Genomic DNA, 81,819 nt, shown 5'->3' with positions numbered 1-81,819 from the left:
CTCTCGGTAGCGCCTTGAATGCATCAAACTGTTCGCGGGTAGGGTCGATATGCTTCATTGCTTGTCTCCTGCAGGGGATATTTCAAAGCCGTAGCGGGGGAAGTGTACTTGTAAGTGGCCGGCCCTTTCGTCCTCCCGGGCGACAACAATAACCTGGTCATCGACGTGAACAAGCGCGCCGCTCACCGCCTGAAAACCGTAGTCCGTGGGCAGGACGCTGACCACTGCACCCTGATCAATGCCCAGTGCCGGATCTATCTGGGGGTTCTCCATCTTCCCGGGGTCACTACTCTTCGCGATTGCGATGGCATCCTCGCTGCTGATGGTATTTGCCACGGGCGCCGTGCTGAAGTCGCGCATGCGCTCAAGCCACGCGTCTACCTTTGTAAACCCCTCAAAGTAGGAGCGCAGAACTTCCTGGCGGTGCACAAACCAGCACAGATGCCAGGTGGAGAAATCCAGAATGTCCGGCGTATCGCCGCCTAAAAAGTTCTGACAGCCAAGGCTTTGATCCATGGCGCGCAGGTGCTCGCGAAACACCGCTTCCGCGCGGGGCAGCGGCACAGCTAGGCCCGGACTACCCTCGGTGAAGGCCGCGCGGTCTTTCACAAAGGCCTCGGCGGCGCCGGGGTCTTTAAAGCGAGGGTTGGCCGCCAGCGCCGCGGGCTGGAAAACCAGGCCGACACAGACGCGGAAAAACTCGCTGTCGGTCCAACGTGCCGCTGCGACTGCCTGCGCCACGCCCGGAGCACGAAAGACAGGGTTTTCCGGGCTGTGGTCTTCAATAACTTCGGCAATCAGTGCCGTGTCGCAGTAGATGTCCGCGCCCCGTTGCATAACCGGTGTTCGGCGGTAGCCGCCGGTTAATGCAATGAGGTCCGGCTTTGGCATGATTGCCGGTATGTCGACGCTCTGATAACTCAGACGCTTAAAGCCGAAAATGGCGCGGATTTTCTCCGAGAAAGGGGAGTCCGCATATTGGTGGAGGATAAGCTCACTCATGGGCTGGTTCTCTTGAAAACCTTACTGTCGCAGACACCCGTTTTGTCGTCCAGTGACACTGGTGGAACCCCGTGGGGCAGTGCTAGCCTCTGCCTCGTCTTCCATACGTCGTGAGCGCTGCTGTGAATAAAAATGAGACGAGAGGTTCCACCCCTGATACACCGGATGCACGGCACCTGAATACCCGCATCGTGCACGCCGGTCGTCCTGACCCTCGCGTGGTCAACGGCCCTGTTTTTCACGCCTCGACGGTACTGTTTCAGGATTACGCAGAACTCAAGGCGCGGGAAGCGGCTCCCCTGGATCGTGACCACATGTATTACGGGCGCATGGGTACCCCCACCACCCGAGCTCTGGAAGATGCCGTGTGTGAGCTCGACAACAGCGTGGGGGCGGTGCTCGCTACCTCGGGCACGGCCTCCATCGCGAGCATCCTCAACTGTTATCTGTCCCCCGGAGATCATCTGCTCATGGTGGATAGCGTTTATGGTCCCACGCGGAAGTTTTGCGTGGGCAGTCTGGCCCGCCGGGGTGTGCGCACGACGTTCTACGACCCCCTGATGCATGATTCCCTGGAGTCGCTCATTGAGGATAGTACCCGTATGATCTTTATGGAATCCCCGGGATCCGCCACCTTTGAGATTCAGGACGTGCCGGCGATTGTCGCGGTCGCGAAGAAACACAGCTTGCTCACGGCTATCGATAACACCTGGGCTACCCCTCTGCTGTTTAATCCCCTGGACTTCGGTGTGGATCTGGCGATGCAATCGGGCACCAAATACCTCAACGGGCATGCGGACTGTCTCTTCGGTGTCACCACGACGCGAAGCCCGGAGCTGTATACCCAGCTTCACCATCACACCCTCGCTCACGGCATGCACCTGGCCCCCGATGATGCCAACCTGGCGCTCCGGGGTATGCGGACGCTGGCGGTGCGCATGGGCGTCCATGATCAGGGTGCCCGCCGAGTTGCCGGCTGGCTTGAGAGCCAGCCCCGGGTGACGCGCTTACTGCACCCGGCCTGGAAATCCTGCCCCGGGCACGATATTTTTGAGCGGGATTTTCAGGGGGCTAACGGGCTTTTTGCCATGGTCGTGAAGCGGGAGACTGAGGAGGCCTTGGCCGCTTTCGTCGACGCTTTGCAGCTTTTTGGCGTGGGTTTTTCCTGGGGCGGTTTTGAGAGCCTCTGTTTGCCCATGGAAGCCACCCGCAACCTGGCCAGTGTTCCTCTGACTGAAGAGGAGACGCTGGTCCGCTTGCATATCGGACTGGAGCACCCCGAGGACCTCATTGCTGATCTGGCGCAGGGATTTGCGGCCATGGACGCCGTGACCGCGCCGTCCTAAACCCGGACACTGGCGAAAGCGAGGAACTCCTCACGGAGGGCCTGGGCCGCGGTGGCAATGATTTCTTCGCCGGCAGCAACGGTCGCCTGGGTGGGATCAGAGCCAATGCGGCCATCGGCATAGCGACGGCGATAGTCGTCCGCGTCGCTGAAGCCACCGCTGGGCGCCACCTTGGGATTCAGTTCCAGGGTCCGGACCTGCTCGGGGTAGGCCGCATAGGTCACCGCGACCTCCGAGGCCGTGGCATGGGAGCCCTCATTCCTTGGATGGAGCCGCTGGCAGGTGCTCATCACGCCCGGCAACTCCCACCAGTTGCGTTGCTTCATTTGCAATGCCGGTATGTTTGAATCTGCTCCAGCAAAACTGCGCTCCGCATAAACCTCCGCGAAGGCTGCGGCGATGGTAGCCACGTTGCCCCCGTGACCATTGATCCAGTAGATACGCTCAAAGCCATGACGGCGCAGGGACGTGCTCCAGTCTGCGATGGCAGCAATCATTGTGCTGGGTCTGAGGGTCATACTGCCGGGAAACCCCAGATGATGCTGTGCACAACCGACACTGAAGGTAGGGCCGATGAGTATGTCCGGGTCCTCGGCGGCCGCGGCTTCGGCAATCACCGTGGGACAGATGGCATCAGTGCCGATGAGCCCCGTGGGACCATGCTGCTCCATGGATCCGATGGGCAGGAGAATGCTGCGACTGCGCTCGAGATAGGCTTCGACGTCACACCAGGTGGAGAGGGCCATTAACATGTCTTACTCCTTTAAAGAGTTCTGCGATTGCGCCGGGGAGGGGCTACCTGTCCTGAGTGCCGCGCTCAACTGCGCCGGTGTCCATGGCCAGCAGCACCTGAAGAGCTTTCATCCCTGAAGCTGCTGTTGGTATAGCTGCGCGTACAGCCCCTGCTGTGCCAGCAGTTCTCCGTGGGTGCCCAACTCAACCACGGTGCCCTGATCCATAACGGCAATGCGGTCGACCTGCTCCACGGTAGACAGGCGGTGCGCAATGATAATAGCCGTGCGTCCCCTGAGGATGCGGCCCAAGGCCTGCTGTATCAGCGTTTCGCTTTCGGCGTCCTGTGCAGAAGTGGCTTCATCGAGTATGAGAATCGGTGCGTCCTTGAGAAATGCCCGGGCGAGAGCCAGGCGCTGACGCTGTCCGCCGGAGAAGTCGTCGCCTTCTTCCCGGAGAATCGTGTCCAGACCTGCGGGGAGACGCTGAACAAAATCCAGCGCATTGGCCTGCGAAAGGGCTCCATTGATAGCCTCGTCATTGGCACCGGCCAGATCGCCGTAGGCAATATTGTCCCGCACGCTCGCGGCAAACAGCGTGGTGTGCTGGCTCACGAAGGCGATTTGCCGCCGCAAATCGGATAGCCCCAGGGATTCCATGGGTTCGCCGTCCAGCAAAAGGGTGCCTTCGGGCGATGGGTACTGTGCTGCCAGTAGATTCACCAGGGTTGTTTTCCCGGAGCCCGAGCGCCCTACCAGCGCCAGGGTTTCGCCGGGCATGATATTCAGAGAAATATCGTGGAGGGTGTCGTTGTCCGAGCCGGGATAACGAAAATGCAGCTTGCGCAGGCTAAACGCGCCTTCCGTGACGCCCAGTAAAGCTTTTCCTGAGGGATTCTCAGGCCTCTGGTCCAGGACTTCGAATACGCTCTCCGCAGCGGCGATGCCTTTTTGAATACGAGCATTCACCTGGGTCAGTTGACGGAGGGGTTTCGCTACCAGGCTCGCGGCGGTGATATAAGCGAGAAACTGCCCCGCGTCCATGGTCCCGCGGAGCGCCGGGTCCAGTCCAAACCAGAAAAGGACCGCAAGGGCGGTGTAGGTCAGCCATTGGATGATAGGCGTGCTGATTTCATTGACCCGCGCGAGCTTCAGGTCCTGGCGCAGGGCGTAACGGCTACGCTCTTCAAAACGCGCGTTCTCTGCGGCGCCGCCACCGTAGCCGCGGACCACAGGAAAGCCGCGGATCGCCTCTGCGGCAACCCGCGTAATGCCCCCCATGGAATCCTGAATGCGACGACTGTATTTCTTGAACTGTGAGGAGGCGAGACTGATGATGCCGCCGATCACGGGTGCCAACACCACAAACAGCAGTGACAACTTCCAGTTGAGATAGAAGATATAGCTCAGCAGCGCGATCACCGTAAGCCCCTCGCGCACGATCACTTTGATGGCAGTGGAGGCCGCGGCCGCCACCTGCTCAATATTGAAGGTGATCAGGGATATGAGCTCGGCCGAGTTGCGCTGGGCCAAATAGGCAGCAGGCAGATTGTTGATGTGGGCAAAAACATCCAGGCGCAGCTGATTGACGACGTGCCGGGCAACATAGGTGATGTAATAGCTGCCAAGGTAAGAGCCGATGCCGCGCACGGTCACAATGGCGACGAGTGCAAGGGGCAAAAACACCCGCACGTTCTCGGCCTGATTCAATCCGAGTTTTTGTTCCCAGCTGCGGAGGCTGTCCGATGCCATGATGCCTGCATTCCCCAGGGGGCTGCCGTCGAAGGCGGCGGGCAGGTACTGCATAAGGCCGGCGAAGGCGGATTGGGTTAGCGCGTACAGTACAAATCCCAGCATGCTGACCACAAATGCGGGCCACAGGGGGCGCACATAGCGGAGCAGGCGACCATAGGTCTTAAGACCATTCTCCGGTTGCGACGGTAAAGGCTGTTCCGTGTCTTTTGGCAAGGGTGCTGACTGACTAAAGGAAACCATCATTGTACGGGATGCGTGTCGGTGGGGCATCTACACCGCCGGACTTTGCTAGACTGGATTTTTCAAATTGAGAGGGCTCCTCATGCGTCGAATTCTTCCCCTGACTTTGTGTACCGCGCTGTGCACGTCAGCGTTGCAGGCCGCAAGCTTTGACGAGCTTGCCTACTACAAGTATCTCCACGAAAACCCTGAGCTGTCCTTTCAGGAAGAGCAGACCGCGGCAACGCTGGCCGGGACGCTGACCGACGCAGGGTTCACTGTCACCGAAGGCGTGGGCGGCCATGGACTGGTCGCCATGCTGGAAAACGGTGAGGGCCCGGTACTGATGGTGCGCGCCGACATGGATGGCCTGCCCGTGAAAGAAGATACCGGCTTGCCCTATGCCAGCACTGCGCGGGCGACAGAGATGAATGGCCAGGATGTATCTGTCATGCATGCCTGTGGGCACGATGTGCATATGACCGTTGTCATGGCGGCGGCTCTGGAGCTTCTGGAGCGCCGTGATGAGTGGCAGGGCACGCTGATGGTGATCATGCAGCCGGCGGAGGAGCGCGGAGCGGGCGCCCGGGATATGCTCGCAGACGGCCTCTTTGAGCGATTCCCCCAGCCGGATTACAACCTGTCGGTGCACACTATCGCTACGCTGCCAGCGGGGCAGATCGGTTATATCTCGGGCTGGATGATGGCCAATGTCGATAGCGTGGACATCACGCTCCATGGGGTCGGGGGGCACGGAGCCTATCCGCACACTGCAAAAGACCCGGTGGTTCTGGCCGCGGCCGTGATTATGGACCTGCAAACCCTGGTGTCGCGATCCATACACCCCGCTGAACCGGGCGTGGTAACCGTGGGTTCCATCCATGCCGGCACCAAGCATAATATTATTTCTGACAAAGCCGTTCTTGAGCTGACAGTGCGTTCCTACTCCGACGAGGTTCGCGAAACACTGCTGTCAGGCATCGAGCGCATAGCGGTGAAACAGGCGGAAGCTCTGGGCTTCCCCGAGGACAAGACGCCGGAAGTAGTGGTGAAGGATGAATACACGCCGGCTCTCTGGAATGACCCCGAGCTGGTGAAGCGGGGCGTTGCCGCTATGCGCGCCGAGCTCGGCGATGCGGCGCTCAAGGAGATCCCCAAAGAGATGGGTGGCGAGGATTTCTCCCGCTACGGACGCACCGATGCAAAGATACCGTCTTTTATGATTCGTGTGGGTACCGTTCCGGAGCCCCTGTGGAACAAGGCCCAGCGTGGGGAAGCGCGTTTGCCTTCGCTGCACTCCGCCTTCTTTGCGCCGGATCCCGAGCCTACGCTTGAGACCGGGAGGCGCGCCATCACGGCGATGGCCCTGGATTTACTTTCTGTGCCCTGATAAATCCCGACCAAACCCGGGACGCAAGCCTCGTCTGAGTTGACATGCTCAGGCGGTGACGGCGTCCTGCTGCTTGGGCGTCGTGCTTTTTCTGTTCTTCCGTGCTGCCCAGCGGTTTTTAAGGTCAGCGGGCAGGGCCAGCAGAGCCGGTGTGGCGATCAACGTGAGCACCGTCGCAAAGGACAGCCCGAATACGATCGCCTGCGACAAGGGTCCCCAGAAAGTCGCCATCTGACCTCCGGCGGTAATGCTGCGGTTGACGATATCGATGGACAGGTCGCATGCAAGGGGTAGCAGGCCAAAGACCGTCGTCACGGTGGTGAGCATAACCGGCCGCAATCGCTGCGCCGCGGCGCGGACGATAGCGTCCTGCACGCTGAGCTCCGGGTGCTCACTGCGTACCACGTTGAAGGTATCGATAAGCACAATATTGTTGTTCACCACGATGCCCGCCAGCGCAACCACGCCCACGCCGGTGAGGATGGCGCTAAAGGGATTGCCGGTGATGATTAAGCCGAGCAACACCCCGGCCGTCGACATGATCACGGCGAGAAGTATCAGTCCGCTTTGATAGAAGCTGTTGAACTGGGTAACCAGCAGCACGAACATCAACAGCAGCGATAGGAGGAATGCGCCCTGTACAAAGGCCATGGAGTTCGCCTGTTCCTCGTTCGCCCCACGAAACTCTATGGTGAGTCTCGGATCAAAGGTCTGCGTTGCCAGCCACTCCTGAATTTCTCCCACCATGGTGTCCGCCAAAACGCCCTGCACGACATTGGCGCGGATGCGCTCCACGGGGAAGGTGTCGATGCGCTGAAAAGTGTCTACCCCGGGTGCGGGCTGGATGCGCACAAAGTTGCTCAGGGGAACTTGCCCCTGCTCTGTGCTTACCCGCAGGTCATCCATGGCGCGGATGCCACGATCCTGAATGGGGAAGCGCGCGCGGATATCCACGGCATCATCTGCACCGTCCGGTCGGTACTCAGCGACCTTCACGCCATTGGTGACCAGCTGCAGCGCCACGCCCGCAGACTGCACGTCGGCGCCGTAGAGCGCTGCCTGGGCCCGGTCCACCTGCATACGCCACTCAATGGAGGGCAGGGCGCGGGTGTCATCAATATCAATGAGCTCGGGCAGTGAATCGAGATGTTGCCGAATACGCAGCATGGCCGGTTCAAGGAGATCCCGATGACGGGATCGCAGCTCGATCTGTATGGGCTTGCCTACGGGCGGGCCCTGTTCCATCGCGCTGACTTCCACATTGATCCCCGCAAAGTCCCGGGTTCTTTCCCTGAGCTCTCTGATAACCGCAAAGCCATCCCGTTCGCGATCCCATTCGGGCACCAGTTCGAGAAAAATGCTGCCGATGCGGTCGTTCACAGCGCCGCCGCTGCGACCGCCGCCACCGCCGCTGCCGGGGAGTATGGTGCGGGTGTTTACCGAGCGGATATCCGGAACCTGCAATACCTCGCGCTCGACTTCCAACACCAGCTTGTTGACCTCAGACTCGGAAAAGTTGCCCCGTCCGCTCACCGACATGGAGATGAACTGGGGGTCGGAGTCATTAAAGAACACCATTCCCGCGCCGTACTTGCCGTAGGCCCAGAACACACAGAACAGCAGCGTAAAAATCGTGCCCACCGTGGTAACCGGATGTCCGGTGATCCAGGCCATCATGCGGGCGTAGGCGCCGGTGACGGTTTTGAGCTGTGTGGGGTCGCCGTGATCCAGCTCCTCCATGGTGGCCTGCTCCGTGGCGCTGTGGACCGTGGGCTTGCCGAAAATCGATCCCAGCACGGGGCCGAAGAGCAAGGCATAGACCAGGGAGCCACTGAGCACAGTAAACACCGTCACCGGGAGATAGCGCATAAACTGGCCAGAGATGCCGGGCCAGAAAATGAGGGGTAGAAATGCGGCCAGAGTGGTCGCCGTGGACGCGGTTACGGGCCAGAACATTCGTTTGACGGCTTCCGCGTAGGCCTCCTGGTGATCCAGACCTTCGCTCATCTTGCGGTCTGCGTACTCCGTGACCACGATGGCGCCATCAATGAGCATGCCCAGTCCCAGCAACATGCCGAACATCACCATAAAGTTGAAGGTATAGCCCAACTGATAAATGATGATGATGGAAAACAGTAGGGAGAAGGGTATTCCCAGTCCCACGATAACGCCACTGCGGAACCCCATGGCAGCGACAACGATAACCATGACCAGGGCCAGCGCCGTCATGATGTTGCCCTGCAGCTCGGTAACCTGGGTTCGTGCAAAATCCGCGGTGTTCTGGGAGGGAACCACAAGGATCGTGGACGGCAGCCCTGCGGTCGCTTCCTCGACCACCTTGAGCACGGCCTCGGAGGTATCGATGACATTGGCATCGACGCGCTTTTTAACCTCGACGGTCATGGTTTCGACGCCATTGAAGCGCGCATGACTGGTTCGGTCCTTGAACGTTCGGCGGATACTGGCGACATCGGACAGGGTGACAACGGAGTCACCGCTGACCTGCACGGGCAGATCCATAATGTCGCTGGCCGATTCAACAACCGAGGGCACTTTTACGGAAAAACGCCCGTTGCCGGTGTCCACACTGCCCGCGGGAATGAGGCGGTTGTTTCTCTGGAGAATACTCACCAGGGATTCGCTGGAGATCCGGTAGGCCTCCAGTGCCTGGGGGTCGATAACGACCTCCAGAACCTCCTCGCGATCACCGCGGATTTCGGCGGTGAGCACGGAGGGGATGGATTCAATATCGTCTCGGAGGCTGAGCGCTGTTTCGTAAATCTGTCGCTCGCTGGCACCGCGACTGAGGAGGTTGATCTGGATCAGCGGAAAATCGTCCACATCCAGTTCGCGCACCACCGGCTCTTCGGCGGTGGTGGGTATTTCTGACTTACCCCGGTCCACGGCTTCGCGCACGTCGGTGAGCGCAACGTTCAGATCCACGCTGGGCTCAAATTCCACAAACAGGGTGGCGTAGCCCTCGGAGGCCGTCGCGCTGATTTCCTTCAGGCCTTCAATTTTACGAAGTTCGATTTCCATGGGCTGGATAAGCAGCCGCTCGGAATCCTCTGGCGAAATCCCCTCATGGGGAATGCCGATGTAAAAGTAGGGCAGAACAATGTGCGGGTCGTTGGCAATGGGCAGCGCGGACCGCGAAATGAGTCCGGCGAGCACCAGCACACCCATGAGCATCAGCGTGCTCCGCGACCGGTCAATCGCCTTGTCGATATAACCAATCATAGTAGGCTGGCCGTTGCCGGGGCGAGGCTATCATCCACGGTTTCCACCTGCTGACCAGCGGAAACAAACTCATGGCCCACAGTGATAAGGCTAACTACCCCGGGAAGACCCGTGACCCAGGCACCGTCTGCCGCGTCCTCGACGATGGTCACCGGGTGAAAGACGACGCGGCTGTCGCGGTTGACGGCTCGCAGACCAATAACCCCGGCATCATTAAGTGTGAAAAGCGCCGGTGATACGCGGTGCGCCAATACCGTCTCGGTTTCCACGCTGGCGACTGTGGTGAGGCCGGCACGGAGTCGGTAATCGGGGTTAGGCACTGTGATCTCCACGGGATAGGTACGCGTGGTTTCATCGGAGACGCTGCCCACGAAAGTGACTTCGCCCTCGAGCTTTTCGTCCGTGCTGGTGCGGGCGGTGACGGGGCTGCCGAGGCTGACGTAGTTAATGTCCTGCTCGGAGACGTTCGCCGCAATCAGCAGGGGATCAAGATCGATGAGGGTGGCACAGGGCGCGCCAACGTTGGCCAGGTCACCCACATCCATGTGCAGTGTTTCGATAATGCCTTCAAAGGGCGCTGTGATTCGGGTTCTTTTCAGGTTCAGTTTCTGCCGGGCAAGACCTGCGCGCGCTGATTCTAGTTCCGCAGCTACCTGGGCAATGCGGATTTTCGAGAGGAGGTTTTTGTCCTGCAGTTCCAGAGCACCACGGTACTCCAGCTCGGCTTGGGACAGTGCTGATTCTGCTTCCGCTACCGCCGCCTCGCGATCGTCCACCGCCAGCTCGCAGAGTAGCGCTCCAGCCTCAACGCGATCGCCGCGCTCAACGGGTCTGGACACAACGCGACCGCCGGTCTCTGCGCTCACCCTTGCGCTTCGCTTACTGGCGGTTTTTCCGCGGAGAATGCGCGTCAGGGTTCGCTGCTCGGCATTGAATTGCCGCGTGCGCACCCGCGGCAGGGTCTGCTCCCTGTCGGCGAGGGGAGCCGTTTTGGTATCCAGAGTGGGCTCCGGCCCTGGAGCAAACATACCGGAGGCCAGCCACAGCAATAAGCCAACGCCAATCAGCGTTGCAATGAGAAGATTCTTTTTCATGACGGTTTTCGCAAGAGTAGATGCCCATTATACCGCTGACGAGGGCTTTCCCGGGAGCGTCAGAGGCAACAATATTTACAGTGAAAATACGCAGCGTCGGCGTATTTGGGTTAACTCGAGGCTAACCGGAGGCTGCAAGCGGTGAAATAAACACCTCGCAGCTGGCAAGATTGCCGGGCGAGCGGTATTCTCGTTGGCTAAAAGTCAGTATGATCGTCCCTCGGCCAGCCTCGAACAGGGAGATAGGAGTTATGGCACTGGTAGATTTCAATAAGGTAAAACAGCTGTTTGGTGAGTCTCCGCAATCCGCGGATTCTGATCTTTTTCGCGAGCTGTTTGTGCTGGTTCTGTCTCGCGCCACGGACGCTGATGCGTACACGCACCCGGCAGAAATCGCCACGGTGCAGTCGGTGATCAAAGAGGAACTTGGCACTGAGCTGTCTGACAGCGAGGTTCGTACTGCGGCACTTTCAAAGATCTACGAGACCACACCGTTACAAAAGTGCCTGGTGAATGCTGCGCCGAAGCTGAATATGGATCAGCGCCGGGCGATCCTCCGGGGGCTGGTGGTGGTGATGCATGCGGATGACAACATCTCGTCCCGGGAAGCTGAGTTTTTCAACATGGTCGTGTCTGCTTTGGGTTTGTCTGCCGCGGACGCCGCAGGACTCATCGTCGCCTAGCGGCTTTTGCGCGACACCAGCCGGGCCCGGTAGCCGTCGGGCGGAGTCGGGTAGTCCCGCATCGCGTACCCGGCTTGTTCAATGATCAGTACGGCTGGCAACGCTGCCAGAGCCGCGTTCCTCAAAGCCGTCATAGCCGGGGTGTTTTTCCGGCTAAAACCTCACGAAAGACCGCCGTATCGACATTGCCACCGCACAGGATAACTGCGACTTTTTGTCCGCGGTTACTCTCCTGCTCCTGAATGGCAGCTGCCAGAGGAACAGCGCCAGCCCCCTCGCTGACATTGTGGGTGCAGCGAAAATACAGGCGCATAGCATGGGCGATTTCGTCGTCGTTGACAGCGACCACCCGCCTGGCGCCCTTCCCGTAAATTGCCAGAGCCTCCGGCACCACGGAGCGTACCGCGACACCATCGGCGAAAGTGCGTGCCGAGCTTGTGCTTTCCGGTTTGCCGCTCAAAAAAGCCTGTTGCGCCGCGGTGGCCTCTGTGGAGACCACACCAATCACTTCCGTATCCAGCCCCAGGGCGTCCCGCGCGGCAATGACCGCACAGATGCCTGAACCACAACCAATGGGTACATACACCCGTTGAATGTCCGGCACTGCCGAAAATAGCTCCAGAGCATAGCTTGCGACGCCGACAACCAGGGAGTGATGAAAGGGCGGTACAAGATAAAGATCCTCAAGCACAGCCCGTCGCGAAGCTTCTTCCCGGGCCTCATCGAAGTCGTCGCCGTGTTCGACAAGCCCGGCGCCGAAGCTGCGCATGGCGTCGTTCTTTTCTCGCGCGTTACCGTGGGGAACCACGATTGTCGCTTTGAGGCCAGCAGCTGCAGCAGCCCGGGCCTGACTCTGGCCATGATTTCCCCGGGTGGCGGTAGCAATGCCGCGGCAATCCGGATGCGTTTGCTGTAACCATTCCATGAAGGTAATGCCTCCGCGAACCTTGAAGGCCCCGGTGGGGGTGTGGTTCTCATGTTTGACCCACAGCTCCGCGCCCAGGGCGTCGCACAACATGGGCCAGGCATACTGAGGGGTCGGCGGCATTACCCTGTGGACAGTGCTCGCTGCGTTCTTGAGGGCGGCGAGAGAAAGGAGCGCATCAGGCATTATGTCTCCAATTTTCAATGCGGTTCGCGATGGCCATACCCCCCACCATGGCGGCGAAGAAGTAGTAGATTTCTGCTTCTCCGTAAAACAACGCAGTGATTGCCGGCCCGGGACAGAAGCCATAGATACCCCAGCCAATACCGAAGAGCGCGGCACCGCCCAACAATTGCCTGTCGACGACAAGATTCACAGGAAAATGAAAGCTGGGGGCAAAGAAGGGGTTCTCCTGACGACGAACCAGGGCGAAACCCGCGAGAGTCATCATAACTGCAGACCCCATGACCAGCATCAGCGTGGGATCCCAGTTGCCGAATAGGTCCAGAAAGTCGAGCACTTTATCCCGGTCAGTCATGCCCGAGAGCACCAACCCAAAGCCAAAAACCAGCCCGCTGAGCAAGCCTGCCAGAGTGCGCATCAGCTCGCTCCCAGCAAGTGACGGGCGACAAATACCGTAGCAATGCCGCTCACCATAAAGGTTGCTGTGGCAGCCGCAGACCGTGGCGCAATGAGGCCGATGCCACACACACCGTGACCACTGGTGCAGCCCTTGCCCCAGCGTGTGCCCATTCCCACCAGGAGGCCACCCGCAATTGCCCAGGAGGCCGGCAGGCTCTGTGGCGTCGGCAGGGGGATTTCCAGCAGCCTGTGCGCCACGGCCCCGCCGGCAACAAGCCCCAGCAGGAAAAACCAGCGCCAAAGGTGGCTTGCCTGTTCTGTCAACGCACCCCAAAGAATGCCGCTGATACCCGCAATCCTGCCGGCCAGGGAGAGTAGTAGCACGGCCGCCAGCCCTATGCACAGGCCTCCCGCGACTGCCATCCATAATTCTGAATTCATACAGCTAGTTATCCCAAGGTAAACGCGGGCGCTATCTTGATCGTGAGACAGGGGAATGACAAGCTGCGGTCCGTTTTACTTGTATCATTGACGATCAACGCAGGGGAGACATCGGGTGATCGCAGCTTCGGCTCAGGAGAAAGCGAGCGACATGTCCAGCGAGAGGGCAGCGCCCGAGGAGAGCAGTATAGCGCCTCTGACGGGGCTTCGTTTTATTCCCTTCCGGCGCAGCGATCTATTGAAGATGCTCCGGGCCGAAGATGGACTTGATGATGAGCAGGCGCGGGACTTCGACGACGCCGTTGGGCTGATCGAGAGAGCGTTTCGCGATGAGTTCCACCTTAGCCGTCAGCAACTCAAAGATTGCTATGCGGATCTTGATCCGGATGCAGATACCCGGCGGTTCCCCGGGGGGAGTTCCCTCGGTGACGAGACAACAGAGGCTCTAAGGCAGCGCTTGGAAACCCTGCTAAACCGCGCCAATTATGAAGTGCTCACAGATGCGCAGCTAAAGAAGGCGTTTCGCAGTTCGTCGCTGTTCCAGATACGGCTTCGAATTGATATGAAGGACTTCGATAATGTGCTTCTTTACTGCCGCGGTGCCAGCGAGCGTGTAGAAACGGTTCCATTGTTCTTCGGGCTTATCAAACGTCGGGCGCATTTCGTGAACTACGATCGCGTCGTGCTGTTTCTGCGTTTTGCCGACCGGGGCGCAAAGACCGATGGGGATTACACCCCGGGTCGCGTCATGATCAAGCTCTTTCAGAATGTCCCGGATGCTGACCTGGAGATGCTGTTTCCCAATACCCGAGTGGCCATGCGCTGGAGCGACCGTCTGTTGATCGGCGTGCCGGCCCTGGCCAGTGGCGTCATCGTAGCCACCACCAAGCTCGGCGCCCCGCTAATTCTCCTCGGGACCCTGGGTGGATTCTGGCTCGGCTTGCACAGTGAGCCGGTGGTGCTTGATAAGCGCGGACTGATCATGATCGGGGCCGGGTTTGGCGCGCTGGGAGCCTATCTCTGGAAGCAGTGGTCCAGCTATCGCAACCGCAAGATGCGCTTTCGTCAGGCGCTCACGCGGGACCTGTATTTCAAACTGCTGGATAACAATGGGGGAGTGCTGTTGCGGGTGTTGGATGATGCTGAGGACTCGGAGTGCAAGGAGGCCTTTGTCGCGCTGTATTTTTTAATGGCGGAGAATCGTGCCATCACAGACGAGGATCTCGATGGTGTTATTGAAGCCTGGTTTACCGCTCGCTGGCAGGCAAGGCTGGATTTTGAAATAGACGATGCGCTGCAGAAACTCCAGAGACTGGGCCTGGCGGTTGAGCAGGAGGGGCTGTGGCACGCGACGCCGCGCGTGCCCGCCGCAAGCGCAGCCTCTCTGTGAAAGGTTTCGATAACACCGGTTCCACGGAGCCGTTGCAGCCGGGATTGCTGGGGCATATCTACCGCCGCCTGGCCCCCGTGCTCAGGGAAAACCGGCCTCGCGTCCTTCTCGCCCTGCTGTGCCTGCTCGCTGCGAAGGGTGGCTTGCTGCTGATCCCCTTCCTGTTAAAAGCGCTGGTAGACGGACTGGATGCCGGCGCAGAAGCCACCCCGCTGATGTTGCTGCTACTGCTGGTGCTGGCCTATGGCGCGGCCCGACTGGCCAATACGCTTTTTGGTGAATTACGGGATACGCTTTTTGGCCGGGTTACGGAGCGTGCCATGCGGCGCATTGGACTCCAGGTGTTTCGTCACGTGCACAGCCTGGATCTGGACTTCCACCTCAATCGACGCACGGGGGGGCTGGCAAGGGATATTGAGCGGGGCACCTCGGGCATCAGTTTCCTGCTGCGTTTCTTCATCTTCAATATAGCGCCGACGCTATTTGAAATTGCCATGGTGACCGGCATTCTTTTGCTGGGATACGGCTGGCCCTATGCCGTTATTGTATTGGCGTCTGTGACCCTCTACGGCCTCTATTCCTTCCGGGCCACCGCCTGGCGCACCCGCTTTGTGCGCGAGGTCAACGAAGCGGATTCGAGCAGCAATACCCGCTCCGTGGACAGCCTGCTGAATTACGAAACCGTCAAATATTTTACCAACGAGGAGTTTGAGGCCCGGCGCTACGATGAGTCCCTTGCTGTCTGGGAGAGCGCGCGGCGGAAAAACCGCCTCTCGCTGTTTGCCCTAAATGGCGGTCAGGCGCTCATTATCGCGCTGTCTCAAACCTCCATGCTCGGCCTTGCCGCCTGGCAGGTGCAGGGCGGTAGCATGAGCCTGGGTGATTTTGTGCTGATCAATCAGTTTATGTTGCAGCTGTTTATGCCCCTGGGTTTTCTGGGCTTTGTTTACCGGGAGATAAAAAGCTCCCTCGCCAATATTGAGCGCCTTTTTGCGCTGTTGGATCGACAGCCATCGGTGGCTGACAAAGACGACGCAAAGGAGCTGGATGTCAACAGGGCGGTGCTGGAATTTACCGATGTAGCATTTGCCTATGACAACGCACGCCCCATTCTTCATGACGTTAGTTTTACAGTGCAGGGGGGTGAAAAAGTTGCGGTGGTGGGCGCGAGCGGAGCGGGGAAGTCGACGCTGGTGAAGCTGCTGTTCCGCTTCTACGACCCGCAATCAGGGGTGGTGACGATCGACGGGCAGGATCTGCGGGATCTGACGCAGCGCTCCTTGAGGCGCCAGATAGCTATTGTTCCGCAGGATTGCGTGCTCTTTAACGACAGTCTTCGGGAGAATATCCGCTACGGCAATCCGGACGCCGATGAGGAGGCTCTGAAAAAGGCCGTCGCCGCAGCGCATCTTCAGGATTTCGTGGCCCGTCTGCCCGAGGGACTCGATACGGTGGTGGGGGAGCGGGGACTGAAGCTCTCGGGCGGTGAGAGGCAGCGGGTGGGCATTGCCCGGGCAGCGATCAAGGATGCGCCCATTTTGGTGTTTGATGAAGCAACTTCAAGTCTGGACAGTCGCTCAGAGCAGGCGGTGCTCGGTGCTTTCTCTTCCATGGCGCAGCAACACACCACCCTGGTGATTGCCCATCGCTTGTCCACCATCGTTGATGCGGATCGCATCGTGGTACTTCATGACGGAAAAGTGGTGGAGCAGGGGAAACACCATGACCTCCTTCTTGAGAACGGGTATTATTCGCAGCTTTGGCAAGCGCAGCAGCGACGCAGCGAATAGGAATAGTGTGACCGTATCTCTTTGGACGCTGGCCCGGGGTCAGCGTGGCGCAATAGACAGCTTCGATGAAGCCCTGCAGGATGACTACCGGATCCGTCTCATGGAGCTGGGGTTTCACCCCGGCGAGACCGTGAGCTGTCTTCAGGCGCCGGCTCTTGGTGCACCCAAGGTGTATCGGGTGGCCAACACCGTGTTTTCCCTTGATGACGAAGTAGCGGGCTACGTCCGCGTTCGGCCCGAAGACAATGTCTGATTCAGCGACTCAAACACCTCACAAGGCGCTGCTCATCGGAAGTCCCAACTGCGGGAAGACGCTACTGTTCAATCGACTCACGGGGCTTCAGCATCGCGTTGCTAATTTTCCCGGTATCACCGTGGAAATCGCCAGCGGCAAACTGTCGGGGCACCCTGGCGTCACGCTCTACGATTACCCCGGCACCTACTCCCTGCAGGCCATATCCGGGGAAGAGCGAGTGGCGGTAGAGCAGTTTGAGCTTGCGCTCAAAGACCCGGAGCTCGGCGTCGTGCTCTGCGTTATGGATGTAACCCGTCTCGAAAAAAGCCTCTACTTTGCCTTGCAGGTTATTCGAGAATGCGGCCGTGCAGGGAAGCCGGTGCTCGTGCTCGCCAACATGATCGACGTTCTCGAGAACCACAAGATCGCTATGGATCTTGAGGCGCTGAGTCGCGATCTCGGCGCCACCGTGCTGGGGGTTTCCGCGCGCACCGGGCGGGGGCTGGAGAGCCTTGATGCAGCTATCGAGGAACAACTCGCCGCGCCAGTGTGCCCCAGTGATAATCAGGAGCCGGACCTCCTCCTTCGGGGGAACGCGCATCAGCTGGCTCGCAATTATGGCCCGAAAGGGGATGTACTTCTTCGCACCCAGAACCGTCTCGATGCCTTTTTCCTGCACACGGGCTTTGGCGGCATCGCCTTCTTCGCGATTATGTACCTGCTGTTCCAATCCATCTTTACCTGGTCTACGCCGGCCATGGATGCCGTGGAGCAGGGGCTTGTGTGGATATCGGATCGCGTCGTACCGCTCATGGGCACACCGCTACTTAAAGACTTTACCGCCGACGCGCTGTTCTCCGGTCTCGGTGCTTTTTTGGTGTTCGTGCCGCAAATCTTCGTGCTGACCTTTGTCATCGGGCTCCTGGAAGACTCGGGCTACATGGCCCGCGCCGCCCTGATCTGCCATCGTCCTCTGCGGTTTTTCGGTCTCACTGGAAAGAGTTTTATCCCCATGCTCTCGGGTGTGGCCTGTGCAATTCCCGGAATCTATGCGGCGCGCTCCATCGATTCACCCCGGCGGCGTTTCCTCACTTACATGGCCATTCCTTTGATGCCCTGCTCGGCGAGATTGCCGGTGTACACGCTGCTCATTGCCGCGTTTATCCCCCGTACCACAGCACTCGGTGGGCTCGTGGGTTATCAGGGACTGGCGATGTTTCTCGTGTATTTTTTCGGCATGTTCTGCGGTCTCCTGGTGACTGCCATGGTGTCGCGTTTCAGTAAAGTCAGGGAGTCGGATCTGCCCTTCGTTCTCGAAATGCCAGCCTATCGCGTGCCGGCACTGGTGCCCCTGCTGCGTAAGTCCTGGCGTCGATGCCAGCATTTCGTTACCAAGGCGGGCGGTATCATTATCACTGTCACCTTTATTATCTGGGTGCTCGGCTATTTTCCCAACTACGGGGCGGATCTGGGTGCGTCCTGGCTCGGGCAGATCGGACGATTTGTGGAACCGGTGTTTGCTCCTTTGGGACTGGATTGGCGCTACGGCGTTGCGGTGATGAGCTCCTTCCTGGCGCGGGAGGTGTTTGTCGGTACCCTCGGCGTGATCTTCGGTATCGAGGGCGCAGAAGAAAACATGGTTCCCCTGGTCGCGCAGATTCAAGGGAGTGATCTGGGGCTCGCGTCGGGCGTTTCATTGCTGGTGTTCTTTGCCGTGGCCCTCATGTGCGTCTCAACTCTGGCCGTCCTCAGCAAAGAGGCCGGCTCCAATCGCCTGGCAATTCGGATGTTCCTGGCTTACAGCGGAGGGGCCTATATTATGGCTCTGCTGTCGTTTCAGTTAGTCAGTTTCCTGGGTGGATGACAAAAGGACTTTCGCCGCGATTCAACCGTGGCTGATGTTGTCACTCTCCTGTAGAGCCAGCAATTCTTTCTCAAGGTTCATAACGTGTTCGTCGTGCTCGCCCAGCTCCCGCAGTGCTTTGGCGAGGGAAAGTAGATAGTCGGCGTTGCTGCCGCTGGGTCCGTGGCTGCGCAGAATATGTTTTGCCAGAGCATGATCGGAGTCCGGCCCCAGGAACGCGTTGTTACCTTCCGCGGCGATGTAGAAGGTGCCGCTCACTGTTTCTTCGCGATGTTCCAGCTGTAGTCGGGTGCGGTGACGCTCATAGCCGTTTTTCTCCCGGTAGTCCAGATGGGCGAAGACCGACTCCTCCACCAGAAAAGCGACGCCACGACAGAGCGCGTCTGGATCGCGAATCAGGGTGACGACTCGCCCGGGGGATTCCGGCGTGCCCCGGTGATCGTGGGAACCTTGCCAAAAGCGACGTGACCAGCCTCTGAGCAGCGCTACTTCGCGATCAATGTAGGGGAAGTCAACTTTGTAGATGAGCGACCCGTAGCCGAACACCCAGAACTCTTTGCCCATCAGTAAAACTCCGAAAATCGGCCTCTGCACCCATTGCCATTCGCTCTGCGTCTGGGCATCGAATGCTCCATCGCCGCAATTTTACATCTGCTCTCTTGCGCAGTGCGTAACTCACGCAGGTAAATCTATCAGGAAACCACGCAGTGACGGGTAAGGGAGGGTTCAATGGCAGGGGAAGACAATTCCGAACAAGCGCTGGTAGTGGGTGGTCAGGGCGGCATCGGCTGCGCCGTGGCAACGCAGCTGGCGCAGGATGCACGTTTTGATGCCGTGTGGACTGTCAGCCGAAAAACCAGTACCAGCAAAGGTGTTCAGTGCCTTCGTCCGCTGCACACTGACCACAGTGAGGAGAGTATAAAAACCCTGAGTGAGCAGGTGCTTGAAGAGAGCCCTCGATTGACGCGGGTGGTCATCGCTCTAGGGACACTCCATGGCGAAGGCTATGGGCCTGAGAAGTCCCTGGAGGCGCTGCAAAGAACCTCCATGGAAGTGGTTTACCGCGTGAACTGTGTGCTGCCCCTGTTGTGGCTGTCGGCGCTGGCGCCCGGTCTGCGTAAAAACCCAGACTGTCGCGTAGCGGTGCTCAGCGCCCGCGTGGGTAGTATCGGCGACAACGGTCTGGGGGGGTGGTACAGCTATCGAAGTGCCAAAGCCGCATTGAACATGGGCCTCAAATGCGCATCCATCGAGCTGGCACGTCGGGCGAAAGGGGTGAAGCTTATGGCTTTTCATCCCGGCACTGTAGACACAGCGCTGTCGGAGCCCTTTCAGCGCGGCGTTCCCGAGGGCAAACTTTTTACGCCCGAGTTTGTAGCTGAGCGTCTGAGCGGACTGCTGGATGAGCATCCTGCCGATGGCGCGCTGTCCTATCTGGACTGGGCGGGGGAGAGCATACCCTGGTAGGAATATCGCAGTAGAACGCTTGGTTATTCTGGGCTATGATCTCGGCACTCTAATTGTGGATACCAGCCCATGTCCCTATCGTCTTTGCGAGTCTTGTTTTTCTTAGCGTTGGCTCTATTGACCGCCTGCGCCCAATACGACTCCGAGCGGGGTGTGGAGGTGAACTGGGACCCTGCAACCATGGACAGTTTTGAGGTGGGGACCACCACCCGGGCTCAGGTAATGGCGAAGCTGGGCCCCCCGTCTCAGCTGGTCAGTCTGGGTGACGAAACCGTTCTCTATTACCTGAATGAAGCTTCCAGGGGGCAGGGGCTGATACTGCTCGTTTACAACCGCTTCGATATCACTGCACGTTACGATCGCGCGGTGTTTATTTTTGACGAAAACGACATGTTGGCTGATTATTCCGCCCGGGTGACGTCCACTGATGAGGACTAGCTTCGCCAGCATGGCGCTGGTTGTCGGCCTTTTACTGTCAGGATGTTCCCAGTGGTATTACGAACTGGGAGAGACCCTTCCCGAGGGTATCGAGGACGAAGCACAGGGACAGAGTCTGGCGTCAGTGCTTGCGAGACTGGGGCCGCCCCTGCGCCTTGCCACAGCTGACGATCAGCTTCTTATGGCCTGGGAAGCCTGGCAGGTTCGCGAGTCGGCGGTGGGCGTCAGCCTGGGCTTTGCCGGCGCTGATTTTCTCAATGCGGACTGGGGGAGCGCAAAGATCGAGGGGGATTTTCTGATAATGACTTTCAACGCCCAGCGGCGGGTCACGGCGGCGCAGCGCGTGCGCCGTGATAACCGCCTCGGCGGTGGCGCTGCCATCCAGCCATTTTTCAGTTTTGTGTCCGTCGTGGATGTAGAGGATCTGCTCTTACCCTTGCCCCAGCATCGTTGGGGGCAGGGGCAGTTACTCCCCCTTCCGCAGGTGCTCAATAATCCCGGGATGCCGGGTCTTGGGACTGCCATTGAGCAGCGCGGAACGCCCACAGGTTCCGGCGCGAGAAGCCTCGAATGGCGCGAGTAATTCTTTAGTACACTTGGCAATGCAGTGTTTATGACTTCCTCAAGCTACCCAAAGGACCCTTGTTTGTTTGACGCCAGCCTATTGACCTCGGCTCATTAACCCTGACCGATTAATCGACCCTATTAGCGTAACCATCATCAACGAACGTGGAGATAAAACCATAATGGATTTCCAAACTTTGCCCCAATTCCTTGACCACTGGGCCGACACCCGGGGGGACAAAATCTGGATGCGCGATCTCCGCGAAGAGGGCAGCGATGACTACAGCTGGTCGCAAGCCAGAGACCAGGTCAATGCCGTAGGCGCCGCGCTGGAAGCGCGCTTCGGTCATGGGCAGAACATGATTATTCTTTCCCGGAACCGACCCCACTGGTTTATGGCAGACCTCGCGATCATCCGCTCGGGGAACGTGACCGTGAGCATGTTTACCACCTTGCCCCCTGCGACAGCGGAATATGTTGCAGGATTTACCGATGCCAAGGTGATTTTTGTTGGCGAGAGCCCCAACTGGGAAGCGGTGCGCCCCGTGCTTCCCGAAGGCATTACCCTGGTGGCATTGCCGGGCGTGGAGCTGGACGGGGATCACCTCACCTGGGAACAGCTTCTCGCCGAAGGACAGGACAAGGAAATCAGCTACGAATGTGCGCCTGACGACATGATGTCTCTGGTGTTTACCTCGGGCACTACGGGGTTGCCGAAGGGCGTTATTCAGACGCATGACAGCAACATCATACCTATCCGCCGCTTTACTACGGCCTTCGGTCTCCGGGATCAGCCCCGTTACTTCTCTTACCTGCCCCTGTCGCATATCGCCGAGCGGCAGATTGTGGAGTACTCCTCATTGTTTTTCTGTGGCGAAGTGAACTTCAACGAATCCCTGGAGCACATTTTGCGCGACCTGCAGCGCACGCGCCCCCATATGTTTTTTGGGCCGCCGCGCATCTGGGAGCAGTTTCAGCAGGCCGTGATCGGAAAGTTTGGCGGCCAGGAGGCTTTGGAGGCGGCTTTGAAGGAAGACGCGGAAGGCATTGGCAAACTGGTGCTGGATACCATGGGGCTGGGGGAAGTGGAGTTTTGCCTTGCAGCTGCAGCGCCCACACCGCCCCCGTTGATTCACTGGTGGGATTCTTTGGGGCTGAAGCTGATGGATGGTTTTGGTCAGACCGAAGCCATGGGAGTTATTGTTAGCGGTGAAGGTACACGGCGAGTCGGCTCCATCGGTAAGCCTCTGGGCGAGGTGGAATATAAGATCACCGAGGAGGGAGAGCTTGCTGTGCGTGCGGACGGTTGCACCCCGGGATACTACAAGCAGCCGGAAAAAACCGCCGAGCTCCTTCGTGATGGCTGGTTGCACACGGGCGACAAGGCCCGAGTCGATGAAGACGGTTTCATTTACATTACAGGTCGGGTGAAAGACTACTTCAAGACCATTCAGGGCAAGTTCGTTGCACCGCCTCCCATCGAGGGCATGTTCGCCAACAACCCCTACATTGAGCAGCAGTGCCTCATTGGTCGGGGTTTTTCGAAAACGGTCATGATCGCCGTGCTTACCGAGGCCGCGCGGGAGAAAGACCGCGACACCGTAGAGACATCAATCCGCGAGAGTGTCACTGCTATTAATGATGAGATTGAGAAGCACGCACGCATTGGTGCGGTGATTATCAGTGCCGAGCCCTGGAGCATCGAAAACGAAGTGCTGACCCCAACGTTGAAAATACGTCGGGACAAGGTCGATGAACGCTTTGAAGAGCAGGGCGAGGCGTTGGCTCGCCAGGCAGCAGAGCAGGGCAAGTTGCTGGTTCACTGGGTCTGAGTTCGTGCGGGTAACCGGGCAGGTTTGGGTGGATGCCGATGCCTGCCCGGTACCGATCAAGGAAATCCTGTTCCGTGCGGCGACGCGGTCGCAGTGCATGGTCACCTTGCTGGCCAATCATGCCATGACAGTTCCGCCGTCGCCCTACCTGAGCTTTGTGCAGGTACCGGCGGGGTTTGACGTTGCGGACAGCGAAATACTCAAGCGCTTAGAGGCTGATGATCTGGTTGTTACTCAGGACATCCCCCTCGCTGCGGAAGTTGTTGAAAAGGGCGCTCTGGCGATCAGTCCGCGGGGAGAGCCTTACAACGCCGAGACCATTCGTGCCCGACTGGCGGTACGGGATTTTATGACGGAGCTCCGTGACAGCGGCGTTTCTACGGGAGGCCCTTCTCCGTTGGACAACGGCGACAAGCAGCGTTTTGCTAATGCTCTGGATCGATGGCTCACCCGACGCGCCAGGCGAAGAGGATCAGAATAACGACGTCGGTGTAAAAGCGTCTCCCTGGTAAAGTCCCCGCTCAGCACACAAAATTAGCGCAAAAACTCACTTCGGGTGGCACCGTCAGACTTGAACACGCCCCCAAGAGCCGTAGTGCGCGTAGACGAATTGCTATCCATGACGCCGCGGGATTTTACGCAGTAATGGACGGCGTTGATCGTGATGGCAACGTCGTCGGTCTCCAGTAGCGACTGCAGCGCGACCAGCACCTGCTGCGTAAGACGTTCCTGCACCTGCGGCCGCTGTGCGAAGAATCGCACGATGCGATTGATTTTTGAGAGTCCGATAATTTTATTGCCCGGGATATAAGCCACCCGAGCTGTGCCATCAATGGTGACGAAGTGGTGCTCGCAGGTGCTTACGAGATCGATGTCGTCCACGAGCACCATCTCTTCGACCTGCATCTTGTTTTCGATGACGGAGATTTTGGGAAACTGGCCGTAGTCCAGACCGCTGAAAACCTCATCAACATACATTTTGGCAATGCGGTGAGGGGTTTCCTGGAGGCTGTCATCACGCAGGTCAAGGCCCAGCGTTTCGGTGATTTCCCGAAAGCTGTCTCGAATACGTTCATATTTCTGCTGACGAGTAAGGCCGTTGTCCACCAGGGGTGTTTCAAGGCCGCGTTCTTCCAGCGCTTGGCGCACCTTGAGAGCTTCGGGGCTGATATCCTCAACAAAATCAAGGGTTTCTGTCACAACTGCTTGGTTCATGGGCGATCTCCTTAATGATTATTTTTACGTCGACGCCAAGCACTCGGATTGCTTATTTTTGCCTTACTTTGACAGTCCTTTGGACGGGTGCAACACTCAGGCAAAGTGTCGGTCCGCGGTTGAGCAAGGGGAGTGTAGTGATGGATGAAGCCAGACACATACGTTTGGGCATCATGGGTTTTGGCCAGACCGGACGGCAGATTTACGAGCTGGCCTCGGCGTCGCCGGACATCGCTGTTATCGCCATCGCTGATGTGGGACGCGCTGACATTTTGCATTATCTGCTGCAGTCCGAAGCCAGAGACCCCAGACAGTTTCGTCTGGACGGAAACTTTATTGTCACCGACAGCCAGCGCACCCGTTTAATGTCCATCGATACCCCGGCAGAAATGCCCTGGGACATTTTTGACGTGGACATGGTAATCGATGCCACCGGCATTTATCGGACAGAAGCCGACATGCAGTCACATATCGCGGGTGGCGCGCCACGGGTGCTGATCCGAACGCTCCCCGAGGACAGCATCGACCAGATAATCATCCCGGAGATCAATGGGGACGCAGCGGATGTCAGGGACCGCATGATCTCAGCGGGTTCGCCCACCACCACAGCCCTGTGTTTTCTTTTGCACATCCTCTCCGAACATTTCGTCATTGAATGCGGCAGTATGACCACCGTACACGCCTACACCTCGGATCAGGCGCTTCAGGATTATGCGGGGAGCGACTACCGACGAAGTCGTTCAGCACCGAAAAACATCATCCCGAACGGGCATGACGCCGGGCGCTGGCTGGGTCATATCCTGCCAAGCTTTGCGGGCAAGGTTCATACCTCGACCCTCAATGTGCCCGTGCAGGAGGGCTGTTTACTGGACACCACATTAGTACTCGATGCCGATGGCGTGAGTGCCGAAGACATTAACGAGGTAATGCGGGCGGGCGCGAAAAAATTTCCCCAAAGCGTGGCGGTGGTGGAGGATCCCATTGTCTCCTCTGACGTGCTGGGGAGCGACTTCTCTCTGCTTTTTGATGTCAAGGGCACCCTAAAAGCCGGGGGGCATTTTATGAAGACCCTGGGCTGGTATGAAACACGCGGGCATGCGGCCCGCCTGTTGGATGTGGCAAGGCTTTACGCTGACCTTGATAGACAAGCCCATCAACAGCAGGAGGCCGCATCATGAGAATCGCTATCAACGGCTTTGGCCGTATTGGTCGCTCCGTGTTTCGCATCCTTGAAGAGCGCGATGATATTGACGTGGTTGCGGTCAACGATTTGTTTGATCACGATGCTCTGCGCTACCTGCTCAAATATGACACGGTTATGGGGCCGTTTCACCATCATCTTTCCCTGGAAGATGACCATCTGGTCACACCTAAGGGGCGGGTGCAGATGCTCAGTGAGCACGACCCCACCGCGCTACCCTGGGCCGAGTTGGGTATTGACGCTGTGGTGGAATCCACGGGAGTCTTCCGTACCCGGGAGCAGCTTCAGAAGCATCTTGAGGCCGGCGCGGGTCGCGTGGTGCTGACCGTGCCTGCTAAGGACGAGATTGACTACACGGTGGTTCTGGGCGTGAACGAGGAGGGACTCAACGACTCCCATCGTATTGTGTCCAATGCGAGCTGTACCACCAATTGTCTTGCACCCATGGCGCGGGTGCTCCATGAGGAGTTTGGTATTTTAGAGGGCGTTATCAACACCGTGCACGCCTATACGAATGATCAGCGCTTGGCTGATGTTCCCCATTCTGATTGGCGCCGCAGCCGCGCCGCCGCAGAAAACATCATCCCCACGTCCACGGGTGCTGCCAAGGCGGTGGGCGTTGTGCTCCCGGACCTGAAGGGCAGGCTTCACGGTATTGCTTCACGGGTACCCGTGCCCGACGGGTCGGTGGTGGATTTGTTTGTGAAACTATCCCGCACCGTGTCAGTCGAAGAAGTGGACCGTACAGTGAAGGCCGCGTCAGAGACATCTCGCATGCAGGGTATTCTCCAATACAGTGATCGTCCTCTCGTTTCCACCGACGTTATTGGTGACAGTCACTCATCGATCTATGACAGCGGTTTTACGGCGGTGACCAGCGGGCGATACCTCCGGGTGCTTAACTGGTACGACAACGAGTGGGGTTACAGCTGCCGCGTTTGCGACGTACTCGCGACCATGAGTGACTGGTAGACTAACGGATTAACTTTACCGGGCCGGTAATACCGCCTGCTCGCGCTCCTCTGAGGATTCAGCCCATCATGGTTACGCGTTTATTTGGTTTTACGGCACTGCTTGTCCTGCTCTCCAGTCCCCTGAGCTTTGCCGGTGAATACGATGATGCTCTCGCCTCGTTTAAAGCGGCCAAGCAAACGGCCCCGTTTTTTGAAAACGCTTATGGTTATGTGATTTTTCCTACCATCGGTAAAGGCGGCTTTGGTATTGGTGGATCCCATGGGGCGGGTCGTGTCTATGCCAAAGGGATGTATGTCGGCGATACCACTATGACGCAACTCACCGTGGGTTTTCAGATGGGAGCACAGGCCTTCAGTCAGATGATTTTCCTTGAAGATGAGCGGGCCTTCAAAAGCTTCACCTCGGGTAACTTTGAATTCAGTGCCCAGGCGACGGCGGTCGCAATTACCGCCGGTGTCTCGGCGGAGGCAAATACCGGTGGCGGTACGGCGACCAGCGCCAGTGGCGGACGAAATGATGCCAATGTTGCTAACAGCGGCTACCGTAAAGGCCTGGCTATATTTACCATTGCTCGGGGCGGGCTGATGTACGAGGCTTCCCTTGGTGGGCAGAAGTTCACCTACAAGCCCCTGTAAACCGCGGCTCCTTCAGGGCGCGCTGTCGCCCACAATGATGACGTGAAGGGCGCGGGGACCGTGGGCCCCGAGCACCAGCTGCATAGCGATATCAGCGGTACTGGATGGGCCTGAAATCATCATCAGGCCGCGGGGACGGGTTGCTGGCGTTTGCAGACTGCGCTCCGTCCAGATGCTCTCCAGTCTTTCGTGAATATCCTTGCGTTCGACGAGAATGATGTGGTCTTCCACTAAAAGGTTGTTGAGTCCGGGGTTATTCCGGTCCAGCAGCAGGGCAAGGGAGCCCGATTCCGCAACGGCACAGTAGGCGTAGCTCACGGACACGGTGTCACCGCTCTGCGCGCTATCAAAACGGGGAAGCAGGCCCCCGTCGCGCCAGGGCAGTGCCGCAAGGCGCGGGTCATGACCGGTGACGATGCGCCGCTGTCCGTGTTTCTGCGTAATGAAGCGGGAAATCTCCTGCACCGCAGCGCTGCGCGTGTCCACGGTAGCCGAGGTGGCACCATTGCTATGCAGGTTAGAGCGCAGCGCCTCCCCCAAGTCAGCAGCAGGCAGCGGTGCGGCGGCCGGTGTTTTCAGAGCTGCCAGCTCTTGGACGATTTGCTCCGCTGAGCTTCGTCGGGATGCGCCGCGGATGCGCGCGAAGATCTCCTTTTCTGCGTCGCTGGCACTCACTTGCGCAGGCTGTCCTGATGCATTGCCTGAAAGGTCTTTGCGGCGGGCGCCGGCAGATCGCGGGCGGCAAACCATCCTCCCAGGAACGGCAATTTTTTGATGATCCCTTTGCGACCGCCCAGCGTGTGAAGCAGTCGTACCACCAGTCCTGTGATTTTTTGATAGAGCCGGGGGTGAGCGGCCAGCCAACCGTGGAGGCGGACACCCGCCCGCCAGCGTCTGCTGACGATGCCCTGGGTGAACTTTTCCTCGCGCAGATCACGAAGGAGGTCCGGTATGGGAATGGCCGCAGGACACACCTCCTCACAGCGACCACAGGCGGTACAGGCATCGGGCAAAAGACCGCTGTCCTCAAGGGATGTGAGCAGCGGTGTGAGCACCGATCCCATGGGGCCTGGATAGACCCAGCCGTAGGCATGCCCCCCCGCACTCATGTAGACGGGGCAATGGTTCAGGCAGGCGCCGCAGCGAATACACTGGAGCATCTCGGCATAGTCACTGGCAAGAATGTCGCTGCGCTCGTTATCCAGCAGAACAAAATGCGTCTCAAGGGGGCCATCAACATCCCCGGGTTTGCGCGGCCCGGCGTAAAAACTGGTGTAACAGCTCACAGCTTGTCCGGTAGTTGATCGTACCAGTAGCCGCAGCATCGCCATGGCGTCGTCGGCCCGGGGGAGCACGCGATCAACGCTGGTGCAGATGATGAGCACCGGGGGGAGGTTGGCGCAGAGATCTCCATTTCCCTCGTTGGTGACGAGCATCGAGTAGCCGTTTTCGGCAATCAGTGCATTGCTGCCGATGATGCCCACATCCGCGCTAAGAAAATCCTCACGGAGCACCTTCCGCGCTTCGGCAACCATTTCACTGGCATCGTTCAGTTCCCGGTCCCCCAGGGGATGACGCTCGAGGAACAGATCACGGATTTCTGCCTGGGGTTTGTGCAGCGCCGGACCGACAATGTGGCTGGGGGTTTCCCCTGCTTCCTGGATGATGTACTCGCCAAGATCTGTTTCCCGAACCGCAAAACCGGCAGCTTCCAGGGCGCTGTTGAGTCCGGTCTCCTCGGTAATCATGGATTTGCCCTTGGCGATGCGCCGCGCTTCGCTGCGGGCGCAGATATCCAGCACGATGTTGTTCAGCTCGTCACCGCTACGCGCAAAATTCACCGTGCTGCCATTTTCTCTGGCGTTTTGCGTGAAGGCTTCCAGGTAGTGTGCGAGGTGCCCTAATGCGTGTTCGCGTAGGGCTTTTACATCTTGTCGCAGCGCGGAAAAATCGTCCTCGCCGCCAAAATTATGAATCGCCTGTGTGCGTAGCTGGGGCATGAACGCGCCCAGCGCTTTGCGGTTTTCCGCGCGCTCGGGGCTGGCAATGGCCTCATCGGCGAGGGTCAGGAATTCGCGGCTGCGCTGCTCCATCAGCGATTGTTACCCCGGGGTGTGTCGTCGGGTGCTCCCAGGGAGAATCCCGGGTTTTCATCAAGGAGAACCTCGGCCACATGTCTGAATCGAAGGCTGCTGCCCTTTCTTCGCGCCCGGCCTTCTAATGCCAGCAGACAGCCCAGATCTCCTGCGACTAACGTGCTTCCTCCGGTTTTTTCCACGTCCTCAATCTTGCGATCAGCCATGTCCCCGGAGATCGCTGGCATCTTGGCGCAAAACGTTCCTCCAAAGCCGCAGCAGACCGAACCCTGACTGAGTTCCGCTACAGGAATGTTCGCCCGTGTGAGCAATTCCCGGGGCTGCTCCTTAATGTTTAGCTCGCGCAGGCCTGCGCAGCTGTCGTGATAGGCCACTGCTGTCGCCGATCCCTGAACGGCTGGCTCGTAATCACAGATACTGAAAAGAAAGGTCGTCAGCTCGTAAACACGTTTTGCAAATTGCTCCGCGCGGTCCCGCCACTCGCCTTCGAGGAGCCTGGGGTAGTGCTTGATAAGCATGCCGGCGCAGGATCCCGAGGGCAGTACCACGTAGTCAAAGGACTCAAAACGTTGGATAAGCTGTTTCGCGATGCGGACTGCTCCGGCGTAATCGCCATTGTTGTAGGAGGGCTGACCGCAACAGCTTTGCTCCGCGGGTACGGTCACATCGCATCCCGCTGCCCGAAGCAGCTCCAGACTCGCCTGCGCCACAGAGGGGCGCATGAGATCGGCGAGACAAGTGACATACAGCGCGACCTTCGGGGTTGTCATCGGGGGTTTTGCTTTTATTGTCCCGTTATCTTCCACAATGAATCACGCTGGTGCCACGGCGAGAGAAAAGTTCATCAAATTATAGCCTGTCAGTATCATCAGGCCGATGCTCAGCACGAAGCCAACGCTTATGGCGAGAGCGGCGTGTATCCAGGGGTGGTGTAACGACCAGAGGGTGCCGAGGATCTCCGTTGCAGAGCTACTCTTCGAGTCCGTATAGCGGGCTGCTGCAATGTCTTGGGTGTCCAGGTTCCTCAGGCCCGGGAGACTGATGGGCAGAACCACGCCAGGAGCAATAATGATCGCTGCATTTCCCCGGAGTGCGGAACGCTCCCCATAAAAATAACGTCCATCGTAATCTACCGCGATGAAGTGCTTCTCCAGAAGGCCCAGGTGGCCACCGCAGCCTTCACGCAGTTTGTTCCAGCCGTAGAGCGCTCCTACCCCAGCTGGTATCAGGACGAAAAACGCGGGCCAGCCGGAGAAAGCGCCCAGAAGTACCAGCGCCAGCATAATCGGCATTAGCAGCGAGAGGCCTATACGTCGGACAGCAGCATCTGCTTTTGTCGATGTCGACAGCCAGTGAATACCGCCGGGCATGGGGTCGAGGAGGGCGCTGCGTTGCTGTGGCAGCGTATTCAGTGCACGATAGCTGCTGTGATAGAGCAGCGCTGCCATCACGCACAGCACCACCAGCATGAGCGGTAGTCCGATGCCCAGGTGTCGCATGAGGCTTCGCTGTCGTGAGGTTTCCAGCCAGGTTTTTCGCTCCTCGGCTAACAGCGAAGACTCGAAGGGCGCTTCCGGGGCACCGTCTTTTGCCAGGCGAAGCATCCTCGGCTGTCCGGGATCGGCTATGAGGATCTTGTCGCGCCAGGTAATGAGGTAGGGCTTGAGAAAGCGCTGCGATAGACTCACGGAGGAGGGGCTTCCCCACTGTTGATCAAAGCGAAATAGCGCAGGCGTCGCTTCGTTACCGCCCATGAGCGCCCAGTGAGATTCCTTGCCGAGGGCAATATCCCTCACGCGATCCTGACCCGCCGCCACGGCGGGGGGCGGCATGACCAGTAACGCGTCAAGTTGCTGACCAAAGTTCTCCATGTCCGGACGATAGACGCCAAGCATGGGGGCGTCGCCCGCGGGAATAAGCAACAGACCGCCGTCGGACAGTACCCGGGGCTGTCCCCAGGGATTCTGCACCGTTGTTTCGGATTGAATTTCTCCTGCGCTGTTGCTGCGCCACAGTCGCCCATCGGCACCGAGCAGAAAAATTGTGTTGCCCAGCAGAGAGCTGGCGATGGCGATAACCCTGCTCTCCAGCTGTTGAGGACTGAAGGCGTAGCAGCTTCGCTCATCCAGGGAGCAGCGTTGGAGCCGAAGAGCCTCTTCATCCTTAGCGGCATTAAGAATGATGTCTCCGCTTTGCATAACCCACAGCGGCGGAGCGAGGCGATCAAAGCCCAGCTCCGCTGCGCTGACACGAGCGCCGGCGAGGCCCGATCGCTCATGGATCAGCAATGCGCCCTCAACAAGGAGCAGCAGTTTATTGCCGGGTAGGCTAATACCCGCCAAGGGGCCCACGGGTTCTTTCCCTGCGGGTGCCGCGGGAAAACGGAGAGCGACGGCAAGCACCACAGCACAGAGAGCCAGAGCGATGCCAAGGGCAATGAAACTGCGAATCTGTGCGGTTTCCCGAAGCTGTGTCGTAGGCTGTGTGAAAAATGCCGGTCGCAGCGCGAAAAGGTTCGGTGCTTTTCCCTGCTGAGGTTTTGTAGATGGCTCCTTCCGCAGGACTGCCGGTTGCGAATCAAGTTCTGGCCCAGCTGGGTCCTCTACCTTGGGCGCCGCCGGGCGGGAGGGGGGGGCCACAGGAGTGATTTCACAAATGAGACCGACGCTTCTCAGTTGCCGGTAGAGGCGCTGCGCATCGGTTCTCGTCAGGTTTCGCCGAAGCGGTACGGGCTTACCACTGAAAAAAACCGCGACGCCGCTGATATCGCGCAAACCAAAAAAAGCGGCGAGGGTGCGTTTGGCGCGATCGTCGTCAGTGTCGGGAAGCAGCTGACCCGAAAAAACCAGGTTGAAGCGCTGTGTGTCCGAGTCGGTCAAAGCTGCCAGGCGCCGCGGCGGGGTCGACTAGTCGTTAGGGATCAGGGTGAACTGCAATCCGGCGTTCTGCTCCAGCCGCGGTAACAGTGCCGACGCCAGCGCCGATGCCGGTGTCCAGACGCCGCCGCCGACGCTTGCCGGGTCCTTCGCCAGGCAAACGGCGGCTTCTCCGAGCATTCGGGAGGTGGCCCCATAACCGGGGTCCCGGTCGCCGCTAACCCGCGCACGGAGGGACTTGCTCCCATCGATGGGATGCTCTGCATGGAAAAACAGCTCAAAAAACCCCCGTTCCCGGGCGTCCCCGTCGGGGCCTTCCCCCGGCTTCGGTAACAGTTTCCCCATGGCGCTTCGCCCCAGACTGCTGCTGGCAGTGGCCATAGCGGCCCCCATGCCCAGGCTGATCGCCAATGCCTGGGCGCGACTGCTACACAGTTGACTCTCGTCGTAGTTAAAGTCGCGGCCCCAGGGGAAGCCCATGAGCGCATTGCTCCTGCGCACCACCCGCTCATTGATGAGTGCCATGACGAAGGGCGTCGTCCACTGCTCAAAGCTGGGGTCGAAGAGGGGCAGGGTCTGGTCTCTGACCTTTGGACCGGGATTTTCCCCCGTCGGATACAGGCAGTATTTGTTTTTGAGTAGTTGGCGTAACGCGGGGTCGCGCCCGGCGTCTTCCATCACACCCATCAAACTCGCGACGGTTCCTCCGCTGGCAGCACCGCGGGTTTTGCCCACGCGCCCGCGGACGCGCGACGCGGTGACACCGTGTTGTTCTTCCATGGCCTGTTGCACAAACCAGTTGCCCAAATCCGAGGGAATGGAATCAAAACCACAGCAGTGAACGATGCGCGCGCCACTGATTTCTGCCGCGCCCTGATGGCGCTTGATCATCTCTGCGATCCAGGGCACCTCGCCGGTGAGATCACAATAGTCCGTGCCCTCGGCGACACAGGCAGCGACCATTTCGCTGCCGTATCTTGCGTAGGGACCCACGGTGCTGCAGATGACCGCCGTGCTGGCAGTCAGGGCCCGGAGCGCTTCAGCGTCACCGCTGTCTGCGGTCAGCAAGGGTAACGGGTATGCAGGCTTTACCCCTTGAAGCGCGGCGCGGACGGCTTCGAGCTTTTGTAAATTGCGCCCCGCCAGAGCCCAGCGTAGATCTCCGTTGCTACCGTAGCGCTCCAGCAGGTACTCGGCCACAAGCTGGCCCGTAAAGCCCGTGGCACCAAAGAGAATGATGTCGTAATCGCGTTCCGCCATGGCAAGACCCTGCGTTTAGTGAATGCCGTGCATCATGCGACGGAGCAGTGGAGACAGCAAGAGCATGAGTGCACCTACACCCACGCCCAGCCAGAACAGGCTGGTAAACAGTTCGCCGTAGCTTGCCAGTGCGCCCGCCGTGTCTGTGATGCTGCCTCCACTGGTCTCCAGGGCAGCGAGTTTTGCCAGTTGGGCGGCAACAAACTCTGAATAGGCGGTAGCCAGAAACCACGAGCCCATCATGACGCCCACGACGCTGGGCACCGCGAGTTTAGTCACTGCCGACAGACCCACCGGCGACAGGCACAGCTCGCCACAGGTATGCAATAGATAGGCAAGAACCATCCAGTAGCCTGATACCAGACCCGCTTCATCGGGGTTCGCTGCTCCGAGTACCAGGGCGCCAAAGCCCAGACCCGCCTGGGCGATACCCAGAGCAAACTTCACCGGTGTGGAGGGTTCCAGCCCCCGGCGGCCGAGTGTTGTCCACAGCCACGCAAAAAACGGCGCAAACATAAAGATAAACATGGCGTTCAGTGCGCCGTACTGGGACGCTGTGAGTGTGAGTCCGAAAACCTCGCGGTCCATGACGCGGTCAGCAAACAGGGTCATCGATGCGGCGCTTTGTTCGAAGAGAGCCCAGAACACCACGGTGGACATGGTCAGTATGATGAGCACGATCATGCGGCTGCGTTCAACGGCATTGCAGCGCGCGACGATAAACCAGCCAAGGCCTGCCAATACGATGAGGGAGAGGGAATTGAGCAGTAGTCCCACAGCGGCATGGAACTGCAGCATCTGCCAGACCACAACCACGCCCACCATGGCGCCGAGATAGATGCTGTGTTCCCGGGACAGCCCCAGGACAGTGCGCTGTTTTAACTTGCCTCCTTCCGGTGGGTCCGCCAGTCCCGCCAGATAGCGCTGCCCGTAGATGAAAGTAGCGAGCCCCAGGAGCATCCCGATACCGGCGGCGCCAAAGCCGTAGCCCCAGCCGTAGGTTTCACCGAGGTAGCCGCAGAGCAGGGTAGCGCTGAAAGACCCCAGGTTTATGCCCATATAGAAGATGGTAAAGCCCGAGTCCCGCCGCGGGTCATCCTTGCTGTAGAGCTGGCCGACGATGGTGGAGATATTGGGTTTCAAAAATCCCACGCCGATGACAATCAGCGCCAGGGATGCGTAAAAAACCTGCAGCGCCTGAGTATCACGCTCGATGCTGTCTCCGACTATGCGGGCCTGCTCTCCCTCCACTGCCATGCCCAGGTGTCCCGCCACCAGGAGCAGACCGCCCAGAATTACCGATTTGCGCATCCCAAGATAACGATCGGCGAGGAGTCCCCCGATAACCGGCATGGCGTAAACCAGTGCGGCGTAACCGCCCAGTACTTCCAACCCTTCGGCGTCGGTGAACAGGTGATATTTTGTGAGATAAAGAAGCAGCAGATACTTCATGCCGTAAAAGGAAAAGCGCTCCCACATCTCTGTGGCAAAGCAAATCATCAGCCCCCGGGGGTGGCCAAAAAATCCGTGGTCGTCGTGACCGACGGGGGCGTCTGCTGCTGCAGTCGACATGAGTGACTCCTTTTTATTGTGTCTAGGCGGCTTTCTGCCCTGGATCTTCGTGACCGGCAATGGCGATACGTAACTGCTCCGGATCGAGGATACGCTTAATCACCACGAACATGGCCGCAGCCTGTGGGTAGTAATGGCGCAGATAGCCCAGCCATTGCTTGATGGGATTGACGGCATAGCGAGCGTCGTAGGTCTTGAGCGTTATCGCAAGATATTGCAGCAGGTACGCGCGAATCTCATCCCAGGTCAACGCGTCTATTTCCTCGCCGGAGTCAAAGGCCCGCACCAGACGTGGCAGATCCGGCCGACAAAGTACGCCGCGACCCAGCATCAGATCCCGGGTGCCACTCTTTTCCCGGGCGAGCTTTGCATCGCCCACACCCCAGATTTCACCGTTTGCCACCAGGGGCAATTGCGTTTTGCTGCGCGCGAGAGCGATGTGTTCCCAGTAGGCGGGGGGGCGATAGCCATCGGCACGGGTGCGCGCATGGATCACCAGCTCGCTGGGGCGGGCAGCATCGATGCCTGACACGATGTCAAGAAAGCGGTCACTGCTATCAAAGCCCAGGCGTATTTTTACGCTCAGCGGTACCGTGGGAGGAAGTGCCTGCCGCGTGGCTGTGACGATTCGGTGAACCCGCTCCGGCTCCCGGAGAATGATGGACCCGCCATCGGAGCGGTTGACGGTCTTGGCGGGGCAGCCAAAGTTCAGATCAATGCCCGGGGCCCCCAGTTCAGCAGCGCGGGCTGAATTTTCCGCAACCAGGTTGGCATCGCCGCCGAGAATCTGCAGGTAGACCGGCACCCCCGAGGAGGTGCGTCCGCCACTGGCTAGTTCCGGGCAGATGCGATGAAAAACCCGGGGTGGGAGCAATTCCTGACTCACGCGCACAAACTCGGTCACGCAGCGATCCACAGCGCCAAGCTGCGTCAGGAGCTCGCGCATGGTGTGATCGATAACGCCTTCCATGGGCGCCAGGAGAATGCGAGGGTTCGGTTCGGGAGTCACGGGTGAGAAGTATACGCAGACTTGCTTGTGCGCACAGCTATCGTGACCCGAAGCCCATGCCTCGTTTATCATAATCAATCGTCGGGGGAGGTCACATGGGCAGCCATCTGCTTTCGCAGGGTATCGAATTAATGATGTACGGCATGGGCACCGTGGTCGTGTTTCTCACGCTCCTGGTGTTTGCCAGCCGTTTGATGTCCCTGATCATACAGCGCTTTTTTCCAGAGCCACCTGTTGTCGTCCCCCAGCGTGTGAGCACAGCCGCCGGCGAGCTCGCACCCACGCCGGAAGTATTGGCGGCGATTAGCGCTGCGGTGCATCAGCACCGGCGTCGCCGTGTATCTGTATCTGATCTTGAGCAAAGGAACTCCCATGGCTGATCGTCCCGAAAAGCTAGGCATTACCGAACTGGTACTGCGCGATGCGCACCAGTCGCTGTTTGCGACCCGCATGCGTCTGGATGACATGTTGCCCATTGCGGCGGAGCTCGATGCCGTGGGTTTCTGGTCTATGGAGTCCTGGGGCGGGGCGACCTTCGATGCCTGCATCCGCTATCTCGGTGAAGATCCCTGGGATCGCATCCGGGAGCTTAAAAAGGCCATGCCAAATACCCCGCAGCAAATGTTGCTCCGGGGGCAGAATTTGCTGGGTTATCGTCACTATGCCGATGATGTTGTGGAGAAGTTTGTGGAGCGCGCCGCCAGCAACGGCGTGGATGTGTTTCGGGTATTTGATGCCATGAACGATATGCGCAATATCGAGGTTGCATTGACAGCGGTGAAGAACCAGGGGAAGCACGCCCAGGGCACTATCGCTTATACCCTGAGTCCGGTCCACGATATCGATGGATGGGTTGATCAGGGTCGACGCATTGAGGACATGGGGGCTGATTCCATTGCCATTAAGGACATGGCGGGGCTTTTGCGGCCCTACGTGGGCTTTGAGTTGGTGACCCGCCTCAAGGAAGCCTGCTCCATTCCCATACACATGCAGTGCCACGCCACCACCGGACTGTCTACGGCCACCAATCTCAAATGCATTGAGGCGGGCATCGACAATATTGATACCGCGGTATCCAGTATGAGCATGACCTATGGGCATTCACCCACGGAAGCCCTGGTGGCGATTCTTGAGGGCACAGACCGGGATACGGGCCTTGACCTGGTGGCTTTGGATCGCATCGCCGGTTACTTCCGAGACGTGCGCAAAAAGTATGCAAAATTTGAGGGCTCATTGCGCGGTGTGGATTCACGCATACTGGTGGCCCAGGTGCCCGGTGGCATGCTCACCAACATGGAAAATCAGCTTCGGGAGCAAAATGCCGGAGACCGTCTCGGCGAAGTGCTGGAAGAAATCCCCGCGGTTCGCGAGGATCTGGGGTTTATACCGCTGGTCACACCGACCTCTCAGATTGTCGGCTCCCAGGCGGTGCTCAACGTCCTCACCGGGGAGCGTTACAAATCAATATCCCGAGAAACCGCTGGCGTGCTCAAAGGGGAGTATGGCGTTACGCCGGCGCCGGTGAATGAAGAGCTGCAGCAGCGGGTGCTCGATGGCGGCGAGGTGATTACCTGTCGCCCCGCCGATTTGCTGGAGCCCGAAATGGAGTCCCTGCAGAGCGAACTTCGCTCCCTCGCAAAGGAGAAAAGTATCCGACTGGCCTCCGGTGACGGAGAGATCGATGATGCGCTGACCTACGCGCTGTTTCCCCAGATTGGATTGCGCTTTCTGGACAAGCGCGGCGATGCCAGTGCCTTCGAGCCGGTTCCGGGTACTGAGCCCGCGCCTGAGGAGCCCCCAAAAGCTGCCGCCCCCATCCCCGCCACTTCTGGCGTCGGCGACTCCGGTGTGTATACCGTGGCCGTTAATGGTCAACGTTTTGTGGTGGAAGTTACCGACGGCGGTGACCTTGGCGAGGTGCAGGCTGCTCCACAGGAGAGCACTCCTGCGGCGACGCCGCCCCCGACAGCGAATGCCGAAGCGGTGAACGCACCTTTGGCGGGCAATATTGTGAGTCTGGCTGTTGCCGTCGGCGACGGCGTAAGCGCCGGCGATGTGGTTGTGATTCTCGAGGCCATGAAAATGGAGACCGAGGTGCGGGCGCCGAAAGACGGAACAGTGACCGCCCTCGTCGTATCCGCCGGTGATGCGGTAGCTGTGGGCGACACGCTGCTGGAGATGGATACTCACTAATGGACCGTCTGGCCCAATTGTGGGGCGCTTCAGGTCTGTCTCAAATGGACGTCGGCTCAGCGGCGATGTTGGGTATTGCCTTGCTGCTTCTTTATCTTGCCATTCATCGTCGTTTCGAGCCGCTGTTGCTGGTCCCCATAGGCTTTGGCGGTTTGCTGGCGAACATCCCCGGCGCAGGTCTTGCTTATTCAGCCGTCGACAAGGCCCTTCACGCAGCCAATGGAGAGCTACTGGCTGCCTTGGGAGCCCTTTTGGGAAGCGCCGCGGATCCCGGGGCTATTGCAGCGGCTCTGGATGTGGCGCCCCAGGCCGTGCAGCTGCAGGCGATGCAGCTGGCGCGGGACGCGGGCCTTGGCGATGGCATGCTCTACAGCTTTTACAGCGTAGCGATCGGTAGCGGCGTGGCACCCCTGGTGATCTTCATGGGGGTCGGAGCCATGACCGATTTCGGCCCACTGCTTGCGAATCCGCGCACCCTGCTCTTAGGTGCGGCGGCGCAGTTTGGTATTTTCGCGACGGTTCTCGGGGCTGTCGGACTCACGTCGCTGGGCGTGACTGATTTCAGCCTGGCCCAGTCGGCCGCCATCGGCATTATCGGTGGCGCCGATGGTCCCACGGCGATCTATGTCTCGAGCATTCTTGCGCCGGACTTGCTCGGTGCGATCGCCGTCGCCGCTTACTCTTACATGGCGCTTGTGCCCCTTATCCAGCCGCCCATCATGCGCGCACTGACCAGCACGGAAGAGCGACAGATCGTTATGGTGCAACTTCGGGAAGTGAGTCGTCGGGAGAAAATAGCCTTCCCCCTGATGCTGCTGATTCTCGTGGCGCTGCTCCTGCCCGATGCCGCACCGCTGTTGGGGATGCTGTGCTTTGGCAACCTTATGCGTGAGTGTGGAGTGGTGGATCGTCTCAGCGCCGCCGCGCAAAATGCGCTGATCAATATCACGACTATTTTTCTGGGTCTTGCAGTGGGATCCAAGCTCGTTGCAGACAAGTTTCTGGATGTGAACACCCTGGGTATTCTTGGCTTGGGAATTGTCGCCTTTAGTGTGGGCACAGCCTCAGGGGTGATTCTGGCGAAACTCATGAACCGGCTCGGTGGCACGCCGATCAATCCGCTCATAGGTTCGGCGGGGGTGTCTGCCGTGCCCATGGCGGCGAGGGTCAGCAACAAGCTGGGCCTTGAAGAGGATCCCCATAACTTCCTGCTCATGCACGCCATGGGGCCCAATGTGGCGGGGGTTATCGGCTCGGCCGTTGCGGCAGGAGTCATGATCACGCTGGTGGGTTGATCAGTCACCATTGGCGTTCGTCGAGCGTCAGCAGACGATGTAAAGTTGATGGAGGCGCAGCGGTCTTTTCGGTAGAATCCTGCAGCTAACCCATAGATGTTGTGTTGCCCATGAATCCTAATTATCTCGATTTTGAACAGCCGATTGCCGAGCTTGAAGTCAAGATCGAAGAACTTCGGCATGTGGGATCCGGGGCTGAACTCAACCTCAGCAGCGAGCTGGATGAGCTCAAGGGCAAGAGCGTCAAGCTCACCGAGAAGATCTTTTCAAACCTGAGTCCCTGGGACGTGGTCCGCGTCGCCCGACATCCTCTGCGGCCCTATACGCTGGATTATCTTCCCCTGGTTTTTGAGGACTTTGATGAGCTTCACGGAGACCGCCGCTTTGGCGACGACAAGGCTATCGTCGGTGGCGTGGCGCGCCTCAACGGCGAGTCCGTTATGGTCATCGGCCAGGAAAAGGGCCGCTCCGTTAAAGATAAGGTCTACCGCAATTTCGGCATGCCCAAGCCCGAGGGTTACCGCAAGGCGCTTAGGCTCATGGAAACGGCAGAACGCTTCAGTCTTCCGGTGATCACCCTTATCGACACCCCGGGAGCCTATCCGGGCATTGATTCTGAAGAGCGGGGTATCTCCGAGTCTATTGCCACCAACCTTGCGGTAATGTCGCGATTGAAGACGCCCATAGTTTCCGTGGTCATCGGTGAGGGCAGCTCTGGTGGCGCCCTGGGTATTGGTGTGGCGGACCACCTGGCGATGCTGCAATACGCCACCTATTTTGTGATTTCTCCCGAGGGTTGCGCAAACATTATCTGGAAATCGTCGGAGTTTGCTGCCGATGCCGCCGCTGCCATGGGTGTGACCTCCGAGAAGCTCAAGGAGCTGGGTATCGTGGACGCAAGCATCGAGGAGCCCCTAGGAGGAGCTCACCGCGATGCGGCCCTGATGGGCGAGCGAATCCGTGAGCACGTGGGTGCGGAGTTGGAGAAGCTCAAGGCCATGAGCACCGAAGACATGCTCGATGCACGCTACGCACGACTCCTCGCCTACGGCAACTGAGGCTGTCTCCGGGGTGGCTCAAGACCCCGTGCTCCTTGCTCTGGAGGGTCACCGTTCTCTGCTGTCTTCCGCCGGAAAGGTGTTCGTGGCGTACAGCGGCGGTCTGGATTCCACGGTGCTCCTGCACGCCGCGCAGCAAACCTGTCCCGACCGCCTGGTCGCTTTGCACGCCAATCATGGTCTCCATGGCGATGCGGCGCGTTGGCAAACGCATTGCGAGGACTACTGCAAACAGCTAGGGGTTGCTTGTCAATCCACCGAGCTTTTCCTGGAGGAGTCCGGGAGCGGTGTGGAAGCTAGCGCCCGCGACGCCCGCTATCGCTGGTTTGAAGAGTGTATCGGGAGCAGCGACGTTCTGTTGATGGCCCATCATCAGGATGACCAGGCGGAAACCCTGCTGCTGCGCCTGCTGCGCGGAGCGGGCCCCGATGGCCTGGCTGGCATGCCGCAGCAGAGGCATCTCGGCGCCGGATCCTTGCTCAGACCATTGCTGTCTCTGCCACGCAGTTCGCTCAAAAGCTATGCCCAAGAGTGCGGACTGGCCTGGGTCGAGGATCCGAGCAATGGCGATACGCGCTTTGACCGAAATTATCTCAGGCAGGAAGTCATGCCGCTTCTCGCCCGCCGCTGGCCGGGGTATAGAAGTACGCTGTCTCGCACCGCGGCGCAGCTGCGAGAAAGGAACGAGCATCTCCCGGCTCCCAGGCTCTCTACAGTAAGGGGATGTCTCGGCGATCCGGGATTCCTGGTGGCAGAGGTTCCCGAGGAGCCCGCGCTGGCGGCTTTGGCGCTTCGCGATTGGTTGCGGGAGCGCTCCCTGCGCCTACCCCCTGCGGCGCGGTTGACCGAGTTTCTGCGCCAGCTGCGCGAGGGGAGTGGTGCCCGTTTGCAGTGCCCCCTGTGGACTATCGAGCGCTATCGGGATGCGGTGTACCTTCTCCCATCGCACCCTGAGAGTCCGCCGGAAGCGTGCTCCATCAGTGTTGGCCAATCACTGTGGTGGCCCGGGCTGGGCGAGCTCACTCTGAATTGTGAGGGGGCGACCGATGTGCCGGGTTTAATGCTGAGGGCCCGGCAGGGAGGGGAGAGGCTGGAGCTCGCCAATGGACAGCACGCCGAGCTAAAGACGGTGTTTCAGGAGCTCGGGGTGCCCTCCTGGTGGCGGCCCCGCTTGCCGTTTTTGATCCAGAAGTCTGACAGTCATGAGGTGCTTCTGGCCGTAGCAGATCTGCGCAGCTCTCCGCGGGCCGCTTCCCTGGGGTTGAAGCTGCTGTTGAAAAGGGAAGAATTCCCCTAGAAATAACCCCTGAAGCGCGGGATTCCGATTGAGGAGAAAGGCGCTTTCTGTTAACTTGATCTCCCATCTTATCGCATGGTCGCGGGTCCCGATTGATGGCATTCTTGTTCGTCTGGACAGGTCCGGGACTGTTTCAATACTGTCCAATACACAGTCAACAGGAAGGCGTGACATGACGCGATTGGTCTTTGTGACTGGTGGTGTAGTTTCTTCTCTAGGCAAGGGTATCGCGGCGGCTTCGCTAGCTGCGGTCCTCGAAGCCCGAGGTCTGAAGGTAACCCTTCTCAAACTCGACCCCTATATTAATATTGATCCCGGCACCATGAGTCCGTTTCAGCATGGCGAGGTCTATGTGACCGACGACGGCGCCGAAACGGACCTGGACCTCGGGCACTACGAGCGCTTCACCCGCGCAGTGATGAGCCGCAGGAATAATTTCACCACGGGGCGGGTCTACAACCAGGTGCTGGCCAAGGAGCGCCGGGGCGATTACCTCGGTGGAACGGTACAGGTCATTCCTCATATTACTGACGAGATCAAGCGAAGGGTTTTAGTCGGTGCCGGTGATGCCGACGTCGCAGTGGTGGAGATCGGTGGCACCGTGGGTGATATTGAGGGCTTGCCGTTCCTGGAGGCAGCCCGCCAGCTGAGGGTGGAAATGGGAGCGTCTCGGGCTTTGCTGATGCACCTCACCCTGGTGCCCTATATCGCAACCGCCGGAGAGATTAAAACCAAACCTACCCAACACTCCGTAAAGGAGTTGCGCTCCATTGGCCTCCAGCCCGATATCCTTCTTTGCCGTTCTACAGTACCCATTGAAGAGAGCGCCTGCAGCAAAATAGCGCTGTTTACCAATGTGGAGGCCCGGGCGGTGATCCCGCTCCTGGACGCTGACACCATCTATAGTATTCCCCGGGCCTTGCACGCCAATGGTCTGGATGACTTTGTGGTGGAGCGCTTTAATCTTGATTGCCCCACTGCGGACCTGAGTGAGTGGGATGAGGTGCTCCAGCGTCAGGTGGCCGAGCGTCAGGCCACAGTGCGGGTCGCCATGGTGGGCAAGTACATGGAGCTCCCCGACGCCTACAAATCCCTTAACGAGGCCCTTTCCCACGCCGGTTTGCAGACCCTGACCGATGTGCAGGTGGACTACGTGGAAGCGGAGGATATCGAGCGGGACGGGATTGGCGTTTTGGAAGGCGCCCACGCAATACTGGTTCCCGGCGGTTTTGGTGATCGTGGTGTCGAAGGGAAAATCGAGGCAGTGCGCTACGCTCGGGAAAATGACATTCCGTTTCTGGGTATCTGCCTCGGAATGCACGTGGCTCTGGTGGAGTACGCGCGCAATGTTTGTGGTCTGGAGGGCGCGCACTCGTCTGAAATGGCGCCGGAGACACCGCACCCCATCGTGGCATTGATCACCGAGTGGCAGAACGCCGACGGCAGCACCGAGCAGCGAGACGAGAGTTCGGATCTGGGTGGCACCATGCGCCTCGGGTCTCAGCCCTGTCAGCTGGAGGAGGGTACGCGCATTCGCGAGATCTACGGCGCTGATGTGATTAACGAACGCCATCGACATCGCTACGAGGTGAATAACAATTACATCAAAACCCTGCAGGAACACGGTATGACCATTGCCGGATGGTCTGCCGACAAGTCTCTTGTGGAAATGGTTGAGTTGCCCGAGCATGCCTGGTTTGTGGCCTGCCAGTTCCATCCGGAATTCACCTCTCGCCCCCGGGGAGGACATCCCCTGTTCACGGGCTACATTCAGGCCGCTTGCCAGCGAGCGGCGGGCAACCGCCATGCCCGTGACACGGCCGTGGGCTGAGTCCGGGTTTCGGGGATAGCGCGATGACGAAAACCGTTGAGCTGGGCGAGATGCGCATCGCGAATGATGCGCCCTTTGTCCTGCTGGGTGGCGTGAACGTGCTCGAGAGCCGGGAGTTTGCGCTGGAAGTGGCCCAGGAATACGTCGCTGTGTGCGCGGAACTTGGTGTCCCCCTGGTGTTCAAGGCCTCCTATGACAAGGCAAACCGGTCTTCGATTCACTCCTTTCGTGGCCCGGGATTAACAGCGGGGCTGGAGATTCTGGCGGAAGTGAAGTCCCGTTTTGGAGTGCCGGTAATTACCGATGTACATACCCCGGAGGAGGCCGCGCCGGCGGCAGAGGTCTGCGACATCATTCAGCTCCCCGCATTTCTTGCCCGCCAGACCGATCTTGTGCGTGCGATGGCAGACACCGGAGCGGCCATTAATATCAAGAAGCCACAGTTTCTCTCGCCTTCCCAAATGGCGAACGTGGTGGAGAAATTTCGCGAGTGCGGCAACGAACGGCTCATGCTTTGCGAGCGGGGGAGTAACTACGGCTACGACAACCTGGTAGTGGACATGCTGGGTTTCGGGGTGATGCGCCAGGCGACCGCCGGGGTGCCGCAAATCTTTGACGTTACCCACGCCCTTCAATGTCGCGATCCCATGGGTGCTGCATCCGGAGGCCGCCGCTCGCAGGTGACCGAGCTTGCCCGCGCTGGTATGGCCGTGGGGCTGGCGGGGCTGTTTCTGGAGTCCCATCCGGATCCTGACAAGGCTCTGTGCGACGGTCCCAGCGCCTTGCCGCTGGATAAGTTAAAACCATTCCTGGCGCAGGTTCAGGCGGTGGATAATCTCGTAAAAAGTTTGCCGGCACTCGACATTAATTAGTTACATTGACCAGACACTGCGACTAGCGCCTCCGGCATAGATTCAGGGAGAAAGAAGTGAGCAAGATTACTGAGGTTCAGGGTTTTGAAGTACTGGATTCCCGGGGTAACCCCACGGTGATGGCTGAGGTCTCGCTGGAGTCCGGTGCCTGCGCTGCCGCCTTTGCACCGTCGGGAGCCTCTACCGGATCCCGGGAGGCACTGGAGCTTCGCGATGGCGATGCCGCCCGCTACCTCGGTAAAGGCGTGAGCAAAGCCGTGGATAATATCAACGGCGCACTGCGCTCCGCGCTGCTGGGCATGGATGCATCGGCGCAGCGGGAACTCGACGATGCCATGCTGGCTCTCGATGGTACCGAAAATAAGGAGTCCCTGGGTGCTAACGCCATGCTGGCGGTATCACTGGCGGCTGCGCGGGCTGCGGCCATCGCGCAGGGCAAACCCCTTTATGCGCACATGGCCGATCTTTACGGACGCGGCGCTTTGAGCATGCCCGTGCCCATGATGAATATCATTAACGGCGGTGAGCACGCCGATAACAATGTGGATATTCAGGAATTCATGATTCAACCCGTGGGCTCGGAAAGCTTTGCGGAGGCCCTGCGCTGCGGTGCAGAAATTTTCCATCATTTAAAGAAGGTGCTCTCGGCCCGCGGTCTGAGTACGGCAGTGGGTGACGAAGGCGGTTTTGCGCCGAACCTTCCGTCCAATGAGGCCGCGCTGGAGGTGATTGCTGAAGCCGTGTCGAAGGCGGGGTATTCCCTGGGCGCTGACGTTACTCTGGCGCTGGACTGCGCGGCGTCAGAGTTTTACCGCGACGGGCGCTACTGGCTGGGTGGAGACGGGCGCGATTTCGATAGCGCCGGATTTACCGAGTACCTTGCAGGACTCGTCGACGCCCATCCGATTCTGTCTATTGAGGACGGTCTTGATGAATCTGACTGGGATGGCTGGAAGCTCCTCACGGAACGTCTGGGTGAGCGGGTGCAACTGGTCGGCGACGATCTGTTTGTCACCAACACCAAAATTCTGGGTCAGGGCATCGAGCGCGGTGTGGGCAACTCCATCCTGATCAAACTGAATCAAATTGGTACGCTCTCAGAGACCCTGGATGCCATTGCCATGGCTGCGGATGCCGGCTACACCGCGGTGATCTCTCATCGGTCGGGGGAGACCGAAGACACCACCATCGCGGATCTGGCCGTTGCCACCGGCGCGGGACAAATCAAGACCGGCTCCCTATGCCGTTCGGACCGGGTTGCCAAGTACAACCGTCTGCTGCGAATTGAGGCCGAGTTAGGATCCTCAGCACCCTATCGGGGCCGTGCCGAGTTTGCGCGCTAGCTAAGCCCTTGCGCTGGATACTGCTGATACTTGTCTTGCTCCTTGGGGGACTGCAATACCGTCTCTGGTGGGGCGAGGGCGGCCGTTTGGAGCTTTTGCGACTGCGGCAGCAGGCTCAGGATTCCCAGCGGGAGAACGCCCTATTGCGAGAGCGCAATGAAGAGCTGGCGCGCCAGGTGCGGGACCTCAAGGCCGGCAATACCGTACTTGAGCAGCGGGCCCGGGAAGAGCTTGGACTCACCCGGGAAGACGAGATTTACTATCAGTTTGTTGATCCGGCAAAGCTCGCGCCCAAACCCGCTGAGCCTCAGCCATGAGCGACATCTGGGCGGTGGTTCCGGCCGCGGGAAGTGGTTCCCGAATGGCGCAGAGCCAGTCAAAACAATATTTACCTCTGTACGGGCGCTCATTGCTGGACTGGAGTGTCGCAGCGTTGCTGATTTACAGGGAGCTTCGGAGCTGCGTTGTGGCCTTACCCGAAGCAGATCTGAGCTGTGAACAGCCGGGTTTTCTCAAGGATGCCAGGGTCCGGCTCTGCGCCGGCGGAGCCAGTCGCGCCGAGTCCGTGGCTGCGGGGGTTGCTGCACTTCCGGCGGGCGACGAGGACTGGGTACTGGTGCATGATGCAGCGAGACCCTGTCTCGCCCGGGAGGAGCTTGAGGCGCTCATCAAAGCCGTGACCGACAGCGGGGTCGGCGGGCTGCTGGCTACGCCGGTCACCGATACGCTCAAACGGGCAGGGAAGAATGACCGGGTCAGCGCGACCCTTGACCGGGAAACAATCTGGAGCGCCCAAACGCCGCAGATGTTCCGGGTGGGAGAGCTTCGCACTGCCCTCCGTCAGGCGCAGGCGACCGGCGTGACCGTTACCGACGAAGCATCAGCGATGGAGGCGGCGGGTTTCCCCGTGCAACTTGTGCGAGGCGCTGCGAGCAATCTCAAGGTAACCTATGGCCCTGACATGCAATTGGCAGCGTTTTGGTTGAAAGAACTTTACCCACAGCTCACTGATCCCGCAGGGAGGCAGACCTGATGCGGATCGGACATGGCTTTGATGTGCACGCGTTTGCCGAGGCGGGACCGGGCGGCAATTTCGTTGTTCTTGGTGGCGTATCTATACCCCACGATCGCTCCCTTCTCGCCCACTCCGATGGGGATGTGGTACTCCACGCCATCTGTGATGCTCTCCTTGGCGCCATCGCAGCGGGGGATATCGGCAAACATTTTCCGGATACCGACGCGGCCAACGCAGGTATCAATAGCCGGAAGCTCCTGCGGAAGTGCATGTCCCTCGTGGGTGATCGCGGTTACGCACTGGGGAACCTGGACATCACTATCGTCGCCCAGAGTCCGCGTATGGCGGAGCATATCGACACCATGCGCATAAACATTGCCAGTGACCTTGCGGCTGACAGGGATCAGGTGTCGGTCAAGGCGACGACTACGGAGCGCCTGGGCTATGTGGGCCGAAAAGAAGGCATCGCCGCTCACGCCGTTGTGTTGTTGGTGGCTTCATGAATCGTTCTGCGGATCTATCCGGTATCGGCATGACCTCCCAGCGCACCCGGGAGCGACTGGTGCAGCGTCTTCTGGAGCAGGGTGTGAGCAATATTGCTGTGCTCGATGCCATGCGCAATGTGCCCCGGCATCTTTTTCTTGATGAGGCCATGGCCCACCGTGCTTATGAAGATACCGCTTTGCCCATCGGTTATCAGCAGACGCTCTCCCAGCCCTATATCGTTGCTCGAATGACAGAGCTGCTGGTTACCGGTCGAGTTCTTGGCAAGGTGTTGGAAATTGGCAGCGGCTCCGGTTACCAGAGCGCCGTACTCGCGGGAATCGTTGGGGAAGTCTACGCCCTGGAACGAATCAAGCCACTGCTGATGGCGGCGCGCAAACGCATGCGCCAGTTAAAGCTGAGGAATGTTCAGATGCGCCACGGAGATGGCTATGATGGCTGGGAGTCCCAGGCGCTGTTCGATGGCATTCTTGCTGCCGCTGCGCCGGAACAGGTGCCCCAGTCATTGCTGGCACAATTGGCGGTCGGTGGGCGCCTCGTGATGCCCGTGGGTGGTCGGGAGCAGACGTTGGTGGTGGTAGAGCGCACTGATTCCGGTTTTGAGCGCTACGATATCGAGCCCGTGCGTTTTGTGCCGTTGCTGCCAGGCCTGGGTAATGGGTGAGCATCAGGAAAGCGATCAGCCGGGGGGTTCTCTGATTCCCGGCGTTTTGCTCCGGGGAGTCCTTATGGGAGCGGCCGATATCGTACCAGGGGTGTCCGGCGGCACCATGGCTTTTATCACCGGCATCTACCAGCGTCTGATCAATGCCGTCACCGCCTTTGATTTGAGTCTGCTTCGAGTCCTCCATGCTCGCCGTTGGGCGGAGGCGCTGCAGCGCACCGACGCTGCGTTTCTGGCGACCCTTCTTCTGGGTATTGGGATCAGCGTGTTTTCCCTCGCGCGACTCATTTCTTCGCTTTTGGAGACACAGCCGCTGCTGCTATGGTCGTTTTTTTTTGGCTTGATCGCTTCGTCGGCTCTGGTGCTCGTGCGCCATGTAGCGAGATGGTCTCCCGGGACCCTCGGTGGATTAATAGCTGGCGCGGTTATTGCGGCCGGCATTGGTCTCTCGCCGGTTTTTGAGATGCCTGCTGCGCCCTGGAGTTTTTTTGTGGCCGGGTTTTTTGCTATCTGCGCGATGATCCTGCCCGGTATCTCCGGAAGTTTTATTCTGGTGCTTATGGGAATGTACCCCTTCGTACTCGAGGCGATTGAGTCCCTGGACCTACTGTCACTGGCGCTGTTTGCCGCGGGCGCGGGATCAGGGCTGCTGGTTTTTTCTCGCCTGTTAAGTTACCTCCTGCGCGAACACCACAGCCCCACCCTTGCCACACTCACCGGGTTTCTTTGCGGTTCGCTGCTCGTGGTTTGGCCCTGGAAAACCGATCCAGCGGATAGCGGCGCGATGTTGCCCTTGTCTCCTGCACAATACGGCGCCCAGTTCGGTGATAGCCAGTTTTGGCTTTGCCTCATGATGATGCTCCTGGGTTTTCTGGCGGTCTGGTTCCTTGAGAACCGCTGGGGTGGCCTGGAGCACTAGCTCGTGACCCGAATTGCGCAGGCGCTTGTACTTTTTACTCTAGCTGCGCAGCTGGTGTCCTGCGCCGATAAACCCCTGGCACCTATTGAAGATCGCAGTCGCGGCGGCACCGCAAGAGTGGAGCAGCGTTATACGGTGCTGCGGGGCGATACGCTGTTTTCCATCGCGTTTCGCTACGGGCTGGATTTTCGTCGCCTCGCTGCGGCCAACGCTATCGCGGCCCCCTTTACGATTTATCCCGGTCAGACCTTGCAGCTAGTCGAGACCGATCCGCCAAGAGCTGCAGCAAAAGTGGCGCCTGCTAAAGAGCCTGGCCAATCATCCGAGCCCGGGGCCCGGGCACCGGCTGCCGCGACACCAAGAACCACAACCGCGAGCGTGGCGGTAAGCAGTTCCACCCCCGCTGCAAAACGCACCGCCGCTACCGCGGCGCCCACGACTAAAACGGCGCAGCCCAGAGCCACCGTCGCAGGCACAAACATCAAAGTCGGGAACTGGCGTTGGCCGGTGCGGGGCAGGGTGGTACGCCGCTTTGAAAAGAACCTGCACAAGGGTTTGGATATCAGTGGCAATCGGGGAGACCCGGTACAGGCAACCGCCGGCGGTCAGGTTGTCTACGCGGGTAGTGGTATAGCCGGATATGGACTCATGTTGATCGTGCGCCACAACGACGAATACCTGAGCGCCTACGGCCATAACGATGCGCTGTTGGTGGGAGAGGGGGATGTGGTGCGTGCGGGACAGAAAATCGCCGAGCGCGGGAGCTCCGGTACAGATTCGGTGAAGCTGCATTTTGAGATTCGACGCCAGGGACGCCCCGTGGATCCCTTAAAGCTGCTGCCTTCCCGCTAGAGACGGCGCTTGTTTTGTGGCCGTTCGCTGAGCTATTCTGATCAGCCAGGAGTGAATTTGCCGGTTTCTTTCCGGTGAAGCACCGAGTCAAACAACAGGACGCTAACCCATGGGTAGAACCAAGGGGACTTCCGGAAGCGACGCAAAGGCAAACGCAGACCTAAAGAACGGTAGCGGTCGCGAAAGGAAAGTAAAGCGACACCAGTCTGAAGTTCCCGGGCTGGTAGGGGGTGCTTTGTCCGCGCTCACTGAGCCAGGACCCTCGGGCGGTGAGGATGAGGCTGACAAGCACCAGATTACCCTGGATCCCACCCAGTTGTATCTCAACGAAATTGGCTTTGTCCCACTGCTGACGGCGGACGAGGAGAAGCACTACGCCCGTCTCACCCAGAAGGGCGATGAAGCAGCGCGGAAGCGCATGATCGAAAGTAATCTGCGGCTGGTGGTAAAAATATCCCGTCGCTATCTCCATCGCGGTATGAGCCTTCTGGATCTTATTGAAGAGGGAAACCTGGGTTTAATGCGCGCCGTGGAAAAGTTTGATCCCGAGCGGGGTTTCCGGTTTTCCACCTATGCCACCTGGTGGATACGCCAGACCATTGAACGGGGCATCATGAATCAGGCGCGTACCATCCGTCTGCCTATTCATGTGGTCAAGGATCTCAATGGTTGTCTGCGAGCAGCTCGGGAACTGACCCAGCAGCTGGATCACGAGCCCACCACTGCGGAGATTGCATCCCGGACGCACAAGTCTGCGAAAGAGGTTTCCCGTCTTATGGGGCTCAATGAGCGGGTAAGTTCGGTGGACGCGCCCCTCGGGCCCGAGTCTGATTCTTCCGTGGTGGAAACCATCGCCGATGAGCACCTGTGTGACCCATCGGAACAGTTACAAAATGACGATGTACATGCCAGTGTTGCCGATTGGCTGAACGAGCTCACGGACAAGCAGCGGGAGGTGGTGATGCGCCGCTTCGGCCTGCTGGGGCACGACAGCAGCACTCTGGAAGAGGTGGGGCAGGAAATAGGCCTGACCCGGGAGCGGGTGAGGCAGATTCAGGTTGAGGCTTTGAGACGTCTGCGGCGGATACTCGAGCGCCAGGGCCTGTCGGCCGATGCGCTTCTGCAGCAGTAGGGAGTAGGGAGTAGGGTGTAAAGAGTTGGTAGTAGAGAGTAGCGAGTCGTCAGTCGCTAACAGCTAGCGCTCGAGAAGCGCCAGTTTTCCGGGCTTACCTGCCCACTCTTCAGCGTCCTCCGGCGCGGGCTTCATCTCAGTAATGCAGGGCCAGACTTCCGCCAGTTCGGCGTTCAGTTCCAGAAACACCTGCTGGTCCGCCGGCAATTCATCTTCGGAAAAAATCGCATCCACGGGGCACTCGGGCTCGCACAGTGCACAATCGATGCACTCATCGGGATGGATGACCAAAAAGTTGGGGCCCTCGTAAAAGCAGTCCACGGGACACACTTCCACACAGTCAGTGTGTTTACACTTGATGCAGTCTTCACCAACAACGAAGGTCATACCGTTATTTCCTTAACTTCAGTTCTGATCACTGCTCTGTCGGGCCCCGGAGCCCAACCTAGCGCTGAGGCGGAAGTGTATCGATTCACTCCCCTCATGAGAAGCACCCACGGGGTTGAAAAATTGAACCACGCTAAAAATTACTGGAATCAACCCGAGAGCTCCCGGAGATTATAAAGGATTGCCAGCGCTTCCCGTGGAGACAGGGCATCCGGGTCCGTGTCCCGGAGTAAAAGCAGGGCAGGATGGCTGGCGTTTTCCGCAAACAGGTCCCCCTGGGGGATGGGTTGGGCACTTTCGGCTGCCGCCCCCGAGGCAGCATGCTCCGCGGCTTTGTTTTCCAGCTCCTTAAGCTTGCCTGCAGCGGCATGCAGCACGCTCCCGGGAACGCCGGCGAGCTTTGCGACCTGTAAGCCGAAACTGCGGTTTGCCGGGCCTTCCTGAATGCGGTGCATAAACACCACGTGTTCCCGATGCTCTACGGCATCCAAATGCACATTGGCCACGGTAGGTAGCTGTTCTGCCAGCGCGGTAAGCTCGAAGTAGTGCGTTGCAAAAAGGGTGAATGCGCGAGTCTTCTCCGCCAGATGCAGCGCTGCCGCCCAGGCCAGGGATAGTCCATCAAAGGTGCTCGTTCCCCTGCCCACCTCGTCCATGAGCACAAGGCTACGTTCACTGGCGTTGTGAAGAATATTGGCAGTCTCGGTCATCTCCACCATAAACGTGGAGCGGCCGCTGGCAAGGTCATCGGCGGCGCCAATGCGAGTGAAAATACGATCAACCGTCGAAAGAATAACGGCCTTGGCGGGTACGAAGGATCCCACGTGGGCCAACAGCGCGATGATGGCGTTCTGCCGCATGTAGGTAGATTTACCACCCATGTTAGGGCCGGTGATCAGCAGCATCTTCCGGCTTTCATTGAGAAGCGTGTCGTTGGCGATAAAGGGTTCTTCGAGCACCTGCTCTACGACCAGGTGTCGGCCCTGATCGATATCCAGTTTCGGTGTGTCGCTGAACTCGGGACGGCACAAATCGAGACTTTGGCTGCGCTCGGCCAGGGTGGCGTAGACGTCGAGTTCGGCCATGGCTGCAGCGCTCCGACGCAAGCCCTCCAGGGACGCCTGTAGTACAACGAGGACCTCCGCATAGAGCTGTTTTTCCCGGGCGAGGGCGCGGCTTTTGCTCGACAGGGCCTTGTCTTCAAATTCCTTGAGCTCCGGCGTGATAAAGCGCTCGACATTTTTCAGCGTCTGGCGCCGTTGGTACTCGACGGGCACCTCATCGGACTGGGATCGGCTCAGTTCAATGTAATAACCGTGCACGCGGTTGTAGCCCACCTTCAGGGAGGCCAGCCCCGTGCGTTCCCGTTCCCGGGTTTCTATATCCACGAGAAAACCCGCGGCGTTTTCGCTGATGGAGCGCAGCTCATCCAGCTCGGCATCAAACCCGGTGGCAATGACGCCACCATCGCGAAGCACCACCGGGGGGTTATCGATAATCGCCCGCTCCAGAAGATCCACCAGCTCGGGAAAATCGCCCAGGGCGACACTTGTCTCCTGCAGTAACCGGGAATCGTCCACGGGAGTGGCATTGCGAAGGGCGGGCACGCTCTGCAGGGCAAAGAGCAAGCGGGTGAGGTCCCGGGGTCGTGCACTGCCCAGGGCCACGCGGGTAATGATGCGTTCCACATCGCCAATGGGGCGGAGCACATCCCGGAGACTTTCAAAGCGATAGTTGTCCCGAAGAGCCGCCACGGCGTCCTGACGTGCTCCAAGCGCGGTGACATCTGTTAGCGGACGATGGAGCCAGCGTCGCAGGCAGCGGCTTCCCATGGCGGTGCGGCAGCGATCCATCACCGACATGAGAGTGTGCGTGTCCCCACCGGCGAGGTTCCGGTCGATTTCCAGGTTGCGGCGGGTAGCCGCGTCCAGCACCACGCTGTCTTCGCGCATTTCTGCCGCGATGGCCGTGATGTGCGGCAGCTGGCTGCGCTGGGTGTCCCGCACATAGCTGATGAGGCAGCCCGCGGCAGCCAGTCCCAGACGCAGGTTTTCACAGCCAAAACCCCGAAGGTCATGGGTTTGGAACTGTTCCCGGAGATTCCGCTCAGCGGACTCCAGATCGAACTCCCAGGCGGGCTGGGAGCGGGCGCCGGGGCGTGTTGTCACCGCGGCCTGCTGCAGCTCTTCGTGATAGAGAAGCTCTGCCGGATCCAGTCGCTCAATCTCGCCGAGAAGCGCTTCTTCACCCTCAAGTTCCATGAGGCGAAAGCGTCCGCTACCCAGGTCAAGGTAAGCCAGGCCGTAGTTGTTCTGCTGGGCGATGAGGGCGACGATGAGCTGTTCGCGTTTTTCCTCCAGCAGCGCCTCGTCACTCAACGTGCCCGGCGTGACGACTCTCACGACCTTACGCTCTACGGGGCCTTTGCTGGTCGCCGGATCGCCAATCTGCTCAGCGATGGCGACGGATATGCCCGCTTTTACCAGTCGTGCAAGATAGGCCTCGGCTGCGTGGTAGGGAACGCCGGCCATGGGAATATCTTCGCCCGCTGATTTACCCCGCGCCGTGAGAGTAATGTCCAACAGCTCTGCAGCGCGCTGGGCGTCCTCGTAAAACAACTCGTAGAAATCCCCCATGCGATAAAACAGGAGTTCCTTGGGGTGGTCTCGTTTGATGCGCAGGAACTGCTGCATCATGGGGGTATGTTGGCTTTGGTCGCTGGGCAAGACGGTTTCTGAAGGTCCTTGGGGTAGATGCGCAGTGTAAGACATGGAGTGGTCCAGCGGCCAGAGATGGGGGCAGGAGGAGCTCCGTTATCCGGTTTTTTTAAGCCAGCCACGGTCTGTTCGCTACCCCGTGGGAGGTCTAGAATGGACGGGCAACTCAGAGGAACAGGCGTCCCGCCCATGGGCATAGAAATCGATAAAACCAGTTTTGACGCCCGGGACCGACGGGAGTTTTCCCGGCGGCTGGAATTACAGCTCCAGCAATTGGCTGCGGTTTTGGACAAGCCCGGTTTCGGCAAGGCGGTGGAGAGCATCGGCGCCGAACTTGAGCTGTACATCGTTGATGCACAGGGAAGACCCCTGTATCTCAATGATGCCCTCCAAGATGCTGCGGCGGACCCCCAGCTCACGGTGGAGCTCAACAAATACAACCTGGAGTACAACCTCAGTCCCCAGGTGCTGAGTAATGATGGACTCCTCGCCACCGAACAGGAAATCATCACCAAGCTTGGAGAGCTCACAGCGCTGGCGGCAGAGAGAGATTCGGCCGTTGTGCCCATCGGTATTCTGCCCACGCTTAGGCAAGAGGATCTTGGCGATCACTGTGTGACCGACCGGGAGCGCTATCGGGCGCTGGTGTCGCAGCTGATTGCCTGGCGGGGCAGCGACTTCCATATCAGTATCGATGGCGAAGACCCCTTGCAGTTGACCATGGCGGACATCACCCTGGAGGGTGCCAATACCTCGTTTCAGGTACATCAGCGTGTCACGCCGGATCACTTTGCGGCCACTTTTAATGCGATCCAGCTGGTAACGCCATTGGCCATCGCCATCAGCGCGAACAGCCCGAGCCTGTTTGGTCATCAGTTGTGGGATGAGACCCGTATCCCGTTGTTCAAGCAGTCCATCGACACCCGGGATATAGATCGCTACCGCTGGAGTGAGCCGCCGCGGGTCTGCTTCGGTCATGGCTGGGCGCGTAAAGGGGCGTTTGAGCTGTTTGAACAAACGGTACGCCTGTATCCGCCGTTGTTGCCCGCCTGTGATGAATCAGCGCTTGAGCATAGTGAGGGCCCACCCACCCTGGCAGAGCTTCGTTTGCACCAGAGCACGGTTTGGCTGTGGAATCGTGCGGTCTATGATGATGTGGACCAGGGGCACTTGCGTGTGGAGATGCGTTCTCTGCCTGCAGGCCCTACGCCGGTAGACATGGTGGCCAGTGCTGCCTTCATGCTCGGACTGGCTCGAGGCTTGAGAGATGACATGGATCGCTTGATGGCGGCGCTGCCCTTTTCCCTGGCGGAATACAATTTTTATCGCGCGGCGCAGCACGGTCTGGATTCCCGCATGGTGTGGCCCAGTGCCCAGCAGCACCGGCTCCAGGATGCGGCGGTGGCGGATATCATCGCTGCCATGCTCCCCGTGGCCGAGGACGGTCTTGCACAGCTGGGTGTTCCCCGAGCGTCCCGGGATCGTTACCTCAATGTGATTGACGCGCGTCTTGGTGTTCGGCGTAACGGAGCCCGCTGGCAGCGGGAGGCGACGCAGGCCCTGGTGGCCCGGGGACAGAGTAAACCTGAGGCCCTTAAAGACATGCTCTCGCTATATCGGGAATACAGCGCAGAGAATATGCCCGTGGCCCAATGGCCGATGCCCTCATGAAGACGCCGGCCGGGGTGACTGATTGATGCGCTTTCGATTTATCAAAGATCCCGATGCAAGCCTGGCAGGTAGCGATCCCAATGCGCTCCTTGAGAATCTCGACGGCCCCGCCTGCCTGCTCTTCACGGGAAAAGACCCGACGCGCACCCGGGCGGTGGTAACGCTGCTCCATGGAAACGAGCCATCGGGCCTTTTCGCACTTCATCGCTGGCTCCACGCGACGCAGCAACCGACGGTGAACCTGTTGTTCATTGTGGCATCTGTGCATGCAGCGCTGGCGGAGCCGCGATTCAGTCACCGCATGTTGCCCCGGGCGCGGGATTTAAACCGCTGCTTTCGTCCCCCCTTTGATGATGAGCAGGGGCGTCTGGCGCAGGAGATCCTCGAACTTCTCCGGGTCCATCGTCCCGAGGCGGTGGTGGATATGCACAATACCTCCGGTTCGGGACCTTCCTTCGGTGTGTGCACGCATCTTGATCGTCAGCATGATGCCCTGGTGTCGCTTTTTACGCGGCGACTGGTGGTGTCCAATCTGGATCTCGGGGCCCTGATGGACATCAGTGAAGCGAACTGTCCTACGGTAACCGTGGAGGTTGGTGGACGTCTGGACGATGAGGCCCACGCGCTGGCCTACGAGGGATTGCAGCGCTACGCCTTTGCCGAACGGGTCCTCGCCCATGACCACGAGACAGACTGGGGTATTGATATTTTTCGCGATCCCATTCGCCTCGAGCTTCGCGAGGGGGTGACCCTGGCCTACGACGAAGCGCCTCGGCCCGGACATGACATCACCTTGCGCCGTGATATAGAGCACCTCAATTTCGGTGAGGTGACCGCCGATATCCCCCTGGGGTGGGTGAAAGATGACCCACAGTCCCTGTTCCGGGCAACGGATGCTCATGGCCGCTGCGCGGTAGCGGCCCTGGTGCGCTGCGAGGAGGGTGCCCTGTATCCCTCCCAGAGTCTCAAGCTGTTCATGATTACCACGAACGCTGCTATCGCTGAGAGCGACTGCCTGTTTTACGCGGTAGCCACGGATGCCGTGGAGATGGAACCGGGTCAGACCCTGCTGGATATCCCTTAGCGGCCGCAAGCGTCTCAATGAGCGCTTGTCACCCGTCGTCAATAGCGACAGGTCGTGAAACCGTGGGTGTTTTTCATCACTTTTCAACGCATATGATGGTTGCATTCTTTGGTGTAACCACTGATTATATGTACAGTAGTTTTTCGGCAGGCCACAGCAGTTAACAAACAAGACTCGCAGCGAAATTAGGAGAGCAGCACATGAACGCAAACAAGGAAAAGGCACTCGAGGCGGCGTTGGGCCAGATCGATCGTCAGTTCGGCAAAGGTACGGTCATGCGCATGGGCGACAGTGACCGTGTGGCTATCCCGTCGATCTCTACGGGGTCCCTCGGCCTTGACGTCGCGCTGGGCATTGGTGGTCTTCCCAAGGGACGTATCTGCGAGATCTTTGGTCCCGAGTCCTCTGGTAAGACGACCCTGACACTGCAGGTAATTGCCGAGGCGCAGAAAGCGGGCGGCACCGCAGCCTTTATCGATGCGGAGCATGCGCTGGACCCGATTTATGCCGAAAAGCTCGGCGTGCAAATTGATGACTTGATTGTGTCCCAGCCCGACACCGGTGAGCAGGCCCTGGAAGTTGCAGAAATGCTGGTGAGATCCGGCGCTGTAGATGTGCTGGTGGTGGACTCTGTGGCCGCCCTGACTCCCCGGGCAGAAATCGAGGGCGACATGGGTGATTCCCACGTGGGATTGCAGGCACGACTGCTGAGTCAGGCCATGCGCAAGCTCACCGCGACTATTAAACAGACCAATTGCCTGGTGATATTTATCAACCAGATCCGCATGAAGATCGGCGTGATGTTTGGCTCTCCCGAGACGACCACGGGGGGTAACGCTCTCAAGTTCTACTCTTCTGTACGCCTCGACATTCGGCGCATCGGTGCGGTCAAGGAAGGTGACGAGGTGGTCGGTAACGAGACCCGCGTCAAGGTGGTAAAAAACAAGGTTGCACCACCCTTTAAACAGGCGGAGTTTCAGATTATGTATGGCCGCGGCATTTACCGCACAGCCGAGGTCATTGATTGGGGTGTGAAGCTGAACCTGATCGACAAGTCCGGTGCCTGGTACGCCTACAAGGGCGACAAGATCGGGCAGGGTAAAGCCAATGCGGCGAAGTTCCTCGAGGACAATCCCGCACTGGGCAGCGAGATCGAAGGATTGATCCGGTCCCAGTTGCTGGACCTTGACGCGAAGGAAGAGGACGATGCCGCGGTTGAGAGCGATGCAGGCACAGCGAGCGCTGACAGCAAGGGCGCCGACTGATCGTCTGAACGGCGGGCCCACGTGGTCTGCCCCATCAAAGTGAAAGGCGGCGGCTGATCTCAATGAGACGGCGCTGCCGATAAACCCCGCCGGTGTCTTCGATGCCGGCTTTAGCCTCCGGGTGCTGGAGTACCACTTCCCCTTACCACTGCTTCAGCACCCTTTTTTTGCGACCGACTAGCCAGTAATCTTGCCCTGCTATGGCGCGCTCACCCCAACCTCCCCAAAGTCCCCGCAACGCTGCAATGAATCTACTGGCGCGCAGGGAGCATTCTTTTAGCGAATTGCAGCGTAAGCTTGCCCGTCGATTCGACAGGGGCGAGCTGGATCTGGCCCTGCAAAAGCTGGCTGACGAAAACCTGCAAAGCGATGAGCGTTTTGCCCAGAGCTTTACCCGGGAACGCATGCTCCGTGGTGTCGGCCCTCTGCGTATTGAGTCGGAGCTCCGTCAGCGGGGGGTGCGTCGTTCGTTTATCGACCAGGCCATTGCGACGGTACCTGGTGAAGAGGGCCTTAGCTGGCGTGGCGTTGCCAAGGAGGCCCTGGAACGAAAATTTGGCGACCAGCGTCCCGCAGATCTGAAGGAGAAAGCGCGTCGCCTGCGCTTTCTCGGTTACCGCGGCTTTGGCGAGGAAACGGCGGGCCTGATCCCGGATATTCTTTAGCTTTTTGTTGCCGGTCCCTGCTCCGCCGGCAGAATGCGAACAGGCAGGGGCTCCGAGGCATCCAGGTGCACGTCGCGCTGAGGGAAGGAGATACTGATGCCTGCCGCGTTGAACTCCCGGTAGATGACTTGCCTCAGTTCTGTAGATACCCGCGGATAATCCCGCAGCGCAAAACAGCGAAGCCAAAGCACCAGTGCGTTATCCCCAAAGTCCTCGAAACTTACGTAAGGCTCCGGGTCATCAATGATGTCCGGGTGAGCAAGTGCCACTTCACGGAGCTTGGCCATGGCGGTATCAACGTCCGATCCATAGGCAACACCAATGGGGATCACCAGGCGAAGCTTGGAGTTGCTTAAGGACCAGTTGGTGACCACGCTGGTGATCAGCTCCTTGTTGGGAATCATCAGCTCCTTTCCCTCAAAGGTTTCGATGACCGTCGCCCGTGCGTTTATGCGCGTCACCACGCCATCGGCGCCCCCCGCATGAATGATGTCACCGACCCGGATGGGGCGCTCGAAGAGCACGATGAGCCCGGAAATAAAGTTGGCGACAATTTCCTGCAGACCAAATCCGATACCTACACCCAGGGCAGCAACCAGCCATTGGACCTTTTCCCATTGAAAGCCAAGCATGACCAGCGCCGTAGACAGGCCGACGCCAAGGACCAGGTACTGCATGAGCATGCCCGCCGCATAGCGACTGCCCGGCGTCACATGGGTCCACTCTGCCAGCACCACGTTCACCAGGGGCGGCAGATGGCGGGTGATCAGCGATGTCACCGCGATAATGATCAGCGCTAGAAGGAGCACAGACAGGGTGATAGCCCGAAGTTCTCCGTCGGGTAATGAGGTGTCCGTGGTCGTCCAAAGGGTGATGGAGTCAAAGATAGACAGGGCGGGGAGCGCCGGTGCCCATATCCACCATAGAAGCCCCCCCAGGGAGAGAATGCGCATTACGACCAGCAGTTTAGAGTAGGCGTCAGAGAGGGACGATACCGCCTCCATGTCGCTGCTTTCTGCCTCTTCGGCCTCATCGCTCTCGTCCTTCTCCGCCCTACTGCGGAGCTCTTCCCGTGCTTTGCGCTCCAACCCCGTCCGGAAAATAAGCAGCAATCGCTGTAGAACGTTGGTCACAAGCAGCGTACCGCTCACCGCGGTTACAGAACCGGTGAGCGCTCGCAAATAGAGGTGCGCAGCAAAGAGCTGACCGCTGAGATGCATAAAGACAATGGACGCGGAGATCAACGCGCCGATCTGCAGGCTATAGCGGAGGATGCGGTCGCTGTGGAATTCCCCGGATCGCAGCATGCGCACCAGCACGATGAGTATAAAGATCGCCGTTCCTAAACTGCCCGCTGCGGCGAGGGAGCCCCCGCTGTCCGTGGGAGAGGCGGCTCTGCCCAAAATGGTGACTGCCACGGAACAGGTGACGGCGATGACAAACCAGGGGAGGTCGCGCGTGGCGGCATCCACCCGGGTGTTGTTCCATTTGAGCAGGCGGCGACCCAGGCCCAGGCGGTCTGCCATGCGTCGGAGGCTGTCCAGCACAAAAAGAGTGGTGCCCGCGGACGCCAGTGCACGCCCCATGCCCATCATGACCGGGTCGCCGGAGGCAGCGATATAAAATCCGCGACCGGCAAGGAACAGCAAACTTGGAATCGCGAGGGCCGCCAGAAAAGTCAGCGCCAGGGTTTTGAAAATCAGGGAGGCGCTCTCATCCCTCGGTCTTCTTGGCTTACCCAGAATGTTGTCCAGGGTGTTTGTGATTCTGCGATGCTGCAGGGCGCTCAGGCACAGCACCAGCAGGAGCAGAAACAGCGGATCGCTGATGACTTTCTGCCATTGCTCTTTCAATTGGAGGAGGGGGCGGGCACTCACCAGTGTATGAAGCTGCTGGGGGACCCGTTTGGGGTCGGCATAGGCGTAGTTGCGCACCCACAAGAGGTTGGCGGTGAGCAGTGTCTCGTAATTACCGACAAGCGTAGCGAGCTCTTCGTTGGTCTGGTTAGCGTCAACGAGGAGACTCAGGAGTGTGTTTCCCGCCTGCATGTTTTCCTGCAGGAGCTCCCGCCGCTGAATATACAGGCGTTCCCCATTGCGTTTTTCCGCGGCCCCCCAGGACGTCATGTCTCCAAAGGTCGCGGCGAGAAAACCGCTGCGATCCCCCAGTTCCCGCAAATCCTGCTCTGTGTCGATGGCCTTGATGGATACGGCGGCGATCTGCTCGTTGCGATCTGAGTTGCGGCTGATTATTGCGCGCGGATCAGGGAGGCTGGCCAGTCGCGTAAGCATCACCTCGCCAAGCTTTGATTCCAGGCCGGCGACGTTCAGACGCCGCTCGGTGAGGTCCGCGTCCTGCTGAACCTCTTCAATGCCTTTTCGAGTGGCCGCAACGCGCTGACGCGTCTCCTCAATTTGTGCAGAGAGGGACTCGAAGCGGCTCACCAGATTGAGGTTTTCCTTCGCCATGGCCTGTAGTTCCGGCCGTGCTCCGCTGAGCTGTGACAAAAACCGACGCGCTTCCGTTGCGCGCTGGGTGGCAGCGCCCTGACGCTTTTGCGTGGCGGCTTCCATAAGCTGAGCGAGGAGGATGTCCGCCTCGGCAATGGCCGCATCCAGCCATGCGATGCGGGCTGTGCGAATGCTGTTGAGCGTTGGCCCGCTGCGCAGACGCAGCTCCAGCAGTGCTTGTTCTGTATCCAGTAAGCGCTGGTGGATTGACGCGGCCAGGTTAGCTATGCGATCAGCGAGGTCAGATTCACTGGTGGCACTTTCTAGCTGCGGTGGACCGTCAGCGCGGCGGCGGCTGATCTCTGCAATCCTGTCTCTTGCGGTAGCCTCGGCTTTTGCCGCATTGGACAGGGTATCCAGGGCCTCGGTGCGCTCCTGAGCCCAGGCATCCCGCTGACTTTGAAGAATGCTGATTTCCGTTTCTATATTCGCCAACGTGGGATTTTCACCCAGTCGTCGCTGAACGCTGGCCGGCGCATTCTGAATGTCGCGCATGCGATCTTTGTAGTCAGCAATAAGTCGGTCGCTGCTTTTCAGCTTTTCCTCTAGCTCGCTGCGAGCCGCTTTGAGTTGCTCTAGTTTGGCGCGATCCTGCGCCGCCGCCTGCAGCTTTTCTGACAATGCCGCGCGCCGCTCATCACCGATGGCAAGATTCTCGCTGAGTGCCGTTTGAAGAGCCTCCAGGGTTTCCGGTGCCTGCACGACGTCCTGCGCATGAAGCTGCGTCCCGAAAAGTCCCGTGAAAAGTAAGCAGGCAAAGAGGAAGAAATAGCGTGAATACGCCGGGCCCGGCGGAGCGACGTGCGTTGGCTGAGTCCAGATCATGGTGTATCCGTCAGGGATTAAGGAGTGCGTTCCGTAGACGCTGAGCCCATTGCTGCAGGGCTTGGGTATTGGCTGGTCCCGTCCGCAGGAGCTGCTTGTGGAGATCACTGGCACTTTCAAGGGTCGGGTCGGCGTAGGCCCACAGCGCGCCCTTGCTCACCAGTGCCGGGGGCTGTTCCCGGATGGGGGCAGCGATAATGTTGTCAAGGGCAGCGACGAGCGTATTGTCCAATGCACTGGCAGGGTAGCCCAGCGCAGCGTAAGCATCCTGAATCAGACCCCGCTGGTCGTGAAAAAGCGAAGCCAGGGTGTCTACAGGAAGGGCTGTAATAGCTGCTACCAGTTTGTCGTAGCGGCGGTACCCTGCTCTGTCCACAGTGTAGTCCGAGCCTTTCTGCGTTGTTTTGAACGCCCCTGCAGGGCGCGCCAGATTTGTGGTGCGCGTAGGCACCAGCCCCCGGGCCAACTGATCCAGGCTGCTTACACCACGATCCAGTAGATACGGTGCACTGTAGGCAGAGCCCAGAGGGGTGGGCGGTGACAGGCCTGCGGCAAGAATCTCCTCGCGCAGCTGCGCATCCAGTTCTTCGGGTGTTGGTGGGGGCGGCGGCGCCTCCTCGGTTTCGGCAACCGCTTCTTCCTCTTCTTCTTCTTCCTCAGGCTCCATGCTCACCATTTCTTCGGGCTCTGGAATATCGGGCGCAGCGAGAATGCTTTCTTTCGGTGTGGGCTGGGGCACTGTCACCTCGCTCACCGTCGCCGGCTCGTTGCTCGCCTGTGTCGCCGGGGGATTTTCGTCACTGTCGCCAGGCATCAGCAGGTAAGCCCCGCCGGCGAGAATGATGACCGCTACTGCGGTTACCAGTGTCTGGGTGCTGTGGCGGCCTGATTCCTCGCTGTTACTGATACGGTCATCTCGGTCGGCTTGCATGCTGGCTCCCTTGTATCAATTTTGCGTGAGTGTAGGCCTAGGACATTTTAAGCGACAGAAATCCCCGCGTCGTGGGTCACACTAAACAATCGCCTTGTTCATTGAGGCAACAACGGCGGGCAATGGTTCAAAAGGGGATGCAAGCGTTTCTGCTAGATCCGTCGTGGTTCCTGATCGGGCTTGGCATAGGCCATGCGCTGCACAAGGGTACTGCGGTAGTAGCTGTCCAGTCCCGCGATGGCAACGGTATCGGCGCTGGCCGGATCCAGTGCGCCTGCATCGTTGATTGCGTCGCCGGGAATGTCCAGGGTCGCGATCTCCCCTATGACCATGTGCGTGCCGTTGATTGCCAGGGGGATTTCTTCCCGGAGTTCCATACCCATGCGTACAACGGCCTGGGACACAAAGGGCGCTGAAAAACCTTCTAGCCAGAGCTCCTCAAGCCCCGTTGCAGCAAACTCTGAAACCTCGCCCGGGTAGCGCGCGGCGGTCTGATGGGCGGCGTCGATGATAGCACCGTGCACATGATTGACGGTGTAAGTGCCTGTTTCGCGGATGTTATCCAGCGTGTGGCGCTCCGTATTGTCCGGTCGGAAAATCAGCGCCAGCAGGGGAGGATTTGAGCCGATGTGCACCAGCGAACTCATGATCGCCAGGTTGCTCTCGCCCCGCGCATTTACCGTGCCCACGAGGTTGGCCGGCTTGTAGCCGGTAATGGAGTTAATCAGTGCCGCCCTGCGCCGGCGCTCCAGATCCTTGATGTCACTGCTTTTGAGGTGCATGTCTGCTCTCATCAAATTGGTCGCCATACAGTCGGCGGTAGCGCCAGCGGGCCCACAGGGTGTAGACAAGATCTACCGCGTGTCGCACTCCAGGCCAGCGCAGGATACTCAGCATCCGGCCGTGACGCGTTCCCTCCCAAGCTGCGACGTTGGCATCAGCGCTTTGTAGCCATACCCCGTCAGCGCGGCGCAGATGAAGCACGCGCAACAACTGGTCCTTGTCGGGTACGACTTCCTCTCCTGGCCCAGAGGCTTCCCGCGAATTTTGGAGAAGGATCTGGCCGTCACCGAGCTCGTGAATATCCACAATCTGCAGGCTATCCCCCCGCGTCTTGCGCAGTTGGGCTATCTCGCTCGCACACAGCGGACACTGCCCATCGTAGAACAGGGTATCTTTGCTTTGGTCTACATCCATGGGTTTGCTCTGGAAAAATTCACAGTAAAGGAGTTGAAGGTGAAGAAGAGGGAGCAGAGGGAGCCGAAGGATTGGCGTGTGCTGTGGGTCTCGGGGAGTCACCGACCGAGAACATAGCGTCAGGCTGTGGACCCACCACCTCCGGCGGAGCAGTCGTCGTTGGGACCACAACTGGAAAGTCCCAGCCAACTCCAGAGATAACAGCGGCCAAAAATACTATTCCAGAGCAGCGCGAAGGCTATGAGCACAGCGCCTCCCTGGGCAAAGCCGAATCGCTCCGAGCTGAAAATCCAGCCAACAACGGCTACTGCCAGCATGAAGCGTACTACTCTCTCTACCGTCCCTATATTTCGGTTAATCATGTCTAACACATGTCTTTCAGGTTCAACTTGTAAGGATATACGGGCAAGCTGGGTAGCCGGATGGCTTATATCTCACTAATTTAGTTGGTTTTTACTCAACGAGGGTAGCTGGACTCCAGCCGGTTGAGGGTCTCCTCAAACTCTGTGCAAATCTCAGCCAGAATGTCAGCCACGGGCCTGACTTCATCAATACGCCCACAGACCTGACCGGTGAGGGGGATCGCTGATTCCATGTCGCCGCCAAAATACAGGTCCTTGGGCTTGCCAAACTCAGCCATGGCGTTCACTTCCGGTTGTTTTTCCAGGGCGCTGGTGCGCTCCGTTCTCAGCGCCCGCAGACCCGGTGACTGGAAACGATTGAGAAACACGGTGTCGGTCTCTTTTGCGGTGACGATGGCCTGCTTCCAGTTCTCATGCACGGGGGACTCCAGTGCGGAGACCATGCGCGTACCCAACTGCACCCCTTCGGCACCCAGGGCGAAGGCAGCGGCCATGGAGCCTCCGTCCACAAACCCGCCGGCGGCGATGATGGGCACGTCGACCCTGGACCGAACGAGCGGCAGGAGCACCATGCTTGCAACGTCCTGGGGGTTTTTGAATCCACCGCCCTCGCCACCTTCGACGATAAGACCGTCAACGCCGTACTCCACGGCTTTTACCGCGGCCTTGAGATTGGGGACAACATGGAAAACCGTGAGGCCTGCAGACTTGAGTAGCTCCGTGTAGCGCTCGGGCGAGCCTGCGGAGGTGGTCACAAAGCGCACCCCCTGATCGATAATAAATTGTGCAATATCCGGATCCCGGACAAAGGCCTGGGCGATGTTGACCCCAAAGGGCTGATCCGTGAGCTCGCGCATGCGGAGGATTTCCTCGCGAATGACGTCAAGTTCGCCCGAAGAGGTTTCAATGATTCCCAGTCCCCCCGCGTTGCACACAGCGGATGCCAGCTGCGAGCGGGCAATCCAGCCCATGGGTGCCTGTACGATAGGGAGCTTTGCGCCGGTCATTTGCGTGACGCGATTATCAAATTTCATAGCATGCTGTCCTTATGCAATCAGTTGTCGATGTCTGCCAGAACCCGCGCCTGCGCGGCCGCAACACGGGCCACGGGTACGCGGTAGGGGCTGCAGCTGACATAGTCCAGACCCAGGTCGTGACAGAAGCGAATGGAGCGGGGGTCGCCCCCGTGTTCTCCGCAGATACCGTATTTAATGCCTTTTTTCGCCTGCCGTGACTCCTGCACCGCCATGCGCATGAGTCGTCCCACGGCACGCTGATCCAGAGAAACAAAGGGATCGTCTTCAATGATCTTGGCATCCAGATATTGAGGGATAAAACGACCCGCATCGTCCCGGGAGAATCCGTAGGTCATCTGGGTGAGATCATTGGTACCAAAACTCATGAACTCCACAGCGGAGGCGAGGCGATCGGCGCCCAGGCACGCCCGGGGCGTTTCCATCATGGTGCCGATCTTGTAGCGCAGAGATACGGACTTCTCTTTGGTGACCTTGGCAATGCCCCGGTCGATGACCTCACTGATCAGCCGGATCTCCCGTACATTGACCACCAGCGGGATCATGATTTCGGGGAAGGGATTCAGTCCCTCTTCGCGGGCCTGAAGCGCCGCACCGATGATGGCGCGGACCTGCATACGGGTGATCTCCGGATAGACCACGGAAAGACGGCAGCCGCGAAAGCCCAGCATGGGGTTTACCTCCGCAAGATCGTTCCGCGCCTGGTGTATCTCCGCAGGGTCCTTGCCCAGCCGTTCCGCCAGGGCCTCCGCGTCCGCTTCATCGTGGGGCAGAAACTCATGAAGCGGTGGATCAAGCAGGCGGATAGTGACCGGGAGTCCATCCATCACTCGATAGAGCTCCAGCATATCCGCGTGCTGAAATTCCTGTAGCTTTGTGAGGTGGCGTTTACGCTCCTTGCGATCCGCAGACAGAATCATGGCGCGCATGTGATCGATGCGATCGCTGGCAAAGAACATGTGCTCCGTGCGGCAAAGACCAATACCCTCGGCACCAAGCTCTCGGGCTTTGGCAGCATCTTCGGGCGTTTCTGCATTGGCCCGCACCTTCAGGCGCCGATGCTTGTCCGCCCAGGAGAGCAGCGTTTGAAAGTCATCGGAGGTGCTGGCTTCGACTTTCGGGATATCCCCGATCATCACATCGCCGGTGGCGCCATCGAGGGTGACCGTATCGCCGCGTTTGATGATCGTGCCGTCGGATGCGGTAGCGGTGCCTTCCTGCACAGATACCCGCAGTTCACCGCAGCCGGTAATCGCGCAGACGCCCATACCTCGGGCCACTACCGCAGCGTGGGAGGTCATGCCGCCGAGCTCCGTGAGGATTCCTTCGGCGACGCGCATACCGTGTATATCTTCGGGGGTGGTTTCCCGTCGTATGAGTATGACTTTCTTGCCGTCAGCTTCGACGCTCACGGCTTCATCGGCAGAGAACACCGCGACCCCCGTCGCGCCGCCGGGGCTGGCGGGGAGGCCGCTGGCGACCACTGTTCGCTCTGCATCGGGGTCTACCATGGGGTGGAGGAAGGACTGCACGTGCTCCGGGGATACCCGCAGTAAGGCCTCCTTCTCGTTGATCATGCCTTCGCGGACCATGTCCACTGCGATTCTTACCGAGGCCCGCCCGGTACGTTTGCCGCTTCGGGTCTGCAAAAGATAAAAGCGTCCTTCCTGGACCGTAAACTCGATGTCCTGCATATCGCGGTAGTGGGATTCCAGCATGGCCTGGGAATCGAGCAGTTCCTTGTAGGCCTCGGGCATGCGCTCCTCCATGGCATCTACGGAGAGAGGCGTGCGTATGCCGGCAACAACGTCTTCACCGGCGGCGTTGAACAGTACCTCGCCAAAGAACTGACGCTCACCGGTCGACGGGTTGCGGGTGAAGGCAACGCCCGAGCCCGAATCATCACCGAAATTACCAAACACCATGGACTGCACGGTGACTGCGGTGCCCAGGGAATCGGGAATATTGTTCATTTCCCGATACACGTTGGCCCGGGGGGTGTGCCAGGACTGGAACACCGCTTCCACCGCCAGGCGCAATTGTTCGAAGGGGTCCTCGGGAAATTTGACCATGGTTTTAAAGGTGCGGATGACCGACTGCCAGTCTTCGGCTTCCATGGCGACGTCGGTCTGGTAGGCCTTGTCGTTTTTGTAGTCCTCGATGACCTGTTCCATGGCGTGGGTGTCGGCTCCAAGGACCACGTCGGCAAACATCTGTATAAAACGTCGATAGCAGTCGTACGCGAACCGCGGGTTACCGGTCTTACGCGACAGTCCCTCGGCAATCTCATCGTTAATGCCAAGATTGAGAATGGTGTTCATCATGCCGGGCATGGAAATGGGCGCTCCGGAACGCACGGAAAACAGCAGGGGGTTTTCAGGATCACCGAAACGCGTGCCCATCTGTTTTTCCACCAGATCCAGAGCCACGCGATATTCCTGCTCCAGGAGCGTCGGCAGCTTGTTGCCATTCTCAAAGTACTCGCGGCAGGTGGGCGTAGTGATCACAAAGCCAAAGGGGACGGGCAGTTTCAATGCGGTCATTTCACACAGGTTGGCACCCTTGCCGCCGAGGAGGTCCCGGTCGTCTTTACTGCCCTCAGAAAACAAATAAACTCGCTTGGCCATCGACTGTATTTTCCTTCGTTCGTTTACCTCGGGGTCGCTATCTTACCCGACCTTGCTTTAGGGCTCGCTGTCAACCGCCAGAAATGTGAATGATCCGCGCTCAGGGCGTTGACCCTATGCGTTACTCGTACGAGAATTGACATTGTCAACATAACTCATAAAAGGTGACTCCCATGCCCGCTATAAAATCTCTCAAAGCAATTCCTGCCGCACTTGCAGCCACAGGTTTTGCCGCATCCGTGTCATTGCCCGCAATGGGGCAGGGTGCTGGAATGCTCGAGGAAGTGATCGTGACTGCTGCCAAGCGACAGCAGACACTGCAAGAGATTCCCATCGCTGTGTCGGTTGTGACCGCCGAGGCCATTGAGCAGTCCCAGGTACTGGACGTGAAGGATCTCCAGACGCTGGTACCCAGTCTCCGGGTAACCCAGTTGCAGGGTAGTGCCCAGACTAACTTCATCATTCGCGGCTTTGGTAATGGCGCCAACAACCCCGGCATCGAGCCGTCGGTCGGTGTATTCATCGATGGTGTGTATCGCTCCCGCGTGGGTAGTGCGCTAAACGATCTGCCGAAACTCGAGCGAGTCGAGGTGCTCCGCGGCCCCCAGAGCACACTGTTTGGTAAGAACGCCTCGGCAGGTGTAATTAATGTGGTTACGGCCAAGCCTGACCTTGCCGGACACAGCGGCGAAGTGGGCGTCACTCTGGGCAACTACAACCAAAAAATCGTCAAAGGCTATTTGACCGGTCCCCTCTCCGATAACGTCGCTTTCAGCGTATCGGGCGGCATGAACCAGCGTGATGGTTACTATGACAACCTTGAGCTCGACACCCAGCAGAACGAAATTAATCGCTGGAACATGCGCGGCCAGTTGCTGTGGAACCCGACGGACCGTATGGAAGTGCGCTTGATTGCTGATGCCGACGGCCTCGATGAGGTGTGCTGTGGCGTTGCAAACTTGGTAAACGGACCCACCGGCGCGCTGGTGCAGGCATTGGGCGGCAACCTTGTACCCGAAGAGCCCTTCGCCTACGAGGGTTTTTATGACTTTGATCCGCAGAACCGCATCGACACCCAGGGCGTGTCCATGCAGATCGACTATGACTTTGACAGCTTCACACTGACCTCGATCACTGCCATGCGTAAGCTTGAGCAGTTTGATTTGGGTGATGTGGATTACACCAGTGCTCGTCTGGTGACCCCGGATGCTGCTAACCAACGCGATCTTGAGATTGACACCTTCACACAAGAGCTTCGCCTGACTTCAGCAACCGACGGTCCGCTGCAGTGGATGGTGGGCGCGTTTTACTTTACCGAGGAGCTTGAATCCGAAGGCTCCTTTGGTTACGGCGACCAGTTCCGCGCCTATGCTGACGGTCTTACCGGCGGCGGCGTCTCTGGGGTAGAGGCGGCGCTTGGGCCGATTCTGGGTATACCTGCAGGCACTTTCTTTGCTGAGGGCGCAGGATACCCAAGTGAAACGAGCAGGCTTGATGATGACACCCTGTCGCTATTCGCGCAGGTTGATTTCGACATCACAGATGCCATGACGCTGACCGCGGGTGTTAACTACACAGAATCGGACAAGGAGGCAGCAGTCAGGCTCGAATCGACAGATGTGTTCTCTCAACTGCCCCTCGCGGCTTTTGGTTTGGAGGCACTTACACCGCTACAGTTTTTGCCGCCTTTCCTTAACTTCGGAAATCTACCGGGGGTTGATAACAGCGTCGAGGATGGCAAAACTAACGATAGCGATACAACCTATACGCTGCGCCTTGCTTATGACCTTACGGAGAACATCAACGTCTACGGTGGTGTGAGTACAGGTTTCAAGGCGTCTTCTTGGAACCTCTCGCGAGATTCGCGTCCTTTCCCGGAGGATATTCCTGCGTTGGCTGCAGCGGGTCTTCTGGTGCCGAATCTCTCAGAGGGAACTCGCTACGCGGGTCCCGAGGAGTCGACAGTTTACGAGATAGGATTGAAGGGTGAGTTCGACACGGTGAGTGTGAATGTCGCGATCTTTGATCAAACTATCGAAGGCTTCCAATCAAACATCTTCACTGGAACGGGTTTCGTGTTGGGTAATGCCGGTAAGCAGTCCACGGATGGGGTGGAGCTTGATCTGAACTGGGCACCCACCGATGGTCTGCGCCTTGCCTTTGCGGCAACCTGGTTGGATCCTCTTTATGACGAATTTGTTGGCGCGCTGGGTGAAAATGGTCCTACGGATCTTTCGGGTCAGCAACCTTCAGGGATACCTGAGCTGTCCACAAACACCTCAGCGACCTACAATTTCAACATCGGAGACGCCATGTCCTATGCGCGCATAGAGCATGTCTACGAAGAGGAAGTTCAGGTCGTGGATAATATTCCTGCATCCATCGCCTCCCGTGAGGTCAATATGTTTAACGCGAGCTTTGGAATGACCTTCAGCAACGGCGTTGAGCTGAACTTCTGGGGCCGTAATCTGAATGGGGATGAGTATCTGTTGTCAGCTTTTGCCTCGGTAGCACAGGCCGGCAGCTTCAGCAGCTACCCCAACCAGCCACGGACCTACGGCGCGACGCTCAAGTACAGCTTTGAGTAAGCGATAGCCTCAAGTAGCCTTGCGGGGCCAAGGAAAAAGGGCGATCAAATGATCGCCCTTTTTTTATGCCCGTGTGTGGTCCCATTGCTTACTCCGGGGGAACACAGCTCCCGAAAGTAAATCGGACTGATGCACCGCTATTTCCTGGGGTCCATGATGGCCGCCTTGGCTTTCTCCATATCCACGGCTTCCGTCGCTTTTTCAGTATCTGCGGCATCCATGAGTTTGTTCATGTTCTGTGCCTGTGCGGCAGAAATTGAGAGCAGCGTTGCGGCAGCGATTGAGGTCAATAAAGTTTTCACAGCATATTCCTGATTTGAATTTCTCGATGTAAAAATGATGGCGGGTAACGGTGCAACAGATAATCGGTGCTATCTGCGCAAACCTCTGCCAGGGCGAAGCGCTTATGCGCTCGTCTGACATAACGAACATAGCGCCAATCTTTGCTACTTGTGTGACTATTGTTCTTCCCGATAGTCCCGGACGATCGCCCCGCGAGAAATTACGGCGCGTATGCTTCGGCTGTGGCGAATGTCTTCCAACGGGTTTTGCTGGAGCAATAACAGGTCCGCCCGATATCCTTCAGCGACTTTCCCCAATGTCGCCTCCAGACCAAAAAACTGTGCGGGAACCAGGGTGGCTGCTGCCAGAGCGGTTTGTGTGTCCAGGCCCGCTTTGACCAAGATCTCAAGTTCACGATGGAGGCTGTAGCCCGGCACTGCCCAGCCAATCGGTGTATCAGTGCCCGCTCCGATGGTGACATCGCTGGCAACAAGACGGGGAAGCATTTGCAGCGTCCACTCGCCCTGTTTTCTGTAGCTCTCCGGGTCCATGTAATCCGCCGCCTTGATCCAGTCAACGCGAACAGAAGCCGGAAGTGTGCTGAGAACATCCGTCCAGCCAGCGTCGTTGAAGGGTGGGTGCTGGGTCATGGCATTGAGCCGAGCTGTGGGAACCTGAATGGTGTTGCGAAGGCTCGCCAGTACCCGATCGCAGCGATCCGCATCTTCATTGGCAATGGCGCGGTTGCGCTGGACGGTATGAATGCTTCTTCTGAGACTCATACCATCGCTATCGTTTTCACGACCGCCGGCGAGCATCTCCCGTCGTTCCTCAAGCAGCGCCTCAGCATCGGCCGCGCAGTCCATCTCTACATTTCGCAGGTGCTCCAGGGACTGTACCCGGGGGGCTGCGTTGGAGGCGAGCATGGAAAGGGGCACGTGGGCAGCGATCGGTAGACCGAGCTTGTCTGCCTCCCGAACAAAGGCATCGAACACATCGGGGGTGACCATTTCGTAGATCTTGATGAAATGCACACCGGCCTTGTGAAGCTGTTGCACCCGAAGGCGCGCTTCTTCTGTGGTCACGACACTCTGTCCAATACCCGAATCCTGATCTCCGCCGTAGACTAGGGGAGCGCCATCGAGGAGGGGCCCAGCAAAGAACACCCGGGGCGCTTTGGCGGGGGGCGTGTAGTGGGCGTCCAGAACAGGCAGCAGGCGTTCCAGCTTGCCGCCGGTGTCGCGCACGCTGGTAATCCCATAGTCCAGAAATAGCTTGGACATGACTCCGGTGAAGCGGTCGTCATAGCTCAGATGCACGTGCATGTCCCAAAGCCCCGGGCTTAAAAAACTCCCTGTGCCGTCGATGAGCGTGGCCGAAGAGGGCGCCGCCAGACCTTGTCCCATGGACGCAATACGCCCGTCAACGATGAGCACATCCTGCGTTGCCATGACGCCACTGTGTGCATCCAGCGGGGTGACGTTCCTGATGATTACAGGCTTGGGCGCCTGTGCGAAGGTCATTGTCGCGATGATCATAGTGGTAACAAACACAGCGACAGACCACCATCGCTTCAAGGACCGACAACTCGAACTCCCTGGGGTCGGCGCGCTATAGTGCATGGCATGTTCCTTGTTTCAGAGTCACGAACTATGCCGCGCCCAAGCTTCCAAGTACACAAGGATGTCCCGGGGACTCGCTGGCCTGCGGGCGTTTTTATTTTGTTGATGGCAGTCTTGTTGAATGCCTTTGCATCCGCGGAGGAAAAACCTGATCGACATAATGTGCTGGTGATTTACGTGGATGATCTTGGGTATGGCGATACTGGTGTCTATGGTCACAGCGTCGTCAAAACACCGCATATCGATAGACTGGCCGCAGAGGGAATTCGATTTACCCAGTTCTATGCGCCTTCTGCGTTGTGCTCACCCTCCCGCGCCGGACTGCTCACAGGACGCACGCCCTACCGCACGGGGGTGGAAAGCTGGATTCCCGATGATGCGGCGGTTGCTCTCGGTCGCAACGAAACGACTTTGGCGGATCTTGCGAAAAGACAGGGCTATCGCACGGCCGTCATCGGCAAGTGGCATCTCAATGGGGGGTTGCACATGCAGGACGTGCCCCAGCCCCGGGATTTCGGGTTCGATTATCAGTACGGCCTGGCGGCCTGGGTTAAAAATGCGGCGGTAGCTGATTCCGGGGAGGTGCCCCGGCGTGGCCCCATGTTTCCCGACAATATGTTTCGCAATAACCAGCCCCTGGGACCCACAGAAAAATACAGCGCAGAGCTGGTTAGTGACGAGGCCATTGAGTGGTTAAAGGCGTCAATGGATCCGTTTTTTCTGCTGCTGACCTACAGTGAGGTTCATACCCCCATCGCGTCGCCCCCGGAATATCTCGATCAATACCGGGAGTATCTGACTGACGAGGCAAAGAACAATCCTTTGCTCTATTACTTTGACTGGCGTAACCGGCCCTGGCGGGGCCGCGGCGGGTACTACGCCAACATCAGCTTTATGGACGCGCAGCTAGGGCGGGTGATTGAGCATCTGCGGGGGCGGGGGCTCCTGGATAATACCCTGGTTATTTTCAGCAGTGACAACGGCCCGGTGACCGATGCGGCGCTCACGCCATGGGAACTGGGCATGGCCGGCGAGACCGGTGGCCTGCGCGGCAAGAAGCGCTATTTGTTTGAGGGCGGTATCCGGGTGCCCGGCGTCATTCGCTATCCCGCTCGAATCAAGGCTGGCCGTGTAGAGCCGCGGCCGGTGACGGCCCTTGATGTGTTCCCCACGCTCGCCCGTTGGCTGGATGTAGACGTTGACCCGGATGTACCCCTGGACGGGAATGCGCTATGGCCTTTGATCGATGGCGACAGCTTTGTGCGGGACAAACCGTTGTATTGGTCCATCCCCACGCCGGATGGCATGGAATACGCTGTACGCGAGGGTGACTGGAAGATGATTCTGGATGGTGACGGTGTGCCCCGCCACCTCTTCAATCTCTCTAATGACTGGTATGAGGTGAACAATCTTGTAGACACCGAGACTGCTGTGAAGGAGCGACTTCTCCGCGCCTTTCGGTCTTTCAATCTGTCAGTGGCGAATGATCCTTTAGCGGCGGCGAGAACGACTTCGCCACGCTAAAGGGTGTCCCATCTATTGACGCCTTATCGCTACCAGGCGATGCCGTAATCATCACCGTAGTCGCTGGCTCCGGCCTGGAAGGTTCCCTGTTCAGGATCGATGAGAATCGCTGTGATGGGGCTATAGGTTTTGTCGACAACACCGACGTCATAGCCCATCGCCTGTAGTCGGTCCCGAGTATAGGGCGGCAACTGTCTAGTGACATCCAAACGTCCCGGCTCACTCACATGAGCGCCAAAGGAACTTTGCATCTGATAGCTGGTGACATTGTGTGCCTCTGCCGCTTGCTGGACGTTCATGCCAAACTCCACCACGTTTAAAAAGAACTGCAGCAGGTTCTGGTCCTGAGTGTCACCGCCCTGAACCGAAAACGCCATGATTGGCTCGCCGTCTTTGAGCGCCATGCTGGGCGTCAAGGTGGCGCGGGGACGCTTGCCGGGGGCCACAACGTTGAAGGGGTTGATGCGCTCGTCCAAAACAAAGCTCTGCATACGCTGGCTGAGGCCAACGCCGCTATCGCCCGCAATAAACGCGGGAATCCATCCGCCGGACGGGGTAACAGAAACCACCCAACCATCAGCATCGGCTGCCTGTATTGAGGTGGTGCCGGCGATAAAGCCCTCGTCATGATCGAGTGCTGCCTGCTGAAAACCATCGGAACCGTCCGCATTCGCGGCGGGGGGGATTGGTGACCATTCCTCCAGAAGCTTTTTGAAGGGATTCTTGTCGCCCTGGAATGGGTAGGGGTCGCCGGGCCGCGCACCGGTGTCATTCATCTCCGGGTTGATCAATGCCCGACGCTGCGTAGCGTAGTCTTTGCTAAGCAGGCCTTCGATGGGTTCTGCAGGGGGGAAGTACGGGTCGCCGTAGTAGAAGTCCCGATCGGCGAAGGCGAGGTTCATGGTTTGATAGAGGGTGTGGATATAGTTTGCACTGTTGTAGCCCATGCCCTTGAGGTCCATGGGCTCCAGAATGTTCAGCGCCTGGAGCATCGCAGGCCCCTGCACCCAGGTCGTAAGCTTATAAACGTCGATGCCCTTGTAGTTGGTGCTCACGGGCTCTTCGATGTGCACTTCCCAATTGGCAAGGTCTTCTTCGGTAAACAAACCACCGTGCTCCCGCGTCGCGCTCACGATCTCTTTCGCGATATCACCGCGATAAAAACGCTCATAAGCCGCGTAGATGGCCTCTTTGCGGGATTTGCCGGCGGCCAGGGCTTCGGCTTCCCTATCCACGAGTTTCTGCAGGGTCGCCAGCAGATCAAGCTGCTTGAAAATCTCTCCGCCTTGGGGGGCGGCGCGCTGCTCCGGGTTGCTCTCGTCGAGATGGGGCAGGAATATGCGCTTGGAGTCCGGCCACTGGGCAATGATGTCCCGGCGGCGCTCAATGTTGTCAGCCTGCACGCCCTCGATGGGGTAGCCCTCGGCCATTTGCATGGAGGGCGCCAGCACCTCTGCCAGGCTTAGGCGGCCGTACTCGGCAAGCATGACCATGAGGCCGCCGGGTGTGCCGGGAGTTACCGCGGCCATGGGGCCGTACTCCGGGGGGTATACCATCCCTTTTTCCCGGAAAAACTCCGGTGTCGCGCCAGTGGGAGCCACGCCCAGGGCGTTGATGCCAATGACCTTGCCGGTGTTCGGGTTGTGAATCAGCGCCTGGGTCTCACCACCCCAGCCCAGGGTGTCCCACATGGTAGATGTCGCGCCCAGCATCGCGCAGGCCGCATCCACGGCGTTGCCGCCCCGGGCAAACATCATGGCGCCGGCGCTTGCGGCCAGAGGTTTTCCCGTGACGGCGGCCCAGTGACGGCCGTGGAGAACGGGTTTTGCGGTGCTTTGGGCCTGGGTCGGCGCTGTTGCGGCGACGCTAAGCCCCGTTGCAATGGCCACCGACGCCAGTGTCGGCAATGCCGTTAACAGTGGTTGGAACAGCTTAACAATCATTGTTGTCTCCGAGGTTAAAAGAAGAGAGGCCTCTAAATCTTGAGACTACAGTAAACCATACGCAAGCAACGTCATGTGAATGCCTCTTGCCCGAGTGTCGCAGGGTTCTTAGTATCGTCGCGATGAACCAGGACCCGACTCCCGCGATGCGCAAGATTATTCATGTGGACATGGATGCCTTCTATGCGAGTGTCGAGCAGCGAGACGACCCTGCTTTACGGGGTAAACCTCTGGCTGTTGGGGGGTCGGCAAAACGCGGTGTGGTGGCTGCAGCGAGCTATGAGGCAAGGAACTTCGGAGTAAAGTCTGCAATGCCGGGCGTGACGGCACGGCGTCGCTGCCCGGAGCTGCTGTTTGTGAAACCGCGTTTTGAGGTATACCGGGCGGTGTCGCGACAACTCCATGCCATCTTTGCGCGCTACACGGACCTCATTGAGCCCTTGTCCCTGGACGAAGCCTATCTTGATGTCACCGCCGATATAGCTGGCGTCGGGAGTGCCACGGCGATTGCCGAGGCCATCCGTCGTGATATCCGCAAAGAGCTCAGGCTCACCGCCAGTGCCGGAGTCAGCTACAACAAGTTTATTGCCAAGGTGGCATCGGATCAGAACAAACCGGATGGGGTTTTTGTGGTGCGCCCGGGGGATGGGGCCGATTTTGTGGCGACCTTGCCGGCTCGTCGTTTTTACGGTGTGGGGCCAAAAACCGCGGAGCGTATGTCGGCGCTGGGCATTGAGACCGGTGCGGATATTCGCGGCCAGCCTCTTGAATTTCTGGAACGACATTTTGGCAAGTCGGCGCATTATCTGTATCACGCCAGCCGAGGCCAGGACGATCGCGCTGTGAAGTCTGACCGTGAGCGAAAATCCATCGGCGGCGAGCGCACTTACACAGAGGACTTGCAGGCCGATCAAGCGCTTCGTGACGCTCTGGAGCACATCATCGATATCGTGTGGGAGCGTATAGATCGAAATAACGCCCGGGGACGCACGGTGACGCTGAAGGTGAAGTACGCAGACTTTCAGCAGATCACTCGCGCCCGCTCGGTGAGTCCCCCTGTGGACACGCGGGAAGACTTTGAGCAGCTGTCCCGTGCCCTGCTCGAAGCGCTGTTGCCCGTAGCAAAGGGTGTGCGGTTACTGGGGCTGACCCTTTCATCCCTGGAACCGGCGCAGGAGCGAGAAACGGTCGGGGAATCGGGCGTTGCTGAATCAGGGCCCGTGCAGGAGTCGCTGGCGTTTTGACGGTTGTTGCCCCGATAGTTGGGAGCCTGTTTTATACTCTGCCGCGTAGCTCGGCACAATAATTGCTGCCTATTGGCTGGACGCAAGATAGCCGGCCAGCGAGCTTGAATGGCTTCTCTCGCTTAATTGGGTGACGCTCGCTTCGCCACTAAAGCCCGCTGGCCTTTTGCTGTTCACGTTGCAGGGCGGCCAGACTTTTTTATTGCTCCAGCTCGATTCCAAGGATGAATAGATGAAGTACCCAGGAAGATCCATTGTTTTCAGTGCTTTGCTTTTGGCGATGGGGGCGGCGCAGTCGCTGGCCGATGAGGAGATGCCCGAGATGCCGGAGATTCCGGCGGCTCTTGCTACTGTCATCGATGGCCTTGCGGAGGAAAAGCGCGAGTACCTCATGGAGGAGGGGAAAGGCTTCGCGGGCACCTGGGAAAAGTTGTTTGTGCGTCTGCGGGGTAAATCCCTCGAAGAGGTGGAGGCCTTTGTGGACGCCATGCAGTACCTCGAGGATGCCAGCAAATTTAATCCTGAGACTGACATGGCGTCGATCCCTCTCAATACTGAAGCCGAAGACTTTAATTCCTGGAAGCTTATGAACCCCCGGGCGCTGGCAACCCAGCGTGAGCCCGGTCCCATCCATCTCAGCTATTACGCCCGTGGCGGACGAGGTGGAGTACAAACCTTTGCCGGTGCCCCGGTGGCGATCTATCCGGAGGACCTGATAGCCGGCGATGTGGAGGTGGCGATTGTAGGGGCACCCCTGGATATGGGGACTTACTATCGCGGGCAGCGCTTTGGTCCTCAGGCCATGCGCACAGGTTATTACCAGGCCGGCAATGATATGGCGACTATGGTGAATCCCAGCAAAGTCCTCAGCATCGTGGATTACGGCGACATAGCCATCGACAATATGAGCACCGAAATCAGTGTGCATCACGTTCGGGAGCGCGTTGCCGAGATCGCTAAGACCGGTGCGGTCCCGTTTATTGTGGGCGGTGATCACTCCCTGGAGTATCCGGATATCGCAGGGCTTGCCGATGTGCACGGCAAGGGCAGTTTTGGCGTGGTGCACTTTGACTCCCATTTTGACGCGGGCAAGGGGCAGGCGCACTACATCACCCATGGCCAGCCGGTTTATCGCGCAATAAAGGAAGGGCACGTCAAGGCGGAGAATTTTATTCAGGTGGGTTTGCGCGGTCCCTGGCCCGGCGCCTGGGGTTTTGAATGGATGCGCAATAACGGCATGCGTTACCACCCCATGGCAGAGGTCGAGAAGAAAGGCTGGAAGCAGGTCATGGAGGATGCGGTCCGCGAGGCGCGGGAGGGCACCGAAAAGCTGTTTATCTCCTTTGATGTCGATGTGCTGGATCCTGCCTTTGTACCCGGTACCGGAACCCCGGTGCCCGGTGGCTTGACCATGCGTGAAGCCATTCCCATTGTGCGCGCGCTATGCACTGAGAGTGAAATGATTGGTTTTGAAATCGTAGAGCTCGATCCGCTCTTGGATAACACTTACCGCTCCGCGCTCAACGCGAACTACATTATGCATGCCTGCCTCACAGGCATAGCCATGCGCAAAACCGGTATTACCGATGGCTCCTACCTGTCGGAGCTTTCCACGGAAGACCAGCAGCCCGGGGCGGGAGAAGAGGCGCTGGAAGCGGGTGATGCGGAAGAGATTGATCCTGACTATGGCCGCCCACAACCCTAAGTGAGCAAGCTTGTCACTTATGGTTGACCCTCGTTCTCGTGGAGGCTGGCTCAGGGACCCGCTGTTCGCATTCTTTGCCATCGGTGCGCTTTTTTTTGTTGTCTACGCACTATTGAGCCGCGACTCGACGACGCCCATTACTCTGAGTCAGAGCTCTAAAGCCCTGCTTATTTCGGAATGGGAAATGCTGACCGGTAAGTCAGCGCAGGGCGATGATATCGACGCCATTTTGAACGACTACTACCAGCGGGAACTTCTCTATCGGGAGGGGCTTGCGGCTGAGCTCCATCTCAGCGATGCCAGCGTTCGCGAGCTGATTATTGAACTCATGCAGCAGCGCGTTACCGGTGAGATTGTCGAGCCGACGCCTAAAGATCTGGTTAACTTCTACACAGACAACATGCAGCGTTATTACACCGAGGCCAGCATCAGCTTTTCGCAGCAGGTGTTTTTGTCAGAGCCTGAAAACCCGGAACAATTTCGCGAACAGCTGAATCAGGACGGTGCAAAGCCCGGGGCCGTGCCCTGGCAGGGCACAGACTTTCCTGACTATGGCGTTAGTATGATTCGTGGTCTCTTCGGACAGCCGCTATTGGAGGTGCTTCAGGGGCTTGCGTCTGGAGAATGGTGGGGCCCCTATGAGTCCCGTCAGGGTTGGCATTATTTTCGTGTCACAGATCGCAGCGCGCCGCAGCTCCTGCCCTTTGAGCGCGTTCGAGACCAGGTGCTTGCCGATTATCAGGCCGCTGCGGTAGCGCAGGCGGTCGCCGATTTTACGGATGCACGGCGATTCCAATACCCCTTTGTGGTCGCTCCCTGAATAGCTAACTATCGCACCGTAATAGTGCGATTTGGTCATTCCCTGCCAAAAACTGGTGCGCAAGCGCTGTGGTTTGGAGCGCAAGGCCCAGAGCGCGGTCGGCTTACCATGGCTCGGGTTTTGCAGCGGTCATCGGATAACTTACTGATTGCCCGGAGTCATCGTTTATGCCCCTGCCGCTTCAAAAAAGTCTGACCTTTATTCTGCTTTTATGTCTGTGTTCTGCGGGGGCTCGCAGTCAGGCGCCGGAGCCTATTCGCGTGGGTGTGCTCCATTCTTTGTCCGGCACGATGGCGATCAGTGAAACCACTCTCAAAGATACGGTGTTGATGCTCATTGCGCAGCAGAATGCCCGCGGCGGCCTGCTGGGTCGACCGCTCGAGGCAGTGGTAGTAGATCCGGCGTCTGACTGGCCGCTCTTTGCGGAGAAAGCGCGGGAACTGCTGGTGCGTGAACAGGTTGACGTTGTTTTTGGCTGTTGGACCTCGGTTTCACGTAAATCCGTGCTCCCGGTTTTTGAGGAGCTCAACGGGTTGCTTTTTTATCCTGTGCAATATGAGGGTGAGGAGTCTTCGCGAAACGTGTTCTACACCGGCGCCGCACCGAACCAGCAGGCGATACCGGCGGTGGACTACCTCATGTCACAGGGTGTGGAGCGCTGGGTGCTCGCCGGCACCGACTATGTCTATCCCCGTACCACCAATAAAATTCTTGAGGCTTATCTCGCCCAAAAAGGTGTCGCGTCTGAGGATATCCTCGTGAACTATACGCCCTTCGGACATTCTGACTGGCAGAGCATTGTTGCGGAGATTAAACGCTTTGGCAGCACCGGCGCCAAGACGGCCGTGGTATCGACGGTTAATGGCGATGCCAACGTGCCTTTCTATAAGGAGCTCGCCAATCAGGGGGTGAGTGCGACGGACATCCCCGTCATCGCGTTCTCTGTGGGTGAAGAAGAGCTCTCAGGCATCGACACGGGTCCCCTGGTGGGTCACCTCGCCGCTTGGAATTACTTTATGAGCGTGGAGGAGGATGCCAATTTCGACTTTATCGATGAATGGCTGGCGTTCATCGGCGATGACAATCGTGTGACCAATGATCCCATGGAGGCTCACTACATCGGCTTTAATATGTGGGCCAAGGCGGTAGAGGCAGCAGGAAGCACAGATCCGGATGCGGTGCAGGACGCGATTATCGGCGTTAGCGTACCTAACCTCTCCGGTGGCATGGCGACCATGCAGGCGAATCATCATATTAGTAAGCCGGTACTCATCGGCGAGATCCTCGACGACGGACAGTTTCAGGTGGTTTGGCAGACACCAGAAACCGTGGCCGGCGATGCCTGGTCCGATTATCTGCCCGGATCACAGGATCTCATTGCGGACTGGAGTGCGCCCCTGCGCTGCGGTAACTACCAGCAGGACGAGGAGCGCTGTCTGTCGCAGGACACTGAGTAGGCGGCCGGCGGTCCCTCCGCTACGCCCCCGGCCTGATGCCATGCATTTGCTGCGCGCTCGCTTTTCGCCCCTGCGAAACCTGATGCTATGTTGATACTGCGCGCTTTGTTTCTGTGCTTGCTGTTTAGCGGTGCCGCTCAGGCTGACACCCTGCGCGACTGGGTAAATGACTTGGGCCAGGCCGACGCCGCCCAGAAACGTGAGCTACTCGCAAAGATCGCAGCCAGCGGTGACGAAAAAACCGATGCGGTATTTGATGCGGTCTCCCGGGGGGCCTTGTACCGCGATCGAAGGAATAATGCGGTAGTGCTTGCCGAGCGGGACGGCTCCAGCTATCAACTGAGCGATGTGCTTACGGGAGAAGCCCTGGGTACGGCCGGTCGTCGCGATGTGCGTCGCGTTGCCATTGACAACCATTTGCGGGCGGAGCTGCAAAGTCTCCAGGCCATGGCGAAGCTGTCTTCGAAGGACGTGGAGCAGCGTGCAGAGGCTATCGCCCTTATTCTTGCAGCCCCTACGGACGCGGCGCTGAAAGCGCTGGCTGCGCGGGAGTCGCT

Annotated in this window: 69 protein-coding genes and 1 pseudogene; 41 read left to right on the top strand and 29 right to left on the bottom strand. The window is 58.8% G+C overall.

Annotation, left to right across the window (positions count from 1 at the left end; all coding sequences use genetic code 11):
- Positions 1-54: 54 nt before the first annotated feature.
- Entirely contained in the window at positions 55-1,002 is a 948-nt protein-coding gene (locus ACTG3T_RS10490; RefSeq protein ID WP_439102221.1) for a glutathione S-transferase family protein, read from the bottom strand.
- A gap of 122 nt (positions 1,003-1,124) precedes the next feature.
- Between ACTG3T_RS10490 and metC the strand changes: the two genes are divergently transcribed.
- Complete coding sequence (metC, locus tag ACTG3T_RS10485) at positions 1,125-2,348, top strand: cystathionine beta-lyase (RefSeq protein ID WP_439102220.1); 1,224 nt, start codon at positions 1,125-1,127, stop codon at positions 2,346-2,348.
- Here metC and ACTG3T_RS10480 read toward each other — a convergent pair.
- Both ACTG3T_RS10480 and msbA read right to left on the bottom strand, forming a co-directional pair.
- Positions 2,345-3,100, bottom strand: a complete 756-nt coding sequence (locus tag ACTG3T_RS10480) for a creatininase family protein (RefSeq protein WP_439102219.1) — start codon at positions 3,098-3,100, stop codon at positions 2,345-2,347. The genes metC and ACTG3T_RS10480 overlap by 4 nt on opposite strands.
- Positions 3,101-3,208: 108 nt before the next feature.
- The gene (msbA, locus tag ACTG3T_RS10475; RefSeq protein ID WP_439102218.1) at positions 3,209-5,077 is read right to left on the bottom strand and encodes a lipid A export permease/ATP-binding protein MsbA; all 1,869 of its coding nucleotides are present in this window, start codon (positions 5,075-5,077) and stop codon (positions 3,209-3,211) included.
- 79 nt (positions 5,078-5,156) lie between these two features.
- On the opposite strand from msbA, the gene ACTG3T_RS10470 reads away from it, so the two are divergent.
- Positions 5,157-6,443 (top strand): amidohydrolase, encoded by a 1,287-nt coding sequence (locus ACTG3T_RS10470; RefSeq protein ID WP_439102217.1) that lies wholly within the window; start codon positions 5,157-5,159, stop codon positions 6,441-6,443.
- Positions 6,444-6,491: 48 nt separating this feature from the next.
- Here ACTG3T_RS10470 and ACTG3T_RS10465 read toward each other — a convergent pair whose 3' ends face one another.
- Positions 6,492-9,683, bottom strand: coding sequence for an efflux RND transporter permease subunit (locus tag ACTG3T_RS10465; protein WP_439102216.1), 3,192 nt, complete (start codon positions 9,681-9,683; stop codon positions 6,492-6,494).
- The gene (locus ACTG3T_RS10460; RefSeq protein WP_439102215.1) at positions 9,680-10,777 is read right to left on the bottom strand and encodes an efflux RND transporter periplasmic adaptor subunit; all 1,098 of its coding nucleotides are present in this window, start codon (positions 10,775-10,777) and stop codon (positions 9,680-9,682) included. Before ACTG3T_RS10460 ends, ACTG3T_RS10465 begins: the two co-directional genes overlap by 4 nt.
- Positions 10,778-11,028: 251 nt before the next feature.
- Here ACTG3T_RS10460 and ACTG3T_RS10455 point away from each other — a divergent pair, with 251 nt between their 5' ends.
- Positions 11,029-11,460 (top strand): TerB family tellurite resistance protein, encoded by a 432-nt coding sequence (locus ACTG3T_RS10455; RefSeq protein WP_439102214.1) that lies wholly within the window; start codon positions 11,029-11,031, stop codon positions 11,458-11,460.
- A 130-nt stretch (positions 11,461-11,590) separates the two neighbouring features.
- On the opposite strand, the gene ACTG3T_RS10450 is transcribed toward ACTG3T_RS10455, so the two are convergent.
- Genes ACTG3T_RS10450 through ACTG3T_RS10440 form a run of 3 tightly spaced genes read right to left on the bottom strand, consistent with a single transcriptional unit; the run spans position 11,591 to position 13,408 of the window.
- Positions 11,591-12,571: a threonine dehydratase gene (locus ACTG3T_RS10450; RefSeq protein ID WP_439102213.1), complete on the bottom strand. Its 981-nt coding sequence runs from the start codon at positions 12,569-12,571 to the stop codon at positions 11,591-11,593.
- Entirely contained in the window at positions 12,564-12,986 is a 423-nt protein-coding gene (locus tag ACTG3T_RS10445; protein ID WP_439102212.1) for a DUF6691 family protein, read from the bottom strand. The genes ACTG3T_RS10450 and ACTG3T_RS10445 overlap by 8 nt, the downstream gene beginning before the upstream one ends.
- Complete coding sequence (locus ACTG3T_RS10440) at positions 12,986-13,408, bottom strand: YeeE/YedE family protein (protein ID WP_439102211.1); 423 nt, start codon at positions 13,406-13,408, stop codon at positions 12,986-12,988. The genes ACTG3T_RS10445 and ACTG3T_RS10440 overlap by 1 nt, the downstream gene beginning before the upstream one ends.
- Positions 13,409-13,559: 151 nt before the next feature.
- On the opposite strand from ACTG3T_RS10440, the gene ACTG3T_RS10435 reads away from it, so the two are divergent.
- From ACTG3T_RS10435 to feoB, 4 genes are read left to right on the top strand one after another with little or no spacing between them, the layout of a single operon-like run.
- Entirely contained in the window at positions 13,560-14,798 is a 1,239-nt protein-coding gene (locus ACTG3T_RS10435; RefSeq protein ID WP_439102210.1) for a TMEM143 family protein, read from the top strand.
- 32 nt (positions 14,799-14,830) lie between these two features.
- Positions 14,831-16,588 carry an ABCB family ABC transporter ATP-binding protein/permease gene (locus ACTG3T_RS10430; protein WP_439102223.1) on the top strand — a complete coding sequence of 586 codons (1,758 nt, stop codon included), beginning with the start codon at positions 14,831-14,833 and terminating at the stop codon, positions 16,586-16,588.
- Positions 16,589-16,595: 7 nt separating this feature from the next.
- On the top strand, positions 16,596-16,841 hold the full coding sequence (locus ACTG3T_RS10425) for a FeoA family protein (protein WP_439102209.1): 246 nt from the start codon (positions 16,596-16,598) through the stop codon (positions 16,839-16,841).
- A complete protein-coding gene (gene feoB, locus ACTG3T_RS10420) occupies positions 16,834-18,687 on the top strand; it encodes a ferrous iron transporter B (protein ID WP_439102208.1) in 1,854 nt (617 codons plus the stop codon). The genes ACTG3T_RS10425 and feoB overlap by 8 nt, the downstream gene beginning before the upstream one ends.
- 21 nt (positions 18,688-18,708) lie before the next feature.
- Here the strand turns inward: feoB and ACTG3T_RS10415 are convergent, their stop codons facing one another.
- On the bottom strand, positions 18,709-19,251 hold the full coding sequence (locus ACTG3T_RS10415; protein ID WP_439102207.1) for a gamma-glutamylcyclotransferase: 543 nt from the start codon (positions 19,249-19,251) through the stop codon (positions 18,709-18,711).
- A gap of 165 nt (positions 19,252-19,416) precedes the next feature.
- On the opposite strand from ACTG3T_RS10415, the gene ACTG3T_RS10410 reads away from it, so the two are divergent.
- The 5 genes from ACTG3T_RS10410 to ACTG3T_RS10390 all read left to right on the top strand — a co-directional run bounded on the left by ACTG3T_RS10410 (position 19,417) and on the right by ACTG3T_RS10390 (position 23,469).
- The gene (locus tag ACTG3T_RS10410) at positions 19,417-20,154 is read left to right on the top strand and encodes an SDR family NAD(P)-dependent oxidoreductase (protein WP_439102206.1); all 738 of its coding nucleotides are present in this window, start codon (positions 19,417-19,419) and stop codon (positions 20,152-20,154) included.
- Positions 20,155-20,223: 69 nt separating this feature from the next.
- Positions 20,224-20,592: a hypothetical protein gene (locus ACTG3T_RS10405; protein ID WP_439102205.1), complete on the top strand. Its 369-nt coding sequence runs from the start codon at positions 20,224-20,226 to the stop codon at positions 20,590-20,592.
- Entirely contained in the window at positions 20,582-21,175 is a 594-nt protein-coding gene (locus tag ACTG3T_RS10400; RefSeq protein WP_439102204.1) for a hypothetical protein, read from the top strand. Before ACTG3T_RS10405 ends, ACTG3T_RS10400 begins: the two co-directional genes overlap by 11 nt.
- Positions 21,176-21,338: 163 nt before the next feature.
- Positions 21,339-22,988 carry an AMP-binding protein gene (locus ACTG3T_RS10395; RefSeq protein ID WP_439102203.1) on the top strand — a complete coding sequence of 550 codons (1,650 nt, stop codon included), beginning with the start codon at positions 21,339-21,341 and terminating at the stop codon, positions 22,986-22,988.
- A gap of 4 nt (positions 22,989-22,992) precedes the next feature.
- Positions 22,993-23,469, top strand: coding sequence for a YaiI/YqxD family protein (locus ACTG3T_RS10390; protein ID WP_439102202.1), 477 nt, complete (start codon positions 22,993-22,995; stop codon positions 23,467-23,469).
- 53 nt (positions 23,470-23,522) lie between these two features.
- Here the strand turns inward: ACTG3T_RS10390 and folE are convergent, their stop codons facing one another.
- Positions 23,523-24,203: a GTP cyclohydrolase I FolE gene (folE, locus tag ACTG3T_RS10385; protein WP_439102201.1), complete on the bottom strand. Its 681-nt coding sequence runs from the start codon at positions 24,201-24,203 to the stop codon at positions 23,523-23,525.
- Positions 24,204-24,343: 140 nt separating this feature from the next.
- Between folE and ACTG3T_RS10380 the strand changes: the two genes are divergently transcribed.
- The 3 genes from ACTG3T_RS10380 to ACTG3T_RS10370 all read left to right on the top strand — a co-directional run bounded on the left by ACTG3T_RS10380 (position 24,344) and on the right by ACTG3T_RS10370 (position 27,014).
- Positions 24,344-25,381, top strand: a complete 1,038-nt coding sequence (locus tag ACTG3T_RS10380) for a glyceraldehyde 3-phosphate dehydrogenase NAD-binding domain-containing protein (RefSeq protein ID WP_439102200.1) — start codon at positions 24,344-24,346, stop codon at positions 25,379-25,381.
- Positions 25,378-26,376 (top strand): type I glyceraldehyde-3-phosphate dehydrogenase, encoded by a 999-nt coding sequence (gap, locus tag ACTG3T_RS10375; RefSeq protein WP_439102199.1) that lies wholly within the window; start codon positions 25,378-25,380, stop codon positions 26,374-26,376. The genes ACTG3T_RS10380 and gap overlap by 4 nt, the downstream gene beginning before the upstream one ends.
- Before the next feature lie 68 nt (positions 26,377-26,444).
- Positions 26,445-27,014, top strand: coding sequence for a YSC84-related protein (locus tag ACTG3T_RS10370; RefSeq protein WP_439102198.1), 570 nt, complete (start codon positions 26,445-26,447; stop codon positions 27,012-27,014).
- Between the two features lie 12 nt (positions 27,015-27,026).
- On the opposite strand, the gene ACTG3T_RS10365 is transcribed toward ACTG3T_RS10370, so the two are convergent.
- Genes ACTG3T_RS10365 through ACTG3T_RS10335 form a run of 7 tightly spaced genes read right to left on the bottom strand, consistent with a single transcriptional unit; the run spans position 27,027 to position 35,827 of the window.
- Entirely contained in the window at positions 27,027-27,689 is a 663-nt protein-coding gene (locus ACTG3T_RS10365; protein ID WP_439102197.1) for a LutC/YkgG family protein, read from the bottom strand.
- Positions 27,686-29,107 (bottom strand): lactate utilization protein B, encoded by a 1,422-nt coding sequence (locus ACTG3T_RS10360; RefSeq protein ID WP_439102196.1) that lies wholly within the window; start codon positions 29,105-29,107, stop codon positions 27,686-27,688. The genes ACTG3T_RS10365 and ACTG3T_RS10360 overlap by 4 nt, the downstream gene beginning before the upstream one ends.
- Positions 29,107-29,880, bottom strand: a complete 774-nt coding sequence (locus ACTG3T_RS10355) for a (Fe-S)-binding protein (RefSeq protein WP_439102195.1) — start codon at positions 29,878-29,880, stop codon at positions 29,107-29,109. Before ACTG3T_RS10355 ends, ACTG3T_RS10360 begins: the two co-directional genes overlap by 1 nt.
- A gap of 42 nt (positions 29,881-29,922) precedes the next feature.
- Positions 29,923-31,989 (bottom strand): hypothetical protein, encoded by a 2,067-nt coding sequence (locus ACTG3T_RS10350; RefSeq protein ID WP_439102194.1) that lies wholly within the window; start codon positions 31,987-31,989, stop codon positions 29,923-29,925.
- 27 nt (positions 31,990-32,016) lie between these two features.
- Positions 32,017-33,246, bottom strand: a complete 1,230-nt coding sequence (locus tag ACTG3T_RS10345; RefSeq protein ID WP_439102193.1) for a saccharopine dehydrogenase family protein — start codon at positions 33,244-33,246, stop codon at positions 32,017-32,019.
- A 15-nt stretch (positions 33,247-33,261) separates the two neighbouring features.
- On the bottom strand, positions 33,262-34,818 hold the full coding sequence (locus tag ACTG3T_RS10340) for a peptide MFS transporter (protein WP_439102192.1): 1,557 nt from the start codon (positions 34,816-34,818) through the stop codon (positions 33,262-33,264).
- A gap of 22 nt (positions 34,819-34,840) precedes the next feature.
- On the bottom strand, positions 34,841-35,827 hold the full coding sequence (locus ACTG3T_RS10335; RefSeq protein ID WP_439102191.1) for a tRNA dihydrouridine synthase: 987 nt from the start codon (positions 35,825-35,827) through the stop codon (positions 34,841-34,843).
- A 95-nt stretch (positions 35,828-35,922) separates the two neighbouring features.
- On the opposite strand from ACTG3T_RS10335, the gene ACTG3T_RS10330 reads away from it, so the two are divergent.
- The 15 genes from ACTG3T_RS10330 to rpoS all read left to right on the top strand — a co-directional run bounded on the left by ACTG3T_RS10330 (position 35,923) and on the right by rpoS (position 50,802).
- On the top strand, positions 35,923-36,207 hold the full coding sequence (locus ACTG3T_RS10330) for an OadG family protein (RefSeq protein ID WP_439102190.1): 285 nt from the start codon (positions 35,923-35,925) through the stop codon (positions 36,205-36,207).
- Positions 36,200-38,020 (top strand): sodium-extruding oxaloacetate decarboxylase subunit alpha, encoded by a 1,821-nt coding sequence (oadA, locus tag ACTG3T_RS10325; RefSeq protein WP_439102189.1) that lies wholly within the window; start codon positions 36,200-36,202, stop codon positions 38,018-38,020. The genes ACTG3T_RS10330 and oadA overlap by 8 nt, the downstream gene beginning before the upstream one ends.
- Positions 38,020-39,315 (top strand): sodium ion-translocating decarboxylase subunit beta, encoded by a 1,296-nt coding sequence (locus tag ACTG3T_RS10320; protein ID WP_439102188.1) that lies wholly within the window; start codon positions 38,020-38,022, stop codon positions 39,313-39,315. The genes oadA and ACTG3T_RS10320 overlap by 1 nt, the downstream gene beginning before the upstream one ends.
- A 110-nt stretch (positions 39,316-39,425) precedes the next feature.
- Positions 39,426-40,373: an acetyl-CoA carboxylase carboxyltransferase subunit alpha gene (locus tag ACTG3T_RS10315; RefSeq protein ID WP_439102187.1), complete on the top strand. Its 948-nt coding sequence runs from the start codon at positions 39,426-39,428 to the stop codon at positions 40,371-40,373.
- Between the two features lie 13 nt (positions 40,374-40,386).
- Complete coding sequence (gene tilS / locus ACTG3T_RS10310; protein WP_439102186.1) at positions 40,387-41,670, top strand: tRNA lysidine(34) synthetase TilS; 1,284 nt, start codon at positions 40,387-40,389, stop codon at positions 41,668-41,670.
- 172 nt (positions 41,671-41,842) lie between these two features.
- Complete coding sequence (locus ACTG3T_RS10305) at positions 41,843-43,501, top strand: CTP synthase (RefSeq protein WP_439102185.1); 1,659 nt, start codon at positions 41,843-41,845, stop codon at positions 43,499-43,501.
- A 23-nt stretch (positions 43,502-43,524) separates the two neighbouring features.
- Positions 43,525-44,373, top strand: coding sequence for a 3-deoxy-8-phosphooctulonate synthase (gene kdsA, locus ACTG3T_RS10300; RefSeq protein ID WP_439102184.1), 849 nt, complete (start codon positions 43,525-43,527; stop codon positions 44,371-44,373).
- A 56-nt stretch (positions 44,374-44,429) separates the two neighbouring features.
- Entirely contained in the window at positions 44,430-45,716 is a 1,287-nt protein-coding gene (gene eno, locus ACTG3T_RS10295) for a phosphopyruvate hydratase (protein WP_439102183.1), read from the top strand.
- An 8-nt stretch (positions 45,717-45,724) separates the two neighbouring features.
- Positions 45,725-46,033 (top strand): cell division protein FtsB, encoded by a 309-nt coding sequence (gene ftsB / locus ACTG3T_RS10290; protein WP_439102182.1) that lies wholly within the window; start codon positions 45,725-45,727, stop codon positions 46,031-46,033.
- The gene (gene ispD / locus ACTG3T_RS10285; protein ID WP_439102181.1) at positions 46,030-46,749 is read left to right on the top strand and encodes a 2-C-methyl-D-erythritol 4-phosphate cytidylyltransferase; all 720 of its coding nucleotides are present in this window, start codon (positions 46,030-46,032) and stop codon (positions 46,747-46,749) included. The genes ftsB and ispD overlap by 4 nt, the downstream gene beginning before the upstream one ends.
- The gene (gene ispF, locus ACTG3T_RS10280) at positions 46,749-47,234 is read left to right on the top strand and encodes a 2-C-methyl-D-erythritol 2,4-cyclodiphosphate synthase (protein ID WP_439102180.1); all 486 of its coding nucleotides are present in this window, start codon (positions 46,749-46,751) and stop codon (positions 47,232-47,234) included. Before ispD ends, ispF begins: the two co-directional genes overlap by 1 nt.
- A complete protein-coding gene (locus tag ACTG3T_RS10275; protein ID WP_439102179.1) occupies positions 47,231-47,899 on the top strand; it encodes a protein-L-isoaspartate(D-aspartate) O-methyltransferase in 669 nt (222 codons plus the stop codon). Before ispF ends, ACTG3T_RS10275 begins: the two co-directional genes overlap by 4 nt.
- On the top strand, positions 47,892-48,818 hold the full coding sequence (locus tag ACTG3T_RS10270) for a DUF368 domain-containing protein (protein ID WP_439102178.1): 927 nt from the start codon (positions 47,892-47,894) through the stop codon (positions 48,816-48,818). The genes ACTG3T_RS10275 and ACTG3T_RS10270 overlap by 8 nt, the downstream gene beginning before the upstream one ends.
- A 3-nt stretch (positions 48,819-48,821) precedes the next feature.
- The gene (locus tag ACTG3T_RS10265; protein WP_439102177.1) at positions 48,822-49,670 is read left to right on the top strand and encodes a peptidoglycan DD-metalloendopeptidase family protein; all 849 of its coding nucleotides are present in this window, start codon (positions 48,822-48,824) and stop codon (positions 49,668-49,670) included.
- Between the two features lie 109 nt (positions 49,671-49,779).
- Positions 49,780-50,802, top strand: a complete 1,023-nt coding sequence (gene rpoS / locus ACTG3T_RS10260; RefSeq protein WP_439102176.1) for an RNA polymerase sigma factor RpoS — start codon at positions 49,780-49,782, stop codon at positions 50,800-50,802.
- Between the two features lie 63 nt (positions 50,803-50,865).
- On the opposite strand, the gene fdxA is transcribed toward rpoS, so the two are convergent.
- A complete protein-coding gene (gene fdxA / locus ACTG3T_RS10255; RefSeq protein ID WP_008294852.1) occupies positions 50,866-51,189 on the bottom strand; it encodes a ferredoxin FdxA in 324 nt (107 codons plus the stop codon).
- Between the two features lie 149 nt (positions 51,190-51,338).
- Positions 51,339-53,885 carry a DNA mismatch repair protein MutS gene (mutS, locus tag ACTG3T_RS10250; protein ID WP_439102222.1) on the bottom strand — a complete coding sequence of 849 codons (2,547 nt, stop codon included), beginning with the start codon at positions 53,883-53,885 and terminating at the stop codon, positions 51,339-51,341.
- A 174-nt stretch (positions 53,886-54,059) separates the two neighbouring features.
- Here mutS and ACTG3T_RS10245 point away from each other — a divergent pair, with 174 nt between their 5' ends.
- The 4 genes from ACTG3T_RS10245 to ACTG3T_RS10230 all read left to right on the top strand — a co-directional run bounded on the left by ACTG3T_RS10245 (position 54,060) and on the right by ACTG3T_RS10230 (position 58,591).
- Positions 54,060-55,577, top strand: a complete 1,518-nt coding sequence (locus ACTG3T_RS10245) for a glutamate--cysteine ligase (RefSeq protein ID WP_439102175.1) — start codon at positions 54,060-54,062, stop codon at positions 55,575-55,577.
- Positions 55,578-55,602: 25 nt separating this feature from the next.
- The gene (locus ACTG3T_RS10240; RefSeq protein ID WP_439102174.1) at positions 55,603-56,661 is read left to right on the top strand and encodes a M14 family metallopeptidase; all 1,059 of its coding nucleotides are present in this window, start codon (positions 55,603-55,605) and stop codon (positions 56,659-56,661) included.
- 200 nt (positions 56,662-56,861) lie between these two features.
- Entirely contained in the window at positions 56,862-57,926 is a 1,065-nt protein-coding gene (gene recA, locus ACTG3T_RS10235) for a recombinase RecA (protein WP_439102173.1), read from the top strand.
- A gap of 245 nt (positions 57,927-58,171) precedes the next feature.
- A complete protein-coding gene (locus ACTG3T_RS10230) occupies positions 58,172-58,591 on the top strand; it encodes a regulatory protein RecX (protein WP_439102172.1) in 420 nt (139 codons plus the stop codon).
- On the opposite strand, the gene ACTG3T_RS10225 is transcribed toward ACTG3T_RS10230, so the two are convergent.
- The 7 genes from ACTG3T_RS10225 to ppdK form a co-directional block, all read right to left on the bottom strand.
- On the bottom strand, positions 58,588-61,926 hold the full coding sequence (locus tag ACTG3T_RS10225; protein WP_439102171.1) for a mechanosensitive ion channel domain-containing protein: 3,339 nt from the start codon (positions 61,924-61,926) through the stop codon (positions 58,588-58,590). The genes ACTG3T_RS10230 and ACTG3T_RS10225 overlap by 4 nt on opposite strands.
- A 10-nt stretch (positions 61,927-61,936) precedes the next feature.
- Positions 61,937-62,857: a DUF3014 domain-containing protein gene (locus ACTG3T_RS10220; protein ID WP_439102170.1), complete on the bottom strand. Its 921-nt coding sequence runs from the start codon at positions 62,855-62,857 to the stop codon at positions 61,937-61,939.
- 152 nt (positions 62,858-63,009) lie between these two features.
- Positions 63,010-63,639, bottom strand: a complete 630-nt coding sequence (locus ACTG3T_RS10215; protein ID WP_439102169.1) for a flavin reductase family protein — start codon at positions 63,637-63,639, stop codon at positions 63,010-63,012.
- On the bottom strand, positions 63,620-64,054 hold the full coding sequence (locus ACTG3T_RS10210; protein WP_439102168.1) for a thiol-disulfide oxidoreductase DCC family protein: 435 nt from the start codon (positions 64,052-64,054) through the stop codon (positions 63,620-63,622). Before ACTG3T_RS10210 ends, ACTG3T_RS10215 begins: the two co-directional genes overlap by 20 nt.
- Positions 64,055-64,173: 119 nt before the next feature.
- Positions 64,174-64,416 (bottom strand): YgaP family membrane protein, encoded by a 243-nt coding sequence (locus tag ACTG3T_RS10205; RefSeq protein WP_439102167.1) that lies wholly within the window; start codon positions 64,414-64,416, stop codon positions 64,174-64,176.
- A 95-nt stretch (positions 64,417-64,511) separates the two neighbouring features.
- Entirely contained in the window at positions 64,512-65,450 is a 939-nt protein-coding gene (locus ACTG3T_RS10200; RefSeq protein ID WP_439102166.1) for an NAD(P)H-dependent flavin oxidoreductase, read from the bottom strand.
- A gap of 20 nt (positions 65,451-65,470) precedes the next feature.
- The gene (gene ppdK, locus ACTG3T_RS10195) at positions 65,471-68,077 is read right to left on the bottom strand and encodes a pyruvate, phosphate dikinase (RefSeq protein WP_439102165.1); all 2,607 of its coding nucleotides are present in this window, start codon (positions 68,075-68,077) and stop codon (positions 65,471-65,473) included.
- A gap of 173 nt (positions 68,078-68,250) precedes the next feature.
- Here ppdK and ACTG3T_RS10190 point away from each other — a divergent pair, with 173 nt between their 5' ends.
- The gene (locus ACTG3T_RS10190; RefSeq protein ID WP_439102164.1) at positions 68,251-70,665 is read left to right on the top strand and encodes a TonB-dependent receptor; all 2,415 of its coding nucleotides are present in this window, start codon (positions 68,251-68,253) and stop codon (positions 70,663-70,665) included.
- Positions 70,666-70,802: 137 nt separating this feature from the next.
- Here ACTG3T_RS10190 and ACTG3T_RS10185 read toward each other — a convergent pair whose 3' ends face one another.
- Complete coding sequence (locus ACTG3T_RS10185) at positions 70,803-70,967, bottom strand: hypothetical protein (RefSeq protein ID WP_439102163.1); 165 nt, start codon at positions 70,965-70,967, stop codon at positions 70,803-70,805.
- Positions 70,968-71,123: 156 nt separating this feature from the next.
- Entirely contained in the window at positions 71,124-72,500 is a 1,377-nt protein-coding gene (locus ACTG3T_RS10180; RefSeq protein WP_439102162.1) for an amidohydrolase family protein, read from the bottom strand.
- Positions 72,501-72,674: 174 nt separating this feature from the next.
- On the opposite strand from ACTG3T_RS10180, the gene ACTG3T_RS10175 reads away from it, so the two are divergent.
- Positions 72,675-74,093: a sulfatase family protein gene (locus tag ACTG3T_RS10175; protein WP_439102161.1), complete on the top strand. Its 1,419-nt coding sequence runs from the start codon at positions 72,675-72,677 to the stop codon at positions 74,091-74,093.
- Positions 74,094-74,122: 29 nt separating this feature from the next.
- Here ACTG3T_RS10175 and ACTG3T_RS10170 read toward each other — a convergent pair whose 3' ends face one another.
- The gene (locus ACTG3T_RS10170) at positions 74,123-76,036 is read right to left on the bottom strand and encodes a gamma-glutamyltransferase family protein (RefSeq protein WP_439102160.1); all 1,914 of its coding nucleotides are present in this window, start codon (positions 76,034-76,036) and stop codon (positions 74,123-74,125) included.
- A gap of 146 nt (positions 76,037-76,182) precedes the next feature.
- Between ACTG3T_RS10170 and dinB the strand changes: the two genes are divergently transcribed.
- The 5 genes and pseudogenes from dinB to ACTG3T_RS10145 form a co-directional block, all read left to right on the top strand.
- Complete coding sequence (gene dinB, locus ACTG3T_RS10165; protein WP_439102159.1) at positions 76,183-77,280, top strand: DNA polymerase IV; 1,098 nt, start codon at positions 76,183-76,185, stop codon at positions 77,278-77,280.
- 232 nt (positions 77,281-77,512) lie between these two features.
- On the top strand, positions 77,513-78,985 hold the full coding sequence (locus tag ACTG3T_RS10160) for an agmatinase family protein (RefSeq protein ID WP_439102158.1): 1,473 nt from the start codon (positions 77,513-77,515) through the stop codon (positions 78,983-78,985).
- Positions 78,986-79,004: 19 nt separating this feature from the next.
- The gene (locus ACTG3T_RS10155; RefSeq protein WP_439102157.1) at positions 79,005-79,805 is read left to right on the top strand and encodes a peptidyl-prolyl cis-trans isomerase; all 801 of its coding nucleotides are present in this window, start codon (positions 79,005-79,007) and stop codon (positions 79,803-79,805) included.
- A 167-nt stretch (positions 79,806-79,972) separates the two neighbouring features.
- Entirely contained in the window at positions 79,973-81,262 is a 1,290-nt protein-coding gene (urtA, locus tag ACTG3T_RS10150; RefSeq protein WP_439102156.1) for an urea ABC transporter substrate-binding protein, read from the top strand.
- Between the two features lie 87 nt (positions 81,263-81,349).
- Positions 81,350-81,819 (top strand): annotated as a pseudogene (locus ACTG3T_RS10145) (urea ABC transporter permease subunit UrtB); the annotation flags it as partial.

Origin of the sequence: Congregibacter sp., from assembly GCF_965660375.1 — a bacterium.
Classification (GTDB): domain Bacteria; phylum Pseudomonadota; class Gammaproteobacteria; order Pseudomonadales; family Halieaceae; genus Congregibacter.
This window is presented reverse-complemented; position numbering and strand designations above follow the sequence as displayed.

What these genes read in the sequence shown, in the direction of transcription:
- ACTG3T_RS10245 (WP_439102175.1), top strand. Translation starts at nt 54,060, where the DNA reads ATGGACGGGCAACTCAGAGGAACAGGCGTCCCGCCCATGGGCATAGAA.
- ACTG3T_RS10395 (WP_439102203.1), top strand. Translation starts at nt 21,339, where the DNA reads ATGGATTTCCAAACTTTGCCCCAATTCCTTGACCACTGGGCCGACACC.
- ACTG3T_RS10400 (WP_439102204.1), top strand. Translation starts at nt 20,582, where the DNA reads ATGAGGACTAGCTTCGCCAGCATGGCGCTGGTTGTCGGCCTTTTACTG.
- ACTG3T_RS10190 (WP_439102164.1), top strand. Translation starts at nt 68,251, where the DNA reads ATGCCCGCTATAAAATCTCTCAAAGCAATTCCTGCCGCACTTGCAGCC.
- ACTG3T_RS10455 (WP_439102214.1), top strand. Translation starts at nt 11,029, where the DNA reads ATGGCACTGGTAGATTTCAATAAGGTAAAACAGCTGTTTGGTGAGTCT.
- ACTG3T_RS10160 (WP_439102158.1), top strand. Translation starts at nt 77,513, where the DNA reads ATGAAGTACCCAGGAAGATCCATTGTTTTCAGTGCTTTGCTTTTGGCG.
- ACTG3T_RS10230 (WP_439102172.1), top strand. Translation starts at nt 58,172, where the DNA reads ATGAATCTACTGGCGCGCAGGGAGCATTCTTTTAGCGAATTGCAGCGT.
- ACTG3T_RS10445 (WP_439102212.1), bottom strand. Translation starts at nt 12,986, where the DNA reads ATGCGCACTCTGGCAGGCTTGCTCAGCGGGCTGGTTTTTGGCTTTGGG.
- ACTG3T_RS10175 (WP_439102161.1), top strand. Translation starts at nt 72,675, where the DNA reads ATGGCAGTCTTGTTGAATGCCTTTGCATCCGCGGAGGAAAAACCTGAT.
- ACTG3T_RS10440 (WP_439102211.1), bottom strand. Translation starts at nt 13,408, where the DNA reads ATGAATTCAGAATTATGGATGGCAGTCGCGGGAGGCCTGTGCATAGGG.
- ACTG3T_RS10320 (WP_439102188.1), top strand. Translation starts at nt 38,020, where the DNA reads ATGGACCGTCTGGCCCAATTGTGGGGCGCTTCAGGTCTGTCTCAAATG.
- ACTG3T_RS10220 (WP_439102170.1), bottom strand. Translation starts at nt 62,857, where the DNA reads ATGCAAGCCGACCGAGATGACCGTATCAGTAACAGCGAGGAATCAGGC.
- urtA (WP_439102156.1), top strand. Translation starts at nt 79,973, where the DNA reads ATGCCCCTGCCGCTTCAAAAAAGTCTGACCTTTATTCTGCTTTTATGT.
- recA (WP_439102173.1), top strand. Translation starts at nt 56,862, where the DNA reads ATGAACGCAAACAAGGAAAAGGCACTCGAGGCGGCGTTGGGCCAGATC.
- ACTG3T_RS10370 (WP_439102198.1), top strand. Translation starts at nt 26,445, where the DNA reads ATGGTTACGCGTTTATTTGGTTTTACGGCACTGCTTGTCCTGCTCTCC.
- ACTG3T_RS10490 (WP_439102221.1), bottom strand. Translation starts at nt 1,002, where the DNA reads ATGAGTGAGCTTATCCTCCACCAATATGCGGACTCCCCTTTCTCGGAG.
- ACTG3T_RS10450 (WP_439102213.1), bottom strand. Translation starts at nt 12,571, where the DNA reads ATGCCTGATGCGCTCCTTTCTCTCGCCGCCCTCAAGAACGCAGCGAGC.
- ACTG3T_RS10205 (WP_439102167.1), bottom strand. Translation starts at nt 64,416, where the DNA reads ATGATTAACCGAAATATAGGGACGGTAGAGAGAGTAGTACGCTTCATG.
- ACTG3T_RS10415 (WP_439102207.1), bottom strand. Translation starts at nt 19,251, where the DNA reads ATGGGCAAAGAGTTCTGGGTGTTCGGCTACGGGTCGCTCATCTACAAA.
- ACTG3T_RS10240 (WP_439102174.1), top strand. Translation starts at nt 55,603, where the DNA reads ATGCGCTTTCGATTTATCAAAGATCCCGATGCAAGCCTGGCAGGTAGC.
- fdxA (WP_008294852.1), bottom strand. Translation starts at nt 51,189, where the DNA reads ATGACCTTCGTTGTTGGTGAAGACTGCATCAAGTGTAAACACACTGAC.
- ACTG3T_RS10355 (WP_439102195.1), bottom strand. Translation starts at nt 29,880, where the DNA reads ATGACAACCCCGAAGGTCGCGCTGTATGTCACTTGTCTCGCCGATCTC.
- msbA (WP_439102218.1), bottom strand. Translation starts at nt 5,077, where the DNA reads ATGATGGTTTCCTTTAGTCAGTCAGCACCCTTGCCAAAAGACACGGAA.
- mutS (WP_439102222.1), bottom strand. Translation starts at nt 53,885, where the DNA reads ATGATGCAGCAGTTCCTGCGCATCAAACGAGACCACCCCAAGGAACTC.
- ACTG3T_RS10170 (WP_439102160.1), bottom strand. Translation starts at nt 76,036, where the DNA reads ATGATTGTTAAGCTGTTCCAACCACTGTTAACGGCATTGCCGACACTG.
- ACTG3T_RS10360 (WP_439102196.1), bottom strand. Translation starts at nt 29,107, where the DNA reads ATGGAGCAGCGCAGCCGCGAATTCCTGACCCTCGCCGATGAGGCCATT.
- ACTG3T_RS10380 (WP_439102200.1), top strand. Translation starts at nt 24,344, where the DNA reads ATGGATGAAGCCAGACACATACGTTTGGGCATCATGGGTTTTGGCCAG.
- ACTG3T_RS10405 (WP_439102205.1), top strand. Translation starts at nt 20,224, where the DNA reads ATGTCCCTATCGTCTTTGCGAGTCTTGTTTTTCTTAGCGTTGGCTCTA.
- ACTG3T_RS10225 (WP_439102171.1), bottom strand. Translation starts at nt 61,926, where the DNA reads ATGATCTGGACTCAGCCAACGCACGTCGCTCCGCCGGGCCCGGCGTAT.
- ACTG3T_RS10305 (WP_439102185.1), top strand. Translation starts at nt 41,843, where the DNA reads ATGACGCGATTGGTCTTTGTGACTGGTGGTGTAGTTTCTTCTCTAGGC.
- ACTG3T_RS10470 (WP_439102217.1), top strand. Translation starts at nt 5,157, where the DNA reads ATGCGTCGAATTCTTCCCCTGACTTTGTGTACCGCGCTGTGCACGTCA.
- ACTG3T_RS10465 (WP_439102216.1), bottom strand. Translation starts at nt 9,683, where the DNA reads ATGATTGGTTATATCGACAAGGCGATTGACCGGTCGCGGAGCACGCTG.
- ACTG3T_RS10330 (WP_439102190.1), top strand. Translation starts at nt 35,923, where the DNA reads ATGGGCAGCCATCTGCTTTCGCAGGGTATCGAATTAATGATGTACGGC.
- ACTG3T_RS10460 (WP_439102215.1), bottom strand. Translation starts at nt 10,777, where the DNA reads ATGAAAAAGAATCTTCTCATTGCAACGCTGATTGGCGTTGGCTTATTG.
- ACTG3T_RS10275 (WP_439102179.1), top strand. Translation starts at nt 47,231, where the DNA reads ATGAATCGTTCTGCGGATCTATCCGGTATCGGCATGACCTCCCAGCGC.
- folE (WP_439102201.1), bottom strand. Translation starts at nt 24,203, where the DNA reads ATGAACCAAGCAGTTGTGACAGAAACCCTTGATTTTGTTGAGGATATC.
- gap (WP_439102199.1), top strand. Translation starts at nt 25,378, where the DNA reads ATGAGAATCGCTATCAACGGCTTTGGCCGTATTGGTCGCTCCGTGTTT.
- rpoS (WP_439102176.1), top strand. Translation starts at nt 49,780, where the DNA reads ATGGGTAGAACCAAGGGGACTTCCGGAAGCGACGCAAAGGCAAACGCA.
- ACTG3T_RS10210 (WP_439102168.1), bottom strand. Translation starts at nt 64,054, where the DNA reads ATGGATGTAGACCAAAGCAAAGATACCCTGTTCTACGATGGGCAGTGT.
- dinB (WP_439102159.1), top strand. Translation starts at nt 76,183, where the DNA reads ATGCGCAAGATTATTCATGTGGACATGGATGCCTTCTATGCGAGTGTC.
- ACTG3T_RS10480 (WP_439102219.1), bottom strand. Translation starts at nt 3,100, where the DNA reads ATGTTAATGGCCCTCTCCACCTGGTGTGACGTCGAAGCCTATCTCGAG.
- ACTG3T_RS10435 (WP_439102210.1), top strand. Translation starts at nt 13,560, where the DNA reads ATGTCCAGCGAGAGGGCAGCGCCCGAGGAGAGCAGTATAGCGCCTCTG.
- ispF (WP_439102180.1), top strand. Translation starts at nt 46,749, where the DNA reads ATGCGGATCGGACATGGCTTTGATGTGCACGCGTTTGCCGAGGCGGGA.
- ACTG3T_RS10340 (WP_439102192.1), bottom strand. Translation starts at nt 34,818, where the DNA reads ATGTCGACTGCAGCAGCAGACGCCCCCGTCGGTCACGACGACCACGGA.
- kdsA (WP_439102184.1), top strand. Translation starts at nt 43,525, where the DNA reads ATGACGAAAACCGTTGAGCTGGGCGAGATGCGCATCGCGAATGATGCG.
- ACTG3T_RS10410 (WP_439102206.1), top strand. Translation starts at nt 19,417, where the DNA reads ATGGCAGGGGAAGACAATTCCGAACAAGCGCTGGTAGTGGGTGGTCAG.
- ACTG3T_RS10315 (WP_439102187.1), top strand. Translation starts at nt 39,426, where the DNA reads ATGAATCCTAATTATCTCGATTTTGAACAGCCGATTGCCGAGCTTGAA.
- ACTG3T_RS10345 (WP_439102193.1), bottom strand. Translation starts at nt 33,246, where the DNA reads ATGGCGGAACGCGATTACGACATCATTCTCTTTGGTGCCACGGGCTTT.
- ACTG3T_RS10200 (WP_439102166.1), bottom strand. Translation starts at nt 65,450, where the DNA reads ATGAAATTTGATAATCGCGTCACGCAAATGACCGGCGCAAAGCTCCCT.
- oadA (WP_439102189.1), top strand. Translation starts at nt 36,200, where the DNA reads ATGGCTGATCGTCCCGAAAAGCTAGGCATTACCGAACTGGTACTGCGC.
- ppdK (WP_439102165.1), bottom strand. Translation starts at nt 68,077, where the DNA reads ATGGCCAAGCGAGTTTATTTGTTTTCTGAGGGCAGTAAAGACGACCGG.
- ACTG3T_RS10270 (WP_439102178.1), top strand. Translation starts at nt 47,892, where the DNA reads ATGGGTGAGCATCAGGAAAGCGATCAGCCGGGGGGTTCTCTGATTCCC.
- ispD (WP_439102181.1), top strand. Translation starts at nt 46,030, where the DNA reads ATGAGCGACATCTGGGCGGTGGTTCCGGCCGCGGGAAGTGGTTCCCGA.
- ACTG3T_RS10155 (WP_439102157.1), top strand. Translation starts at nt 79,005, where the DNA reads ATGGTTGACCCTCGTTCTCGTGGAGGCTGGCTCAGGGACCCGCTGTTC.
- feoB (WP_439102208.1), top strand. Translation starts at nt 16,834, where the DNA reads ATGTCTGATTCAGCGACTCAAACACCTCACAAGGCGCTGCTCATCGGA.
- ACTG3T_RS10215 (WP_439102169.1), bottom strand. Translation starts at nt 63,639, where the DNA reads ATGCACCTCAAAAGCAGTGACATCAAGGATCTGGAGCGCCGGCGCAGG.